Annotated in this window: 106 protein-coding genes, 2 tRNA genes, 3 rRNA genes and 2 riboswitches (2 of these 113 running past the window's edge); of the genes, 31 read left to right on the top strand and 80 right to left on the bottom strand. The window is 38.6% G+C overall.

The genetic code is table 11. The features are described from left to right. A protein-coding gene (locus CSE16_RS01085; RefSeq protein ID WP_099425716.1) for an arsenic transporter crosses the window boundary here: on the top strand, positions 1-736 show its 3' portion. The gene continues 596 nt to the left of window position 1, outside the view; only the last 736 of its 1,332 coding nucleotides appear in the window; its start codon lies off the left edge, out of view; the stop codon is at positions 734-736. A 929-nt stretch (positions 737-1,665) separates the two neighbouring features. Here CSE16_RS01085 and CSE16_RS21620 read toward each other — a convergent pair. Continuing rightward, positions 1,666-2,382 carry a hypothetical protein gene (locus CSE16_RS21620; protein ID WP_216641127.1) on the bottom strand — a complete coding sequence of 239 codons (717 nt, stop codon included), beginning with the start codon at positions 2,380-2,382 and terminating at the stop codon, positions 1,666-1,668. A gap of 925 nt (positions 2,383-3,307) precedes the next feature. Between CSE16_RS21620 and CSE16_RS01070 the strand changes: the two genes are divergently transcribed. The 3 genes from CSE16_RS01070 to CSE16_RS01060 are packed head-to-tail and all read left to right on the top strand — an operon-like array spanning position 3,308 to position 5,822. Continuing rightward, a complete protein-coding gene (locus CSE16_RS01070; protein WP_099422168.1) occupies positions 3,308-4,288 on the top strand; it encodes an ABC transporter substrate-binding protein in 981 nt (326 codons plus the stop codon). Then, positions 4,289-5,044: an ABC transporter ATP-binding protein gene (locus CSE16_RS01065; RefSeq protein ID WP_099422167.1), complete on the top strand. Its 756-nt coding sequence runs from the start codon at positions 4,289-4,291 to the stop codon at positions 5,042-5,044. It begins immediately after the preceding gene. Beyond that, positions 5,022-5,822, top strand: coding sequence for an ABC transporter permease (locus CSE16_RS01060; RefSeq protein ID WP_099422166.1), 801 nt, complete (start codon positions 5,022-5,024; stop codon positions 5,820-5,822). The genes CSE16_RS01065 and CSE16_RS01060 overlap by 23 nt, the downstream gene beginning before the upstream one ends. Before the next feature lie 60 nt (positions 5,823-5,882). On the opposite strand, the gene nadA is transcribed toward CSE16_RS01060, so the two are convergent. From nadA to nadB, 3 genes are read right to left on the bottom strand one after another with little or no spacing between them, the layout of a single operon-like run. Next, positions 5,883-6,971: a quinolinate synthase NadA gene (nadA, locus tag CSE16_RS01055; protein ID WP_099425714.1), complete on the bottom strand. Its 1,089-nt coding sequence runs from the start codon at positions 6,969-6,971 to the stop codon at positions 5,883-5,885. Positions 6,972-6,975: 4 nt separating this feature from the next. Beyond that, the gene (gene nadC, locus CSE16_RS01050; RefSeq protein ID WP_099422165.1) at positions 6,976-7,836 is read right to left on the bottom strand and encodes a carboxylating nicotinate-nucleotide diphosphorylase; all 861 of its coding nucleotides are present in this window, start codon (positions 7,834-7,836) and stop codon (positions 6,976-6,978) included. After that, positions 7,748-9,376, bottom strand: a complete 1,629-nt coding sequence (gene nadB, locus CSE16_RS01045) for an L-aspartate oxidase (protein WP_099422164.1) — start codon at positions 9,374-9,376, stop codon at positions 7,748-7,750. The genes nadC and nadB overlap by 89 nt, the downstream gene beginning before the upstream one ends. Positions 9,377-9,473: 97 nt before the next feature. Between nadB and CSE16_RS01040 the strand changes: the two genes are divergently transcribed. The 3 genes from CSE16_RS01040 (at position 9,474) to CSE16_RS01030 (ending at position 12,513) form a co-directional block, all read left to right on the top strand. Continuing rightward, positions 9,474-10,580, top strand: a complete 1,107-nt coding sequence (locus CSE16_RS01040; RefSeq protein ID WP_099422163.1) for a cysteine desulfurase family protein — start codon at positions 9,474-9,476, stop codon at positions 10,578-10,580. 481 nt (positions 10,581-11,061) lie between these two features. Continuing rightward, a complete protein-coding gene (locus CSE16_RS01035) occupies positions 11,062-11,523 on the top strand; it encodes a RidA family protein (RefSeq protein WP_099422162.1) in 462 nt (153 codons plus the stop codon). Positions 11,524-11,535: 12 nt separating this feature from the next. After that, complete coding sequence (locus CSE16_RS01030) at positions 11,536-12,513, top strand: threonine ammonia-lyase (protein WP_099422161.1); 978 nt, start codon at positions 11,536-11,538, stop codon at positions 12,511-12,513. A 241-nt stretch (positions 12,514-12,754) separates the two neighbouring features. Here CSE16_RS01030 and CSE16_RS01025 read toward each other — a convergent pair whose 3' ends face one another. Both CSE16_RS01025 and CSE16_RS21225 read right to left on the bottom strand, forming a co-directional pair. After that, positions 12,755-13,816, bottom strand: a complete 1,062-nt coding sequence (locus CSE16_RS01025; protein ID WP_099422160.1) for a PQQ-dependent sugar dehydrogenase — start codon at positions 13,814-13,816, stop codon at positions 12,755-12,757. A 744-nt stretch (positions 13,817-14,560) separates the two neighbouring features. Then, a complete protein-coding gene (locus tag CSE16_RS21225; protein ID WP_157764738.1) occupies positions 14,561-14,737 on the bottom strand; it encodes a hypothetical protein in 177 nt (58 codons plus the stop codon). Positions 14,738-14,901: 164 nt separating this feature from the next. Here CSE16_RS21225 and CSE16_RS01020 point away from each other — a divergent pair, with 164 nt between their 5' ends. Further along, positions 14,902-15,168 carry a phospholipase A2 family protein gene (locus CSE16_RS01020; RefSeq protein ID WP_099422159.1) on the top strand — a complete coding sequence of 89 codons (267 nt, stop codon included), beginning with the start codon at positions 14,902-14,904 and terminating at the stop codon, positions 15,166-15,168. A 152-nt stretch (positions 15,169-15,320) separates the two neighbouring features. Here CSE16_RS01020 and CSE16_RS01015 read toward each other — a convergent pair whose 3' ends face one another. Both CSE16_RS01015 and CSE16_RS01010 read right to left on the bottom strand, forming a co-directional pair. Continuing rightward, on the bottom strand, positions 15,321-16,013 hold the full coding sequence (locus CSE16_RS01015; protein ID WP_099422158.1) for an FIVAR domain-containing protein: 693 nt from the start codon (positions 16,011-16,013) through the stop codon (positions 15,321-15,323). A gap of 624 nt (positions 16,014-16,637) precedes the next feature. Beyond that, positions 16,638-17,354, bottom strand: a complete 717-nt coding sequence (locus tag CSE16_RS01010; RefSeq protein ID WP_099422157.1) for a LuxR C-terminal-related transcriptional regulator — start codon at positions 17,352-17,354, stop codon at positions 16,638-16,640. Between the two features lie 165 nt (positions 17,355-17,519). On the opposite strand from CSE16_RS01010, the gene CSE16_RS01005 reads away from it, so the two are divergent. Both CSE16_RS01005 and CSE16_RS21220 read left to right on the top strand, forming a co-directional pair. Next, positions 17,520-18,641, top strand: coding sequence for a class II histone deacetylase (locus CSE16_RS01005; protein ID WP_099422156.1), 1,122 nt, complete (start codon positions 17,520-17,522; stop codon positions 18,639-18,641). 42 nt (positions 18,642-18,683) lie between these two features. Next, positions 18,684-18,842 (top strand): hypothetical protein, encoded by a 159-nt coding sequence (locus CSE16_RS21220; RefSeq protein ID WP_157764737.1) that lies wholly within the window; start codon positions 18,684-18,686, stop codon positions 18,840-18,842. Between the two features lie 73 nt (positions 18,843-18,915). On the opposite strand, the gene CSE16_RS01000 is transcribed toward CSE16_RS21220, so the two are convergent. After that, entirely contained in the window at positions 18,916-23,268 is a 4,353-nt protein-coding gene (locus CSE16_RS01000; protein WP_099422155.1) for an S-layer homology domain-containing protein, read from the bottom strand. A gap of 512 nt (positions 23,269-23,780) precedes the next feature. Between CSE16_RS01000 and CSE16_RS00995 the strand changes: the two genes are divergently transcribed. Further along, on the top strand, positions 23,781-24,968 hold the full coding sequence (locus CSE16_RS00995; RefSeq protein WP_099422154.1) for a CAP-associated domain-containing protein: 1,188 nt from the start codon (positions 23,781-23,783) through the stop codon (positions 24,966-24,968). A gap of 57 nt (positions 24,969-25,025) precedes the next feature. Here CSE16_RS00995 and CSE16_RS00990 read toward each other — a convergent pair whose 3' ends face one another. Further along, positions 25,026-25,715: a hypothetical protein gene (locus CSE16_RS00990; protein WP_099422153.1), complete on the bottom strand. Its 690-nt coding sequence runs from the start codon at positions 25,713-25,715 to the stop codon at positions 25,026-25,028. Positions 25,716-25,924: 209 nt separating this feature from the next. Here CSE16_RS00990 and CSE16_RS00985 point away from each other — a divergent pair, with 209 nt between their 5' ends. Continuing rightward, positions 25,925-27,109 carry a CaiB/BaiF CoA transferase family protein gene (locus CSE16_RS00985; RefSeq protein ID WP_099422152.1) on the top strand — a complete coding sequence of 395 codons (1,185 nt, stop codon included), beginning with the start codon at positions 25,925-25,927 and terminating at the stop codon, positions 27,107-27,109. Between the two features lie 458 nt (positions 27,110-27,567). Here CSE16_RS00985 and CSE16_RS00980 read toward each other — a convergent pair whose 3' ends face one another. From CSE16_RS00980 to CSE16_RS00970, 3 genes are all read right to left on the bottom strand, one after another. Then, positions 27,568-29,028, bottom strand: coding sequence for a Fe-S-cluster redox enzyme (locus tag CSE16_RS00980; RefSeq protein ID WP_099422151.1), 1,461 nt, complete (start codon positions 29,026-29,028; stop codon positions 27,568-27,570). 182 nt (positions 29,029-29,210) lie between these two features. Continuing rightward, a complete protein-coding gene (locus tag CSE16_RS00975) occupies positions 29,211-29,726 on the bottom strand; it encodes a hypothetical protein (RefSeq protein ID WP_099422150.1) in 516 nt (171 codons plus the stop codon). Between the two features lie 61 nt (positions 29,727-29,787). After that, positions 29,788-31,167 carry an acetamidase/formamidase family protein gene (locus CSE16_RS00970; protein WP_099422149.1) on the bottom strand — a complete coding sequence of 460 codons (1,380 nt, stop codon included), beginning with the start codon at positions 31,165-31,167 and terminating at the stop codon, positions 29,788-29,790. A 915-nt stretch (positions 31,168-32,082) separates the two neighbouring features. Between CSE16_RS00970 and CSE16_RS00965 the strand changes: the two genes are divergently transcribed. Further along, positions 32,083-32,547, top strand: a complete 465-nt coding sequence (locus tag CSE16_RS00965) for a YusW family protein (protein WP_099422148.1) — start codon at positions 32,083-32,085, stop codon at positions 32,545-32,547. Positions 32,548-32,621: 74 nt separating this feature from the next. Here CSE16_RS00965 and CSE16_RS00960 read toward each other — a convergent pair whose 3' ends face one another. After that, positions 32,622-33,950, bottom strand: a complete 1,329-nt coding sequence (locus CSE16_RS00960) for an FAD-dependent oxidoreductase (protein ID WP_099422147.1) — start codon at positions 33,948-33,950, stop codon at positions 32,622-32,624. A gap of 544 nt (positions 33,951-34,494) precedes the next feature. Between CSE16_RS00960 and CSE16_RS00955 the strand changes: the two genes are divergently transcribed. From CSE16_RS00955 to CSE16_RS00945, 3 genes are all read left to right on the top strand, one after another. Continuing rightward, positions 34,495-35,439 (top strand): Gfo/Idh/MocA family protein, encoded by a 945-nt coding sequence (locus CSE16_RS00955; protein ID WP_099422146.1) that lies wholly within the window; start codon positions 34,495-34,497, stop codon positions 35,437-35,439. Between the two features lie 67 nt (positions 35,440-35,506). Then, a complete protein-coding gene (locus CSE16_RS00950; protein WP_099422145.1) occupies positions 35,507-37,108 on the top strand; it encodes a gamma-glutamyltransferase family protein in 1,602 nt (533 codons plus the stop codon). Between the two features lie 344 nt (positions 37,109-37,452). Then, a complete protein-coding gene (locus tag CSE16_RS00945) occupies positions 37,453-38,787 on the top strand; it encodes a CAP and S-layer homology domain-containing protein (RefSeq protein WP_099422144.1) in 1,335 nt (444 codons plus the stop codon). Positions 38,788-38,837: 50 nt separating this feature from the next. Here CSE16_RS00945 and CSE16_RS00940 read toward each other — a convergent pair whose 3' ends face one another. Then, a complete protein-coding gene (locus tag CSE16_RS00940; protein WP_099422143.1) occupies positions 38,838-39,137 on the bottom strand; it encodes a DUF6509 family protein in 300 nt (99 codons plus the stop codon). 66 nt (positions 39,138-39,203) lie between these two features. Between CSE16_RS00940 and CSE16_RS00935 the strand changes: the two genes are divergently transcribed. Beyond that, a complete protein-coding gene (locus CSE16_RS00935; protein ID WP_371514625.1) occupies positions 39,204-40,442 on the top strand; it encodes an alanyl-tRNA editing protein in 1,239 nt (412 codons plus the stop codon). Between the two features lie 273 nt (positions 40,443-40,715). Here the strand turns inward: CSE16_RS00935 and CSE16_RS00930 are convergent, their stop codons facing one another. The 10 genes from CSE16_RS00930 to CSE16_RS00885 all read right to left on the bottom strand — a co-directional run bounded on the left by CSE16_RS00930 (position 40,716) and on the right by CSE16_RS00885 (position 48,497). Continuing rightward, positions 40,716-41,531 carry a metallophosphoesterase gene (locus tag CSE16_RS00930; protein WP_099422141.1) on the bottom strand — a complete coding sequence of 272 codons (816 nt, stop codon included), beginning with the start codon at positions 41,529-41,531 and terminating at the stop codon, positions 40,716-40,718. A 34-nt stretch (positions 41,532-41,565) separates the two neighbouring features. Beyond that, positions 41,566-41,910 (bottom strand): hypothetical protein, encoded by a 345-nt coding sequence (locus CSE16_RS00925; RefSeq protein ID WP_099422140.1) that lies wholly within the window; start codon positions 41,908-41,910, stop codon positions 41,566-41,568. 13 nt (positions 41,911-41,923) lie between these two features. Then, entirely contained in the window at positions 41,924-42,295 is a 372-nt protein-coding gene (locus tag CSE16_RS00920) for a GntR family transcriptional regulator (RefSeq protein WP_099422139.1), read from the bottom strand. Between the two features lie 401 nt (positions 42,296-42,696). Continuing rightward, positions 42,697-43,074, bottom strand: a complete 378-nt coding sequence (locus CSE16_RS00915) for a Na+/H+ antiporter subunit G (protein ID WP_099422138.1) — start codon at positions 43,072-43,074, stop codon at positions 42,697-42,699. Next, positions 43,052-43,336 carry a Na(+)/H(+) antiporter subunit F1 gene (locus CSE16_RS00910; protein ID WP_099422137.1) on the bottom strand — a complete coding sequence of 95 codons (285 nt, stop codon included), beginning with the start codon at positions 43,334-43,336 and terminating at the stop codon, positions 43,052-43,054. Before CSE16_RS00910 ends, CSE16_RS00915 begins: the two co-directional genes overlap by 23 nt. Beyond that, positions 43,333-43,815, bottom strand: coding sequence for a Na+/H+ antiporter subunit E (locus CSE16_RS00905; RefSeq protein WP_099422136.1), 483 nt, complete (start codon positions 43,813-43,815; stop codon positions 43,333-43,335). Before CSE16_RS00905 ends, CSE16_RS00910 begins: the two co-directional genes overlap by 4 nt. Before the next feature lie 14 nt (positions 43,816-43,829). Further along, positions 43,830-45,314 carry a Na+/H+ antiporter subunit D gene (locus tag CSE16_RS00900; protein ID WP_099422135.1) on the bottom strand — a complete coding sequence of 495 codons (1,485 nt, stop codon included), beginning with the start codon at positions 45,312-45,314 and terminating at the stop codon, positions 43,830-43,832. Beyond that, a complete protein-coding gene (locus CSE16_RS00895) occupies positions 45,307-45,645 on the bottom strand; it encodes a Na(+)/H(+) antiporter subunit C (protein WP_099422134.1) in 339 nt (112 codons plus the stop codon). Before CSE16_RS00895 ends, CSE16_RS00900 begins: the two co-directional genes overlap by 8 nt. Position 45,646: 1 nt before the next feature. Beyond that, entirely contained in the window at positions 45,647-46,069 is a 423-nt protein-coding gene (locus CSE16_RS00890; protein WP_099422133.1) for a Na(+)/H(+) antiporter subunit B, read from the bottom strand. After that, on the bottom strand, positions 46,056-48,497 hold the full coding sequence (locus CSE16_RS00885) for a Na+/H+ antiporter subunit A (protein ID WP_172954415.1): 2,442 nt from the start codon (positions 48,495-48,497) through the stop codon (positions 46,056-46,058). The genes CSE16_RS00890 and CSE16_RS00885 overlap by 14 nt, the downstream gene beginning before the upstream one ends. A gap of 305 nt (positions 48,498-48,802) precedes the next feature. Here CSE16_RS00885 and CSE16_RS00880 point away from each other — a divergent pair, with 305 nt between their 5' ends. After that, positions 48,803-49,486, top strand: a complete 684-nt coding sequence (locus CSE16_RS00880) for a universal stress protein (protein ID WP_099422131.1) — start codon at positions 48,803-48,805, stop codon at positions 49,484-49,486. A 77-nt stretch (positions 49,487-49,563) separates the two neighbouring features. On the opposite strand, the gene CSE16_RS00875 is transcribed toward CSE16_RS00880, so the two are convergent. Further along, positions 49,564-50,766 carry an MFS transporter gene (locus CSE16_RS00875; protein ID WP_099422130.1) on the bottom strand — a complete coding sequence of 401 codons (1,203 nt, stop codon included), beginning with the start codon at positions 50,764-50,766 and terminating at the stop codon, positions 49,564-49,566. A gap of 82 nt (positions 50,767-50,848) precedes the next feature. Between CSE16_RS00875 and CSE16_RS00870 the strand changes: the two genes are divergently transcribed. Further along, positions 50,849-51,550 carry a YetF domain-containing protein gene (locus tag CSE16_RS00870; protein WP_253896141.1) on the top strand — a complete coding sequence of 234 codons (702 nt, stop codon included), beginning with the start codon at positions 50,849-50,851 and terminating at the stop codon, positions 51,548-51,550. Positions 51,551-51,593: 43 nt separating this feature from the next. On the opposite strand, the gene CSE16_RS00865 is transcribed toward CSE16_RS00870, so the two are convergent. The 29 genes from CSE16_RS00865 to CSE16_RS00720 form a co-directional block, all read right to left on the bottom strand. Continuing rightward, a complete protein-coding gene (locus tag CSE16_RS00865; protein WP_157764736.1) occupies positions 51,594-51,800 on the bottom strand; it encodes a hypothetical protein in 207 nt (68 codons plus the stop codon). 227 nt (positions 51,801-52,027) lie between these two features. Beyond that, on the bottom strand, positions 52,028-52,555 hold the full coding sequence (locus CSE16_RS00860; RefSeq protein ID WP_099422128.1) for a histidine phosphatase family protein: 528 nt from the start codon (positions 52,553-52,555) through the stop codon (positions 52,028-52,030). After that, complete coding sequence (gene cbiB / locus CSE16_RS21500; RefSeq protein ID WP_253896140.1) at positions 52,539-54,491, bottom strand: adenosylcobinamide-phosphate synthase CbiB; 1,953 nt, start codon at positions 54,489-54,491, stop codon at positions 52,539-52,541. Before cbiB ends, CSE16_RS00860 begins: the two co-directional genes overlap by 17 nt. A gap of 125 nt (positions 54,492-54,616) precedes the next feature. Beyond that, positions 54,617-55,807 carry a CbiX/SirB N-terminal domain-containing protein gene (locus tag CSE16_RS00845; RefSeq protein ID WP_099422126.1) on the bottom strand — a complete coding sequence of 397 codons (1,191 nt, stop codon included), beginning with the start codon at positions 55,805-55,807 and terminating at the stop codon, positions 54,617-54,619. 2 nt (positions 55,808-55,809) lie between these two features. Then, complete coding sequence (locus tag CSE16_RS00840; protein ID WP_253896139.1) at positions 55,810-56,496, bottom strand: sulfite reductase; 687 nt, start codon at positions 56,494-56,496, stop codon at positions 55,810-55,812. Between the two features lie 273 nt (positions 56,497-56,769). After that, complete coding sequence (locus CSE16_RS00835) at positions 56,770-57,753, bottom strand: ABC transporter substrate-binding protein (protein WP_099422125.1); 984 nt, start codon at positions 57,751-57,753, stop codon at positions 56,770-56,772. A 23-nt stretch (positions 57,754-57,776) separates the two neighbouring features. Then, the gene (locus CSE16_RS00830) at positions 57,777-58,541 is read right to left on the bottom strand and encodes an ABC transporter ATP-binding protein (protein ID WP_099422124.1); all 765 of its coding nucleotides are present in this window, start codon (positions 58,539-58,541) and stop codon (positions 57,777-57,779) included. A 1-nt stretch (position 58,542) separates the two neighbouring features. Next, positions 58,543-59,583 (bottom strand): FecCD family ABC transporter permease, encoded by a 1,041-nt coding sequence (locus CSE16_RS00825; protein ID WP_099422123.1) that lies wholly within the window; start codon positions 59,581-59,583, stop codon positions 58,543-58,545. Next, a complete protein-coding gene (locus CSE16_RS00820) occupies positions 59,580-60,410 on the bottom strand; it encodes a class I SAM-dependent methyltransferase (RefSeq protein WP_099422122.1) in 831 nt (276 codons plus the stop codon). The genes CSE16_RS00825 and CSE16_RS00820 overlap by 4 nt, the downstream gene beginning before the upstream one ends. Before the next feature lie 601 nt (positions 60,411-61,011). Beyond that, positions 61,012-61,189: riboswitch (cobalamin riboswitch) on the bottom strand. After that, positions 61,165-62,646: a cobyric acid synthase gene (locus CSE16_RS00815; RefSeq protein WP_157764735.1), complete on the bottom strand. Its 1,482-nt coding sequence runs from the start codon at positions 62,644-62,646 to the stop codon at positions 61,165-61,167. It overlaps the preceding riboswitch by 25 nt. Beyond that, complete coding sequence (locus CSE16_RS00810; protein WP_099422121.1) at positions 62,646-63,185, bottom strand: cob(I)yrinic acid a,c-diamide adenosyltransferase; 540 nt, start codon at positions 63,183-63,185, stop codon at positions 62,646-62,648. The genes CSE16_RS00815 and CSE16_RS00810 overlap by 1 nt, the downstream gene beginning before the upstream one ends. A gap of 21 nt (positions 63,186-63,206) precedes the next feature. After that, on the bottom strand, positions 63,207-63,761 hold the full coding sequence (locus CSE16_RS00805; protein ID WP_099422120.1) for a nitroreductase family protein: 555 nt from the start codon (positions 63,759-63,761) through the stop codon (positions 63,207-63,209). Then, positions 63,755-64,516 (bottom strand): uroporphyrinogen-III C-methyltransferase, encoded by a 762-nt coding sequence (cobA, locus tag CSE16_RS00800; RefSeq protein ID WP_099422119.1) that lies wholly within the window; start codon positions 64,514-64,516, stop codon positions 63,755-63,757. Before cobA ends, CSE16_RS00805 begins: the two co-directional genes overlap by 7 nt. Beyond that, complete coding sequence (locus CSE16_RS00795; RefSeq protein WP_099422118.1) at positions 64,513-65,142, bottom strand: precorrin-2 dehydrogenase/sirohydrochlorin ferrochelatase family protein; 630 nt, start codon at positions 65,140-65,142, stop codon at positions 64,513-64,515. The genes cobA and CSE16_RS00795 overlap by 4 nt, the downstream gene beginning before the upstream one ends. Further along, complete coding sequence (locus CSE16_RS00790) at positions 65,139-66,497, bottom strand: cobyrinic acid a,c-diamide synthase CobB (RefSeq protein WP_099422117.1); 1,359 nt, start codon at positions 66,495-66,497, stop codon at positions 65,139-65,141. Before CSE16_RS00790 ends, CSE16_RS00795 begins: the two co-directional genes overlap by 4 nt. Continuing rightward, entirely contained in the window at positions 66,494-67,633 is a 1,140-nt protein-coding gene (locus CSE16_RS00785) for a cobalt-precorrin 5A hydrolase (protein WP_099422116.1), read from the bottom strand. Before CSE16_RS00785 ends, CSE16_RS00790 begins: the two co-directional genes overlap by 4 nt. Then, positions 67,626-68,408, bottom strand: a complete 783-nt coding sequence (gene cobM, locus CSE16_RS00780) for a precorrin-4 C(11)-methyltransferase (RefSeq protein ID WP_099422115.1) — start codon at positions 68,406-68,408, stop codon at positions 67,626-67,628. Before cobM ends, CSE16_RS00785 begins: the two co-directional genes overlap by 8 nt. Next, positions 68,408-69,112: a precorrin-2 C(20)-methyltransferase gene (cobI, locus tag CSE16_RS00775; RefSeq protein ID WP_099422114.1), complete on the bottom strand. Its 705-nt coding sequence runs from the start codon at positions 69,110-69,112 to the stop codon at positions 68,408-68,410. Before cobI ends, cobM begins: the two co-directional genes overlap by 1 nt. Continuing rightward, positions 69,109-70,305 (bottom strand): precorrin-6y C5,15-methyltransferase (decarboxylating) subunit CbiE, encoded by a 1,197-nt coding sequence (cbiE, locus tag CSE16_RS00770; RefSeq protein WP_099425711.1) that lies wholly within the window; start codon positions 70,303-70,305, stop codon positions 69,109-69,111. Before cbiE ends, cobI begins: the two co-directional genes overlap by 4 nt. After that, positions 70,280-71,416, bottom strand: a complete 1,137-nt coding sequence (locus CSE16_RS00765) for a cobalt-precorrin-5B (C(1))-methyltransferase (RefSeq protein WP_099422113.1) — start codon at positions 71,414-71,416, stop codon at positions 70,280-70,282. The genes cbiE and CSE16_RS00765 overlap by 26 nt, the downstream gene beginning before the upstream one ends. Beyond that, on the bottom strand, positions 71,391-72,065 hold the full coding sequence (locus tag CSE16_RS00760; protein ID WP_099422112.1) for a precorrin-8X methylmutase: 675 nt from the start codon (positions 72,063-72,065) through the stop codon (positions 71,391-71,393). The genes CSE16_RS00765 and CSE16_RS00760 overlap by 26 nt, the downstream gene beginning before the upstream one ends. Position 72,066: 1 nt before the next feature. Beyond that, the gene (cobK, locus tag CSE16_RS00755; RefSeq protein ID WP_099422111.1) at positions 72,067-72,822 is read right to left on the bottom strand and encodes a precorrin-6A reductase; all 756 of its coding nucleotides are present in this window, start codon (positions 72,820-72,822) and stop codon (positions 72,067-72,069) included. 10 nt (positions 72,823-72,832) lie between these two features. Then, the gene (gene cobJ, locus CSE16_RS00750) at positions 72,833-74,542 is read right to left on the bottom strand and encodes a precorrin-3B C(17)-methyltransferase (protein ID WP_099422110.1); all 1,710 of its coding nucleotides are present in this window, start codon (positions 74,540-74,542) and stop codon (positions 72,833-72,835) included. A gap of 153 nt (positions 74,543-74,695) precedes the next feature. After that, a riboswitch (cobalamin riboswitch) is annotated at positions 74,696-74,877 on the bottom strand. Between the two features lie 81 nt (positions 74,878-74,958). Beyond that, complete coding sequence (locus tag CSE16_RS00745) at positions 74,959-75,741, bottom strand: ABC transporter permease (protein WP_099422109.1); 783 nt, start codon at positions 75,739-75,741, stop codon at positions 74,959-74,961. After that, on the bottom strand, positions 75,728-76,630 hold the full coding sequence (locus tag CSE16_RS00740; RefSeq protein WP_099422108.1) for an ABC transporter ATP-binding protein: 903 nt from the start codon (positions 76,628-76,630) through the stop codon (positions 75,728-75,730). Before CSE16_RS00740 ends, CSE16_RS00745 begins: the two co-directional genes overlap by 14 nt. Next, positions 76,627-76,827 carry a PLD nuclease N-terminal domain-containing protein gene (locus CSE16_RS00735; RefSeq protein WP_099422107.1) on the bottom strand — a complete coding sequence of 67 codons (201 nt, stop codon included), beginning with the start codon at positions 76,825-76,827 and terminating at the stop codon, positions 76,627-76,629. The genes CSE16_RS00740 and CSE16_RS00735 overlap by 4 nt, the downstream gene beginning before the upstream one ends. Beyond that, positions 76,827-77,945: a helix-turn-helix domain-containing protein gene (locus tag CSE16_RS00730; protein ID WP_099422106.1), complete on the bottom strand. Its 1,119-nt coding sequence runs from the start codon at positions 77,943-77,945 to the stop codon at positions 76,827-76,829. Before CSE16_RS00730 ends, CSE16_RS00735 begins: the two co-directional genes overlap by 1 nt. A 166-nt stretch (positions 77,946-78,111) precedes the next feature. Beyond that, on the bottom strand, positions 78,112-78,525 hold the full coding sequence (locus CSE16_RS00725) for a protein-tyrosine phosphatase family protein (protein ID WP_099422105.1): 414 nt from the start codon (positions 78,523-78,525) through the stop codon (positions 78,112-78,114). Between the two features lie 13 nt (positions 78,526-78,538). After that, entirely contained in the window at positions 78,539-79,489 is a 951-nt protein-coding gene (locus CSE16_RS00720; RefSeq protein ID WP_099425710.1) for a carbohydrate kinase family protein, read from the bottom strand. A gap of 146 nt (positions 79,490-79,635) precedes the next feature. On the opposite strand from CSE16_RS00720, the gene CSE16_RS00715 reads away from it, so the two are divergent. The 3 genes from CSE16_RS00715 (at position 79,636) to CSE16_RS21215 (ending at position 81,476) form a co-directional block, all read left to right on the top strand. Then, the gene (locus CSE16_RS00715) at positions 79,636-80,199 is read left to right on the top strand and encodes a GNAT family N-acetyltransferase (RefSeq protein ID WP_099422104.1); all 564 of its coding nucleotides are present in this window, start codon (positions 79,636-79,638) and stop codon (positions 80,197-80,199) included. Positions 80,200-80,215: 16 nt separating this feature from the next. Beyond that, complete coding sequence (locus CSE16_RS00710) at positions 80,216-81,124, top strand: EamA family transporter (RefSeq protein ID WP_099422103.1); 909 nt, start codon at positions 80,216-80,218, stop codon at positions 81,122-81,124. Positions 81,125-81,299: 175 nt separating this feature from the next. Next, positions 81,300-81,476: a YfhD family protein gene (locus CSE16_RS21215; RefSeq protein ID WP_371514515.1), complete on the top strand. Its 177-nt coding sequence runs from the start codon at positions 81,300-81,302 to the stop codon at positions 81,474-81,476. 345 nt (positions 81,477-81,821) lie between these two features. Here the strand turns inward: CSE16_RS21215 and phnX are convergent, their stop codons facing one another. Next, positions 81,822-82,445, bottom strand: coding sequence for a phosphonoacetaldehyde hydrolase (gene phnX, locus CSE16_RS00705; protein WP_099422102.1), 624 nt, complete (start codon positions 82,443-82,445; stop codon positions 81,822-81,824). A gap of 38 nt (positions 82,446-82,483) precedes the next feature. On the opposite strand from phnX, the gene CSE16_RS00700 reads away from it, so the two are divergent. Further along, positions 82,484-82,633 (top strand): hypothetical protein, encoded by a 150-nt coding sequence (locus tag CSE16_RS00700; protein WP_253896137.1) that lies wholly within the window; start codon positions 82,484-82,486, stop codon positions 82,631-82,633. A gap of 212 nt (positions 82,634-82,845) precedes the next feature. On the opposite strand, the gene CSE16_RS00695 is transcribed toward CSE16_RS00700, so the two are convergent. The 7 genes from CSE16_RS00695 to CSE16_RS00665 form a co-directional block, all read right to left on the bottom strand. Further along, the gene (locus tag CSE16_RS00695) at positions 82,846-84,057 is read right to left on the bottom strand and encodes a NupC/NupG family nucleoside CNT transporter (RefSeq protein ID WP_099422101.1); all 1,212 of its coding nucleotides are present in this window, start codon (positions 84,055-84,057) and stop codon (positions 82,846-82,848) included. 611 nt (positions 84,058-84,668) lie between these two features. Then, on the bottom strand, positions 84,669-85,802 hold the full coding sequence (locus CSE16_RS00690; protein WP_099422100.1) for a DUF4179 domain-containing protein: 1,134 nt from the start codon (positions 85,800-85,802) through the stop codon (positions 84,669-84,671). Next, complete coding sequence (locus CSE16_RS00685) at positions 85,774-86,367, bottom strand: RNA polymerase sigma factor (protein WP_099422099.1); 594 nt, start codon at positions 86,365-86,367, stop codon at positions 85,774-85,776. Before CSE16_RS00685 ends, CSE16_RS00690 begins: the two co-directional genes overlap by 29 nt. Positions 86,368-86,490: 123 nt before the next feature. Next, positions 86,491-86,724, bottom strand: coding sequence for a hypothetical protein (locus tag CSE16_RS00680; RefSeq protein WP_099422098.1), 234 nt, complete (start codon positions 86,722-86,724; stop codon positions 86,491-86,493). A gap of 3 nt (positions 86,725-86,727) precedes the next feature. Further along, a complete protein-coding gene (locus CSE16_RS00675) occupies positions 86,728-87,048 on the bottom strand; it encodes a YbjQ family protein (RefSeq protein ID WP_099422097.1) in 321 nt (106 codons plus the stop codon). Positions 87,049-87,532: 484 nt separating this feature from the next. Then, positions 87,533-88,129, bottom strand: coding sequence for a TetR-like C-terminal domain-containing protein (locus tag CSE16_RS00670; protein ID WP_157764733.1), 597 nt, complete (start codon positions 88,127-88,129; stop codon positions 87,533-87,535). A 174-nt stretch (positions 88,130-88,303) separates the two neighbouring features. Beyond that, positions 88,304-89,047: an SDR family NAD(P)-dependent oxidoreductase gene (locus CSE16_RS00665; RefSeq protein WP_099422095.1), complete on the bottom strand. Its 744-nt coding sequence runs from the start codon at positions 89,045-89,047 to the stop codon at positions 88,304-88,306. Between the two features lie 332 nt (positions 89,048-89,379). Here CSE16_RS00665 and argH point away from each other — a divergent pair, with 332 nt between their 5' ends. Continuing rightward, complete coding sequence (argH, locus tag CSE16_RS00660) at positions 89,380-90,903, top strand: argininosuccinate lyase (protein WP_099422094.1); 1,524 nt, start codon at positions 89,380-89,382, stop codon at positions 90,901-90,903. After that, positions 90,896-91,840 (top strand): N-acetylglucosamine kinase, encoded by a 945-nt coding sequence (locus tag CSE16_RS00655; protein WP_099422093.1) that lies wholly within the window; start codon positions 90,896-90,898, stop codon positions 91,838-91,840. Before argH ends, CSE16_RS00655 begins: the two co-directional genes overlap by 8 nt. Before the next feature lie 36 nt (positions 91,841-91,876). Here the strand turns inward: CSE16_RS00655 and CSE16_RS00650 are convergent, their stop codons facing one another. The 6 genes from CSE16_RS00650 to CSE16_RS00625 form a co-directional block, all read right to left on the bottom strand. Further along, the gene (locus tag CSE16_RS00650) at positions 91,877-92,878 is read right to left on the bottom strand and encodes a histidinol phosphate phosphatase domain-containing protein (protein WP_099425708.1); all 1,002 of its coding nucleotides are present in this window, start codon (positions 92,876-92,878) and stop codon (positions 91,877-91,879) included. Between the two features lie 113 nt (positions 92,879-92,991). Next, entirely contained in the window at positions 92,992-93,996 is a 1,005-nt protein-coding gene (locus CSE16_RS00645; protein ID WP_099422092.1) for an ABC transporter ATP-binding protein, read from the bottom strand. After that, on the bottom strand, positions 93,993-94,772 hold the full coding sequence (locus tag CSE16_RS00640) for an ABC transporter permease (RefSeq protein WP_099422091.1): 780 nt from the start codon (positions 94,770-94,772) through the stop codon (positions 93,993-93,995). Before CSE16_RS00640 ends, CSE16_RS00645 begins: the two co-directional genes overlap by 4 nt. Positions 94,773-94,775: 3 nt before the next feature. Next, entirely contained in the window at positions 94,776-95,558 is a 783-nt protein-coding gene (locus tag CSE16_RS00635) for an ABC transporter permease (protein WP_099425707.1), read from the bottom strand. Between the two features lie 48 nt (positions 95,559-95,606). After that, complete coding sequence (locus tag CSE16_RS00630) at positions 95,607-96,434, bottom strand: alkaline phosphatase family protein (protein WP_099422090.1); 828 nt, start codon at positions 96,432-96,434, stop codon at positions 95,607-95,609. Beyond that, on the bottom strand, positions 96,424-97,512 hold the full coding sequence (locus tag CSE16_RS00625; RefSeq protein WP_099422089.1) for an ABC transporter substrate-binding protein: 1,089 nt from the start codon (positions 97,510-97,512) through the stop codon (positions 96,424-96,426). Before CSE16_RS00625 ends, CSE16_RS00630 begins: the two co-directional genes overlap by 11 nt. Positions 97,513-97,919: 407 nt before the next feature. On the opposite strand from CSE16_RS00625, the gene CSE16_RS00620 reads away from it, so the two are divergent. The 4 genes from CSE16_RS00620 to CSE16_RS00605 all read left to right on the top strand — a co-directional run bounded on the left by CSE16_RS00620 (position 97,920) and on the right by CSE16_RS00605 (position 102,205). Next, positions 97,920-98,423, top strand: a complete 504-nt coding sequence (locus CSE16_RS00620) for a DUF4358 domain-containing protein (protein WP_253896136.1) — start codon at positions 97,920-97,922, stop codon at positions 98,421-98,423. Positions 98,424-98,429: 6 nt separating this feature from the next. Beyond that, positions 98,430-99,806, top strand: coding sequence for an MBOAT family O-acyltransferase (locus CSE16_RS00615; protein WP_099422087.1), 1,377 nt, complete (start codon positions 98,430-98,432; stop codon positions 99,804-99,806). 13 nt (positions 99,807-99,819) lie between these two features. Further along, a complete protein-coding gene (locus tag CSE16_RS00610) occupies positions 99,820-100,962 on the top strand; it encodes a DHHW family protein (RefSeq protein ID WP_099422086.1) in 1,143 nt (380 codons plus the stop codon). A 610-nt stretch (positions 100,963-101,572) separates the two neighbouring features. After that, complete coding sequence (locus CSE16_RS00605) at positions 101,573-102,205, top strand: transmembrane-type terpene cyclase (protein ID WP_099422085.1); 633 nt, start codon at positions 101,573-101,575, stop codon at positions 102,203-102,205. Between the two features lie 186 nt (positions 102,206-102,391). On the opposite strand, the gene CSE16_RS00600 is transcribed toward CSE16_RS00605, so the two are convergent. The 3 genes from CSE16_RS00600 to CSE16_RS00590 form a co-directional block, all read right to left on the bottom strand. Continuing rightward, the gene (locus CSE16_RS00600) at positions 102,392-102,775 is read right to left on the bottom strand and encodes a YkvA family protein (protein ID WP_099422084.1); all 384 of its coding nucleotides are present in this window, start codon (positions 102,773-102,775) and stop codon (positions 102,392-102,394) included. A 109-nt stretch (positions 102,776-102,884) separates the two neighbouring features. Continuing rightward, positions 102,885-103,592 carry a glycosyltransferase family 2 protein gene (locus tag CSE16_RS00595; protein ID WP_099422083.1) on the bottom strand — a complete coding sequence of 236 codons (708 nt, stop codon included), beginning with the start codon at positions 103,590-103,592 and terminating at the stop codon, positions 102,885-102,887. Between the two features lie 151 nt (positions 103,593-103,743). Next, positions 103,744-104,202 carry a hypothetical protein gene (locus tag CSE16_RS00590; RefSeq protein ID WP_099422082.1) on the bottom strand — a complete coding sequence of 153 codons (459 nt, stop codon included), beginning with the start codon at positions 104,200-104,202 and terminating at the stop codon, positions 103,744-103,746. Between the two features lie 248 nt (positions 104,203-104,450). Here CSE16_RS00590 and CSE16_RS00585 point away from each other — a divergent pair, with 248 nt between their 5' ends. Further along, positions 104,451-106,370, top strand: a complete 1,920-nt coding sequence (locus tag CSE16_RS00585; RefSeq protein WP_099422081.1) for a tetratricopeptide repeat protein — start codon at positions 104,451-104,453, stop codon at positions 106,368-106,370. A 40-nt stretch (positions 106,371-106,410) separates the two neighbouring features. Here CSE16_RS00585 and CSE16_RS22130 read toward each other — a convergent pair whose 3' ends face one another. The 3 genes from CSE16_RS22130 to aceA form a co-directional block, all read right to left on the bottom strand. Then, the gene (locus CSE16_RS22130; protein WP_371514514.1) at positions 106,411-106,533 is read right to left on the bottom strand and encodes a hypothetical protein; all 123 of its coding nucleotides are present in this window, start codon (positions 106,531-106,533) and stop codon (positions 106,411-106,413) included. Further along, positions 106,494-107,594, bottom strand: coding sequence for a pyridoxal-phosphate-dependent aminotransferase family protein (locus tag CSE16_RS00580; protein WP_371514513.1), 1,101 nt, complete (start codon positions 107,592-107,594; stop codon positions 106,494-106,496). The genes CSE16_RS22130 and CSE16_RS00580 overlap by 40 nt, the downstream gene beginning before the upstream one ends. A 473-nt stretch (positions 107,595-108,067) precedes the next feature. Further along, the gene (aceA, locus tag CSE16_RS00575; RefSeq protein ID WP_099422080.1) at positions 108,068-109,351 is read right to left on the bottom strand and encodes an isocitrate lyase; all 1,284 of its coding nucleotides are present in this window, start codon (positions 109,349-109,351) and stop codon (positions 108,068-108,070) included. A 222-nt stretch (positions 109,352-109,573) separates the two neighbouring features. Between aceA and CSE16_RS00570 the strand changes: the two genes are divergently transcribed. Next, positions 109,574-110,245 (top strand): LytTR family DNA-binding domain-containing protein, encoded by a 672-nt coding sequence (locus CSE16_RS00570; RefSeq protein WP_099422079.1) that lies wholly within the window; start codon positions 109,574-109,576, stop codon positions 110,243-110,245. Between the two features lie 417 nt (positions 110,246-110,662). Here the strand turns inward: CSE16_RS00570 and rrf are convergent. The 5 genes from rrf to CSE16_RS00545 form a co-directional block, all read right to left on the bottom strand. After that, positions 110,663-110,778, bottom strand: a 5S ribosomal RNA gene (gene rrf, locus CSE16_RS00565). A 60-nt stretch (positions 110,779-110,838) separates the two neighbouring features. After that, positions 110,839-113,765 (bottom strand): 23S ribosomal RNA (locus tag CSE16_RS00560). Positions 113,766-113,921: 156 nt separating this feature from the next. Beyond that, positions 113,922-113,997, bottom strand: a tRNA-Ala gene (locus CSE16_RS00555). Positions 113,998-114,031: 34 nt separating this feature from the next. Further along, a tRNA-Ile gene (locus CSE16_RS00550) sits at positions 114,032-114,108 on the bottom strand. A 96-nt stretch (positions 114,109-114,204) separates the two neighbouring features. After that, a 16S ribosomal RNA gene (locus CSE16_RS00545) occupies positions 114,205-115,343 on the bottom strand (it continues 418 nt past the right edge of the window). Together the 16S, 23S and 5S rRNA genes with 2 tRNA genes alongside form the textbook arrangement of a ribosomal RNA operon.

Below are 115,343 nucleotides of genomic sequence, written 5' to 3'. Positions count from 1 at the left end.
TAGGAAGGATTTACCGAAAGTCATCCCTACAAACGTAAAAGGCATATCTCTCCCGTCTTATCATCCACTCATGCAAAACTCCATTTATAACTCTGGAGCAGATCGTTCAAAGTTTATGCGCAACATCCTATTTTTCGTCTTTGCTGTACGTATTAGCCTCTTTTTCGCTTCATATGTCAACATTCCAGTCTCACTAATGGCCGTTTTAGGCTCCCTAATACTTTTAGGATGGAGATGGGCATATTTAAAGGTAGCACCAGGAGATATGTTGAAAAAAACGCCATGGTACATTATCATCTTTGCGTTTAGTATGTACGTTATTATATATGGATTGAACAATATCGGTTTAACAGACTGGCTGATTGGATTTATGCGTCCTTTAGTTTCAGGGAACTTACTTCATACAAGTGTGATGATGGGAATACTTCTATCAGTACTCTCCAATATATTTAATAATCACCCAGCTCTAATGGTTGGGACAATTACGCTCATGAACATGGATTTAGATCCACTTTCTTTAAAGGTTGCTTATCTGGCAAATGTAGTTGGAAGTGATATGGGTGCATTACTTATTCCAATGGGAACGCTAGCTACTCTCATGTGGATGCATATTGTCAGAAAAGGTAATGTAAAAATTACTTGGTGGCAATATATAAAAGTTACGATTATCGTTATACCGCCGACAGTATTGTTTACATTAGTACTGTTATATTACTGGGTTACTTGGCTATTTTAATGTATATGTAAGTAAGTGCTTTTCTTATACTAATTACCAATTAATTAACAATTACGCATTAAGCCTAAAATACAATAAAAAATCGAACCTTTTCAGAACACACGATGAATAGCCATCTATCCTGAATTTTTTCGGATAGATGGCTATTTTGCGCAAATCACTTGAATATTTTTCGACCAAGACATGTAGTTATGTAAAGTTTCTGGTTGCTGATAAAAGTTGATACCTTTTTCTTTAGCTGTTTCCGACAAGCTCAAGTAGAAGGCATCGCTATATAGCTCCAGTTCAAAAGAACCTTAATGAGCGTAGCGAGACCACCAATACCTTTTCGTATTCTAGTAAATCCATAATTTTACACACTCGTAAAATTATATCTCACCGACTGTTCAATTCCTTCATAATGATTTGAATAATGCGCTCATCTACAGCATTAAAGAGGAAAATTTCTACGTTATTGGTTTTAATCACGTAGCAAGGGCTAGTGGAAATCTTTGGGGAATTGTTATTAAAGATTCATCTGTACTCGGATCAAGTTTTACGGAGACAAATGTTACTTTGCTCGTTAGCATAAGAAAAGCACTTCCTTCATTTGATACTTCTATCGTACCGGAAGTGCCAGGTGGATTTTATGCGTTATTTAATTTCGGTCTTACAGTGAAATAGTTAATATAAATACAACCAATATGATTGTATTTGAACTATCCAATATTCATATCAGCCACCTCATGTTTGATAATCGTTGATTGAGTAGACTTGATTGTTATGTCTTTGCTCCGTTCGTTAGGTGTAGCAACAAATATTTTATAAATTAATCCCCCAACGATAGAGAAGTAAAGGAGCATAATCACATTGCTTCCTCCTTCCTTTAGTTAGGATTTGTACAATGATAAAAATTTTTTCTAATCACTTGACCGTATATTATAAAAAAATCAGAACTTTCTGCGAGGTCTTAGATTTTCCCCCTTATCATTTTTTGCTTTATCATTTTTTGCTTTATCATTTTTTGCTTTATCATTGTCTGCTGTATCATCGTTTGCTGTATCATTGTTTGCTGTATCACTGTTTGCTGTATCATTGTTTGCTGCGTTATCATTTGCTACATTATTGCTTGCTGCGTTATTGTTTTGATTGTCGTCATTTCCTTCACTAGCTTTTTCTTTTCCATCTTTACCTTTATCTTTACCTTTATCTTTACCTTTATCTTTACCTTCACCTTCTTTTTTACTAGTCGTTCCAAAACTAATATTGCGTACGTGATACATGGCTAGGCGAATAATTTCGTCCTTGGAAAAAATGGTAATATAATCGTCTGTAACCTCATTCATAATTCCTTCTAACATTTCAGGTCCACCACGATTCACTTTAACCCAACTGTAATGTAGGTTACTTACAATCGTTTTAAAGTCCGGTGCAAGTAAATACGAATCCGCCGCTGGAACTTCGACGTTAAATTCCATCCCATCTCTTGAATTGACAGTAATACTTTTAATATGTTGCGTTCTATAATAAACAATGCCATCACTTTCTGTAAGTAATACGAAATGATCGTCTTCAGCAGCCATTAACTTTCCAATCCGTGATTCTGGTCCTCCCCGATCTATCCTTACAACTTTATTCATTAATGAAAGAAGAAGTTTTTTATTCATTCTTTTAACCTCCAATTTATATTGTCTTGCTTGCTATCTATATGTGTATTTGAATAATTAACCTATGGGAAATGCCTATTTAGGCAAAAATTCACCGTTTTTCTTCTAGCATTTTTCACAAAAAAAAGCACACCCAGTTTTTTATTAAATGGAGCCATAACAACAGAGAAAAATAAGAAGAACTACAAGCTAATAATTATGTAACACATGCGTGGTTTGATATGGATGATTAATTATATGCGGCAACGGAAAAAGAATTATGGGCATGTATAACATCAAAAAGTAAAGGAGTGAAAATGCTTTCATTAGACCACATGATTGAGAACATCGATTATTCAATTACCAACAATATAGCTGTGATATAAAATAGGAAAATTTACTATACAACCAATCAAGGAGAGAGTTAGGACCAAGCTATTATACATATACCATTTTATGTGGTTCATATGTCGGTTATGGTGAATTGTTAGGATTCTCAGAAGAAAGGGAGATTTTGCAAAAGACAAATGATAGATGGAACGAGATAACCATGCCGAATAGTAATGATGTACCTGAGGATATGAAAGTGGTTAACAATAGGATATTCATTACCAAACTAAGTGGAATTTAAATCTGAAATCTTCACGAGGGAAATTAGAGTAAAATTCAAGATAGCTGTTCTTTTATATGACTGTCAGCTATTTCCGAACGATACGTCCATATTTTTGGATACATATGCTCCCCTCTTTCTACTAAATAGGACAATTAATGCGCACTTTTTTTACATTTTTTTCTAACTCATTTTATTGTAATGGAAATATCGTTAGTTCGGCTCTACTAAATTCTCTACTCATCGGATCAACCTTCTCACCAACCCACATAGGCACGTATCATTTCTATACCGCATATGATAGGTCATATTACGAAGAGAGAGAAGGATGGTTGAATGAAATGGATTCGTTACGTCTGCCTATTTGGTGTCATAATGTTACTCGTTGGCTGTGGCGATAAAGAAATGCAGGATGTGAAGATTGGTGAAGTGACAAGATCCATTTTCTACGCACCACTCTATGCTGCGATTGAAGAAGGCTTTTTTGAAGAGGAAGGCTTAAACATCGAATTATCAACGATTCCTGGTGGCGATAAAACGATGACTGCACTTCTTTCTGATGGTATTGATATTGGATTAATTGGTGCCGAAACATCCATTTATGTAGCAGGCCAAAATCCAAACGATGCCGTTGTTAACTTTGCACAACTAACACAAACAGACGGTACATTTTTAGTTGCACGTGAAGATATTGAAAACTTTGATTGGACGATGTTAAAAGGTAGTACGTTTTTAGGGCAACGTGTTGGTGGAATGCCACAAATGGCTGGTGAATTTGTGTTGAAAGGTCATGATATTGATCCACATAAGGATTTAACCCTTATTCAAAATATCGATTTCGCAAATATTGCAAATGCCTTTGCATCAGGTACAGGGGATTTTGTGCAACTATTCGAACCGACTGCGAGTATTTTTGAACAACAGGGCAATGGGAAAATTGTTGCTTCATTCGGTGAAGAACTTGGTCATATTCCGTATACAGTGTTTATGACGAAAGAAAGTAAGTTTAAAAATGATAAAGAAATGATTGAAAGCTTTACAAAGGCATTATACAAGGCGCAAAACTGGGTGTATGAGCAATCCGCTGCTGATGTTGCTAAATCAATCGCGCCTTACTTTGAAGATACTGACCTAGCACTTATTGAAAAAGTCGTAACACGATATCGCGACCAACAGTCTTATGCAACAGATCCGATTATTGATGCAGAAGAATTCCAAAACCTTTTAAATGTCATGACGGAGGCTGGCGTGCTAGATTATGATGCAAAATACGAAGAGCTTGTGAATCGATCATTTGCTGATGAGGTTGTGAAGTAGATGGCTTTCATCGAAGTATGTAATATTCAGCACCATTTTTTCTCTGATCATTCCCATACAACTGCACTAAAAGACATTTCATTTTCAATCAATGAAGGCGAATTTATATCATTTATTGGACCAAGTGGCTGCGGGAAATCGACCCTTCTATCCATCATCGCAGGATTAATTGAACCTACTTCTGGCATTATTACTCATGAATCCCCTTCGATTGAAATCGGCTATATGCTCCAGCAGGACTATTTATTTCCTTGGAAAACAATCGAAGAAAATATTTCGCTCGGTTTGACGATTTTAAATAAAGAAGAGGGGCAAATTGTTGAGGAATTATTAAAGCAATTCCACCTAGCCCATACAGCAAATCTCTACCCCCAGCAACTATCTGGGGGAATGCGTCAACGAATTGCTCTTGCAAGGACACTCGCTGTGGACCCAACATTGCTTCTTCTAGATGAACCCTTTTCCGCGCTTGATTTTCACTCGAAGCTCGACCTTGAAAATTTTGTTTCGGAAACGCTAAAGCAGTTTTCAAAAACCGCCATTTTGGTCACACATGATATTGGTGAAGCCATCGCGATGAGCGATAAAGTTTATTTATTTAGCAATCGACCTGGTACCATCCTCAAATCCTTTACAATTCCAGACGAAATACGAAATTTAGTGCCATTTGATGCACGAAACGCCCCTGAATTCCAGCCATTATTCCAAACCATTTGGAAGGAGCTCGAAGCAAATGGATACGGAAACGTTACATGAGCAATATAAACGAAAACGGCAACTCGAAAAACGTAAAATTCGACTGTATCAATTACTTTTACTCGTCCTCCTCTTTCTATTTTGGCAAATCACTACCCATTTTCGAATTCTTGATCCACTAATTTTCAGCAGCCCTCTTGCCGTAGCAAAATTATTTATTATAAAAGTGATGGATGCTACGCTCTTTCCTCACGTATTGTTTACGTTAATGGAAGTAATTGTCGGCTTTCTGTTAGGTACGCTTTTAGGAACATTGCTCGCCATTTTCCTATGGTCCTCCACGACTGTCGCAAAGGTGATGGACCCGTACCTCGTTGTTTTAAATGCAATGCCGAAAGTCGCGATTGGCCCAATGATTCTCGTTATTTTTGGTCCGAACGTTTTAGCGGTCATTGTGATGGGGATTTTAATTTCTGTCGTTATTTCAACGCTCGTTATTTTTTCAGCATTCCAGCAAGTGAATGAAAATTATTTAAAAGTCATGCAACTATTTAGTGCGAGTAAGATGCAAACATTTAAGCATGTCACGCTTCCCGCCTCGATTCCAACAATTATTTCTACGCTAAAGGTGAATGTTGGGTTGAGTTGGGTTGGGGTCATTGTCGGCGAGTTTTTAGTTTCATCGCAGGGGCTTGGCTATTTAATCATTTCAGGGTTCCAAATTTTCAACTTCAATCTCGTGTTTTTATCGCTCATAATGATTGTGATTTTGGCAACATTTATGTATAAGTGCGTGGAAATGATTGAACGTTTTTTGTTGAAAAAATTTAATTTTTAACGAAAGAAAGCTTAGAGGCGACAGTATTTCCACTAAGCTTTTTTTTGAATGAAATCCATATCAAGAACTATGCTGTAACATTCGATTTAAGGATAAAATGGCTTCTTTCGTTGTTAGCTCATCTATTTGAATGACGTTTCCTTTGTCTCCATGTTCAATTGTTTCAAGTGCCCATAGTAAATGAGGTAAATCGATTCGATTCATCGTTAAACATGGGCACATATTTTCATTTAATGAAATAATATGCTTGTCTGGATTAGTGGCAATTAAACGCTTCACAAGATTCATTTCCGTACCGATTGCCCAGCTTGATCCAGCAGGTGCCTTTTCAATAACATCACAAATGTATTTAGTAGAACCAAAGTCATCTGATAGTGCAACGACCTCGCGTGAACATTCAGGGTGCACAATAATATTCATGTCTGGATACTTTTTTCGCACTTCACGGATATTGTAAATTGTAAAACCTTCGTGGACAGAGCAGTGACCTTTCCATAAAATCACTTTAATTTGTTCCTTGTTTTCCCCTTCAAATTCCAGTTCACCTTTTATTGGATTCCAAATAGCCATTCGATCGAGTGGTATCCCTAAATCAAAAGCCGTATTGCGCCCTAAATGTTGATCTGGTAAGAAGAAGAGGCGTTCTTTTTGAGTGAATGCCCATTGTACAAGTGTTTTGGCATTGGAACTTGTGACACATGCACCACCATTTCTCCCTGTAAATGCTTTAATCGCAGCAGTTGAATTGACATAAGTTAATGGAATGATTGTATCACCGAATAATTTTTGTAGTTCCACCCACGCCTCTTCCGTTTGATAAATATTAGCCATGTCTGCCATTGAACAACCCGCGCGCATATCTGGTAAATAAACGATTTGCCCATCTTCCGTTAGCATATCGGCGGTTTCAGCCATAAAATGAACACCGCAAAAGACGATATGTTTTGCCTTTTTATTAGCCGCCGCCACTTGCGCAAGCTGTAAAGAGTCCCCTACCGTATCTGCAAATTGAATGACTTCATCACGTTGATAATGATGGCCTGGAATAAACAAATTCTCACCTAATTTTTCTTTAATCGCATGTATACGCATTTCCATTTCTGAAATCGTTAATGTTTTATATTGTTCAGGTAGCATGGAACTATCCATAAATTTAGTAAGTACCAACTGATACCGCTCCTTTCTGTTCCACCAATGCACTAATATCTAACGCAGTGACTGAGTGTGTTAATGCACCTAATGAGATCCATTGCACACCGGATTGTGCGTAACTTCGTAAATTGTCGAGTGTAATGCCCCCACTCGCTTCTGTTGCGATATGCGCTGGTACAAGTGGTAACCAACTTTTAATTTCCTTGGGTGTACGATTATCAAACATAATAATATCCACACCTGCTGTAATGGCCTCAATTAGTTGTTCTTTCGTTTCAATTTCCACTTCAATTTTCACGGTATGTCCAATTTTCCCTCGTGCCGTTTGCACAGCCTCGGTAATCCCACCAGCAAAGGAAATATGATTATCCTTTAACATGATCGCATCGTATAAACCACTGCGATGATTGTATGCACCACCTGCACGTACAGCGTATTTATCCAGCATTCGTAGACCTGGGATCGTTTTACGCGTATCACAAATATGTGCGTGCGTGCCTTGTGTTAGTTGCACAGCTGCATGCGCTTGTGTCGCAATTCCACTCATACGTTGAATACAATTTAAAATGACACGCTCACCTGTTAGAAGGCTTCGTAAAGCACCTTCAATGCGTGCAATTTGCTCCCCATTTTGAACCTTTTCACCATCTTGTTTGAAAACCGTTACGTGCAAATTCGAATCCAGTAAAGGAAAACCAATCTCAATAATTTGCTTACCGCAAAAAATACCATCTTGTTTGGCATAAAACGTAAAAACACCTTGCTCTGTCGTACTAAAAATGGACTCGCTTGAAAGGTCGCCATCCCCTATATCCTCGTTGAAAAACTGCTTTAACATCGCTTTTAATTTGATTGTATTCATATAAAGTATCCCTCACATTCACATTGCCTTGTTGAAAGACAATCCATTTTTTTGTCCACTCTGAATGTTGTTGCTTATATTCCCGGCGGATATGTGCTCCGCGTGATTCTGTTCGTAGGAGGGCAGCTTGTACAATTAAAGAGGCGGTCACATGCATAAAATACAGTTCAATCTGTTCTTGACTAGCATTGGAGAGGTCCATCTGATGCCAAGCTGTCGGTAATTGTGCCAATAAAGCTTCTAATGCTTCGGTAGAACGTACAATTCCTGCTGCCTCTAACATCGCATCTTGCAATATTTCCTTTTGTAAAAGTGGTGGGAAGTTCATCGCTACCGGTCGAGCTACTAACATGAAATTATGCTGTTTTGTCGCGGTTTGTACTATATACTCCGCCATTAAATGCCCAAATGTAATCCCTTCTAATAAGGAATTACTTGCTAAGCGATTCGCACCATGTACACCAGTACACGCAACTTCACCGATCGCTAATAAGCGCGGAATGGATGTTTCACCTTTTACAGTTGCTACAATGCCCCCCATTAAAAAGTGACTTCCCGGTGCCACTGGGATTTTACCCGTTGTTAAATCAATTTGCTCCTTTTGGCAAAGCTTTGTAATCGTCGGAAATTTTTTGTCAAAGGACTCAATCATTGAAATATCGATGAATACCTCTTCACCCGCTGCACGCATTTTATACATTTCATACGCGGTAATATGGCGCGGAGCTAAATCACCTAATAGATGTTTGCCTGCCATTATCGGTGTGTTATGACGATCAACAAATCGTGCACCGGCCCCTCGAACGGCTTCTGAAACAAGACCACATGCCCCATTTACATACAGTAGACTTGGATGAAATTGGACAAACTCCATATCCGTCACTTCTGCACCCGCTAAGTAAGCTAAAGCAATACCATCTCCGTAGCTATTTGGTTGATTGGATGTACAGCTATATAAAGCACCTGCACCACCTGTTGCCAAAATAATATAAGAGGCATAATACGTTTTGTCACCCTCTGCTGTTTTGACACGTACCCCGCAGCATTCTCCATCACAATTCAATAACAGTTCATATGCAAATTCATAAGTATTCATGAAAAGCTGAGGTATTTCACGGGATTCTTCCATATAATAGTCGATTATTTTCTCCCCAGTTGCATCGCCACCAGCATGCACAATTCGATGCCTACTATGTGCCCCTTCCAAACCGAGCGATAAATTCCCTTCTTCTGTATAGTCAGCAGGAAATCCATTGTTCAATAATTGCTTTACATAATTTGCACCGCGTTCAACTAATGTTTTTACATTTTCTTCATGATGGTGGAATTCACCTGCCACTAGCGTATCTTCTATGTGTAATGTAGGGTGATCATTGGCCGTAACAACTGCAGCAACCCCGCCCTGTGCTTTAAAAGAACTACTCATTGTAAAATCTGCTTTCGTTAATAGATGAACCTTAAAATGATTCCCAAGTTTTCGTGCGGCTTGCAATGCAGCAATGCCACCTCCAAGTATGACGATGTCTGTTTGAACGTTCACACAACTCACCTTCTTTACAGTTGTCTTGTCACATATCTTTGCATAAAATAGTTAAATAGACAAGTGTTTCTTATTTTTTTAGAAATGAGGGAAATAAATGACATATTTAGATTTTGCAGCATCAACACCGATGACAAGGCAAGCAATAGATACTTATGCAGAAGTAGCAACAAAAATATATGGGAATCCTTCTAGCTTGCATGATGCAGGCGGCCAAGCTGCAAGTGCGGTAGCCTGGGCAAGAGGTGTAATTGCACGTAAGCTTGCCGTGCATCCGGATGGGGTAATCTTTACTGGAAGCGGTACGGAAGCCAATATTGTAGCGATTTTATCTTTAGCTCGGCGTGAAAAAAGAGGGCGTCATATTATTACGTCCATGGCGGAGCATACTTCTGTCCACGCGGCGATGAATACGTTAGAAAGAGAAGGTTTTGAGGTAACACGTCTGCCTTTAACAACAGGTGGTGTTATAGATGTGGATACTTTAAAGCAAGCCATTCGTCCTGACACAACATTAATTTCAATTCAGCATGTCAACTCAGAAATCGGAACAATCCAACCGATTTCGAAAATCGCACAACTCGCAAAAGATTATGGCATTTTATATCATGTCGATTGCGTTCAATCATTTTGTAAGCTAGATGTCGCTAATTTTGTGCAGTTTGCAGATGCGATTTCCATTTCCGCGCATAAAGTAGGGGGGCCTAAAGGTTGCGGTGCGGTTTATTTAAATCCTTTCGTGCGCGTGATGCCGATTTTCCCAGGGGTGACACATGAACGTGGTCTGCGCGGTGGGACATTAGATACACCAGCGTTAGTAGCATTTGGTGTCGCAGTTGAACAGCATACATATGATGCGGACAAGCAATGGCAATTACGAGAAAAACTTCTCCATATGCTACCGGGGAAAGCGTTTCAAGTGATTGAAGGACAAGCGGTAGATCAGTTACCGAATATTGTCGGCATTTGTAAAACGGGTATGGAAGGGCAATTGGTTATGCTCAAGCTTAATGAACAAAATTTCCATATTTCAACTGGCAGTGCCTGCGATATAAATAGCGCTTCAGGAACAAAAGCCATTTTAGCAATGGGCAAAACGATAACAGAAGCCCGCCAATTTTTTAGGATATCCTTTGGAGGTGATACAGTAATGGATGAAGTAGTGTTGTGCGGGGAGGTGTTGCGGAATTTATATACTGATTAAATATGCTACAAGTAAATTCCCATTAAGAAGATTATGAGGATTTTTAAGGGTTGGGAAAAGCGCGTATTCGCAAAGTGCACTACGATGGGGCAATTTCCAAAGAAGAGCAATGGCTGCGGCAGACTTTTTTGATCTAACGATTCAAGGTAAAGGCGGTCACGGTGCCTCTCCGCATGATAGGGGTTACGCATATTGTGAATCGTGATTGAATGAAACAATACATGAGTTAATACATTATATAAAATTCAGCTAATGTGGCGCCAACACACTAGCTGGATTTATTTTATTTTCGTATGTTCAAGTCAAAGTCAAAACCACTTTCACTAAAAAATAATGAGAATAAATGATGATTCAATTCGTTGTATTTTATGAAAAAGCTTTTTTACTAAATTAAGGAGCCTTGCATATGAAAAGAAGGATTTTCCCCATACTTTCTTGAAATGGTAAAAGGCAATACGATTTTGAGAGGAGTTTTTTTTACTTGAGTATCATTGAACAGCGCCTACATCAATTAGGCTTACAACTACCTGAAGCAACACACCCACTTTACCATTATGTACCGATAACAATTCATCAAAATGTTACGTATATTAGCGGACAAGTACCACGTATCAACGGACAGATTCCGTTTCCCGGTAAAGTTGGACAAGATGTCACAATCGAGCAGGCAAGTGAGCTCGCTGAATACTGTGTATTAAAAGGTCTTAGCTGTTTGAAGGAACAGATTGGTTCACTCGATCAGGTCGAACAAATCCTTAAAATAACAGGCTACGTTCAAGCAGCACCTGACTTTTATGAACCATCAAAGGTGCTTGATGCAGCTTCTGCACTACTCGAAAAAATCTTTGGTGAAAAAGGGCGCCATGCACGCACTGCTGTTGGGGTCGCAACACTGCCTAGCAACACACCCGTTGAAATTGATTTTATCATCGCCATTAAATAAGGAGGAGAAACGATGATTACATTAAAAGATATTCAAGATGCAAAACAGCGTATACAAAGCGTTGTCTATGAAACGCCAATTTTTCAATCGGAGCAACTTTCGAATTTATGTGGAAATCAGTTATTTTTTAAGGCGGAGCACCTACAAAAGACTGGCTCATTTAAAATACGAGGGGCAAGTAATATGGTCATCCATGCAGTGGAAAACGGCGCACAGCACGTTACAACGGCATCATCTGGCAATCACGGGCAAGCGGTTAGCTACGTTGCTAATAAATACGGCGTTCCTTCAACCATTGTTGTGCCTGAAAACGCGAGCCAGTGTAAAATTAACGCCATCCTCGGTTACAATGGGCAGGTTGAAAAGTGTGGAACTACATCTGGTGAACGTCTACCAAGGGCACAGCAAATTGCCGATGAACAAAACGGCATCTATATTCCCCCTTATGACGATCCACTTATTATGGCTGGACAAGGAACGGTAGGACTTGAAATTTTACAGCAGCTTCATGACATTGATGCCATTGTTGTACCAATTGGAGGTGGCGGCTTAATTTCAGGTATTTTAACCGCTGTAAAAGAAACAAATCCCGCCATTCAAATAATTGGGGTCGAGCCTGAGCTTGCGAATGATACATATTTATCATTACAAAACAAAAAAATTACTGCAATTCCTGCAACATATACGATTGCAGATGGCTTACGAACAAACCAGCCCGGTGATTTAACATTTCCTGTGTTAACAAAATATTTAGATGATTTAGTGCTCGTAAGTGAGGACGAAATTCGCATGGCCTTTAGTCTTGTGCTCGAACGTACAAAGCAACTAATCGAGCCTTCAAGTGCTACAACTGTCGCAGCCGCGCTTTTTAATAAGCTCAATATGCAAGGGAAAAACATCGTTACACTTATTTCTGGGGGCAATGTAGATATCGAACATGTGCAACAATTGATTGTGGATACAGCAAAAGCAAACACCGTGAACATGTAGGAACTCATTCCAACCTGAAAAGCCGCTAACATATAAATTAGCGGCTACTTTTACGCGCGTGGTTTTTGCGCCCATCTGTACAAACAGTATTCAATAAAATTACGGGCATTGTGTTAATTTCATTGGGGGTTAAGCTTGCCTTTGAACGCCAAGTATAGTGCGATTTATGTAAATTTTGAATGTGAATGCCGTACTGGATTTTCATTTTAGTACGGCTTAGTTTATTAATTGCTTATACTTTTTATAGCTCTAATTTGAATAGACGGTCATCCGCCTTACTTGCTTGACCTCTGCCATCTGTATTATTAGTTATCCAATACAACGTGTCTCCCTCTATCCAAACATCGCGAATCCGCCCAACATTATTGATGATTTCGCGCACTTCATTTGTTTGTAAATGAAATGCTAAAATGGCCGTCCCTCTTAGTGCCGCTACATACAATTCCCCATTGTCACTTGCCATGCCAGACGGAGCCCAAGTCGTGCTTGCACCGGACGTGAAGAGAGGTGTAACAAGCCCTTGTTGCTGTTCGCTTCCTTCGATAATTGGCCAGCCATAGTTTTTACCCGCTTGGATTTCATTTACTTCATCATTCGCACTTTGCCCATGCTCCGTTGCATACATTTTCCCATCTGCCTTCCATGTGAGCCCTTGAGGATTGCGGTGTCCATAGCTAAACACATAGGAATGATTGAATGGATTATCGTCAGGAATTGAGCCATCTAAATTTAGACGTAATATTTTTCCAGCAAGTGAGGCTTTATCTTGTGCATGTTTTGGGTTTGATGCATCACCTGCTGTTGCATAGAGCTTGCTATCTGGTCCAATTTTCAAACGCCCTCCATGATGATACGTTCCACTTGGAATTTCATCTACAAGCACTTTTTCCTCATACCACACATCATTTTCAAGCTGTAGCAAAACAATACGGTTAAATTGTTTGCTCCCTTTTTCATACGTATAATAGGCGAATGCTTGATTTGAATTTGCAAAATCCGGTGCTAAGACAAAGCCAAGTAGCCCTGCCTCTGGTGCTGTTGATAAGTGCTGTTTAAGTTGCACTTTTTGGCGCGCCATTTTATCATCTTGAATTTTTACAATTGCCCCGGTACGTTCCGTTATGAAAAAAGTATTTTCTATTTTTTCAATAGCCCATGGTGCATTTAAATTTTGTGCGATTACTTCCGCTTCATTAACTACCTTTGCTTGCCCCACTTCTTCCATCACATTTTGTTGTTCTTTTTCTGAGCAGCCAGCTAGCAATAACAACGTCACGCCAAAGCTTGCCATCAATTTTAGCATTTAGAATCCCCTTTCCCAGTAACGTTTCTCCTTTTCATTTTCTCCAAAACTGTTATTATAACCTTATTTATGGACTTGATTTTCCTGTCAAAAAACCTAACTACTCCCTTAATAGTAAATTAGGTCAACACTGAAATCTGTTCTTGTAATAATTTCGCGCAGTATTGCAGCATGTTTCGATTCAGTGTATGAAAACTTAATAAAAATGAAAGTGTTTCTTTAGTTTGGATTGAAAAACATCGGGAAATTTTGAGTGGCGGCGAAAATGTCCATTAATGATGTGAAATTGTCTATTAAAACGTGGATTGTCTATTAACGGCTTCAATTTGTCTAATAACCGATGTATTTTGTCCATTAACGCTAGGAAAAAGTCCATTATCGAAGGGAGATTGTCTATTAAAGCGAATCAATTGTCTATTAACGAAATTTCAAATGAAAAAACGGATTATGGTCAACCGAATTGTCTAATAACGGAGGGCAAATGTCTATTAAACGATGCAATTTGTCTATAATTATTAACTACAATTGGATTGCTAAAAATAGAAGTGGAAATGTATTTAAAAATTTACCGTCTCCCACAACGCAAAAAGCTTTAATAAGGAAATCGTACAAATAAGCTAGCTAAGTATGCTCTTTTTTAGAATTTATAGTAGAAATCTTACTTCTGTAAAAGATTATTTTATATAGTTAAGCGCATATTTTGACCAAGACTCATAAAGCATATAGCTATAAATATCGGAATTTTCATAGTAAGACATAATTTCTTACTGGATAATAGCATGTGTATTCGATCACATCGAGCACCTTTAAATCCAACTTGCTAACAATAGCCGTGATTAGCGTTTTTAATGGATTTAGTATCTCCACGCTTACTTTTTTCGAAGCATCTACCATCAATAATTTAGCAACTAAAATCGTCATTTCACCTTTATTTAAAATCAATGTTCCAAGCTAGAACAAGAATCAAACAAATTATTAAGATAAATTTGCTTTTCCCTTTCACACTTTTTCTAGTTTTTAACCCCTTTCCCCAAATAAAAAGTTACATATTTTAGAGTATAAATACAATTTAGAAAGGGTGGAAAATGGTGAGTAAAAGTAAAAAAGCGGGTTTTTGTTATCCTGGGTATAGATACTGTGGGCCGGGCTGTTCAGGTCCTGGAAAACCAACGAATGCAGTCGATGCATGTTGTAAGTTACATGACGAATGTTATTCAAGATATGGGAGAACAAAGCATTGTGATGAATTGTTTCAAAAGTGTTTGTTACCAAAAATGAACTCTCACAGTAGAATGGGAAGGAACGCCAAATTGTTCTATAATGTCTTCAAAATACGGAATACTTTTTTGTAATTGTTTGTGCACCCGGTGCATGTCACTTCTCCCCTACCTCAAAAGAAAAACTCTTCATAGCCTTAGCCATGAAGAGCTCTTCCTCTTTTTTAAATTGCATAAAATTATCAGAATCATTTGAGCAACCTGTACGTGTTACCGCTACTTTTAAATTAATATGATCGAGAGCCATAGCTTTGAGAGTAACTATAAATGTTAATGGCATTTTGTAGATCACTTACAGCCGCATTAATTTGATCCTGTGAAGCGTATGAAGAATTCGAAACACTTCGAGCCGAATCTACGACTAACATGAAGTTATTATATGCATCTAGTGTAGTCCACTTTTCGTTATAATAAACGTCCTGACCATTTCCAGTATAAGAAATATTAACAGTATTTACAGAACCTAATAATGATGATAACCACGATTTATCCCCATAATATCCATTCCCATAAGGACCATATTTCTGAGCATTTTTATACGTCGAAATCGCATTGTTTAAATTGTTAATAGCATTTGTTACATCATATTGTGATGCAGAGTAATTATTCAAGACAGTTTGAGCAGATGAAACCGCAGAAATTAACGCATCTTGATCAGCTTGAGTTGTCCAAGCCGTGTTTGATGACAAGTCACTACCATTATTCCAAGAAACTGTTACATATTGAACAGAATTGATGAGATTCGTTAGTGTAGATTTATCACCAGTATATCCAGACAAACCATATTTTTGCGCGTTCTTATAAGTTGAAATAGCAATTTCTAAATTATTGAGTGCAGAAACGATCTGTTCCTGTGTACCATAGTAATTATTCACGACAGCTTGAGCAGATGAAACCGCAGAAACTAAGAAGCCCTTCAACTTTTTTAAATTGTAGAGAATTGTCTGGATTTTTTGTGTACCCGGTGCAGGTTATTCATATTCTTAAATTAATTCACCAGATTAGACCACTCTATTTGAGTATCATTTATCGACCCATTAATTATCATATTTTCATTTGGACTAGTAAAAAAATGTTTAAACATATGCTTTACCGTAAGAGGTACTTCTAAATTTTCAAATTCACAAAACCTAATCCAATGTAATTCTCCTTCCCTAGTGTTACTGACACAAACCTTTGACGTTTCTCCAAAATAAATATAGTGTTGGTGAATTTGTTTTTCGTCTCTATGAAATAAAATATACCGTAGTTCTAGATTACTAATTTCATGCTCGATTATTTCTGTTTCTTCAAATATATCTTTTAAACATGCTGTTCAGCGAGCTAAGCAGCGTGCAGTTGCCCTTTTTTATTGTTTGAGAGCTCTTGATACCAAAGAGATTGGAATTATGAAATTAACTCAATTGTAAAAATTGTTTGCGCAATCGGTTCAGGTAGTTCTCAATACTAATTTTATCTAATAATTAATAAATTCATTTCATAATCCAATTGCTACTGTATATTCTTTTACAATACGTACATAAGAGTGTCTGATAAACATAAATTTATAATTTCTGAACCAATTGCGTTCGATTTTGCACGCTGTATTTTTCATAAATATTTTGTAAATGTTTTTTTACAGTGTTAACTGAAATATGCAGTTTCGCTGCGATGACTTGATTGGTTAACCCTTTTTTAACAAGGTTCACAACATCTATTTCTCTATTTGATAATAAGTTGTATTCGCTATTATTTTTTAATTGATGTGAAAATACAGATGCTATTACATCTGATACTAGTTTTAGTATGTTACAATCTTTTGCTGTAAATTTATATAATTCTTTTTTTTGAGCCATTCCTATTGCTCCAATAAATGCATCTTGATGAATAAGTGCTACAACCATTTCGTCATGGTAACCATACCCTTTTAAAAACGATTGATAAAAAGGTGAATTTTTATATTGATTAGGCGTTACAAGGTCAACTAATCGAATAGCTTTTTCCTCACGAAACAAATTAACATTTTTTGTAGGGTGTAATAAATCGTAATCATGATAGTCAGTAAGATACTCTGAGAGTGCTCGATCGCTTAAATTATAATTAATTGGATCATTCAAATTTCCACTATTATCTGCATACCAAAATACTGTTTGATCATAACCAAAAATATCCGCTAATTTATGTTGAATGTGTAAACGAGTATCTTCTACTGGATAAGCAATTTGAGATGAAAAGTGTATAATTTTCTCGTAATCTTTAGAAGTCAAAACTTGACTATTCATACATTACCCCCTCTTAATCACATTATAAAATATTATACTCGAAGTAGCGAATTATTGTTTAAATTAAGAAAAATAACCCGAATGGGTAATGGTAAGTTTCTAAGAAATATATTTTAATGAGATTAGCAGTAAAGAAAATTTTCATTTAAAGATGGAGGGAATTGTATGAAGAAAACAGGATTTATTTGTGATGAGAGTTATTTCTGGCATGATACAGGAAATGGTGCGTTATTTATGCAACCTGGAGGATATATCGAAAGCGATGTTCACTCAGAAAATCCTGCTACAAAACGACGCTTTAAAAATCTACTTGAAGTTAGTGGATTAATGGAAAAGTTAGAACAAGTAAAGCCTCGCCCTGCATCTGTTGAAGAGATTAAATTCTTCCATGGTGAATCGTATATAAATAAAGTAAAAGAATTAAGTGCGATTGGATTTGGAGATGCAGGTGATTTAGCGCTTGTAGGTAAAGGATCTTATGAAATCGCATTGTTATCTGCTGGTGGAGCAATTACAGCAGTTGAAGCAGTTGTTAGCGGTCAAGTTGATAACGCTTATGCTTTAACGCGTCCTCCAGGTCACCACGCAGAAGCCGATTTAGGTATGGGATTCTGCTTATTCAATAATGTTGCTATTGCAGCAAAATATGCTCGTAATGTACTTGGTCTTGAAAGAGTAATGGTTCTCGATTGGGATGTGCATCACGGTAATGGTACAGAATCAGCTTTCTATGATGATCCAAATGTATTGTTTGTTTCCCTACATCAAGAGCGATTGTTCCCACCAGGACGTGGAAACGCAGAAGATATCGGTACAGGTGAAGCTCTTGGTCGCACTGTAAACATTCCACTCCCTGCTGGAACAGGTAATGCTGGATACTTACATGCATTACAAGAAGTGGTAGGACCTATCGCTGATCAATTTAAACCAGAGTTAATTATTATTTCAGCAGGTCAAGATGCTGGCATGTTCGACCCTCTTGCACGAATGATGGTGAATGCAGAAGGTTTCCGCCAAATGACACGCTTTATGCTTGATTTAGCTAATAAACATTGCGAAGGTAAACTCGTTGCTTGTCACGAAGGTGGATACAGTGCAGCATACGTACCATTCTGTTCTTTAGCGATTGTTGAAGAAATGAGTGGTCAACGAACAGATGTTAATGATCCATTTGCTGAAGCATTTAGTGGCCTTCCAATCGAAGAATTATTTGATATTCAAAAAGATTATGTAGCCAAAGTAAAAGAAGTACAATCAGCACATTGGAACCTTGCTGTTAAGGCTTAACATCTGTAGAGAAGTAACCATGATTTTGGAGCTGCGCCTAATATGCAAGCTGGATATATCAATTTTGGAACATATGTCATTCCAGGTGTACCGTCAACATTTAAAAATGTGCAGGTTATTATTGAATCAGCCATATTAAAAGTTGGAATTTTGGATTTAGATATTGTTTTATATGAGATTGGAAAAGGACCCTGCATGTGAGGGTCCTTTTATTTAATGTTAGATTTTTTGTACACCTGGTCCATGTTATTTACAACGCCCGGTGCAGGTTGTTTTAAAACGGTATATTAAAGTCGTTACTAATCTGACGGTATTTAAGTCCGCTACTGTCTTCTTTCGCCCAAACAATGTTACCGTATTTATCAATAGTAAAGATAAAGAAGTTATTTCCTTTTGTGAATACTGGTGTAAAGGGTCCAACTGCAGGTGGTGCGGTTAAATCAAGTGTAGCTTGTTTATCTGCTACACTATTTGCTGAAAGTTTTCCTGAACCATATGCAAAAATATCATTATTTGATGTATTTGGATCTTTTACTAAATTCATCACAAGTTGTGGGTCAACTGATGTTTTTGTATTATTTGTAACCGCATAGTAATACGTTTGATTTAATGATAAATCGATATCAAAATACATCATAGCACGCATCGTTTTCGAAGCAGGTATTGCAGGAGTCCCTGCATTTTTTCCTGTAAGAACGGCATCTTTAATCTTACTCTCCACATTGCCTGGCCACTCATACTTCCCTATCTTCGATAAATCAAATCCGTTTTGATCTTTATAGTCATATGCACCAGGCTGATCTTTCATCGTCACTGTGAATGTTTGGTTCGCATTAGATGTATTGATTGGCTTAATGACTAAATTTGAGGCTTTCGCTGTATCTGCTCCAATTGTATATCCGACAAATTGGAATTGGTTTGTAATATTACTGCCTGCTGAATCTTTAATTTCCAAGATTGAAGTAAGATCAAATGCACCTGATTTTGGTATTAATGACACATTCGTATCCTTTTGACGCATAATCGCTTCATTAAATGTAATTGTAAACGTCGGACTTGCTGCATCTGGACTTCTATAAACAATTTGATTATTCGTAATAAACGGCTTCGTGCCATCCGTATAGAATGTTTGTTTCATCATATCGCCTTTTGGTTCATCAATTGCAGTAGATGAAGAACTGCTACGCTGTTTGACAGTGAAGTTACCATATGTGTCCTCTGCCCCAATATAAATACCGTACTCTTCATGTGCATCTAGTCCAGATACGTCGAAATCAATATTTCCAGCCTTATCTGAACTTGCCTCTTTTGCTGTACCAATACTCATAAAGTTTGCTTTACGCTCTGCATCTGATAAGCTTGTATCCATCGCATTATTAATATCCTTCAGCGTGCCATCTGTATTAAAGTAATTCGTGTTAAGCACTCGATTACCCATTGCATCTAAAATATATTTTTTCACGGGAATAACATGGAACTTTGCTTTCTCATCCACATTCAATTTTACTTTTACCGCTTTATCATTGTCTTTAATCGATTCCACTGAAATATCCGAAACTAAAGGTGGCTTCGAGTCACTAATTAATGACTTGCTCGTAATGTCAGACAATTGGCCTGAACGGTCTTTTAATACCATATAAATCGAATAGCTTGTAAATGGATCTAAGTTTTTGGGCTTAAGTACATCGAACTTAAACTTGCCCAGTTCAGCGGGTTTATTACCTTCTTTATATAAATAATCATCTTTACCCGATGTTTGGAACTTACCCGTCACGACGGATGAATCCAATGAGAATTCATCTACGAAATCACGGCTTTTAATATCTTTTCCCGTGAAATAGTTATCTGGCAAAATCATGTAATAGTACGTACCAGCTTTTTTCGTCGTTACTTCTACTTCATATTTTGTTGGTCCAGCAATTACATTATCAATTATAATTTCCGGCTTCAACGAATCATTATGGCGGTATTCCGCGTAGTTACGTGGCACTTGACCTGTTGGCACCGTATCAATATTTTCAAATGGATTTTCCGCTAAATCCGTAACACCAGGTAAAACAGTTGCGCGCAATGTATCACCATTTACGAAACCGGTAATCGAAGGAATCGTCAGGCGAACTCGATTGCCTTTCTCTTCATACACGACTTCAGAAGGCTTGATTTCCTTTTGTCCCGTTACGTTGACAATACCCGTACCCGATAAAATATAGTTATTCACATTTTCAGCGGATTCCTTATTTAATTTTTCACTTACCGTTAAATAGAAGTAGCTCTTTTCTTTATTGTTTGATGATGTGTCCTGCTCTAAATTCGTATTCGAAACATAAGGATTTACTAAATCTGGCCCTTCAGTTTTAATTGTGATACTCGATACAGTACGCATTTTATTGCCCGACGAATCGACCATGACTGCGAAAATTTCGTATTCTTTATTCGGCTGAATCGCCTCTAGATTTGGCTTTGCTCCGTAGTTATACTCGGTCACAATAATTTCGCCAGGATCCGTCGCTTTGCCAGTACCTGTATGCGTTTTAATAATATCATCTACCGTTGGACCAGCAGCTGATGTTTTTGGGCGAACGTAGTAATAGTAACTTCCCGCTTCAGTTGGCTTGATTTTAAACTGAACACGTTTTCCGCCATACATTGGATCGCCTTTTGTTAAAGTTAAATTTGGTGGCTGTCCGTCAATTGTTTTAAAGTCTTTCGATTCTTTATTTGAAACGTTTTCTGCACCATCAATGACGATGACATAAATCGTATATTCCGTTAGTGTTTCTAAATCATTGACCGCAAAATTAACGGGTACGTCTTTTTTAATCGAACCTTTACCGCTATATTTTCCATCGCCCTTTTTGATTTCATTAATAGAAGGCGGCTTTTCATCGGTTTTCTTCACCATATAATAGTACGTACCATCTTCATCTACTTTTAATGAAACGTTTGCAATCGTACCACCTGCTGTTACCGCTAAATCCAAAATTTTTGGTGATGTCACATCCGGAATAACCGTATCTTCTACTGGGTCGCGGTCTACTGGGTTACCATTTTCATCTTCAATCCAGCCAATATTGCCATCATCATTTTCGTAGTCATCAAAAATATCGTTTGGCGTTTTATTAGGCGGTATAATGGCTTTGTCAATGTAAACATGGTCGCCAATATCAATAAAACCGCTTCCTGTCGTGACATATAAATAGTCATAATAGCTGTCTGTATGGAAGAATACATTTTTCATCGTATTTTTATATACATACTTAATGTCATTCACACCGAATACCGTTACGTTGACATCTGTATCGATGTACATTGCATTAGCATCTGCATACAGTTCATATTGCGCGACATCTTGCTGCACAGTAATTCGGTCAATCGTTTCCTCTGCCGATACAAACGAACGGTTTTGCGTAATAAATAAATTGCGCACCGTTGAATTGGAGAAATCTACGTATTTTTCAATTTTAGGCATACGCGTATTATACGGCTGCTTATGCGGTGGCTTTGATGGATCTGGCTTGTCCGTTAAGTTTTCATTATCGTCCGGATTTAAGAAGCCTTCCTCGTCTGAATCTGTCGGCTTGTCCCAATCAATAAAACCAAAGCTATTAATTCCTGCGATTCGTACATTTTGCAATGGATTCGTCAGATATTTTGCTAATGATTTACGCGGTGTTTCTGCCACTTCTACCCGCCCTGTAAGATTAATATTTTTTAAGCGCAAGTAGCTCCCATTAATAATCAATTCGCCGCTGAAAGTTGTATCATCTCCATCTAATGCAAGTAAAGATGTTGACGTACCACTTGCATTGAGTGTGAGCTTCGAAACGGCAGTAAGTGTTGTGCTCGTAAATGAACCTTCGATATGTGCACCACTTAAAATACGCTTGTTAGAAGCATTAAAAATCGAGCGTAAAGACGGAGCAATCGTATAAGCCACGCCGTTTATATACACTTTATCTCCTGTAATATCACCCACCGTGTAAACAGGCTTTCCTTTATCGGCCTTTTCTGCGCGCCAAATAAACGTTGCCATTTGACCACGTGTCACAGTACTAGACGGCTCAAATGATATTGGCGTTATCCCTTTTGTTATATTTAAATCTACTAGTGTTTGAATATAATATGCATTGGCATTTGTTGTAGGTACATCTTTAAAGGTATTTGTTAGCTTAGTGGACACACCAAATTTAAAGCCAAGCGTCAAAATTTTTGCCATTTGACTACGCGTAATATACTCATTCGGCTTATACGAATTGTCTGGGAAACCATTAATGATACCCGCTTCGGCTAAAGCGGCGATGTATTTATAGTCTGGATGTGAAACCTGTACATCCTTGAATTTTGGGTTTTTAGGATTGGTTGTCTTCACATTAATCGATAGTGCGAGCATTCTTGCTGCATCTGCACGTGTAATCGCTGTATTCGGGCGGTAAGTTCCATCTGAATAGCCTTTCGCGATATTTCGTTTATATAAATCCATGACTGGCTGGTAATAATCTGCATTTGGATTTAAATCATTAAATGCGTAAGCATGTGTTGGTTGAGGCATTGCTACAATAACACCGCTTGCTGCAAGTACAGCTGCAACCGATGCTTTTGATAGCTTCTGCGTTTTTTTCGAATCCATTTAGAGAGTACCTCCCCTTTTTTAGAGTGTGAAATCAAAATTATGTAATTCTACCCTTTTTATATCGGCCGAATTCCCCGTATCCTTTATATAGATATTGAATTGTTTAATTTTAGGTTCAATACCTTTTTTACCCTATCATTTCAGATCCCCCCTGTCCATTTGTGACTTTTAACAAAAACTTTATTTTCTAAATCTAAAAATCAAAACTAATCATCTAATTTAAGTTGTCGAAATTATAAAGGAACTTTTACCAATGAGACCCTCAGTGGCACTCCATACAAAACTTTCTATTTTAATTCACATTGTTGTTTTAAGATAATTTGAACCTAGATCCCACCAAAGAAATTCTTCATTTAATTGGATAATCCAAAGAACAAAGCTTATATAACCATTGTTTCTGAGACGTAATGCAAGCAATATGCTCAAGCAACATCCGTGAAATCCACTATGAAAATAGTATAAAATACTCGTTGTTCATATAATAAATTATTGAAAGGAAATGTTTTAGATTGAATAAATCTAGTTCTATGATGGGTATTATCATTCCAATATTATTTAGTGCAACATTAATGATCACGGGTACAACCGAATCAAAGGAGTGGGATTCTTTCTCAGATGTTCCCGTAAATAAACAATGGACGATCACATTTAATAAACCGATTGCAGCTGACTCTGTAAATCAAAATGTTTATATACAAGACCACTTTGCAAATAAAATTACCATTCAAACTACCGTTTCAGAAAATAAAATAACGATTACACCTACCTCAAACTTACAATACGATACAAACTATAAAGTGGTTGTCACAAATAATTTAAAAACAACGTCTGGGAAAGCGATGAACCAAGGGATTATTATTCCATTTAAAACGATTGCGAAAAGTGACGCAATATCTGCTCATACAGCGGTCAAATCGTTCCCTACTGAATATGACTTCACTTGGGAAATGCCCTCTTCAAACTATAATCAATTCAACTTAGTCGGTATTAAAAACGGAAAAGCTGTCGCTGGCTATGAAACAACTGTTGGGAAGTTTGCATTTGGTGTTCAAGTAGGAAGCTCACGTAATGCCGTGAAGGCGAAATACGGCGAACCATTGAAACATATTAAAAAAAATCAAAGAAATTACACGCAAACCTATATTGATAAATACAACAATGAAACAAGTGGTACGTATTTAATAGACGGCCAATATGTAACATTTTTCTATGATGCGCATGAACAAAATATCGTTCGTTCCATCACATGGGTCAATGCCCATACGGAAATGTCGAAACCTGGATTTTTTGCGACACCTTCAGATGAATTACGTGAAGGCTTTGAAGAATTAATGGTGGAACTGATCAATCAAGCCCGTGTGGCAGAGGGGTTAAAGCCACTTACGTATACACCTGGATTCAATGGCGTAGCTCGAAAGCATAGTGAGAGCATGGCCAATAATAATTATTTCGGTCACGTGAACTTAGTTGGTCAGCGTGGCGGTGCTCGCATGAAAAATGGCGGTGTCTCTTTTTCTTGGTGGGGCGAAAATTTAGCATATGGTCAATATAGTTCCATTTACGCACATGAAGCATTAATGAATTCCCTTGGTCATCGTGAAAATATTTTACGCAAAGAATTTACACATATTTTCGTTGGCGTTGAATTTAATAGTAAAAATCAACCTTACTTTACTATGAATTTTTATTCTATTTAAAACGTTTGCCTACAAAATTGATTGAACTCAAGTTTGTAGGCTTTTTTAATTCATCTGCTATTCCTTGAAGTATTCACCTATCTTTTCATCCAGAATTGCTGTTTCCCATGGATGCCAGTAATAGGTTTCTCCATCATATTGCAGCCCATAACGATGTGCGATTGGTGCATTACTGTAAAATACCATTTCAAAGTAAGTTGGATCTTTATCAATCATTTTCGGCTTAAAGTTGGATTTTTCTTCACTCGCATTTAAGACAGCGAGAAACGACTGAATTTCAGTTTGTTCATTCAACATGGATAAAAGCTTATAACCACCTTGTTCATTCAATTTATACAGCTCGACTTTTTTGATTTCATCTTGGGACATTGTATCAAAACGGTAGTTGCTCATATTTCCATCTTCAAAATAAATTTGGTAGCCATTTATTTTATAATTCGATTGAACTGCGTACACATCCTCTAGCCCTTTCACCGCATAGATTTTCGTGCCCTTTTCATGGAAAGCTGCATCCCCATTTTTCGATTTATACGATGTAGTTGTGACATTTTCATCAAGTTTAAATTTTACAACGGATGCGACCTCTCCTAAAAAATCGGGCGAGGCCAGCTCTGTTTCATAAATTCCATAGTAGGAGCTATCATTCAATTTAACAAAATCTACCCAATCAATAATTGTTTGTGTGTTTGTAATTGCACAGCCAGCAAACACGAAAGGAATACATAGCATAAGCAGTCGCCTTTTCAATCAAAATGCCCCCTTTTTTAGATTGGTCGTCTGTCCGTATCTAAAAGTTACAAAATTAAAACAAGGGGATATTAATTTTCAGATTATTTTAATAATATCATTACATAGATATATAATTTTACAAATACAACTGTTATACTACTGATTAACATGATATTTTCTGTATTATTACAATTTTCTGTTTTTAGCTACTAAAAGGGGATGGGAAAATGACAATCTTAAACGGATTAAAGGTTCTTGATTTTTGCTCGCTTTTTTCGGGACCATTTGCGACGATGATGTTTGCTGACTTAGGGGCAGATATCATCCATATCGAATCTGAACGTCGTGTTGATTTAATGCGGATTATGCCACCATATGATGAGGAGCAGGAATCTTTTATTCATCAGCATTTAAATCGTTCGAAGCGTTCTCTCAAACTCAATTTAAAAACACCTGAGGCAATTGTTATTGTAAAAAAGTTAATTAGCGATTATGACATTGTCATTGAAGGATTCCGTCCGGGTGTGATGAAGCGACTCGGCATTGATTACGAAACGCTGCGGGCCATTAATCCGCGCATTATTTACTGTTCAATTACCGGTTATGGGCAAACAGGACCGTTCGCCAAACGTCCAGGTCATGACAATAACTATTTATCGGTTGCGGGAGTGCTCGATCATTCACGCTTAAAGGATAAAAAACCAATTGCTATGGGCATTCAAATTGCCGATATGGCCGGCGGGGCTATGCATGCAGCAGTAGGGGTGCTCGCTGCCGCATTACACCGAGAGAAAACAGGAGAAGGAAAATTTATTGATGTTTCGATGACCGATGCGATGTTTGCGATGAATGCCATCTACGGGGCTCAATATTTTGGTAGTGGACGCCTACCGCAGCCAGAGGAAGAAATTTTAAATGGCGGAACGTTTTATGATTATTATCGTACAAAAGACGGGCGCTATTTTTCTGTCGGAAGCTTAGAGCCACAATTCCGCAAGCTACTTTGTGAAGCACTCGGAATTCCTGAGCTGATTGACAGCAAATTTAAAGATTCAGCCTATACGCAACGACGTTTTAAAGAAGCAGTAACGGATGCTTTTAGTACAAAAACATTCGAACAGTGGCTTGATATTTTCAATGATGATTTTCATGGGTGTGTGGAACCGGTATTAGCATTTGATGAAGCTTGTGAGCATCCACAAATTAACGTACGCAATATGCTCGTAGATGTACCGAAATCAGACGGAACAGCGCAACGCCAAATTGGAACGGCATTAAAATTTGATGGAATTGAACCCACTTATCAGTTTGTCGGGGCAAAAATAGGGGCACATACAGAGGAAATTTTAGAGCAGTATGGTTACTCTGCACAACAAATTGAGCAACTTGAGAATGACGGCGTGCTGAAATAGAAAAAAGGTGTGTCCATTTTATTTTTGGCACACCTTTTTTATTCGTACTGTTGTCTCCCAAAGTCTCCAGTGAATGTCACCCAACTGAAACGAGGCTTGAATAAACGCCTATCCCTACTACGATTGATAAAACAACACCTGCACAGCTTAATAAAACGTTTTTCAACATTTTAATCACCCCTTCTACTTAGAAGTTTAACTTGCTTCAGCAGAAGTCCTCCACTTCTATAAGTGGGGGATGAATGTCAAGTATGTCCTTACTTCAGTGGGGATTCAAACCCCGGCTGAATCAGGTTAAAGCCCCCGGCGGATGTCACAGATTTTTAGATGAGTTTTTCGAGCAAGCTCGAAAAAAATCTGGACGCAATTACGCCGAGGCGTAATTGATTAGAAGGGCATTTGGATTTGCTGTTAGAAATATCACACGCAAGCTCATATTTTCCAATAAATTCCTTACATTACATTTTCACTGCAACCCGCTGTTCAATAAACTGACGCAATTTGTTTAAATGCTGAGGAATGACTAAATATTTTTTATAAATGCTTAATAACTTTTCTAGTAAAATATCTTGTTCTTCATGAAATAATATTTTGAGTATATTACATACGTGAATAGAAGTCATTTCTGCAATTTGTATGTATGATCCATCTCGTTCTAAATAATGCTCTTGCCACGTTTTTAACGATTCCCGAATGAGCTGCGTTGATCCATCTACTAGCATCGCAATATCTTGCTGTACACTGGCTTCGATTTTATGTAGTTCCTGCTCTGCATTTGGTGATTGCAATAGATCAAACAGCACCTTACATGTTGCTAATTCGTGATTTCTAAGTAGCTCAATCGCAAAGTGAAACTGATTTTCCTTTACCAACGTATCAATGAGTACAAAAAATACATGCTCTAAATAGTTAGCTTTATAATTTTTAACAAGCGCATGAGGCTGCGGATTCATACTACTCAGTACATCCTGATATTCCACGACCAGTTCAATCGCATGATTATTTAACCGTTCCCCTTCAATTAAATAGAGCCCATATGCAATAATCGCGTCATGCTCTTTTTTAAAGGTCGCCTCTTGAAAAAGCATATAAGAAAGAAGCGTCTTTTCCTTTTCATTCAGCGCCAAACTGCCCCTTGACCAATTCGCTTGCACAGTATCAATACATTTCCTCAACTTTAAAAAATGGCGTCTTCCACTTGTAAAGTGGGTCCGCACATTTAACAAATGAAGCTGTTTTAACGCAAGTGATCGGGAATTTGCATCATCAACTTGCTGAATTAATTTATGAATAATTGACGCCATACGATTCACGGTAACATGTTGCATGAGCTGATGTTTCAAATTTCCCATCAATTCAAGTGGACGCTCCATTTTTTCTAAGGGTACTTGCAAAAATAGAGAATGGATTTTTTTCGCCAATACGTAACGCCAAAATGGAGCGTGTTGCGAATAAATAGGTTGCACAAGAAATTGTTCATTCACTTTGTATACATAAATTTTTTCGAGCCCGCTTTTTAACTTAGATGTATCTATTGGTTTTGAAAAGAGTTGTTCAAGAAATTGATCAAAACGGATTTCTCCATGAATATGTAAAAAATTAAATAATTGTAGCTCGTTCTTTGGGTTATCGAAAAATTGTTGCACCCTTTCATTTGCCACCTCAACATTTAAATTGGCCTCTTGAAAGGTATCATCAAAAAACAATTTTGCTTTTCCCCAATAGCTTTTAACAAGTTGAAAGCAAAAATGCTCAGCTCGGTCTTGATCAATCAAAAATTGTACACTAGGTAATGTGATGCCCCAACTGCTTTGATGTATTTGGTCGGCTAGGAATTGCTCTAGGCATATTCGTTCGAAGCTTTCCCCTGTTCGTCCGTTGGTTACTTGAAGTAGCTGCTCATCAAATGATAGCAACAAACAGATCCCTCCCCTTTACTTTTTCCGAATACTACATTATCAATTACGCTACTAAACTCGTTACTTTCCATGCTGAAAAAAGCATATCTTCCTTCTATTGGCGTTGTAAATCTTGCCTGCTGCTTGCAACAGTACCTTTCATACATAAGCCATTTTAGAATTTGATATGCTTTTGCGCATATTTAATTTTCCTTTAAGTTAGTAACGATGATTTTCATTGGATTTGCTTGGACTGGTTTACTGCGTGTTGCCTTGTCGTAAAATACGAAAAGTAACCTTCCTACTAACATGTCCGAATTGACGCGTTTCCCCGTTAAATCCACGATTTCCGTCTTGCTCCCTACATGTAGCTTTAACTTAAGCTGATCACTGAATAATCGGTCATCAAATACGCCAACAGAAACCTCTCCCTTTTTGCCATACTGCTCAAAAATGACTAATAGCGGGACGACATGTGGTGGCTGAATCATCGTCAATGGGGTGAGTGAATCCACATAAACAGTAATTTTGCCTTTGACTGGAATGGCTGACACACCTAAACGTTGCCCATCCTTTGTCATGAGTGGTGTTTCTGCTGTTACTTGAAAAACAATCGTTTTACTGTCATCTCGTTCACTCGTAGTTTCAATAATCCCAAGCCCTGATTGCACACTGATTGAAATGACCGACGCCTCAATTTTTTTTACTAGTGGTTGCATAGCTTCATCTCCCTACATTTCTTTATTTCTTTATTCCCGAAAAGTAGGCTAGAAAAACATTCTAGCAATCATATTGACGTTTCACTGGCTTGAATATTCGGGCCTTTTTAAGTTGCAGTTTTGGTACTTGCATCGTCACTGTTACAACACCGGGATGGCGACCAATTTCAATGGAGCCTGTAATTGTCGCACGGTTTTTCACTTCTTCTACGGATGTTTCAAATAGCTTTGCCGCGCGCTCCAATGCATTATTTGTTGCGCTATTTAAATCCACACCACTACCAACGATTGATAATGGGAAGCAATCTTCTATTTGCTTCACACCATATTCTTCCGCTAAATCGCGTGCGATACGTTTTTCTTCCTTCGTAAACGGTTTTGCTGTATATGGTAGATCTTCTTCATTTGGCAATAGGATCGGTCCTTCTAACGCCACTTTTTTTAGCACATTCACTTGTAGCTGCACGATGCCGGAAACATCTGTTGTGTGCCCTGCGATTTCTCCATCGCCCTGCATCGCATGCATGTCTCCAACATACACACCACCACCCTCAACCTTTACAGGACAAATCAGTACTGCGCCTTCACGTACCCGGCTAATGTCCAAATGTCCGTCTGTACGGTGGATGTTTAGCTCTTCCTCTGTCATCGTAAACTCATGTGGGGCACCGATTAAAAACGTACCAAAATCGCCTGCATTATGAGAATCTGGCATAGCCTTTGATGGTGTCGTACCTAACTGACCAACGAACGGACGCATTCTCGCCATCATCCCAATTAAATCACTCGGTCCAAATGCTGTAATTGGATTTTGAATTGAATTTTCTGGCGTACGCATAAAGTTTTTGGCATTTAACGCGATGCGGCGAGCGCCCTCTTTACCTACTGTTAAACCAATCTCACCGCCTGGATTGAATGCCATTGTGTAGCCATTCGTTAGTTTAAAAGGTGCTGTGTCCGTATTGCATGTGACGCAACGAACGGACTCTTGCCCAATTCCTTGCATAATTGTTTTCGGGTGCAATTTACCGCAGCCTGGGCACTTCACTTTCACAAATGGATCGCCAATAAAACGATCTTCCTGCGCTTCATCCGTACCCGACGACGTAGCAAGTGACGTCACTTGAATCGATTTAATTTGAATAATTAGCGCATCCCCAACTTCAGCACCTTCAACATAAACAGGCTTTGTCACTTCATGCCCACCACGAATAGCTGGTGTAATCATCGGTCCCCAGCATCCTGGCGCTGTGTTGGCAATAATCGTACCACCATCCTTTAATGGGCCCAGCATCGCTGCATATGGATTTAAAACACCATCTGTAAATTCATTAACAAATAACGTTTCTACTGCTTGTACAGTTGGCTCCTGCACGATTTCCAGCTCATTTGTAGACAAATCTGATTGTTGCTCGATTGTTGAAAACTTCCCATTTAACATATGAAAACCTCTTTTCTGAATCAAGTATGATGAAATGAAGCAATAGAAAATTGAAAAAATTCAAATAAAAAGGACATTATTCGCTAAAGATAGACATTACGTATAAAATTTTTACATGGATTACCTTAAATCTCTGTACTATTCACTATGTCAGAAAGACATTCCTATACCTATTATACATTTTTTAACTTCAGATTATTAGATAGTTTTATGACAAATGGAGATTATTTCTGCTACTTATTGTAAGAATCTCTATAATAGAGTCACTTTTTGGGGGTAACTACGGATTTATGGAGTAAAAATGAAAAGAGGGAAACAGAAATAACCTTCCCCCTACCAAGCACGGTACTATTGTATGCGGCACTATTAAAATGAATACCGATGAACAAAAAATTTGCATTAAGGTCTAATCATTTGCTATTTGGTTAAAACAAGCTATTAATATGGGAGTCTTCTGCTGAATGAAGTTAAAATAACTTTACAACAAAATTCATTTCATACAAGTTTTGTTGTTACAGATGTCATCTATTTGTTATTATTTTTTCATATGATGACAGACGAAAAAGCCCCATTTTACACGTAAACCCTTTCGTATCAAGCATTTACAGGACATCCTGTATATTACAAGTAATTTACATTTTCATTAAAATGGATACTTTTCTATTATTTTGCGTTATATTAATAACAAGTTCAAATAAGTATTTTTGTTTTACCTTTCGATTCCATCTAGTAAACTTTTCCGATTTACTAGTAAGCGTAAATCGAAAATACTTACTCTTTATTTGAACCATTTGACTAACGCCTTTTTCATATATCTAACAAAGCCCCGAGCATTTTATGCATCGGGGTTTTTGTATTAAATTATATAATTTGGGTATAAATATTATATATCGAAAAAAGGAGTAGGATGAACAATTGAAAAGAAATATACTATTCGCCCTTCCATTAAGCCTTTTATTACTTGTGGCATGTAATGATGACAAAGTAACAAAAGTAACAACTACGGAGCAAGAAAATACTAATACTCAAAATAAAGCGAACACTAATAATACTGCTAATGTGGGCGCATTTAATTTTAGCAATTTTTCATTAGATGTTGATTATGGTATCGATGATAGCTACGAGGTAGATTATGAGCAGAAAGAAAACGGGGTAGAAGCTTCGATTGAGGACCGCAATAATAAAGTAATAAGGGGAAATGACGCTTATTCAAAGCTAGAACCTATTTTCAAATCCTTTACGTTCACATCCGCCTCTACGGATCAAGATATCATCTCTGAAGTATTAAAAGCCTTTGATTTAGATGAAAACTACCAAGAATTCGAAGTCGAAATTCATTTTTCTGATGGCTCAATAAAAGAGTTTAAAAATAAAAAGTGATTTTGTATAAAATAGCAGTTGGAAATGAGGCATCTCACCCTTTCCCAACTGCTTTTTCATCATTTCAAAAAGATCTACATCTTCCCGTATCGCTTTGGTGCTTGCTGGATCGCGTCCCATACCCCATTAAATGGAGGCGCATACGCTAAATCTAAATCCAATAATCGCTCAAATGTCATGCCATTATACAACGCAGTGGCAAACACATCGATTCGCTTATCTACTCCACTGCCACCAACAGCCTGCATACCAAGCAATTGACGACTTTGCTGCTCTACTAACATGCGGATTTTCATTGGTCGTACTGGTTGATAATAGCTCGCCACATCATTTGCCTCATAACGATAAACTTCTACCACATGATTGAGATCATCAGCCGCTTCATTCGTTAAGCCTGTCATCCCGATTTGTAAATTAAAAAACTTTAGTATTGACGTGCCTACAATGCCTTGAAATGAGTGCTCAAGCCCTGCAATATTCAGACCCGCTATACGCCCTTGCTTATTGGCTGTCGTACCAAGTGGTGAATAATCATCCTTTTGTTTAACCCGGTGATAATGAGACGCACAATCTCCTGCTGCATAAACATTTGGAATGGACGTTTCCATCTTTTCATTAACAATCAACGCACCATTTGGCAGCTTTGCGAAACCATTGGCAAATTGCGTATTCGGCTTAACACCTGTTGCCACAATGACTAAATCCGTGGCATAGCTCCCCTTTTCCGTACGAACACCTTGTATATTTTGCTGTCCTTCAAATCCTATAATTTCCTCTTCCAACAACACTTCAATCCCGTTTTTAATGGCTTCCTCCAACACAAGCTTTGCTAGCTCTGGATCAAGTGTCGACATGAGCTGGGAGCCACGATGAATGATACGCACATTTATACCTCGTTCGCGAACAGTTTCTGCAATTTCAAGCCCGATATACCCTGCCCCAATCACTGTGACATGTTTAGTACCGGCTAAATCTTGCATCAGCGCGGCCATTTCTGGAATTGTTTTCACTTGATGAATCCCTTGTAACTCTTGATTTTCCCACGTTGGCATCGTTGGTGTAGCACCGGTCGCGATTAACAGCTGGTCATAAGAAAATTCAAATGCTTCTCCACTATTTACATCCGTAGCGTACACAATTTGAGTCTGCGTATCTATCGCTGTGACCTCATGGAAAATGCGTGCATCCATGCCATACTTTCCGCGATACACCTCCACATCTCGGGCGATTAATTCATCTGTATGAGTTACTTTTCCATTAATAACATACGGCAACCCACATTGACCATACGAATAAATATCGCTACGCTCTAGAACGAGAATTTCAGCTGCCTTATGATTTCTATAAATTTCCATTGCCGCGCTCATACCGGCCGCATCTCCACCAATAATAACTACCTTCATCTTCCCCAACTCCTTATACGTAAGTTCAATTTAGAAAAACTCTACATAATTAAAATAAAACCTGAGGATTTCCTTTCATATATGGTATTTATCCCTCACTTTTAGAAGCGGAGAAATTCTGCTTAAACAAGTTAAACTTAGACTTCCCTTTTCTTTAAAAAGTATTTTTCATTTTCTTGTATAATTTTTTCTTATTCGTTTGTTATATACATAGGTCGACTTACAATTAAGTAAAACATATATCATTTTGCATTCAAAGTACTGCGAGAAATATTAAGGTTGGTGAACTATGAATAGGCAAGGCAAAGCGCCGTAGCTTGTGGAAAATGATCGCTATTTCATCAGGTGTCATTGTATTTCTTAGTACGGGGAGTATTTTAGCTAATCGTGTCATCACTCCGAAACTTGAATCTCCAATCAATGCCTATATTCTATATAACCGCACCGCAATTTCAAATATTATTTTTTTATTACATTACTCTTATCCAAAATATGCTAAAATAAATATCAGAAAAATCCAACTTTTAAAGGAGCCTATGTAAATATGACAAAAACTTCAATAGCGATCATTGGGACAGGTATTGTCGGTGAGCGTATCATTAATCAAGCCATCGATAACCCAAACATAGAAATCGCAGCCATTTACGATGAAAATAAAGAGCGCCTCGAAGAACTTGCAGCAAAATACCATGTTTCGACCGTAGCTAGTTTACAAGAGCTACTTCAGCTCAAATCTGACTGGGTATATATCGGTACCCCCCCTGTGAGTCATGCACCACTTGCACAGGAAATCGCGAAACATGGCTTACATATTTTATCGGAAAAACCGTTAGCACACGATGCAACGGACGGTGAGCTGATGGTCCAAACAGCACAACAGGCAAATGTGAACACGGCGATGCATTTCCCACTCATGTACAGTCCAGCCGTTCATCAGTTAAAGCAAGAGTTAAATGAAGAAGAAATGGGCGCTATTACACGGATAGAACTGCATACATATTTTCCAGAGTGGCCTCGTAAATGGCAACAAAATCCGTGGATTGCTTCACGTGAGCAAGGAGGCTTTATTCGCGAGATTTTCCCGCATTATTTCCAGCTAACACATCATTTATTTGGTGATTTAGCGATTATTGCACACGAAACAACGTACCCTGATGATGTTACTTTATGCGAAACAGGTGTTACGGCTCTTGCGAAAACAACAAGCGGGATCCCAGTAGTCATCAATGGTTTATCAACAATTGGCCAAGAGGAACGCATTGATTTCAAAATTTTTGGTACAAAAAAAGTCGTAACACTTCGCAACTGGTCACAAGTTTGGACAAGTACGCCATATGAGGCAGAGCAAGAAGTCATCTCGGCGGTTGTGCCGCATACATTACTTCAAGCATGTCATGAAGCCCTTCATAATGAAGATGCCTTCCTTGTCACGTTTGAAGAAGGACTTAAAGTACAACGCTGGATTGACGAATTACTTTCAAAGGAATAATTATTTGATTTAAAGCTTCCAGGTTAAAATACGACAATTATACAGATAACAAAGGGGGCAATTGGAAATGAATTTATCACATTATCCTTTTCCGAGTAAACGTAACACTGTAATTGCCAATCGTGGAATGGTTGCAACGTCTCAGCCACTTGCAGCACAGGCTGGTTTAGACATTTTGAAAAAAGGAGGAAATGCGGTTGATGCAGCCATTGCTACTGCTGCAACATTAACGGTTGTTGAACCGACATCTAATGGAATTGGTGGCGATGCATTTGCGCTTATTTGGATGAAAGACGAGCTATTCGGCTTAAACGCATCAGGCCCTTCTCCAAAGTCAATTTCTAAAGAAGCATTGAACAAAAGAGGATTGGACAAAATTCCAATGCATGGTGTCATTCCTATAACAGTTCCAGGTGCCCCTTCTGCTTGGGTAGCCCTTTCGGAACGTTTTGGAAATTTGCCTTTAACAGAGGTACTTGCCCCTGCTATTTCTTATGCAGAGGAAGGCTATCCTATTTCGGTTACGCTTGGTCAAAATTGGCAAAATGCGTATAAAAAATACAAGGAAATACTGACAACTGAAGAATTTACGAACTGGTTTGAGACATTTTCGATTGAAGGGCGTCTACCTGAAATCGGTGAAATTTGGAAGTCACCTGCACATGCGCAAACATTAAGATTAATTGCAGAAACAAAAGGGGATGCGTTTTATAAAGGCGAGTTAGCGGACAAAATTGATGCCTTCTTGAAGGAGCACAATGGCTTCCTTTCCAAAGAGGACTTAATGAGCTTCCAACCAGAGTGGGTTGATCCTATTTCGGTTCATTACAAAGGCTATGATGTATGGGAAATCCCACCAAACGGACAAGGTATTGTGGCGCAAATGGCACTCAATATTTACCAGCATGCAGAAATAAGATGGCAAGATGCAGACAATATTCACCAACAAATCGAGGCGATGAAGCTTGCCTATACGGATGGTAAAGCATTCGTTACAGAACGTGCCCAAATGTCTGTTGATACAAATACGCTTTTATCGAAAGAATATGGCGAAAAACGCTTTGCTGAAATTACAGATACAGCACTAGATCCAAAGCCATTTGATATTCCAAAGGGCGGAACTGTTTATTTAGCCACAGCAGATGCAGAAGGTAATATGGTTTCCTTTATACAAAGTAACTATATGGGCTTTGGCTCAGGGATTGTTATTCCGAATACAGGAATTGCCCTACAAAACCGTGGCTATGATTTTTCTCTTGATGAAGATCACCCGAACTTCTTGCAACCTGAGAAGCGTACATATCATACGATTATTCCAGGTTTCTTAACAAAAGACAATAAAGCAGTTGGACCGTTCGGGGTAATGGGCGGTTATATGCAGCCACAAGGACACTTCCAAGTGGTAACACATACTATTGATGCACACTTAAATCCGCAAGCCGCACTGGATATGCCTCGTTGGCAATGGATGGGCGAAAAACGCATTGAAGTGGAGTCTCATTTCCCAGACTATTTAGTTCGTGCACTCGCGAGAAAAGGACATGATATCCACCTTACACATGACAGCGGTCTGTTTGGACGCGGGCAAATTATTTGGCGTGATCAAAAAACAGGCGTGCTCTACGGCGGGACAGAATCACGCACAGATGGAAAAATTGCCGTATGGTAAAAAACGGTGGGCTAATTTTTGATGAAAAGCATCACTGAAATGGGAGTTTATATATTTTTTGATGTAGCTTCCTCTACTAAAAACCATCATGATTAGCAAATCATGATGGTTTTATTGATTTATTGGGCCATACTTTTTATTTTCCCTTTTCACAATTAACTATACAGTAACTTTGAACTATATTTCGAATCTATTATTTCGTTTCTCCCCATTTCACTATCCAACATTTCTATTACTATCCAATATTTTTTTGAACATTATGTATCATTTATCAAAAAAGTAAAAAAATCCTCAAAAACCACTCGATCAAATGGTATGATTATGGAAAAAAGGAGTGACTTTCATTGAAAAAAATTATATTAACAATAATGGTTCTATTTTCCTATAATGGTTTCACACTGCTAACTGAAGCGGCAAGTTACTCTGATGTAAGCACTAATCACCCTTCATATGATGCAATCCAGTGGGCAGCAAAAAATGGCGTTGCTTCTGGAAGTAATGGTCAATTCAATCCTACAAGCTTTGTCACTGAGGCACAATTTGCAAAAATGTACACTGAATTTTTCCAGTTCCCTTCAGTGCAAAATGAACGTACGGACAGTCAAGTTTGGTCGGATCTTTATTATGATCGCTTAAGCTATTACAACGCGCCTGTAAAAGGTACAAATAATTCTTCTGTTCGAGGAAAATCAATTAATCGTGGTACACTTGCGCAACTAATTGCATTTGCACATGGGAAACCATCTGATTTGAATAGTGCTGTTACATATTTAATGGCTGAAGGCATTTCATCAGGACAAAATATGAATGAATTGGATCCTGCGAAGAAATTCGGTGCTTCTAACTCACTAACGCGTGCTCAAGCCGTAACATTTTTATACCGTATGTCTCAAAACAATCAAGACACACTCGCAACAAGCGTTTTATCAGGTGCAGGAAATATACCTCCAACAAAGCCAATGCCACCGTCAGAAACTTTAGACGCATCAAAGCTTTACGATGTTGGCGGGAATTTAAGCTATTATATTAAAAACTCGAACTACAAAACATTTGAGCTTTCTATCTTATCTGGAAAGGACATAATTGGTGGTTATATTACGAAAAAAGGTACTTCATTTGAAGGTTTTGAAATTGGGGAAGTTTATAATGGCGCATCAAAAGTAACAAAAAATGGGAAAGCTATTTATATTTTAGTAGACAAGCTAAGTGGCAATAATATTGATGCAATTTACTGGGAAAATGCTGATGAGGCATCTGCTAAAAAATTTGAAATGATGAAAAATGATACGTCTGCAAGTAAATATTCAAGCTTGGAATTCTTATTTATCGAGATAACAAATGCAACGCGTGCGAATAATGGACTTAACGCGTTAAAATACGATCAGAAAATTGCGAAATTGGCGAAAAACCACAGTACAGATATGAATAAAAACAATTATTTCGATCACTACAGCCCAAGTGGTGTATCTCCGTTCGATCGTATTAAAAATGCAGGTTTAAAATTCACTGCAGCTGGTGAAAATTTAAGCTACAATTACCCAACAATTTTTGAAGCACATAATGGATTACTAAATTCACAAGGTCACCGCGATAATATTAACAATAAGGATTTCGCAAATGCAGGTGTCGGAATTACCGGTAACTACTACACAATTAAATTTATTACATATCCAGAATAAGCATTATAAAAATTGAAAAGGACCGAGCTGAAACTGCCTCGGTCCATTTTTTATATTAATCCTAATTCTGATTTTAATTCTTCATTACAAAAGGCTAAAATCATTTGTTGTTCTTCCTCTTCTAACTCAAACTCTAAGTAAGCATTATCTTTTTTATCGATAATGAAATAGTTAATAACTCGAGCATTTCCATCCAAAACGCCGACAATGGCACGTATTTCAATACCTGCTTCTGAATAAAGCTCATCCTCTTCATCAACTTCTACATCTAATAAAAGCTCATAACGCTTACCTTCTATAATATTCGTTGGATCTAAAATCGTTTCAATCGAAAATTGTGTAATATTCATGTTCGTGCTCCCTTCAAAAAGCCTATCTATTTAATCATAAACAAAAAATCGCATGCGTCAAATGAAATCAAAGTGACAGCTCTCGCTTCATATGCCAAACTAGAACATAAGGAGCTGATACATTTGAAAAATCTATTCTATTATCAAGATTCAATGCTCTCTGAATTTAGAGCAAATGTTATGCGAACAGGGACAGAGGAAAACCGACATTACGTAGTACTCGATAATACAGCCTTCTATCCAACGGGTGGCGGACAGCCGCACGATACGGGTTGGATAAATGATATTGAAATAATTGATGTCGAAAAAGTAGACGAGGAAATTCGCCATTATACACAAGCAGATGTTGCCTCATTAAATGGAGAAATTCACGGAAAGCTCAATTGGACGCGTCGCTTTGACCATATGCAGCAGCATACTGGGCAACATATTTTGACAGCTGCTTTCGTAGAGCTTTTTGATTTTGCGACCGTGAGCTTCCATTTAGGGACAGAGCTTGCCACAATTGATTTAAATACAGGCGAGGTCACTGCCGAGCAATTAGAAGCTGTAGAAAACCATGCGAATGACATTATTTTTGAAAATCGTCCAATCGAAACAAAGTGGGTAGATAAAGAAAGTTTAGCTGAATATAACTTGCGAAAAGAAGTAAATGTTGATGAAGATATTCGCTTAGTCATTATTCCAGAATATGATTACAATGGTTGTGGCGGCACACACCCAACTTCAACCGGACAAGTTGGATTACTCAAAATAATCGCTACTGAAAAAATGAAACAACACATTCGCATTCACTTTGTATGTGGGCAACGTGTGCGACAGCAATTAGCGATGCGAAAACAAGTATTAAGCGATGTTGCTCGACAATTAAGTGTGCCCGAGGAAAATGCAGCCGATACTTTGCGTAAATTTGTGCAAACAGCTAAAACAACTGAGAAGGCTCTTGCGGAAGCACAAGATGCTTTACTAACATTCGAAGCAAGTGAGCTGGCAAAAGATGTGCTGGCTGCAAAAGTATTTTCAAATCGCTCTATTCAACAGTTGCAAAAACTCGCACGCTTCATCACGCAGGAAAATCCAAATTCAATTGCACTTTTAGTAGCTGACAATGAAGAAAAACTGCAATTTGTCGCTTCTCGTGGGGCGAATATTACACACTCTATGAAAGACATTTCTTCAGCTATTCTACCTTCCATTAAAGGGAAAGGTGGCGGCAATGATGCGCTTGTACAGGGTGGTGGTGAAAAACTCCTGACAGCCGAGCAGCTACTAGATAGCATGAAAAAAATGTATACGCCTAATTAATCGTTTCTCCCTCTTCTATTTACACATAATTAAGGGGCAGTGGTAATTACGCCACTGCCCCAAACACCTTATTCGTTGCCCCCTATTACATTCCCCACCGTTTACTATTCCTTTGTGATTATTTGGGTGGACATTATAAAGCCACCCTTATATTTCCATTATATAGAAATTTATAAATTGAGTAAATACGACCTAAAATATAGTACACTCGCATAAATAGAAATCTATTATCCACTAAAAATAAAAAACGCCACAGCTGTGGCGTTTTTCGTATTATTTCTTCTGTAATTCTACTGTTATAATTTGCGGGAGGTTAAAAATCCGATAGGGAAAAATACTATTTCCTAATCCTCGACTAATGACCATTGTTGTATTTTTCTCTTCAAAAATACCGGCTGTGTATTTTGGGAGTAAGCCTTGCGACGGTGCAACTAACCCACCTATAAATGGCACTCTTATTTGGCCGCCATGTGCATGACCCGTAAATACGTAATCCATTTCCTTTTCAACATACGTTTCAAATTGTTCTGGCCGATGTGATAACAGCATCGTGAAAAGCTCGTCATCTACATTTTCCATCGCTTGGTCAATCATCGACCCAACAGAACGTCCCATTAACGGATCTTCTATACCGGCAATGGCTATGCGTTCCCCGTCACGCTCTATAACCACTGCATCATTCGGTAAAACGTGCACCCCTAAATCCGTCAGCGCCAAATAAATTTCATCCGTTAAATTTAGCGCCACCTCATGATTTCCGAGCACGTAATAAACATCCGCAATTTCAACAAACTGCTCTACTGCTAGCAAACTATTTTGCAAATTATAGCGTCGACTATCCACTAAATCACCTGTAATAAAAATCGCATCTGGCTTTGTAGCCCGTACTTTTTCCACTAAGCGTGATTGATTTTTACCGAATGTCGCATCATGTAAATCCGTAATTTGTGTCACTCGGTATCCATGAAAGTTTTCTGGGATTTTGTCTGATTCATGGAATAGCTTCGTCGTCGTAATCCAATTGTTATTCACATATAAAAACACACAAACTGCTGCTGCAAAAAGAACTAATTTTAATAACTTTTTCACTTTCCGTCGCTCAATTCATTATGGATTGGGTGAGCTAATCAACCCGCCCACTGTTATCAATGATATTGAAGTGCTTCGGAACATTCAAGTGTAAAATCCGATTTCCAATAAAACCGTTCAAACTATCAGACACTTGACCATAGTATTTAGGATTCAGCATATCTAAATTTGCTCGAATCGAGATGAAATCTAATATCATCTCCTCTTCCGAAATAAAGAAATGATTATTTTTAAATTCGATAATAGGTGGCTGTACATCCTTTGAAATATCCATGCAATTAAAAATAATTGGAGTTTCATAAGACGTTGCAACAATATCATTGGACTTTGAATCATTCCACGTCACCGAAACACGTGTTATATATACGTTATCAGCCAATGTTAATCACGGCTCATCCCTCCTTTTGAATTTGCTTAATTAAAGTAATCAACTCTTCATCCGGTACGGCTAATCTTTTGGCTTCTTGCACAATGACCTGTGCCATCTTCGTTAAATTATGATTTCGACGTGTTACTAAAATACGCTCTTTCGCATCTGCTACAACGAACATGCCAAGCCCCCTCTTTTTAAATAAAATTTTATTTTCGACTAAAATTGTTAGCCCTTTTCCTGCTGTTGCGGGATTAATATTAAAAATTTCAGCAAGCTGATACTGCGAATATACTTTGCCTTCAGGTAATAAGCGCTCAGCTAATATTTCATTTTCAAGCCATTCTGCTATTTGAATATAAATCGGCGTTGTGCTTTGTGCGTTGAAATCCAATAAAAAGTCTCCTTCCACGTACACTATTAGGTACATTAGTGTTGTAATGCACTACACTTAAAGTTAGTCTTTCTGTAAATATTTACAGAAAAACTATCCACAATCGCTACTTATCCACAAAGTTATCCACTTTTCTCTCGGTTGTACACATTTTTATCTGAAATTTTCAACAATTGACAAAAAAGTTATCCACAATTCCTCATTTCCTTGTAAAAAACCGTTTTGTATTGTGGATTAAATTTTTGAAGAAGGTTTTCGTATGAGCTATATAAGCTAATTTCAGTTCATAGATTCGTAGAGGACTTTAAAAAAAATCGCACTAATTCAAAAAGGCAGAAACGCTGAATGAACAACATTTCTGCCTTTTGAAAAAATACATAGGATGGACTGCATAACACTACTTATTTCATTTCATTTTCTGATTCATCATTTCCAAATAACACGGGTTTTAGCGCATCTTCACCTGAGCCTTTTGCTAATGGAACACGTGAACGATACGCAGCTCTGCAAATTAAATGTCCCGATATAGGGGCTGTTATAAATACGAAAACAATCCCTAAAATTAAACGAATACTTACATAGCCATCATGTATCCAAAAATAAATAAACGCGCCAACTAAGCAACTCAAAACAGACAATGTCGCACTTTTTGTTGCTGCATGAGAACGTGTGTAAACATCCGGGAGGCGAATCATGCCAAATGCACTAATGACACTGACAACCGCGCCAAACAAAATAAGTAAAGCCGCCATTAACTCAATCAGTTGATTTACGCTCAACGATTACACCTCTTTCAATGTATTTTGAAAACGCAATCGTCCCGATAAATGCTAAAATCCCCAAAATTAAAATCGCTTCTAAAAAAGCTTTCGTTTTCAAAACAATGGAGATAATCGCAATCGCAGAAATCAAATTGACACCAATTGTATCAAGGGCTATCGCACGATCTGGAAGCGATGGTCCTTTAATCACACGGAATAAAGAAATTGCAATTGCTATCATAAATAAGAGCAGTGACATGTTCAAAATCGTATTTATCATTGTGTCACCTCCAAAATAGCTTGCTCAAATTTACCGATTGACCTGAGTACCGTTTCCTTCGATTCTTCAATATCCATCGCATGAATATAGAAAACATTACCGTCCTCAGATACTTCCATTACTACCGAACCTGGCGTCAATGTTAGCAACAACGCTAACACGGTAATTTCCCAGTCACCACGTAGCCGTGTTTCATACGTGAAAATCCCTGGTGTAATATTAAGCTGCGGTTGTAATACTTGCTTTAAAACAGATACGCTCGAAAGAATCAGCTCTTGAATAAGTAACAGGATGAGCTTGATCACTTTTAACACACGACGTAAGTAAAATTGAATACCGAAAAATCGGTGCATTGCATATAAAATGAAGATACCGATAAAGAAGCCTGACACGAATGTCGAAAAACTTCCAGTTGGGTCGTCTTTAAGTAAAAACCATAATGCTGCAATAAATAAATTTAAAATAAATTGTCCGAACATATACTCACCCTCCTCTATTCATTGGCATTTAAAATAGCATCCACATAAACAGAAGGATTCACTAATGTATATGCTGCGTCGTTCACGTAAACGGCAATTCCTTCTGCGCCAACACCTAAGCCTATAATGCACAGTGCAAATAGAATAAATGAAGCCATCGCACCTCGAGGAATTGGTTTTTTCTCGTCTTCACTAATCGAAGTTTCTCCAAAAAATGAAGCAAGGAAAATGCGAAGAAGCGAATATAAAACGATGACACTCGAACCAAAGCCCAATGCAAGCAATACAAATGAGCCAGTTTCAACAGCACCTTGTCCAATCAATACTTTCCCGATAAAGCCACTCAATGGCGGAATCCCGACAAGTGCACACATGACGATAAAATATATCCAGCCAAATAGCGGATAATTCCGAATCAACCCATTCATATTTTTCACAACAATTTCACCCGTTAAAAACACCATCGTTCCAATGATTAAAAAGAGTAACGCTTTGGCAACCATATCGTGAATCAAATAATAAACAGCCCCTGCCATCGCTTGCTCCGTTCCAATTGCGAGCGCTAATAAAATAAATCCGACACCAATGACAACATTATATGTAGCAATTGTTCGTACATCATGACCGGAGAGGGCTCCCATACAGCCCGCAATAATCGTTAAGCCAGCCATCACACCAATTATCGTATGTGTCACCTCTGAATTGAATGGGAACATTAATGTAAACGTGCGGAATAACGCATAAATCCCTACCTTCGTTAATAACGCAGCAAACAATGCTTGCACAGCAGTAGGTGGCACACTATAAGACCCAGGCAGCCAGAAGAACAGGAGTAGCCCTGCTTTTAAAGCAAACACAATGAGGAAAACAAGCGAGACTAGTGTCAGTATTGGCTCTTGTCCAACTTCCGCTACACGCTGTGAAATATGTGCCATATTCAATGTTTTTAATGTGCCGTACAAATACGCAAGCGCGAGTAAAAACATCCATGAAGCAACGACGTTAATGAGAACATATTTGAGTGCTTCTCGTAGTTGGAATTTCTCACCGCCAAGCGCTATTAATGCAAAGGAAGCAAGCAGCATCACTTCAAAACAAACGAATAAGTTAAAAATATCACCTGTCAAAAATGAGCCATTTACTCCTGCGATTAAAAACATAACTAAAGGATAAAAATACATCCGTTCATGGCGAGGCCCGATCGTTGAAAATGCGTAAATTAAACAAATGGCTGTCACAATGCTTGCCGTTAGTACTAACAAAATGGCAAATGAATCTGCTACAAATAAAATGCCAAATGGTGGTGCCCAACCACTAAAATCAAGTCGTAAAATGCCTTCTGTTTGGATTAATTGCAGCAAGGCTACTGATACACCCGCAACAAATAGCATTGTTACGAGACTGACGATGCGTTGTAACTTAATCGAATCACGTAAAAAGACTAAAAATATAGCCGTAATAATCGGCACAATCATTGGTAAAACAATGATATTATTCATCTGACTTACCTCCTAGCTCCGAGAAATCATCAGTGCCGTTTGTTAAATACATTCGGTAAGCGAGGACAAGTAAAAACGCTGTTACAGCAAAGCTAATAACAATCGCCGTTAAAATGAGCGCCTGTGGCAACGCATCTGTAAAAGGATCGTCAGCTTGCCCAATAATCGGCACGTCCCCCTTTTTCAAGCCGCCAACTGTTAAGAGTAATAAATGGACGGCATGCGACAAAATCGCTGTGCCCACAATGACACGAAAAACACTTCGAGAGAGGATTAAATAAGTAGCAATCGCTACAAGTATGCCTACGAGTATTATCATTAAAGATTCCATACTATTCATCCTCACTTATACTTAAAATAATCGTTACAAGTGTACCAACTACCGTTAGTGCGACACCTGCCTCAAACAATGTCACTGTAGACAAATGCTTTTCTCCCAAAATCGGAATATTAAAGTAGCCGTCTGTTTGTGTTAAAAATGGCGCATCAAAAAATAACGAGCCAATAGCCGTACCTGTTGCTAGTAAAACGCCAAGTGCAGCGACCTTCTTAAAATCAAATGGCATGCCTTTGTGTACCGTTTCAATGTCATACGTTAAATACAGTAAAACAATTCCTGAACCAAGTACGAGCCCACCAATGAATCCACCACCTGGCGCATTATGTCCTGCGAAAAATAAGTACATACCAACCGTAAAAACAATAAAGACAACCATTCGAACAACGGTTTTTAAAATGACATCATTTACTTTCAACGTCTGCATCCCCCTTTTTCGCCTTGAGCTTAATGAGTGTGTAGACGCCAAGCCCTGCAATAAATAATACGACCACTTCCAGCATCGTATCGAACGCACGAAAATCACCTAAAATCGTATTAACGATATTTTTCCCGCCCGCTAAATTATAGGCATCCTCAAAATACGCTGAAATCGGTTCGAATTTATCATAATTCATTACCGCTAGACCAATGAGAGTAACCGTTGCACCAACTGCAATCGAGATCATCGCTTTTGTTATTTTAACTGTATTTGATACCTTTTCAGGTTGAATTTTCGGTAAAAATTTAAACGCCAATAAAAATAGTGCGGTTGTAACAGACTCTACAACAAGCTGCGTCAATGCCAAATCAGGTGCCCTGAACACAACAAAGAAAAACGCAACTGAGTAGCCAAGTACACCGTTTAGTAAAACAACTGTAATTCGTTGCTTAGCAACTAAAATAGCGCCCGCTGCAAATACCATAACAAATGCTAAAACGAGCTCGTACGACTCAATAGCTGAATCCTTTGACGGATCCCAACTTAGCACATCTGCATACACAGCATACCCTGCTAAAACAACGATAAAAAACACATAAATATAGATGAAATAATACGATACATTGCCGTTCATATAACGATTTGTTACGCGACCCGAATAACCTTCACCGAAACCAATGATGCGTTCATACATAGCATTGAATGTATATTTTTGCGGGAAAAGTTGATACATCGGGCGCCATTTTTTAAGCGAAAGATAGAGTAAAGTCCCGAACACAATGACACCAAATGTCATCCATAATTCTGTATTAATATAACCATGCCAAGCTGCAATATGTGGTGTTAGCTCTTCACTTGAAGGAAACATTGGATAAATACTGGCCATCGCTGGCTGTAAAATATAATGCCCTAATACGTTCGGGAAAATAAAAATACCGACAACAAGTGAAATTAAAATGTAAGGAGAAATTAACATCCCAATCGGTGCTTCATGTGGCGGTTTTTCCAAACGGTCGGGCTGGAGTTTACCGAAAAATGTTCGCATTACAATAATTGCGCAATAAATAAATGTAAAGACACTTGCAATCCATGCGACAATTGGGAAAATGATGCCGAAACTATCTAGTGAGAAAATATTTAATTGCATAATATTCACAGTCGCTGCAAAAAACATTTCTTTACTTAAAAAGCCATTAAACGGTGGTAAGCCTGCCATTGAAAAACTACCAATAACGGCAATTGTAAACGTAAACGGCATGAGTGCCATTAACCCACCTAATCGACGAATATCTCGCGTCCCTACCTCATGATCGACAATTCCGACCATCATAAATAAGGCGCCTTTAAATGTGGAGTGATTAATTAGATGAAATAGCGCAGCAAAGGTTGCCTGAGTGTAAATGACGGAATCCGTAGAATAACCAAGGTGCAATGCAATTGAACCAAGCCCAAATAGACTCATAATTAAACCGAGTTGACTGATTGTTGAATAAGCAAGCAAAGCCTTTAAGTCATATTGTCGAACTGCATTGAATGAACCCCAGAACAACGTCAAAATACCGACGCCACTCACTGTCCAGAACCACACTTCATGCGCACCAAAAATCGGGGTTGTTCGAGCCACTAAATAAATTCCGGCCTTTACCATCGTAGCGGAATGTAAATAGGCTGAAACTGGCGTTGGTGCTTCCATCGCGTCCGGTAACCAAATATGAAACGGGAATTGCGCAGATTTTGTAAATGCACCAAGCAACACAAGAAGCATTGCAGGGACAAACAGTGTACTTGCTTGTACAACCTCTAAATTGGCAATAATTTCACGAATGCTAAAGGTACCCGAAGCAACATATAACATTAAAAAACCTGCAAGCATTGCGACCCCACCACTTACTGTAATGATCATCGCTTTACGCGCACCTGCCCGTGAAGCTTTTCGATGATGCCAAAATGCAATGAGTAAAAACGAAGAGACACTTGTTAATTCCCAAAAAACATAAAGTACCATTAAGTTATCTGAAAGGACGACGCCAAGCATAGCGCCCATGAAAAGCAATAGATAGCAATAGAAATGATGTAGTGATTCTTTTGTCGATAAATAAAAAATAGAATATAATATAACCAAACTACCTACACCAGTAATGAGTAAACTGAATATCATACTCAGACCGTCTAAGTAAGTCGTTATATTGATACCAAATGTGGGGATCCACTCGTATGTTTTCACAAACGTTTTACCATCTGCAATTCGAGGGATATATGAAGCTAAAAACGAAAATAAAACAGTAGGTACTACTAAAACAAACCATCCGAGATGAATGTTCTTGAATCGCCTATAAATAAGTGGAATTAGTGCTGCAGCGATAAATGGGAGCATAATTGAAAACGCAACAATCAAAAGCAAAAACCTCCTAGCTATTAATATCATTGTATAAGATGTATAGTAAGCGTGAAAAGATGGTAACATACTTGACTATCCATATAACTCACTTCATAATAATGTGTCATATAGAGAATATATCTTTCAAACATCAAAATGTATTAATTAAGAAATATACCCTAAAGATAACTTATTACAGACAATTTACTAAACAAAAAATCAACATTCTATTTTTAAGTATACAATAATAATGTGCTCCTTGCACTGTAATAGCATTAGTTTTATCTCATTTATACTTAATTTCTCCATTTTGAATTATTATTATAGGATAAGAAAAAGAGGTGCGGGCTAAAATGAAACATGTTAGAGGTCGGATGGACGAAAGTATTTTAGTTTGTGTATATTATGGACAAAATGGAGAACGTTTAATACGCAGAGGACATAAACTAGCTACTTTACTAGATTGTCCACTTTATGTTTTAACGGTTGATCCAGAACGACTTGATGCTTTCGACGCAGAAAAGTCAAGCTACATCGAACAGTGGGGGCAATTGGCGGAAGAATTAGAAATAGAAGAATTCATCATTAAGGACAACGAGCGTCGACCAATTCAAAAGGTGATTTCTGAAGTGGCGCGAAACTGCAACATTTCACAAATTATCGTTGGACAAAGCGCACAAAGCCGCTGGGAGGAAATCACAAAAGGTTCCTTCTTAAACGTCTTATTAAAAGAAGTGCCATTTGTTGATTTTCATATCGTTTCGGTAAAGCGCCCTTCTGAGGATGAATTAATTGATATTTACGAAAAAGGTGTCCGTACTTACTTAGTAGAGGATTCAGAAGAGTTTAAAGTAGCCTTCACTTGCCCAAAAATTATCTCCATTGAAGGAATTTTCTTCAAAGAGATTGGCACTGACTTCGACAATGGAATTTTTAAATTTGCGTATGATCAAAAAATGCATGAAGTCCACATTACAGAAGGAATCGTCACAGATCCTGAACGTATACCACTTGCCTGCCGACCGGTAAATGGTTGATTCGACTAAAATTAAAAATGCCGTTCAATTGTCACTTTTTCTGACAGTTGGACGGCATTTTTTAAAATTTCTTTACATTACGCATTTGCTACGTGGTCTCTTGGCAATAAAAACGCAACTAGTAAAAGCAGCGACAGCATTGAAATGGCAATCATCGTAGGGCGTATACCGAACTGGTCCATAAAACTCCCAATCACGACCGAGCCAATTGCGCCCATACCAAAAGCAACGCCAACTGTCAGTCCCGCCATTGTCCCAATTTTGGATGGAACAAGCTCCTGTGCATATACAACCGTCACCGTGAAGCTAATCATAATGAGTGCCCCAATCGCGATTAGAAACACCACGACAAGTGAAATCGGTAAAAATGGTAGCGCTATACAGAGTGGAATGGGTCCTACAACCGAAATTAAGATCGCATTTTTCCGACCGATACGATCTGATAATGGCCCACCAAAAAATGTACCTACCACACCAAACGCCATAAATAGGAAAATTAGTAATTGGCCAAATTCAACTTTAATCCCATATTGTTCAATTAAGTAAAACACATAGAAACTTGTCATATTCGTTACATAGAATGAACGCGCAAATATAATAACGAGCAATAAGCTAAGTGCTATACCGACCTGCTTTTTCGTTAATCTTGGCAATGAAGACACAAGTACCTTCTTCACTTTCGATAGCTTCTCCTCTTCAAGCTGGCGTTTATACCATGTAGCAATTTTTGTTAACATAAATATTCCAATAGAAGTAAATACTAACACGATTGATACGCCATTCATTCCAAACGGCAAAATTATAAAGGCGCTTAATAATGGCGACAATGCTTGCCCTGTATTGCCCCCTACTTGATAAATCGACTGTGCAAGTCCGCGTCTATTACCCGCCGCCATGAATGACACACGCGAACCTTCTGGATGAAAAATCGCTGAACCAATCCCTAAAAAAATAACCGACATTAATATCATCCAATATTCATTGACGACAATAAGGAGCGACACCCCGATAAATGAGCTGACCATCCCTAGTGGCAACGCATAAGGAAAAGGCTTTTTGTCGGTCATAAAGCCGACTGCTGGTTGTAAAAGACTCGCAAATATATTTAACACAAAGGTAATCATCCCCAACTGTGTAAACGTTAGCCCTAAATCCCTTTCTAGTAGCGGAAACATCGCTGGAATAACTGACTGCATTGTATCGTTAATTAAATGACAAACACCCATTGCTACCATGACCGGATAAACGGGATCGGACTGCTTTGCCATTGTAGTAGACATTTCTTTCACATCCTTTATTCATGTTAATTTTCGTATAGTTTTACATCGTTCAGACCATCCTTACGTTTAAAGGAGTGATGAAATGGAGCTTAATTTATTGGAGATGCTCATACGTACAACTTTTGCTTTTTTTGCTATTTTACTGCTTGCGCGTATTATTGGCAAAAAACAAATAAGTCAGCTGACCTTTTTCCACTATGTAACAGGGATTACTTTTGGCTCAATTGCAGCTAATATTTCTTCCGAAGCTGAAACACCTTTTTTTGATGGACTGATTTCCTTAGTATGGTGGGCTGTGCTAACCCTCTTTGTCACTTTTGTAACATTTAAATCAAAAAAAGCACGTGTTTTATTTGATGATCGGCCAATGATTGTTATACAAAGTGGCGTTATTTTAAATGACAACTTAGAAAAGGCACGTTTGCATATGGATGAATTAACAATGCTTTTACGGGAACAAAGTATTTTTTCACTTGATGAGGTTCTCCATGCCATTTTTGAAACAAACGGGGAATTAACCGTGTTAAAAAAAGCTCCAATGCGTTCGGCAACAAAAGAAGATGTGAAAATAGCCTCACCCGCACCTCAATTTATGCCGACCGAACTCATTTCCGATGGTAAAATTATTGTAAAAAACTTAAACGAGCTAAATTTAACAGAAGAATGGTTGCTAAAAAAATTATCGAAGAAAAATATCCATTCAGTTAAAGATGTTTACTATGCACAAGTTTTAGAAAACGGATCCCTGTACATTAGTATTAAAAATGCTAGTCCACCTTCATAATATCGATGGGCGTCATAATTCCTAACAATTTTTGATGAGGTTTTCATTGTTCCGTAATAAGTAATGCTTCAAAACATATGCCTCGCTCAACCCCTTGTTTAAAAATTTCCTCAGCCTCATAAATGGTCATAAAACGACTACTAAATTTATAATTCCGGTCATTATTTTCATGATGTAAAATATCCTCTAGCGTCGGCGTGTGCTGTGGTAAACGTGCCCCAGCCATCGACGTTGCTAACCAATTGGTCACTCCGACTGTCGTAACCAACTCTTTAAAGAATTGCTTTTCATAAACAGGGAATTGCGTATATTTTTGCTTACGAATCGCCTACTGTTTTGAACAAGCTGTTTCTTATTCTTTACTTGCTTTAGCAGAAGTCCCCATTTCTATAAGTGGAGGATGAATGCCCAATAGGCACTTAATTTAGTGGGGGTTCAAACCCAGGCTGAATAATGATTAAAATGTTTTTCTATCTTTTATAACGTAACCGTCTCACATGCCGTACCAGTCAATAAATATTCCCATAAATTTTCGTAACTTTGATTTTTAATTGCAGTAAAGAAACATGCAAGCGCAACTCCATGCGAAACGACGGCAATTTTGTTATATGATAAATGATCTAAACTTTCGTGAAATGCAAGCATTCGCAGCGTCACTTGTTGAAACGATTCTTGTGTAGTATGTTGAAACAAATGTGGCGAATTCGTATAACAATTATATTGCCCATCTTTTTGCAGACCGCTTATTAGACAACCTTGCCAATGTCCGAGACGAATTTCACGTAAATTTTCACTTTTATGAATGACACTGTTCGGAAACATATGCATAGCCGTTTGATATGCTCGATTTAAATCACTACAAAAAACAATTTCCGGTTCCCATTGAACTTGTTTTGCCTCTTGAATACCTCGTTCCGTTAGTTCCGAATCAAGCCATCCTTGCAATCGTCCCTCTTTATTCCATTTTGTTTCTGCATGACGGTAATACTTAATGATTTTCGACATAAATTATTATCTCTTCCTTACACTTCGCCCATATTTCTTCGTTTTTGACGGCAATTCGGAACCACTTTCCATCTAACCCAACATAATTTTTTGTATGACGTAATACAATGCCACGATGCAATAAATGTGAAAAAAACGACTCCGAATTTAGTCTATTCGGTAATTTAAATAGTAAAAAGTTTGCAGCGCTATTTGTAATTGTACACCCTAATCCTTTCAGTACTACGACCATTTCCGCTCTTAATATCTCACTTTTCTCCCTAGATACCTTTACAAATTGCTGCTCTTTTAAACAAATGGAGCCTAGTTCAATTGCAATATTACTAACATTCCAATGTGGTAGGAAACATCGCAACTTTTCAACTTGCTTCCCAATCACATAACCTAGTCGAACTCCCGCAAGTCCAAACATCTTCGTCATAGATCGCAAGACAAATAAATTCGTATATGTTTTCGTTAACGCAACAACACTTTCTGCTTCGTCTGTCCAATCGATAAAAGCTTCATCTATTACAAAGTCACAATGTGGATACTTTTGTATTAACCCCTCAATCCATTCTTTTTTTAATAAAACACCAGTTGGATTATTTGGATTGCATATGTAAATAGCTGATACACGTAATAATAATTCATTTAGTGCCTGCTTATTAAAACGATAGTGAATAATATCCTCTGTAACGACCGAATGAATCGTACAACTTTGTTGCTGCAATGTCCTTTTATACTCTGAAAAAGATGGTTCTAATAATCCAACATCTTTTCCTCTAAAAAATTGCGCTAACGCCATTAACCCTTCTGCTGCACCATTCGTAACAACAATTTGCGATTTATGAACTTTGTGAAAATCCGCTATATCCGTATAAAATGGCTCTGCTTGTTCATCTGGATAGGATGCTAGTTTTTTCAGTAAATTGGGCCAATACTCTTTAATTTTCTCAGGAAACCCTTCAACATTAACGTTTTCACTTAAATCAATTACTTCTTGCGGCATTGTAATACCCATTGCCTTATACAATGCCGATGCATTAGCCCCATGTGAAGGCAATAACATATAGCATCCCCCTATTAGTAAAAGCCACCATGTACAAACATACATTTGTTTAATTGCTAGTTTAATATGCTTTTTTTGCGTCGTAAAATATGGTTCTCCCATATACGCTCGAAATGATTCTATTCCACCATATTGATTGTAACCACCTAAGCGAATACCTAATTGCCAGGCAGTTGCTGCTTCTAGATAGCCACTGTTCGGACTTGGATGTTTCTTTGCATCTTTCAGCCAATTTTTCATCCGAAATATTAATGATTTATTAATATACTTTTTCGTACTTATAAGTAAAATAAACCCCGTAATACGACTTGGAATAAGATTTGCGAGATCATCTAACTTTGCCGCAGTATATCCAAACTGTCCATATCGTTCATTTTTATAGCCTATCATTGAATCTAAAGTATTGATTGCTTTGTAACACCATGCACCTGTAGCTCCAAAACATAGCGCATATAATAGTGGTGCGGTAACACCATCACTCGTATTTTCTGATACAGTTTCAACAACTCCCCGTACAATTTCCGGTTCGTCTAAATGTGCAGTATCTCGTCCCACAATCCACCCTAGTTTTTCACGGGCTTGAGCCATATCGTTATTGTTCAGTGCATCGTATACAATCATTGCCGCTTCCTTTAATGATTTTTGAGCGAGCGCTAGGCTAATTAACGATACTTCCATAACTACCCATATAAGAAAGTGAATTTTAAAAGATATAAAAACGATTATAAAAGTTATAAAAGTTGTAGCACCTACTGTTAATAGGACTGTAATAAAACCTTTGAAGCGTAAATATCTCCCTTTGTTCAATGCCTTCTCTAAAAAGGAAATGAAGCGTCCTATATAAATTACGGGATGTGTAATTTTCTTTGGTTCTCCTAAAATCAAATCCGTTAGTACAGCTATTATACAAATAAAATATAAAATAATGGTTATACCCCCTTACTTAATCTTTTTATTCGTAAATTATAAATACCGAAGCAACTTTGAAAGGTGGCTTCGGTACCTATTTATTAGTGATGGTGTTCATAACCATTCTCTTCAACATATTTCCGGAAGTTTTCTAAGTCTTGCATACCTGTGGATGTTCCATCGATTGTTTGTTGTAATCGTTCTAATAGGACATTTTGCAATTTTGGATGATAACCAAAATAATTCGCAATTGTAATTTCAATGTTAGGGTATTCTCTAGAAAATTCCGTTGCCATATGTGCCATGCGCTTCATTAGAATTCCTGTGAATAAAAAGTAAGGTAACATGATTATCTTTTTTGCGCCGCGCTCAATACACGTCTCTACACCTTGTTCAACAGTTGGTGTTGTTACGCCCATAAATGCCGTTTCGAAAATAGGTACGTCAATTTGTTCAGCTAACCTATGTGAAATTTTATAAAAGTCCTCTTTCGCCTCAAGGTCGCTACTACCACGAGCAATTAATAAAATAGCTGTATTTTCATGTTTAGCAGATGTGTCGAACCCAACTTCTTGTAGGCGAGATTTTAAAATCTCAAAAATTTCATCATGAATACCAATTGTTTGTCCATATGTAAAACGAATGTCTGGGAATTGTACTCTTGCTTCCTCAATTTCGGCTGGAATATGAAGCTTTGAATGTCCAGCATGTAATAAAATGATTGGGATTACATGAATTTCATCTGCACCAGCTTCAATACACGCTTGAATACCATCATCAATGTTTGGAGATGCAAATTCTAAAAAGCATGTTTGCACGATATATTGTGGGTCAATTTTCGGTTCCATTCGGCTAACAAATTGACGCACTTCTTCATTTCCTGCTTCTAAGCGACTACCATGTCCTACGAATAATACGGCCTTATGTTTCTTCCCTTTACGCTTTCGGTACTTATCAATCCCTTTAATACGAGATTCACCACGAAGACGCTCTCCTTCATGCAACGAATAAATAATATTCTCCTCTGATACATTTTCATGGACGATTGCACGAGAGGTTTTCTCCTCTTGAACGGAATACCATGTACCTTTCGGATAATCAATAACTACACATTTATCCTTACAACGCCCGTTACAGCGTGTGCGGGAAGTATGGATAACGTCATCAAGCTTACTCTCCTTAATTTCATTGCGTATTTGCTGGGTAACTTCTTCTGCACCAGCGCCCATACAAGTTGCCCCATTACAAATTAAAATGTGTCGTTGCATCGGTGTTAAATTCCAAGTTGTCATGGTTAATCCCCCTTTAAATATTGTTGAATACTTTCCTTTTCTTTCTTAATGAAACGGAAAAACTTCTCCACATTTGATGTATTGTAATGAACTAATAACTTTTTCACACATTCAATAATGTATTGTTCTGGAATATTTTTAGCTAATAATTCTCCAGAACTTGCACGTCTCCCCATTGGAACCGCACCGCCGTAAATATCAAATCCCCCATTATGGTAAATTAATGCCAAATCATCCTGGACGGCATTATAACAGGCGAGCGTGCATGCATTAAAACCAATCCTTACTCTCTTTTTTAATGGCATTTGTTCAATTTCTCGTAATAGCTCTTTTGCAATTGGCAAAGCTGCTAATTCGTCTCCATCACAAAAGTCACAACATTTCATGATGGCACTAGGAGTAGGTGGCACTACATAGAGCTCTACATCGGTTAATATTTGCATCACTTCATCAAGCATTTCGTCATGTACAGATACGATAAAGCTGTGGCCAGCTGAATATTTAACAGCACCCTCATCTGCTAACCTTGCTAATACATTCAGTTGAGCACTTGTTAAATGTTTATTAATGATACCGGGTCTAACCGTTAATGCGATAAAGCGACCTGATGCCTTCAGCTTTGCAAATGTTTTAGTAGGCATCGGTAGTTGCATTGCTCGCTCAAAATTTTGACGTACGTATTGCTCCATGTTTGTACCACCTTCACTATTACTAATTTTTATATTTTTTAAATTTCACTCCAGTAAATCAATTTCGCCTCGGCGTAATTGCGTCCAGATTTTTTTGAGCTCGCTCGAAAAGTCCCCCTTAAAATTTTGTGACATCCGCCGGGGTATTAGGCCAACACGATGTTGGTCACTATAGGCGTTACCGCACGACGCAGCTTTCTTATCCTGAGTTCCTCTATTCAGCCGGGGTTTGAACCCCCACTTATAGAAGTAGGGAACTTCTGCTGAAACAAGTTAAAATGAATCTGGATATAAACCTTCCACCAAAATCGCTAACGCTTCTGCTACACGTACACCTTCAGAAGCTGCTGATAATGGTAAAACAACAAAATGCTCATTTTGTACAGCTGGTGTTTGGCTTAGTGCAGGGTCTGCTTTTAAGAAGGCAATTTTTTCTTCAGCAGTCGTTGAACCGTAGTCAATTACTACAATTGCTTCTGGTGCGCGCTCAACAGCGTCCTCTTTTGAAACAGTTGCCCAGTTTTTCTCGATATCACCAAATACATTTTTCCCACCAGCCATTGTAACTAATGTATTCATAAAGTTTTGTGTTGCCGTGAAGACTTCTGTATCCCCACTATCGAAAACAAGCACATCAATCGGCTTTTCATTTGCTGGTAGTTTTTCAGTAATTGCTTTAATTTCATTATTCATTTCTTCAATTAAAGCTTCACCACGTTCCTCCACTCTGAAAATAGCAGAAATATTACGAATGTCGATATAAATATCCTCTACTGTTGTGCCCACTTTGATCGATGATGATTGTAAATAACTATTAATGCCAAGTTCCTTTAATTCTTCACGAGACATAACATTTTTTGGATTAAAGGCACCTGCCCATCCTCCATAAATAAAATCAGCTTCATTTGCAATAATTTGTTCCTTTGATGGATAGTGCTCAGCAAGTACAGGTATTTCTGCATATGCCTCCTGTAACGGTTCATAAATTTCATCATCTAAATAAGATGTACCAACCATTGAATCTTCTAAGCCTAACGCAAGCATAATTTCCGTTACGTGCTGATTAATTGTAATGGCGCGTTTTGGCACTTCTGTATATTCCAATGTTACACCTTCATTTTCAATTGTAAGTGCCTCAGCTGTTGCTCCGGCACTAGCGGGTTCATTTTTAGTTTCAGGCTCTGTATCGTTACATGCAGTTAAGATAAGTGCGGCGGTTAAGGCAAAAGATGCCCACCAAAATTTTCGTTTTTTCATGAAATTCCCTCCGACTAGCTGTTTTATTGTTTTGTATAAAAAAATAAGTGGAGCTTGTCTGTAAATGGATTCGTTGAAACACCAACATGGACACGGAAAACTTCCAACATTGTTTGTTCTGTGAATACCTGCTTAGGTGTGCCTTGCCCATATAAAGTCCCATCTTTCATCACAATCACCTCATCACAATAAGCTGCAGCTAAATTCAAATCATGCAAAGCTGTAATAATCGTGATGGGTAGATCCTTCACTAAATCCATTAAATGTAGTTGATGCTCAATATCTAAATGATTTGTTGGTTCATCTAATACTAAAATTTTTGCCTTTTGCGCTAATGCACGAGCTAGCATGACACGCTTCTTTTCACCACCAGATAAATGAACGAATGTTCGATCAGCTAAATGGGTAACATTGGAAAGTGCCATACACTCCTCGACAATCTTAAAGTCTTCAACATTATCTGAGCTTAACCATTTTTTATATGGTGTACGTCCCATCATCACTAAATCCTTCACCGTAAAATCAAACAACACGGGGGATTCTTGACTTACTACAGCCATTTGCTGCGCTAACTTTTTAGGCGAGATGTCCCAAATTTCCTTTTCATGCAGTGTCACACTACCCGATGTTTGCTTTAAATGACGATAAAGCATTTTTAACATGGTCGTCTTCCCACTACCATTTGGTCCAATGATGCCAATAAATTTCCCTTCCTCAATTGTGAGGGACAAATTACGCAAGATTGCCTTTTCTGCTATAGAAAATTCTAGGTCCTGAAGCTGTATCATTTTATTCCCCTTCTCCAAATGCATATCGCTGACGACGTAGCATCCAAATAAAGAATGGACTACCACATAGCGCTGTAATAATTCCAATTGGCATTTCTTCTGGTGCAATCGCAATGCGTGCGCCCATATCCGCCCAAACGATAAAAATTGCACCAAGTAATGCACTTAAAGGTAGGACAACTTTGTAATTTGAGCCAACTAGCATTCTTACGATATGAGGTACGATTAATCCGACAAAACCGATACTTCCACTAACCGCTACAACAACACCCGTTAATAGCGAAACAATAATAATGATAAAAATTCGAAAACGTTCAATATTAATCCCTAGTGTTGCAGCTGTTTCAGTACCGAGCAATAATGCATTCAATTGGCGATAACTTAATGTAAGTAATGTAAATACGATTACGAATACAACCGCTGGAATCCCGATATTATTCCATTTCGCTCCGCCCAAACTGCCTAACATCCAATGCATGACGGCTTGAATGCCCCCTTGCTCCTTTGACATCATCAACATAAAGTTCGTTAGCGCACTTAGCACCATTGAAATAGCGACCCCTGAAAGAAGTAAGCGAATCATCGAGGTTCGTCCACCAATACGGGCAAGTAAAAAAACAATACTAACTGCAACGATGGCTCCTAAAAAGGCTGCAAATGAAAGTGCATAAACACCAAGAAAGCTAAATGCACCAAGTAAAATAACCGATGTGGCACCAACAGAAGCACCAGATGAAACACCTAAAATATACGGGTCTGCAATGGAGTTTTTCACTAATGCTTGAATGGCTGCACCACAAATTGCAAGTGACGCCCCTACAATCATCGCTAGTAGGACACGAGGTACACGTAGCTCCATAATGATTATTTGCTGTGCATTTGATGCGTTGGTGAATGATATAATCCCAAGCTTATACATGAGCACTTCTATAATAAGTGCTGGTGTAATACCTACAGACCCTACCATAATCGCGCCGATTCCAGAGCAAAGTAAAACAATCGACAACATAACTAACCAAACGTAAAATTTACTGTTGTTCATCGATCCACAGGCTCCCAACTAATAATCGCCGCATAAAATTTATGGTGATAGACAATTTCTCCGTTTTCTTCCGTTATAAAATCTGCAAGTGCTGCTTTTACATCCTCTAACTGGAACGTTTCATTTAATATCTTCTTACTTTGCGCGGTATATAATGCTTCATATGTGTCATAGCGATATGTACGTTCTAGTGGGAGCATTTCACAGTCTGCATAAATCCCAAGCTGATAGAGCATATTGACGATTCCAATATAGTCACGACGAGGATATTTAATTTGATAACCATATTGTTGATCGAGTACAACATAATGAGGCTGAATGGGACCGGTTGTTAAGCCTATAATGACACGCTTTTTCGCCAAGCTATTCATCTTCAACAAGGCCGTATTCATTTCATAGATTCTGTAATAACAATTGACGCCAATAACAACATCATGCTTTTCTACTTCAGCATCTTCCCATTTTGCATATACGTACTGTACCCCTTCATCACCTATAAAATATTGTTGTAAATATTGAAGAACACTTTCTGAACCGTCTACCAATGTTAGCTTTTCAACATCTTCTCGTAGTGGAAATGTGTAATTCCCCCATCCAGGACCAATTTCTAAACACGTCGCATTTTCTGGTATATGTTTCCGCATTTTTTCATAAATCGGCTTCGTATGGGCATCCGTTTGGCGATAGGATTTTTTTTGTATAGATTGAGACCAAAATGCTTCTTCTAATGCATCATTAACCATTCGTTCAGGCATCTCACCATGCCAGTTATGCATGCCTTCTTTCCATAGCTTCTCAAAATCGATTTGTAAAGGTGACCCTTTCATTTCACGAATCTCCTTTCCTAAATAAATTGAACTAAAGAATTCATCTTATAAAAGTTAGTTTTAAATATTCAATCAATATTTTGAAATAATAGTTCAATACTAAAATCTGTTCCTATAATATAGCCGAGCTTGCAACATAAGTTGTCTGATCCCAATCTTTGCAGCATATTTTTATCACTTAAAAGGATAGGTCATTCGTAAATGTTGCATTATTCCTTCCCTTCTCTTCTATAGCTCCAAAAATAGGATGGATTTTTCCAATTGGGGTAAAAATCCAATAAGGATAACGCCGCCTCCCACGGTAGCGGCGCAATAAATACAGAAAACTCCAGTAGGCCAAACTTTATAAAGGCTAGCCTTGCACAAAGCAAAAAGATGAGTCGTACAGATTTATGCAACAAAGCTGTGTGACTCATGTGCTTAGCCAGCCAAAAAAGCAGGCTCTTTATTAGAATCCAGAATAGAAAACTTACATCCAAGGGATAGAATCTTTTGTTTAACTTATATATAAGCTTCTAAAAAGCAAAAAACGTATAAATCGAATTGTTTATACGTCAAAAAGCCATTATGTATTGCATAGTGGCTCTTATACTCCCGTAAGAACGATATTCCTTTTATCAGCAGGTATCCTGACTTCGCATCATAAAGTTCATAGCCCTTCCCGCAAACATTTTGCAGTGGTATCGCTATAACTCTCCGCTTCACAGTGGCGGGTACCGTGGTGACTTTTCATCACTCTTCCCTTTACGTATTTCTACACTGATAAATGTATTAAATTGTATATTTTCTCCATATCTAAATGCTGACGCACATGCTCATCTAACAGCTCATACGCTTGCTCACGACGGTCATCATCTGATAAAACATCCTCAGCAACTAATTCCAGATTTTTTTCATTGCGTATTCGATTGAAATAATCGCGTGTAAAATGACGATTTTGGAAAATACCATGTACATATGTACCGATTATTTGTTCCGTATAAACACCATCTTGGCGACCATCATCAAAAGCAATAAATGGCGTAATTTCTTTCGTTGCTACACTGCGACCTAAATGAATTTCATAACCCTTCACATCATGACCTGTAACGGTTTTACCATGTACTTGAACGGTTTGCTTTTCTGTAACAAAATGCGTCTCAATTGGCAATAGCCCGAGTGATAAGTATGTGCCACCGCTACCTTCAATCGCGGACTCATCACGAATGATTTCTCCAAGCATTTGATAGCCACCACAAATGCCTACAACTTTTCCACCTTTTTGCGCATGCTGTAAAATGCCTTGTGCTAAACCATTCTCTTGTAGCCATAAAAAGTCTTCCACCGTATTTTTAGTACCTGGCAAAATAATAACATCTGGCTGCTTTAAATCTTTTAGAGAAGACACAAAGCGTGGCCCAACCCCTGGTTCCTCGAATAATGGGTCAACATCTGTAAAATTTGAAATACATGGTAAGCGAATAATCACAACGTCAATTGCAAATTCTTGTTGCTGTGGTTTTTTTAATCGTAAACTCGACAGCGCCATTGAATCCTCCGCCTCAATTTGTACATCCATATATGGAATAACACCTAAAACGGGAATTCCTGTATAGTTTTCAAGCCATTCCACACCACTATCTAATAATTGCTTCATCCCTCGAAATTTATTAATAATCACACCTTTAACTCGAGCGCGTTCCTCATCATCTAAAAGCGCTAGCGTGCCAACTATTGAGGCAAACACACCGCCACGTTCGATATCCGCAACTAATATTACGCTTGCATCGGTTTCATGTGCCATACGCATATTGGCAATATCACGTGCTTTCAAATTAATCTCAGCTGGACTACCTGCACCTTCTAGTACTAAAATTTCATACTGTTCACTTAGACGCCCAAGTGATTTACGTATTTCGGGCATAACATCCTCTACAAATGTTTCTCGGTATGAAATAGCATCCATATTCGCTAAATGCTTGCCATGCAAAATTACTTCCGATACCATATCTCCTTTTGGTTTTAGAAGGATCGGATTCATATCTGTTGTAGCATCAATTTTAGCTGCTTCTGCTTGTACACCTTGAGCACGCCCAATTTCACCGCCGCTTTTCGTAATGTATGAATTTAATGCCATATTTTGTGACTTAAACGGCGCTACGCGAAATCCATCATTCGCAAAAATACGGCAAAGTGCTGTACAAATTACACTTTTCCCAACATCTGAGGACGTCCCTTGAATCATAATTGCTTCCATTAAAATTCAAGACCCTTCATTGCTTTGACGTCTTGCTCCTCGTAATAATGTTTTGTAGCATCAATTGTCGAAACTAAATCCGCCATTGCAATAAGCGATGGATGAGCCGAACGTCCTGTCACAACTAAATGCATTGTTTTCGGACGGTTTTGAATCGCTTCCATTACCTCTTCAAGTGGTAACACGTCCTCAACTGGAAAGCGTGTAATAGCCAATGCATTATTTAGTTCATCAAGTACTAATAAATCAATCGAATCATCTTTTAAGACTTCTTTTACTTGTGCCCATGCTAATTTTAAAGCCTCTCGGTGCTCCTCAGGTGTTTTTGTCCATGTAAAACCAATCCCAAGTTGAACCGTTTCTACGCCTAATTTACGTAAAGCTATTTGTTCACCGTATGTGCGTTCAGGAGATTTAATAAATTGGAAATACTTCACCTTCATGCCACGTCCAATTGCACGTAACGTTACACCAAGTGAGGCTGTTGTTTTTCCTTTGCCATCCCCTGTATAAACAAGTAGCATCCCTTGTCTTGCCATCGTCAGTCCCCCTTTGTCCCCTTATAACCAAGTTGTTTTTTCAGCAAATGGTGTACGCTTTTTCTCTGTCGATATAGATTCTGCTGGATAACCAATGCATAAAGTACCTACTAGCTGTTCTTGCTCATTCGCACCGATATAAGTATGAAGTGCTATATCATGCACTAAGCCAACACCTCGTGTACGCCAAACCATACCTAGCCCTAATTCTTCTGCCATTAGCCACATCGACATTATTGCACTACTTACCGCAAATACATTATCTTTCGTTGCCCCTTCATCACCTTCTACAATGGCTGAAGTGACAGCTATAATTAATGGTGTTTTTGTAATAGCCTCCATCGAACTTTCAACTAAATGAGGCTTTGTTGGAAAGCGTTTTTCTAGAAAATCCTGTGCGACTTGTCCATAGCCCTTTAAACTAGCGCCTTGCATCACATAAAAATGCCACGGCTCACGCATGCGGTCGTTCGGTGCATATGTAGCGGCCTCTAATAATTGTTCAATTTTTTCTCTTTCTACTTCGCGTGCTTCAAATTGACGAATTGCTCGACGTTTTTTTAGTGAATTTAACATGTTTCGTACTCCTTTTCATTGAACCAAGCGATATCCTTACGCACGTTTACAACATCCCCAACTAAAATCATCGATGGATTTTGAATCACTTCCTGCTCAATTTGTTTGGAAATGGTTTCTAAAGTGCCAATAATTGTTCGCTGTTTGTCCGTTGTTCCCCATTCAATTACCGCTACTGGTGTTTCACTTCGTTTCCCATGCTCGATTAAACGGGCCGTAATGTGCTCAATGTTACCAACACTCATATAGAAAGCGACTGTATCAATATGGCTAAGTGCGCCCCAATTTAAAAAGTCTTTTCCTTTTTCTGCACGTCCGTGGCCGGTCACAATAGCAAAACTTGTCGCATAGTCGCGGTGCGTTACAGGGATTCCTGCATAGGCCGGTGCTGCTATACCTGCTGTAATACCTGGGACAATTTCATAGTCAATATTTTCCTCGCGTAATACAGCTGCTTCTTCTGCACCACGTCCAAACACAAATGGATCTCCACCTTTTAGACGTAAAACTGTATGCCCTGCTAATGCTTTTTCAACTAATACACGATGAATTTCATCTTGGATTAAGCCGTGCTTTCCAGGTTCTTTACCGCAATAAATCAATTCTACGGTTTCTTTTGCATGTTCAAGTAATACAGGATTTACTAAACGGTCATATAAAATGACATCGGCTTGCTGTATACATTCAAGACCTCGTATCGTTAAAAGTTTTGGGTCTCCTGGTCCAGCTCCAACAATAAATACTTTTGCGCTCATTGTGAATCTCCTAATCGTTGTTGTAGCCACTCCTCACACTCATCTAGGCGCCCTTCCTTTACCCATTCTAATAACTGTGGCTCTAATAATTGTGTTAATAATTGTGCTTTTTCATCGCCATCAAAAGTTGCTAAAATACGTTGACGAGCTTGTCCTAAAAATGCGACGTACTGTTCGTAAAAATGACCATACTGTTCCGCTAATTGCACTTTAACTTGGCGAGTTAAACTTGGACTTGCACCTGAAGTCGAGACAGTTACTATAAAATCACCACGTCGTACTACAGCTGGATTAATAAAATCGACACGTCCTTTTGCATCTGCACGGCTAAGTAATTGCCAATGTTGCGTCGCTTCTTCAACTGCATCATTAACTTCTTGATTATTTGTCACCGCAAAAACTAATGCCGCATCATCCAAGTCTGCTGGTTCAAACTTTTTTTGCTTCCACGTAATCTCTTTGCATTCGACATAAGCTAAAAGTTCTGCCGTAATCGTAGGACTAACTACAATGACGTTCGCTTTTGCAGGAAGTAATGCTTCAACCTTTTGACGAGCAACATGTCCACCACCAACTACGACAACCGTTTTATATTCAATATTTAATAACATGGGAAAATAGCTCATCGCTTTACCTCCAAACATTTATCTAACCAATTTTGTACAAGCTTTGGATTGGAAGCAAAATGGAAATGTGTATAACCTGCTACTAAATTACCGCTTAAATAGCCTTCTTGCTGCGCTCTAAAACGCCCTTTACTAAAATATGCAGGTGTAGCATGCTCACCTTCATACGTTGAATAATGGAACTCATGTCCTTTCGCTTGCTCATCCTCATGAATTAAAAAATTGCCTTGAACACCCGTAATTTCACGGTAACCTAGTGCAGCTAACTTCTCTTGCATTTTAACGTGTCCTTCAATAATACCGAGCATTTCATACGTTTCACCTGCACGATTTGTAATGCTTTCCGTTAAATACATGTAACCGCCACATTCCGCTAAAGTCGGCAACCCTCGCTCAATCGCAGCACGGATCGATTCTTTCGAAGCTGTGTTTTTACTTAGCTTTTCCGCAAACTCCTCCGGGAAACCACCACCAATATACACACCTTGTACTTGCGATGGAACTTGCTCATTATTTAATGGTGAAAAGAAGTGTAACTCTGCCCCATACGCTCGTAAAAGTACTAAATTTTCCTCGTAATAAAAGTTAAAGGCCGCATCTTTTGCTACGGCAATATGTACAAGTTGTCGATTCGGTTGCTGTTCAAAAATAGTTGCTTCGACCGTAATAGCTGGAGCTTTCGTTATATCCAGCAATAAATCGAGATCCACTGTAGCTTCTATTGCATTTGCTAACTCATCGAAATAATCATCTAAATCACCACGTTCAATGGCGGGTACAAGCCCTAAATGACGACTTGGCATCGTTGGAACTGCCCCTTTTAGTAAATAGCCAATTACTGGTATATGACATTCCGCTTCAATCGCTGTTTTGACGATATCGTAATGATTTTTGCTGCCTAGTTGATTGACGATAACTCCGACAATATCGGCATTGTCATCAAGCATTTGAAATCCTTTTACAATGGCAGCCACACTACGTGCCATACTTGCTGCGTTTACAATTAAAATAACCGGGCTGTTTGTTAGCTCGCTAATATGCGCAGCTGAACCTTCATTAGATAATGGCGATTTTCCGTCATAAAATCCCATAACCCCTTCAATAATACTGACATCCGTATCACGGCTAGCGCGTGCAACAATATCACGAACAACATCATGTGCCATCATAAAGCTATCAATATTTCGAGAAGGTCTTTTCGTTACGGCTGTATGATACGTCGGGTCGATATAATCTGGTCCGCATTTAAACCCTTGCACGGATAGTCCTCTTTTCATAAGCGCACGCATAATACCGATTGTGAACGTTGTTTTACCAACGCCACTCCCCGTACCTGCTAAAACAAATCGATTCATTGCGTACCCTCCTCATCAAAAGAAATCCGTGCAACCGAAATTGTTGCATTACTACCTTTCTTTTTCTCTAGCAACCAATCGTTCGTCTTCGCATACCTCAGTGCGGCTGGTTCACATACACCGTAAGCACCTGTATAATTAAATACTTTTTCAGAAGGATTTTTTAATGGCATTTCATTTAACTGTGCCGGCGTATACGTAATAAACGCCCAATTATTTTTAGCCGCCACTTGTAAAAAGCCTTCTTCATCCTTTTTAAGGTCGATTGTCGCAATAGCTTTCACGCTTTTTTTACTCAGCTTTAGCTCGACTAACGTTTCGTCAATGAGCTCCTCAATTTCCTCTGCTGATGTACCTCTATTACATCCCATTCCTAATACAAGTGACTTAGGTCGGTAAATGACACCATTTTGTAGAAGTGCTTCTTCATGCGGTTCAATAAGGCGATCAGTAATGAGTAATGTCGCATGTGGTTTTACTGCAAGCACTTCTTCCGTTGTAGGATATAGCTTTAACGTTTCAGGCATCGGTGTGTCGTGCATCCACCAGTTTTTTTCTCCTGTTTCCTGCACGATGGCCACATGCTCTTCATTGACAACGGAGGCACTTACTGGAGTAAGCTTATCTTCTGAATCCCAAATCCAACCAAATTTTGCACCAAATAAATCAACAGGAATCGTTTTTTGAACGTCTGAAGCAGTTGTAATAACAGGTTGTGCACCAATTGCCTTAGCAAACTCATGTGTTAATGCATTTGCACCGCCAATATGTCCAGAAAGTACGCTTACGACATACTCCCCTTTATCATCAACCGTTAACACAGCTGGATCTTGCTTTTTGTCTACTAGAAGCGGTGCAATCATTCGTACGACCGCACCGAGTGAAATAATACAAATAACCGCTTTATACTGTTGGAAAAGTGCCGGTAATAATAAACGAACCGTCCCATCAAACAATTGAATATGACGCGTTGATTCGTCTCCACGCTCAAATTTCTTCATGTAATAAAGGTCTACATATGGGAATTTTTCAGCATAGTTACGAGCATTTTCCACGCCATGTTTTGTAATAGACACAAGGGCATATGGCTTACGTTTATCCACTTTTGGAATGACACCTTCTTGTAAGCTAATCATCTTCCTTCACACCTTTACGGAAACCATGTGTAAATGTTTTATCATATAATTTCGAACGATAATCTTTTTCGTGAATGTTAGGATCAAGCGCCCAACCAGCTAAAATCATTGCATGTTTGCGAATGCCGTTTGTACGCATCGCTTCATCCAGTTGTGACAATGTTGTACGAACAATTTTTTGGTCTGGCCAAGAAGCACGTTGTACAACCGCAATTGGTGTATCATCTGCCCAACCAGCAGCTTGTAATTCCTTCATAATCTTTTTCGTTAACGTTGCACTTAAAAACATTGCAATTGTACAGTGATGACTTGCAAGTGCTTGTAGTTTTTCACGGTCAGGTACAGGCGTTCTTCCTTCTGCTCGTGTTAAAATTAATGTTTGTGTTAAGTCTGGTATTGTTAGCTCCGCGCCAACTGCTGCTGCTGCTGCAAATACTGAACTGACACCTGGCACAACTTCATAGCCAATATCATGTTGCTTTAAAAGTGCCACTTGTTCCATCGTTGCACCGTACATTGCTGGGTCTCCCGTATGTAAACGAACTACTTCTTTTCCGGCATTTACACGTTCAACAATGCAATTCACCATTTCTTCTAAATGCATGCCCGCTGTACGAATAATCTCTGCATCCGGATGCGCTTCAGCTACTAACTTTTCACTTACTAATGAATCTGTATACATGACGACATCAGCTGTTTGTAACAATTTTAATCCTTTTACCGTGATCAAATCTGGGTCACCAGGACCTGCACCAATAATCCATATTTTTTTCATTATTTACGCACCACCATACAAGATAAATAATTTAGTTCTGTACCACGTAACTCTTCAACATCCCAAATAATTTCTTCATCGGATGTTACTTTTGTCACGACGTGTGTGCCATAAAGTAAATTCATATCCTCTAATAAATCGAGCATGTCTTCTAAAACTTTCGCTACTTTAATAAACACGACAGCATCATGCGTTTCTAGTACGCGACGCATTTCACCCATGTCCTCCGTTGCTGGAATCATTGCTACACGGTCGTTACCATCTGCAAGTGGAATACCTAGACGATTCGCTGAGCCGTTAAATGATGAAATACCTGCTACTGTTTCCATTTGAACATTAGGGTGCGTTTCCTTCATCAGCTTCATTAAGTGAATAAATGTACTGAACAACATTGGGTCACCTTCTGTAACGAATGCAACATCTTGCCCCTGTTCTAAATATGTATAGATCGCCTCTACCGACTTTGCCCACTCAATATTTAATGTTTCTTCATCTTTTGTCATTGGAAATACAAGGCCAAGCATATTTTTTTCTGCTGGGTTAATGTATTCTTCAACAATACGATGTGCATATGATTTGCTACCCTTTAATTTCTTCGGGTAGGCAATAACAGGGCACTCCTGTAATTTTCGGAAAGCTTTTACTGTAATTAATTCTGGATCTCCAGGGCCAACGCCTAATCCATATAAAATACCTAATGTCATTTGTCTGTTCCTTTCTGTGCAGTCACAATAAAAATTGGGTTTAATGGTTCAAAACGTGTTAAATTCAAAATCGGTTTACTCCTTGAAATTTGAGCTTGTAAAACCGTTACGTTGCAGCCTAAATTTTTCAGATACTTCATCGCATCAGCTAAATTTTCAATCGTGGCGATATTCATTACTAATCGACCACCTGGTAATAAGCGTGTAATACAAATTTCTAATAAATTTTCCATATTACCGCCATTACCACCGATAAAAATAGCATTAGGGTTTGGAAATTCATCTAAACGCTCGGGTGCTTTACCAAGAATCGCGGTTAAATCTGTTCGATGCTTCGCTTGATTGAGTAAACAGTTTTCTAAGTCGCCCTCATTTTTTTCAATGGCAAATACTGCGCCTTCACGGGCAATTTTAGCGGCTTCTATCGCAACTGAACCTGTACATGTACCGATATCCCACATAATGCTATCTTCTTGAAGCTGTAGCTCTTGCAAACAAAGTACTCGAATTTCTTTTTTCGTAATTAAGCCTTTTTCTGGCTTTCGTTGATGGAATGCTTCATCTGCAATACCAATTGCACTACGCTTAACTGGTTGACATTGTTTTAATATCACAACATTTAAAGGAGAAAAACTAGCCTGTTCCATTTCATCTAATGTCATAAAACGACAGCACTCATTTTCCCCTTCTAAATTTTCAGCGACAAATGATTCGTATTCCGTCATACCGTATTGTTTCAAATACGTAGCAATCGCTTGTGGCGTATTGTTGTCATCCGTCAAAATCACAACCTTTTTTCGGCCATCGATTTTTTGAGCAAAGCCTTTTATCGAACGTCCATGTAAACTAACGATGTAAGCATCCTGCCAGCTTTCCTGCATTTTTGAAAAGGCTAGCTGTACAGAGCTTGTATGCGGGTAAATTTCTAATGGTAGTTTTTTCGCTAACACACCACCTAGTCCAAAAAATAACGGGTCACCCGACACTAAAATTACAACATTGCGTGTTTCCTGTTGTAATTCATCAACAAGCTTTGACAAACCGCCTTTAATAATTTTCTTATCTTTATTGAAGTTTGGGAAGAATGATAAATGGCGTTCTCCTCCAACTAAAACATCACAGTTATTAATCCAGGCAATATATTGTGGCAATAAACCATTTACGCCGTTATCCCCTATACCAATCATCTTCATGCAATTTTTCAATATTCTCAGCCTTTCCTAAACAATCTCCGTTCATGGCATACAGACTTGTTGACACACTAATTTGTGTATTCATATGTGCTAATGCATAGTAGCAACAGTTTTTACAGAGGGCTTCAAAAAACGCTTCATTCCCTTGTAGAATCTCACCTACTTGAGAAGCTGTATTTGCTGTCAAAATCTCACTTAATAATGGTTCTTCAACACCTTGTCTTTGTGCAATACTTGCTAGAAACTCGAAGCTAATAGGTGCACTTTTCGAATGGACCATCATAACGCCTTGCGCAACTTTCGAAAATTTACCCATCATACCAACGAGCGATACTTTTGCGAATTTCTTACGTGAAATATGCTTCAATGTGAACCCAACGAAATCCCCCATCTCAATGAAGGATTCCTCCGGTAAATCTGGATATTGTTTCATGGCATATTTTTCACTACGTCCGCCAGTCGTTATCACAACATGGTCGCACCCTGCTTCCTTCGCAACATTCAGCGCCTGAACAATACTCGCCATATAGGCTGAGCTTGAAAATGGAACGACCGTACCACGTGTACCTAATATTGAAATGCCACCAAGAATACCTAAACGTCCATTCAATGTTTTTTTGGCGATTTCTTCGCCATCTGGTACTGAAATAATTACTTCAACGCCTTGTTCTAGCGCGTATGCATCCATGGCTTCTTGAACGACACCTGCAATCATCTTACGTGGTACGGGATTGATCGCTGCCTGTCCGACCGGTACTGGCAAACCAGCCTTTGTTACACGCCCTACACCTAAACCTCCGTCTAAATGTATTCCCGGAACGTCCGTTAACCGTACCGTACTTTGTATGCGTGCTTTATGTGTTGCATCTGGGTCGTCCCCAGCATCTTTAATCGTTTCACACATGATGGCATCGCCTTGGATTTCACTCGTTTCCACCTTAAATGTCGCAAATTGCCCCACTGGTAAATAAATCGTGACCTCATCAGGAACTTGACCAGTCACAACAGCTTGTAAGGCTGCCTTGGTCATTGCTGTAGCACACGCACCTGTTGTGTAACCATGACGCATTTGTGACGGGTCTTTTTTATTTCGTTTGCTTTGCTCGTTCATCAGCCATAATCGAGATAGCGTTTAATGCTGCTACAGTCACCGTACTGCCACCTTTACGTCCTACATTTGTAATGAATGGAATGCCTTCTAATATCGCTAACTCCGCTTTCGATTCCGCTGCCGATACAAAACCTACTGGCATACCGATAATTAAATCTGGCTTTGCTAACCCTTCTTTAATTAAACGAATTAACTCTAGAAGTGCAGTCGGCGCGTTACCAATGGCATAAATACCGCCTTCTTGTAATTTCGTTGCTTTTTGCATGGATATAATTGCGCGCGTCGTGCCAATTGATTTCGCTTCTTTTGAAACATCCTCATCCGCGATGTAACAATGTAAATCTCCACCATGTTTTTGGAATCGTTTACGCCCAGAGCCACTTTCAATCATTTGTACATCTGCAACAACATGACGACCTGCTAAAATGGATTGAATCCCTGCCTCTATTGCACCGTCTGTAAAAATCATGCTGCGCCCTAATTCAAAGTCTGCTGATGCATGAATTACACGTCTTACAACTAACCATTGCTCGTCTGTAAAGTTGTGCTCGCCCATCTCTTCTTTAATAATTGCAAAGCTGTAATCGTAAATTTTATCTGGGTCTACCGTTAAAGGTACGAAATCCATATTAAAGTTCATATTTGCCATTTTAAATTCCTCCAAGTGTTTGAAATACTTCTTCAAATGTAGAACATTGATTTATATAAGTGATTTTTGGTCGTTTAATTAAAATTACCGGAATATTTAATTCCAATGCAGCATCCATCTTTTCATCAACAGAACCGACTTTTCCACTTTCTTTTGTAATAACAAGTGTTGTCTCATATTGAAGGTACAACGCTGTATTTAACTCTTTTGAAAATGGGCCTTGAATAGCTATAATGTCACGTTGCTTAACGCCTAATAAATCGCACTTCTCCATATTTTCTTTGTTTGGTAGCATGCGACAAACTAAACGGATGGAGTCAATTAACAAGTGCTTCGTGAATGTGGCAAGTGTTTTACTACCTGTCGTCAACATCACGGTTCCTTTATGCTCACGCGCAATAAGTGCCGCCTCTTCATATGTTTCCACTTCAGCTATTAGCGGATGAACATATTGTTGTTGTGGGCGTTCGTAACGAATATAAGTTAACTTACATTGCTCTGCTGCGGCCATTGCTGTTTTTGACGCTTCCTCCGCATAAGGATGACTCGCATCAATAATCGTTGTGACACCCTTTTCATGAACGATCGCCGCCATCTCTTCGATTGAAAGACGCCCTACATGATAGGCAATACCAGATTCTTTCAAGCTATTTGCTGCTGAATCTGTCACGACTGTTGCTAATAATGAATGCCCCTTTTTTTGTAGCTCAATGGCAAGCTCACGTGCATCGCTCGTCCCTGCTAAAAATAAAATCATGCCACTCCTCCTAATCTCCACATGGTGCTTCTTCTACTTTAATTTTGCAGCTCATATCTTGGTATGTGAAATGGGCAATTTTCTTCACGCGTTTAAAGTATTTAAAGAAGCGCTCGTTTGGATGTGCATGCTCTTTATATTCCTCAACAATTTTCGTTAATAACGGTATTAGTTCATCTGGCTCTAATCCCTCTGCTACTGGCTGTGCTGCATGTGCCGTTCGACCGACTGGCTTGGCACCAATAAATAAATCAAATTTCTTTTTACGATACACAATTCCAATATCATCAAAAACTGCGCGATAACAAGCCATTCCACAGCCATTAAAACCAACATGAAGTTCCTTTGGTAGCTTCAAACCGGCAAGCGTATCCATAATTTCCTCAGCATATGGAATAGATTCTGCTTTCTCTCCATAACAAAAATCACATGCTTTTATGTTTAATACATCCCCCATAGGTAGCACGTACAATCCAGTTTCACGTAATATTCCAACAATTTTTTCTGGTGCTTCAGTAGGGATTTTTACATGAAAGCGATGATCTGGTGTATATTCTAGCGTTCCATTTTCCCCAACCACTTCAGCAAGTACCTTCATTTGCTTTGGTGTAATCATTTTATTCGCTACCCCTGGTGAAACGGCAAATTCAAAAATCGATTCGATTGCTTGCTGTACTAAAAAATCCGTTTTCTCAGGTTCGTTTGATATACAAGCTAATGCCATTCTTGCCATCTCAAGCGCTGACTTTTCCGCTGTAGGTTGTTGGAGTTTTGTTGGCACTGGTTCTACAGTAGTTACACTTACTTCTTTCAAAGACACTATTTTGGGGCTTTGTCCTGCTTTAATTGCCTCTATTTTTTCATAGCCGGATTGCGCTTCTCCTGTTTCTTGATCAAGCGCCCATGGTTCTGCTTCTTTTTTCAAACGTTGATGCGGTTTCCAAACTTGTTTTTCATCACCAAGCGTATATTTTCTTTGATATCCACGTGGTGTAATAATTTTATTATCGTAAAAGAACGTGGATGAGTTCCCAATTACAACTGTCGTTAACATACCAATGTCATGATCTAACATTTCCGCTAAATTCGTTAACACGATATTTTGACTTTCTCGATAAGCACTTTTCACCAGCCCTACCGGTGTATCAGGAGAGCGATATTTCAGCAAAATTCGCTGTGCTTCTGCAATTTGACGTGTTCTCCGCCCTGATTTTGGATTATAGAACGCTATTACAAAATCCGCCATCGCCGCCGCTTCAATACGCTTTTCAATGACTGTCCATGGTGTTAAGTGGTCACTTAAACTAATCGTACAAGAGTCATGCATAACTGGTGCACCTAGTAAGCTCGCACAGGAGTTAATCGCTGAAATTCCCGGTACAACCTCTACCTCAATACCTGTTGCTTCGGTCCAACCCTTTTCAATTAAAACTTCATACACTAAACCAGCCATTCCATATACGCCCGCATCACCACTCGAAATTACCGCAACGATATTTCCTGCCTCTGCCTGTTTAACAGCATCTTGCGCTCGCGACACCTCTTCGGTCATACCCGTACTGACAATTGTTTGTGCTGTTACTAAATGGCGAATTAAATCTACATAAGTTTTATAACCCATAATATGATTACTTTGCTGTAATGCATCGACGGCTCTTTTTGTAATATGTTCTCGGTCTCCAGGACCAAACCCCACTACAAAAATCTTTCCTTTACTCAAAACATTCCCCTCCAATAAAAAAAACCCAAACTTCTTTTATAAAAGAAGTTTGGGTATCTGAAAATTTATACAAAAAACCGTATTTTCGAAAAATAGAATCTACTACGATCTGCCATATTTGAGTTCTCATCTACACTTCTCCCACCGAAAAGTAAGTAATCGAATTAAATAAGCAGGTTTCCTGGCTTAAACTTCACTTTACTCTCACATCTTCCCATCCTTAGACAGTGATATTTGTGATTTCATCAGTTATTACAGTAGCGGGGGCTGCATTAGATTTTCACTAATTTCCCTATTAATCTCAAAATATAAGCACTCATTTAATAGTTTATTAAATTATGACTTTACAATACCATATAAATGAAATATTACAACTATTTTATAATTGATTTGGCAGCTCCTGCTTCATATAAATACTAGACCTTTACCGTACTCGCTCGCTTTTTACTAAAGTAAATTCCTATAATATTAAAGGCAAGCATTAATAAAACGGTTATTGTTAATGTCCACCAAAACGTTGGCATCGTTACCGATTCATCAATAAAACGCATGCCGTATGTTGACAATTTATATGGGGTAACCGTCCAAAAACCGCCAATTATTGCATCAATAAACAAACCAATGGGAATCAAAATAATCGTTATCGCCGTAGCAATCGGTGTTTTGAATGCCGCACTCATTGCCACAGTAATGGCCATTACTAAAAGAAGCCATGTGTAATACGTACCAAGCATCGCCAAGAAGCGAGCAGGGTCTACCTTGCCATACAAAAGTACCGTATAATAAACACTTCCTGCATAGCCAGCTGTTGCACTAATGATTGCCACACTACTTGCTACAATCCATTTGCTTAAAAACATGGCTGTAAAAGAAATTGGACGTACATATAACAGTGTCGCGGTGCCATTTTGACGTTCCTTACTAAATGTACCGATATATGCTGCGATTAATACAACTAATCCGATTGTTTGAAACTGACCCATAGAAGCAGCAAGTAAGTCCACCGCTTGAAGTTCGGGCATCATCATCGCAAATCCATCTGGCATATTACCGACTGCATTCAAAATGTCCTCCAAAAAATAATTGAGGAGCGGATCGCTCACACCAAGTAAAACAAAGACAATCGGAATCCAAATAAATTTAAAACTACGCAAGCTTTCACGCCATTCTTTTAATAACAATGTATTAAATTGTTTCATTTGTTCCCGCCACCTTCATAAATATCTCTTCTAAACTCGCTGTCTCTCGCTCCACTTTTACAACTCGATAAGGCGCGCTCGCTAAACGCTGAAGCAGCTGATGCATCGACGGTATTTCGTTCCTTATATCCACATAAACAATATTTTGTTCAGCCTTTGCTACAAGCTCTGATTGACTAGTAAACTGCCTTGCTTCTTCACTTGATGCAAACTGAATTTTATAACGTGGCTCATCAAATTTTGAACGCACTTGCTGAAGAGACCCTTGCTCTACAAGCTGTCCGTTCCGTAAAAAGAGCACTTGATCAGTCATTTCCTCCGCATCATTTAAAATATGAGTCGAATACAAAATCGTCGTTTGCTGTTGAAGCTCTTTTAGCAAGTTCATAATCTCTCTACGTCCAACAGGATCAAGCGCTGAAACCGGTTCATCTAGCAGCAATAATTTAGGTTGATGGATAATAGCTTGCGCGATGCCTAAACGCTGCTTCATACCACCTGAAAAGTTTGCTACTTTTTTATTCATCGACGCACCAAGACCGACGAATTCTAATATTTTTTGTGCTTCTTTTTTGACCTTTCGTTTTTCCATACCACTTAAACACGCCGTCATTTCCAAATATTCAAATGCTGTTAGCCATGAAAAATATTGTGGATACTGTGGTAAAAAGCCAATTGCACTTCGAATATCGGTAATGCCTGGCATAATAATTTGACCTTTTGTTGGTTGCAATAATCCTGCTAGCATCGATAGTGTTGTCGTTTTACCCGCGCCATTCGGACCAATGAGGGCGGTAGCTGTATGTTCCTCCAGTGTAAACGACACGTGATCGACAACTTCTTGCTCACCGAATTGTTTTGATAATTGCTCTACTTGAATACACATCATTGGCTTTTACGTCCAAAAATAAAATATAAAATCGGTCCAATTGTTGTAACAAATAATGAAACAATCACCCATAACCATTTCGGTCCATTCGTTGCGCCGTTACGCACTATATCAACGATAACAACAAGGGCCAATATAAATTGTAAAATGAGTAGCGGTGCAATTAGTGCCCAGTTCAAACTCGCTAGTTCTTCCACTATAATTCCTCCTCTAGTTGTAAATGATTTTGTAAATTCGTCATGATGATTTTAAATTGTGCATTATCTTGTAATGCGCTAAACAATGGATAATTTGTAACGCTTGCGACAAGATCCTTTTTAATCGACAAATTATCTCGTGGTGCTTGTTTATCAATTCGCTCCTGCTGATCAATCCATTGACCGAGCTTATAAAAATAACTATCTCCCGTTAGCTCCAGTGGGAATTTTAATGTGCTGCAAACTTTTGTGTAGCGCTCAATCATTTGAAGCGCCTGCTCTGTTTGATCTTTCATCATATAACCACCGGCTGCTTTAATATAAAAAACGAGCGCTATGTTAGGATTTAAATTCGCAATTTGAAAAGTATCAAGCAACTGCTGCGTACGTTTTATTGTTTCTTCAAAATAAGCGGAATGATCAATTTCAAGCAATAGTGTTTCCGTTGCATTTGAGATTAACCCAACTGTTTGTTGATACATACTTACTTGTAAAACTTCCTTCGCCTTATGTTGAGCACCAAGCATTGTATGCGCCGTTGCAATAAGTTGCTCCGAGCCGTATTGCACGACCGCTTCTTCTCCTAATAATTCAAGCACTTGCTCTGGTTTTCCTTGCATTATATAAATATAGGCCTCTAAAATCTTCGCTTCATTAGATAGCTGATAATGGTGACTTTGCGTTTTTATGCGCTCACATAGTGTAAGACATTTTTCTAATATTTGATCAGGATTAGTAGATTTCGGATAATAATTCATATAGAGTTGCGCTATTTTTAACAAAAATGGAAAGCATGAGTAATATTCTGCTAACATTTCGTCGATTTGTTGATCTACTTGTTCGAACGGCTCATTCCCAAGCCTTATGGCAAACGTTGCATAAGTAGACATAATCCGCTCCTTCGTCATTTGCGGTTCATAACCCAGAAGAAGATCAATCGACACATTGAAATAAGTCGCGAGCTTCGGCAAAAGTGTGATATCGGGATAACTGAGCCCCTTCTCCCACTTCGAAACTGCCGCGCGTGATACACCGACATAGTGCGCAATTTGTTCTTGCGTAACCTGTAGTTCTTTTCGGCGCTCCGTAAATATTTGGGCAAATTGAAAGTTTTGCATGTGGTGCATGCCTCCTCTTACTACTCACTATAATGAAATTAAATGGAAAAAAATAGCGAATGTACGTTAATTTTTTATGCATTTGTCAACCAATAGTTGCAAAACAAAATTTAAATACAACAAAAAAAACGAAATCACTTAATTAAGAGCGATTTCGTTTTTAAAATTATTTATAAAGTGTTTCAAGAGCAGCCTGCATGTTTTCACGTACTTTGACTGCTGGACGTGCGTTTTTCACCTGTGAGATTGCCTCATCCAAATTCGATGTGACCCCAATTTCTAATAATGTCGCCACAGCCATTACACCCGCACGGCCTGTGCCACTACCGCAATGAATATAAATTTTTTCACCCGCTTGATAAGCTTCTGCTAATTTTACCGCGCCTACTTTAATTGTTTCAGCTGTTGCCTCTTCGGTAATCGGTGCGTGAATATAGTTGTATGCTTGCTCACCTTCACGTCCATTGACACGTACATCAAATACCGTATCAATTTGCTCGGATAGGACAGCTTGTTCGGTATCCTCAGCACTGCCAATAAAAATTCGACCTACTACTAACTCATTATAATGACGATTCATTGCGATCCCTCCATTATTCTTCAATTAGATGCTTAATATCTTCAAAACTTGGTAGTGCCGTTAAAGCTCCTGGTTTAGTTGCTGCCATTGCACCTAATTTATTGCCAAATGACACACACTTAATTAATTCTTCTACGACAGTTGGAAGACCATTAAAATGAACATAACGCAAAACGCCTGCCATAAAGGCATCTCCAGCACCTGTTGTATCTACTGGAACGATAGGGTCTACCGTTACATGGATAATCTCACCATTCAATACCGCATAAGCACCGTCAGCCCCAACTGTAATAAGTACAATCGGCACTAATAGTTCGTCTAATTTTGCTAAGCCATCCTCGATTGTATCCGTTTCTGTTAAGAAAAATAGTTCCTCATCCGTAAGTTTTAAAATATCCGCATCTTCAAAAAATGAAGCAATCGTTTCTCGGCATTGCTGCTCTGAGTTCCAACGCAATGGACGGATATTCGCATCAATCGCTAAAATAGCACCCTTGTCCTTCGCCATGTCAACCGCAGCACGTGTCGTTGCAAGTGCTGTCGGTTCAAACATTGTCCCTGAGCACACATTAAAAATAGAAGCGCGTTTAAATGCTGCCTCTTGTAATTGCACCGGTGACACTTGCAGCGCTGGAGTCTCGTCTATATAATCTTTGAATTCACGCTCACAATTTTCGTTTAAATGTACATAAACGCCACTTACACGTTTACTTGGGTCGTAAATTGCATAATCTAAATTTACGCCTTCATTTAATATTTCCTCGCGACAAAATTGAGATGTTTCATCATCCCCTGTAATGGTAATAAGCGCAGATGGAGCACCAATTCGGCTAATGCCTGCCGCAACATTAATCGTTGCACCACCTAGATATTTTGTAAATGACGTATTCGTTTGGTCATTTGCGATATAATCAACAAAAGCATCTCCATATACTAAAATGAAATCCTTGTCTGACTGACTCATGAGTTGTCTAACCTCCGACATTTTATTCCTCTTAATTTACCATAGAACTATGATTTCGATAAAGCTTTAAACTATTCTGAACTATTCCATTTCAGCTTACTGTTCAGATTTCTGTTATAATTTGTTGGATAAGGAGAGGATTTAATATGAACATTTTTATTAGACAAGCTGAAATTGCCGATGCAAAAGCAATTGCTCCTTTAATTTCTGATGCGATTGGAGATATAGCCAATAATTTGACGGGCGAGCAAGAATTACCAAAAATAATTGCTACCTTAGAACAGCTTGTAAAAGAAACGTCAAACAGACATTCCTATTTGAATACATTTGTTGCTGTAGCAAATGATACAGTGCAAGGGATTGTTGTTTTATATGATGGAATAAAAGGGGCAATACTTGATAGCCAGCTCGAAGCACAGCTTGCGCAAAAAGGAATTCGCCTAACGATTGATGTGGAAGCTCATGAGGACGAATATTATATTGATACCATTTGTGTGTCAAAAGAGGCTCGCGGTCTCGGTATTGGGACAAAGCTTCTTCAATTCGCTGAAGAACATGGGCGAAAACTAGGATACCAAAAATTATCATTAAATGTAGAACTCGAAAAACTTGATGCACGTCGTTTATATGAACGTATGGGCTTTGATGTCACAGAGCCTTGGACAATTATAGACGAACCGTTTCATCATATGGTGAAATCGCTTCATTAGAATAGGACGGAACAACATGAAAGCAAATTGGATTTACCCCCTAATGATTGTCATTGCCTCTAGTAGTTACGGTATTTTATCGACAATCGTAAAAGTAGCAATGCAACATGGATACACTTCTTCCGAGGCCGTTACTAGCCAATATGTTTTTGGTTTTTTACTTGCCCTCGTGTTATTTATCGCGACACAGCGAACATTACCAAAGCTCACGAAATCCGACGTATTTTTCCTTATATGTGCAGGTGTGTTAACTGCCTTTACCGGAATTGTTTACGGAGAATCTTTAAATTATTTACCAGCTTCACTCGCAGTTGTTATGCTCTTCCAATTTACTTGGATTGGTCTATTTATGGACTGCATTATTAAAAAGCGTCCCCCAAGCCGCATAGAACTCATTTCATTAGCGTTTTTATTGGCCGGGACGATTCTTGCAGCAGGCATTATTGATGTCGATTTATCACAAATTGCTTGGCAAGGTTGGGTACTTGGTTTTGCAGCTGCCTTTAGCTTCGCAGGTTTTTTACAAATTAATGCGCGTCCAGTAGCAGGGGTGACAATGATTGGACGAACATTTATTTTATCCATCGTTTCACTTATCGTCGTTTCAATCTTCCTATCACCTGAAATCATTTGGAATGGACAACTTACAGCAGGCTTATGGAAATTCGGTTTAGTGCTCGGACTTTTCGGCATTATTTTACCAATTTTATTATTCTCAGTCGCTGCACCGAAAGTTGGAGGAGGACTTGTTCCGATACTTAGCGCGGTAGAATTACCCGTTGCGATTATCGTATCTGTCATCGTGTTAAAAGAAACGTTAACAGCAATACAAGTAGGAGGAATTATTCTCGTGTTAATCGGTATGGTTTTACCTTCTTATTTCGCCGCGAGAAAACGGCACAAAGTCTCTGCTCCAGCTGAATAAAGTTTTATTATTATTAAATTTTAGATATTAACCAGTATATTTCGATATGCTGGTTTTTTTATCGTTCATATAAATTGTTGAAAAAGATGTGGTTCGTTAATTACTTTTCTGGTCAATTTAATTTATTTTTTGTGATTAAAAAACGGTTTCCATGCCATATTAAGAAGGATTCAAAATGAAAGGAGAGATAATCATGGGAAGAGATAATAAACAAGGTAAAAGCAGTAACAAAGGTTCCTTACCCCAAACACCGAAAAACCAAAAGATTGCCCCCAACAAAGTGAGAGAGGAATTTTCTAAAGAATTTACAGATCTTATGAAATCAGTCTCAGAAACGAAAACTAAAAAATAGAAATTTTTCATTTAGACTATTAACATGCGCAACAAAAGCTCCTTCATACCATTTAACTTGCTTCAGTAGACGTCCTCCACTTCTATAAGTGTGAGATGAATCAAGTTAAACCCCCGGCGGATGTCACAGATTTTTTTCGAGCAAGCTCGAAAAAAATCTGGACACAATTATGCCAAGGCGTAATTAATTAAGGCACTTCCTGTTCAAAACTGAACAAGAAGTGCCTTATTTTGATATGAAAAGGGGTGGTGATTCTAATAAATTTGGGCTACTTCACCCCCATTTGACATGTAAATCAAGCAGCCTAAAGAGATTTTAAATTCTTTTGATGCTATAAAAAATTGTTTATTCCAAGTTTGCTTCAATTTCCCCTACAATTTGTGGTAACTGTTGCATTGTTTCAATTGTAAAATGTGCACCGTATGATTCAAACTTCACACGTGTTTTTTCAATAAGCTGTTGTTGCTGCTCTGTTGTTAGCTGTTGAAATTCTTCCTCACTAACACCCATTTCTGAGCTCCCAACAATAACCCCTACTGCCCAAACACCAGCATGTAGCGCCTCTTTAATGTCTGAAGATGTATCTCCTACTTTGACAACATGTTGCACATTGCTTAATTGTAGTTGACGCATATTTTCAAAAACCATATATGGATATGGACGTCCCACGTTTGCTAAATCGGTCGGTGTGACAATATGATCTGGTGAATACCCCTTTTTCTTCGCTTCCGGTACTACAACCATCATCATTTCTTTTGTATATCCTGTAGTTGAACCAATTTTAATATTGTTAGCACGCAACCATTCTACTGTTTCAATGACACCCGGGATTGGTGTTGTATATTCAGCAAGAGAAACCATTAATTGTTTCTCAAACTGCTCATACAATCGATTCACATCTTCTTCGTTGAATGGATTTCCATGTACTTCTTGCCATTTCACATGAATACGAGGCAAGCGGTATTTCATTAAAAAATGGTTTGTCTGATTTTAGCTTTGAGGAAGTTTTGACAAGACGAAATATCGTTCGCGCAGCACAAACCATATACGTTGTAGCGGACCATACAAAATTCGAACGGGATTTTGCGATAAAAATTTGCTCACTAGATTACTTTATTACAGATGCCCATTTAAATGATAATATCTATAAACAATAAAAGTGCAGGTATTAACGTTCAGCGTGTTCCTTTAGTTTAAGTGTAATTGAAAATATAAGATTTAACGACCATACTTATGTAACCCTTTTTTATTCCGATATGGGTATTCAGTTGATTTTAATTGAATAGGATAAAAATCTTATTTTTCAAGACTAAAAAAGCACCTATTGTACATGTACAGTAGGTGCCAAAACTAAATTATTTTTTCTGGTTTAAATAAACATCCCTGCTATTGCCGCGCTTAATAAGGATGCTAACATCCCCGCAGTAACAGCTCTAATTCCTAAACGCGCAATATCTGTACGGCGATTTGGTGCTAATGATCCTAAGCCACCTAGCAAAATTGCCATTGAGCTTAAGTTTGCGAACCCACATAAAGCGAAACTTACTACAATAACTGTTTTATCAGAAAGCTCTGCAATATCTGGCGCAAATGATGAATAAGCAACAAACTCATTCAACACAAGTTTTTGCCCAATGTACGAACCAGCTTGTACAGCTTCTTCCCACGGAACACCAATTGCAAAAGCTAATGGTGAAAACAGGATACCTAAAATCCCTTGAAGTGTTAAGCCTTCAAAACCAAAGAAACTTCCTAAACCACCAAGTATACCATTAAGCAGCGCGATAATACCTATAAAAGCTAGTAGCATCGCTCCAACATTCACTGCAAGCTTCATCCCATCACTTGCTCCACGTGCAGCTGCATCAATTACATTAGCAGAAGAATCATCTTTTTCTAACTTAAAGTTTCCTTCATCGATAACTTCCGTTTCTGGAATCATAATTTTAGCTAAAACTAATCCAGCAGGAGCGGCCATAAAGCTCGCTGCAAGTAAGTATTCTAGAGGCACACCTAACAATGCATACCCAACTAAAACGGAACCAGAGACTGATGCTAACCCACCTGTCATAACGGCAAATAGCTCAGATTTCGTCATTTTACTGATAAACGGTCGAATGACAAGTGGTGCTTCTGTCTGACCGACAAAAATATTCGCAGCTGCTGAAATCGACTCGGCCTTGCTTGTCCCAAGGATTTTTGAAAGTCCTCCACCAATAATGCGAATAAAAAATTGCATTATGCCTAAATAATATAAAACTGAGATTAAAGCAGAGAAGAAAATGATAACGGTTAATACTTGAAACGCAAAAACAAACCCAAAATTTTCTGTATCTGCTGCAGGTCCAAATACGAAAGAAATTCCTTCATTCGCATAAGATATTAAATGTTGTACTCCGTTGGAGAAACCTACAAGTACCTCACGACCAGCTTCCCATTTCAAAACAATAAAACCAAATAAAAGTTGAATCGCTAATCCTGCTAAAATTGTTCGCCACTTAATTGACTTTTTAGCACTAGATAAAAGAAAAGCAATTAATAAGACGGTAAACATACCGCCAATTCCCCATAGCACGTTCATAATAGACACCTTCTTAATATTTTTGGGAAGAGAACTCTCGTTTTTTGAAAATTCATTTTTCGACAATTTTCGACAGTCTTTGAAACGCAATTTTAACAAAAAGTTAGTAAGTTGTAAAATGACGAATGATTCCGATTTATCAAGATAAATCCAAAATGAGTTCATCATGATTTTCGCCAACACAATATCCTGTATTGAAGTTCTCTATAGATTGAACTAAAGATTCCTTTTTCATTCAAACAAGTATCGAAGAAAACACTTTTCGAAATAAATGAATTTTTGATAAACATCCTCCAATCCATTGGAAAAATTTAAGCGGTAACTATTAAGAGTGCTAGTATTAATATCAATGCTCTTTCTTCTAAACTAGATATAATTAATACAACTAATGTCTTTACAACTACATTTTTTTAAATTACTTTAATTAAAAAATGCCGAAACGATGTTAAATTAACGTTTCGGCACTTCATATTTTGCACATTTTAAGTTCAAAAAACTTTTTTGGGACAGCCCCTGGTTCATATTGTATGAAAGTAATATTTGTAAAAACGCTATAAAAGTGAATGCTGGATAATAAAAAAAGTACGGACTGTCTCACTTACTCTACTATCTTATTGTTGTGAGTTAATCGGTATTGTCACCTCTAGTTCTGGAATGTATTGAATGATGGGTTCGCCATTTTCATCCATTTTAAATGATCCTTTTGGGTATTCATTATAAAGATAGATATACGGTTTGATTGTAAGAGCTTTTGGTAAGGTTTCAAATGGTTCAGAGCGTAAACCACTAATAAAATCGCTACTGCCATCATTTGTTTCACGCCCCCCAATCCCGCTAGACCATTGTAATACATGTCCTTGCTCATCAAATACCTTTATATGAATCCTTTCCTGAGAACCTATCATTATGGATTTATCCAGTAAAGCAGTTCTTGTCGTGATTAACGTTGTAATCGGCGTGAGCTCAATTTGGTCAATAGAAAACTGAATATTATTGTGTTGGCGGCTTAGCTTCGGTTGTAAAATTACATTATTATCACCTATGCTTTTCATGGGAATATCAAATGTAAAAGGTTCAGAAATACCCTTAATTGTAGTAGAAAGCGTTAAATTAAACTGTTTAGGAAAAGGTTCCCCTCCTTGATTTTTCATATCTGCAAATTCAAAAATTGCGGAATTATTATCCTTAGTTGGATGCATAAGAGTACCACTAAAAATAGTGGGATCCATTACTTTTCCATTTAGTAAAAAGTCAATATCACTAATTCGATCTAATAAAGTTTCGTTTGAAGATTCACCTTCTTTATGAGGGCGCTCAATCCCAATAACAACACGTGTACCGTCATACACTACTTCTGTTACATTTAATGTAAAGCCTTCATGCGTAACACTTGTATTCAATTTTGTTGAGAGCCCCTTTTCATCCGCGGCTTGTAGACCAAGATCCCTTGCAAATTTAAAAATAGAGGAGAATAAGGGCACTTCTTTCATCGTCGCAGCCATCGTTGGTGAAATTAAACCCGTAACAATGATCAAACTAAAAATCATTGCTGCGGAGGCAGTGATCATTATGACTCTTTGACGCAATTTCTTACGGGTTCTAATTTTTTCAGACGGCTTTGTATCACGACTACTTTCATATTTGCTCATTGTCCGATTTACTAAATCCACTTCCACAGGTGTTTCTCGAATGATTTTTTCTAATTGATCTACCTCTTTATCCTCCTGTTTTGAGCGAGTGTTCATAAATTTCCCCTCCTAACTTTTTTTCTTTCAGCAATTTTTTACGTAATCGCTCATATTTTTTTCGAACCGTCGTTGATTTCAATTCCATAATCGAAGCAATTTCATCAAAGCTATATTCCTCGATCGACCTGAGCAGCAGAATCCTTCTTTCGTCCACATTTAACTTTTCTAATAATTCATGAATGAAATCGTCATATTCGTACGCTTGTCTATGACTCTGGTCGTATGCTTGTTCCTTTTTAAAGCTTGTCCAAAATTTATAACCTTTGTTTTTCATTTTAAGTAAATCAATACAATGATGATGCGCAATTTTATAAAGCCATGCTGAGAATGAGACCGTATAAGAAAAATTACGAATGTTTTCTAAACCTTTTATAAAAATATCTTGTGCAGCATCTTCCGCTTCTTCCTTGTTTCCTAATAAATAATAGCAGTAAATATATATTTGTTTTTGAAAGCTACGAATGATTTCGGTATAGGCATGGACATCACCTGATTGAACTTGTTCTACGATCGTTTTTATAGCTAAATCAACCTTTTCCTTGGATGTATTTGATGCAGTCAAAACGTTCCCCTCCTCTCTTACATATATAACTGAAATTGGTAGCCATTTGTGACAGCTATGGCAAAATATTTTTGTAAAATAAAAAATGAAAAGGTACCTGTTTGAAGCAGGCGCCTTTTCATTTTATTTGCTATTTTCTTCTTTATAGAACCGTTCGCCAGTTTCTCGATTGAAGTAAACGATTAATCGCTTATTTGTACTCGGATCAATTGATATCTCATTTGTACGTTCGAAACCTTTTGGAACTTGCTTGCCGTGTTTTGTTTTGAAGCGGCGATCCCAAAAGAACCATGATCCGATTATCAAAACAATAAGAATTAACAATTGGATACCATAAAACCCTAAAATCCATACCATTGGCTATCTCTTTTCCACAATAACAGCTGTTCCGTATGCTACAATTTCACTCATATTTTGACCGATTTCACCTGAGTCGAAACGCATCATAATAATCGCATTTGCACCCATTGCCGAAGCATTTTGCACCATTCGATCCATTGCTTGCTTTCTAGCATCTTCAAGCATTTCTGTATACTGGCTGATTTCTCCACCTACAAGCCCCTTTAGTGAAGCAACGATATCTTTTCCAATCCCTCTAGCTCTTACAGTTAAACCAAATACCGGACCTATTACTTCTGTAATTTGATGATTCGCAATGTTTTCAGTTGTTACGATAATCATATGAATCCGCCCCTTATAAAAAAAGATACTTACTTATTTATTATACAATAAAACGTTGAAAATTATGGATTTTAACCAATTATATGACAATGAATCAGTTGGATATATCCTGAAGAAAACAAAATTATGGCACTTAGCACTTATTTGGGGCTTTATTTCTTTAATAACATACATTTATCCAATATGAGAGTTTACTTCTAAAGTAATAAACCTGCCTTTATTCAGCAGCAAAGTATTGAAAGTAAATAGCTGTCACTAAGAAACCATTTTCTGTAAAGAGGAACGGATGAATAACTTAAATAATATTGCCAATCAAATAAGTCTATTTACACTAATTGAATATAACGATAAAACATATGCGCTTATGACTACTCCCGGGAAAGAAAGATTCAAAGTGCTGAACGTTGAATAGACTTCCCTGTTCAGAGGGCGCTCATTATTACAAAGCTCCAAGTGCATGAACATCCATGTACCTGGAACTAATTTACTTTTTCCATTCAATTTCTATTTTATAGGGACCGTGCAAGGAAAGCTCGAGTAATTTCAACGCCATATAAGAAGTATCTTGCTTACAGTTATTCTGTAGCCACCAAGTAATGCTCTCAATATAAGCACCTACCACATAATGAAAAATAAACATCTTTTCCGCTCGTATATCTTTTGGCAGAAATTTTGTCGTGGCAATTCCATCTTCAATATACTGCAGCAAAATTTCCTTAAATGCTTTAATAAAAAATCCATCTGGTTTATTAACTAATAAAACCTCATAGGCTAATTGATTTTCTAAAATATGTTCAAAGAGCCCCAACATATTTTCTGGCAATTCTTCTGGACCAAAATCCGCCATTTCTTTTGGATGGCTAATTTTCAAACATGCCTTTAAATCTTGCAACAAAGTTTCATGCAAATGTAGGCGAAGTTCCATTGGATCCTTGTAAAATTTATAAAAAGTTGGCCTCGTTACATCCGCTTCTAAACAAATATTGTGAATTGACATATTTTCATGCGATTTTATGAGTAATGAAAGATATGCTTTATGCATTTTTTTTATGGATTTAACTTGTCTTGCATCCAGTTTCAAGTACATCACACCTATCTGTATAAATTCCTTTAATCTTGTTTGAAGATCTATTAGTCAATTTCACCTTGGCTTAATTGCGTCCAGATTTTGAATTAGTGGGAGTTTAGACTCCCACTAAATGAAAATAAAAAGAATCATCGAACAAGATTGCTCTCATTCCATGATTCCATAATTTTATAGTGCTGTCCATCCACCGTCAATGACAAGCTCTGCACCCGTCATAAATTTAGATTCATCACTTGCTAAAAATACTACGCCATACGCTACATCTTCTGGTTTACCAAAGTAAGGTAATTGCGTATGTAGTTCATAATAAGGCATTGCCAGTTCCATTGAAGGAGCTGTCATAGGTGTTACGATAATACCCGGGTGTACAGAGTTCACACGGATTTTATCTTTTCCATATTCAACTGCAGCTGATTTTGATAAGGCACGTAACGCACCTTTTGCAGCTGTATAAGGGCTTGATCCCGCCATCCCTACAATACCACCAATAGAAGAAATATTAACGACAGAACCGCCGCCTGCTTTTTTCATTTCTGGAATACAGTATTTCATTCCTAGAACACAACCATTTAAGTTGATATCCATAACGGAGTTCCATTCGTCCATTTCCATATTAGCGAAACTATTTGGACTCGCAACGCCCGCATTATTTACAAGAATATCGACTTTACCATATAACTCAACTGTTTTTGCCACGACCACTTTCCATTCGTCCTCAGAAGTAACATTTTGCTTAATAGTTGTTATTTCACCTCCGGCAGCTTTAATTTCCGCTTCCACTTCAAGTAATCTTGCTTCATTAAAATCCGTTGCAACAACTTTCGCGCCTTCTTTTGCAAATAGTTTTGCTTCTTCAGCACCCATACCGTTTGCTGCACCTGTAATAATCGCTACTTTACCTTGTAATCTCATTTTGAAGACCTCCAAGTAATTATTTAATTTACAAAATATAAATTATCTAACAATTAAATTTTTATCATATAATATCTAATTTTGCAATAATTAAATATGAAATTTCATACTTTTTAAAGTAAAACAAGTAATTAAGTACGAAAATTAATAAACTGCATAATTTATAGATTTACAAATAACCCCATTCGAATTGTCTTTAAAAAAGATAGCAACAGCACAATCAATTTGATAAACTGTAAGAATATTCAGAAAAACATTTCCGTAGATTGTTTAAATAACAATTACGATGGTAAGCAGCTCGTTTCATCCGAATGATTGGAGGCGAATAATTGATGTTCTTTCAAGATTTTCGAAATCGTATTAACGAGGAAGAGGGGGTTCAATTCCCGTCGAACAGCTATCGCCAAATGGTATTACAGCCAGCTTATAATGAAGCTCGCCAGCATTTTTTAGAGGCGATGGTTCAAATTCATATCGCCCATTTAAAAATGTTAGAAGAGCAAAAATTAGTCACTTCTGAGGAAGCACGGATAATTGGGCAGGCACTTAAAAAACTAGACTTAGAATATTACAAAACACGTGATTACAGCCCTCAGTTTGAAGATTTATTTTTCCGTATTGAAAATAAATTAATTGAGCTTGGTGGTGATATTTCAGGTAATTTGCATATTGGGCGTAGTCGAAATGACATGGGGATCGCCATTTATCGGATGACGCTCCGAAAAAAAATACTCACGCTCATGCAGGAATTACTTAGTTTGCGCAGCACATTAATTGCCTTTGCTGAGGAACATGTGGAAACGATTATGATTGGCTACACACATACACAGCAAGCACAGCCTACAACCTTTGCCCATTATTTAAAGGCGGTAATCGATCAGCTAACACGCGATTATAAACGGATGCAAGCCGCCTATACAACTATTAATCGAAGTAGTATGGGGGCAGCAGCATTGACAACGACAGGGTTTCCAATTAATCGCGAGCGAATGCAGGAACTACTTGCCTTTGATGAACTGATTGAAAACGCTTGGGACGCGGTTGCCGGAGCAGATTATATTGCAGAAGCCGCAAGTGTTGTTCAACTTGCTGCCCTTAACCTGGGGCGTACCTCACAGGATTTCCTACTGTGGGCAACCCAAGAATTCAATGCCTTCCAACTCGCCATTCCATATGTTCAAGTGAGCTCCATCATGCCACAAAAGCGTAATCCCGTTTCGATAGAACATACCCGTTCCCTACTTTCCTCTGTTGTTGGTGATACAGGCACCGTACTGCAAATGATTCACAATACACCGTTTGGAGATATTGTCGATACGGAAGATGATATGCAGCCTTATTTATGGCGCGCGATTGACCGTTTAGTTGGGATTTATAAACTTTTTGGTAGTCTCATTGTTACTATGGATGTGAATAAAGAAAGCTTATTAAAACGAGCACAAAATAGCTTTGCCAACGTAACTGAACTGGCAGACACACTTGTTCGTTCAGAAAATATCTCCTTCCGTCAGGCACATAAAGTTGTCAGTCTTTGTGTTAATGAGCTTGTGTCGAATAAGGAAGAATCACTGGCAAGTCTCACATGGGAATTAGCTAACGAAAAAGCGTTACATGTTACAGGTTCGTCGTTAAAGATCACAGAGATGTCCTTTTACCAAGCAATTCAGCCTGAGTTTTTCGTAAAAATTCGTACATTAAAGGGCGGGCCCGCACCACAAACGATGCGTACTTCATTATTAGAGGCAGGAAATTTATCGGCACAGCTCGAACAATGGTTAAAACAAAAATCACATGCGATATTACATGCAGAAGAGCAGCTTGAAAAAATTTTACAAGGGTGGGATGAACATGAGTAATCAATATATTCTTGCGGTCGATGGTGGCGCCACAAAAACTACGATGTCTATTCGTACAGCAGACGGTCGTGAACTTTTTAGCGCTACTTCAACAGGCTCTAACTATCAAGCAGTTGGAGTAGAAAGCGTCCAGCATGTATTAATTGGGTTGATGCGAAGTGCAGCGGCACATCTTCCAGCAATCCATCTAGATGTTGCAGTTTTTGCGATGGCTGGAATAGATACGAACCGTGACAAAATCATTCTTGAAGAAATTATTGAACAAAGCATTACCCGTTCTTCGTTTACATGTGGCACAATTATAATCGAAAATGATGTAGAAGCTACGCTAAAGGGGCTATGTGAAGAAAATGCAACATTGTTAATTTCAGGTACAGGTGCGATTTGTTATAGTGTCGTAGGTCAAGCAACTTTCCGCGCTGGTGGCTGGGGACATCGTGTTGGTGATGAAGGCAGTGGCTACTGGATTGGAAAGCATATCGCCAAGGCGATTTTCCGTACTGTCGATGGTCGTAATGAACCAACCGCGCTGACAAAGCTCATTTTAGAGGCTTATAAGCTAGAGGATAGTGACGCGTTATTAAACTGGATTTATAGTGAAGAATATACAAATACGCAATTAGCGAACTTAGCTTCGTTTTTACAACAGGCGGTCGATCAACACGATAACATCGCTAAAAAAATCGCAGAACAAGCGGTACTTGAGCTATTCCTTTTAAGCACGACCGTATTAAAAAAGGCTAACTATACACATGGCTATCACTTATTCTTTTTAAATGGTGGTGTCTTAAAAAACAATAAATTCATTTTAAATTTATTAAAAGAAAAACTAACAACCGAGTATCCTCAGCTTATGATTCAAATGTGCGAGGAAAAACCGATTGAAGCCATTGTGAAGAGGGCATTAAGCGCATTAAAGGCTCCAAAAAATCCATAATAGGAAACAAAAAACGCTATTTCAAAATAGCGTTTTTTACAATACTTTCATCTCGCGAATACGCTTTGAAAATGTGGCAATTTCCGTCACGCCTAATTGTTTTAGTTGATTTGCATTGTCCGCGACAAAGCTGCCTAAATCATCGGGATAATGGGCATCCGAGCTTAATGTAATAGGAATTTGATGCGCTGCTAACACACGTAAAAAAGATGGAGACGGACAACTTTCCTGCACAGGATAACGATAATATAAACCGGAATTAATTTCTGTCGCAACATCCGATTCCTTTAATGCCTTTGCAATACGCTCATACCATGCATGCATAAATGCTTCATTTTGTACGCGATAATTGAACACCTTCAAATTATCTAAATGGGCAATAAAGTCAAATTGCTTACTTAAAATCATTTGCTCTACTGTTTCAAAAAAGTGATTGTAAAGCGTTTCTTGCTCAAAACTTTGGAAACGATGTTGTAATTCCGGATTATCAAACCCCCAACCATCGATAAAATGGACAGATCCAATCAAAAAATCCCAATCATAACCTTCAACTAAGCTTCTTAATTCCTTTTCTCCATCAACAAAGTAATCACACTCCAACCCTAGCTTTAACGCAATCCCATGCTGCGCCCATTTATCCTTTGCCCGCTCAATACACGAAACAAATTGCTCCATATTTTGCGTCATGACTTGATCCAGCCATTGCCGCTGTAATTTCCCCACTTCTTCCCGCTCATCCAGCAACATATATTTTTCAAAATATGCCCTCGTTTCTTCAAAGCGATATAAATGATCGACAATGCCTATCTCTTGAATACCTAGTTGCAAGGCACGCTTTAAATAAAGATCCAGCCACTGCTCACTATAACAACCATGCGTCATTCGACTATGTAACTGCTGAATTGCCTTTTCCATTTGTAGCTTTTGGCTATCGAGCTGAAATTCATCCGTCATTGTCGCAAGTGCCTGAATCGTACGGTTTAGCCATTTAGCATTGTATGGCCCTTCCTCCAAATGTAAGTGATAATCGATTAACATTTCATGACCTACTTTCGTCAAAATTGATTGCCTCGCCACTATACGCACAGATACCTTCATTACCAGATGGACCATTTGCTAATGTAGCTCAAAGTGTTTTTCTTTTGCTGTTTTCATATGAGCGAAATCACATCATCTTCAGCAATCGTTAAAATATAGTCACGATTAATATCAATTTGATTGCCTTGCTGATGCAGTTGCTCAACTTGAAATACTTGTCCGTTCGCTTCAAAATCAATTTTTAGTACATTGCCCTTCATCAGTATATTTTTAGCGATTGCTCTTGTCTTAATGCCCGGTTGCTCGGAATTGATTACTATCACTTCTGGGCGAATGGCGAAACGTTCCCCTTGTGCTGTAAGTTTCTGTCCAATTATTGCTTCTAGCTCGCGTCTTGAAAATACATTGTAGTTCCCGATAAATTTCGCAATGAATTCTGTTTTCGGATGCGTATAAATTTCTGTCGGTGTACCGAGCTGTTCGATTTTTCCGTTATTCATCACGACAATGCGGTCTGATACATTCATCGCTTCATCTTGATCATGCGTCACGAGCACCATCGTCATCTTAAGCTCCTGTTGAATTTGGCGTAGCTGCACTTGTAGTTTTTTTCGGATTTGAGCATCTAGCGCACTTAATGGCTCATCTAATAAAAGCACTTTCGGTTTGACTGCTAATGCTCTTGCTAATGCAACTCGCTGCTGCTGTCCACCTGATAATTGCTGTGGATACGACCCACTTTTTTCTTCTAGTCCTACTAGCTGTAATAAATAATCAACTTCTTGTTGAATATTTGCTTCTGTCTCTTTTTTTACTCGTAAACCGAATGCGATATTTTCATATACCGTTAAATTAGGGAAAAGCGCATATTGCTGAAAAACCATTCCGACATTGCGTTCCTTCACTGGTACGTTGTTTACTCGCTGTTCATCGATTGTCACATCCCCGAATTCCGGCTCCACTAAGCCTGTAATAATCCGTAAGATCGTACTTTTCCCACAGCCACTCGGTCCTAAAATCGTTAAAAATTCACCATCTTCAATATGTAGCTTAATATCATCCAGCACCGGTTTATTTTGATACACTTTTTGAATTTTATTTAAGACGACCTGACTCATTTCGCATTTGCTCCTTTCATTCGTGTCGATAATTTCATCACACTAAATGTGAGTATTGCCATTAAAAGCACGTAAATGAATACAACGGCACTCGCCAAATGACCACTTGTATTTAATTGCTCGACCAAGAATACTTGGAGCGTTTTAAACTTCGATCCAACAATTAAATTTATTAATACAAACTCCCCAAATAAAATGGAGAACGATAAGAGTGTTGCAACAAACAGACCCGGATAAATAGACGGCATTATTATTTTACGAAATGAATACCACTTATTAGCCCCTAATAATTCCGCTGCATCCATTAGTTGTCGACCGTTAATCGTCATTAAGCTATTTTTTGTGCCTTGATACAAATACGGCAAAATAATGACACAGTACACACCTACAACGACCGCAATGAGCGGGATGACTGTCGCAGAATAAAACTTCAATAATCCAACCGACAATATGATACCAGGGAAGGAGTAAATCATGACAATGATGACCTTAATCCATTTTTCATATTGAGGAAAATATAAAACAATCATACAAATCGCAGGCACAACTAGTACAACGGATAAAAGCACCGCTCCAGCACTTAATAAAACTGAGCGACCAAATGCGAGTAGAAATTCTTTTTCCTGAAATAATGCGAGTATCCATTTTAATGTAAGTCCTTCAGGAAATACTGAATGATTCCAACTCGTAGAAAATGCATAAACAACCGTTGCTAAAAGTGGAATCGCTAAATAAAGACCAACAAATGTTAAAGAAATCCATCGAATAAACTTCATTTATCAATTCGCATCCTTTCGCATTTTTTTCGTCATCCATTCACTAATCAGCATGCCTACAATCATCACAGCTCCAAGGAGGACTGCAATCGCACTCGCCAACTCTGGCTGCGCAAAAATATCGCCCGACAATAAGGCACCAATACGTATCGCTGTTAAATTATAACCGCTCCCTGTAAGTGCATAGGCGGACGCATACGCACCCATTGCATTCGCAAATAAAATTGTCAACGTCCCAGCAAGTGCAGGCCAAATTATTGGAAGACCAATTTTCCGCCAAAAATAAGCGCTCGAAGCTCCTAGCATCATTGCGGCTTCTTTCATTTCCTTTTGAACGCCATAAAAAACAGGATAAATTAACATAATTGCTAGTGGTAGCTGAAAATAAATATATATTAATAGCAGCCCTGACCAGCTATATAAATTAAAGTTCCAATCCCAGCCCATCAATTGAACGAATAATGTGATCAATCCACTATTCCCCAGTAAAATAATGAACGCAAAGGCAAGTGGAACTCCGGAAAAATTGGATGTTAAATTAATAATAATTAATATTCGTTCCCGCACCTTTTCTGAGTAAGTATAAATTGTGTAGGAAGCGAAAATCGCAATAATAAGCGCCAAACAAGCCGAAACAAGAGATAGCCAAATACTATTCGCGAAGCTTTGCAAAATGTAATCACTTAAAAAAATTGTTTTGTATTGATTTAAACTAAAGCCATTGTTGAAGCGAAAACTGCTATATATCATGTAAATAAGTGGAATGAAGAAAAAAAATACGAGCATTACTACGAACGGGATAAGGAATAAAGTGGTCCATTTATTGGTACGCAATTATTCCACCTCCCGTACTCCCTTTAAATGCAAAGTCTGCATTTTCGGTGACTTGTCCATTTCTAATAACGCACAAATTAATGGAGCTATTTGTAATTGAGAAACCGCTTCTTCATAAATACCAGGTTGTACCTTTGACGAAATAATAAATAACGGCACTTCCCGATCATCCGCTGTATTCCCACCGTGATTGCCATCAGCTGTCATTCCGTGATCGGCCGTTACGATGATTTGATAGTCTTTTTCTAGCCATGACGGAATTGAAAGTGCTAATAAGCCATCCGAAGCTAACACACGATTGCGATATTGTGGTGAATCTGCCGTAAATTTATGCCCATCATCGTCAATATTCATCGGATGAATATACAATAAATCTGGTGCGAATTGCTGGGTTAAATAATGTGCATCCGCAAACACATGCGAGTCTGGATAATGATCTTCAAAATAGTAAACACCGTTTTGAATGGGCCCATCTGAATGAAGCTGAATACGATCAGAAAAGTGCTGAAATGGCGCTTTTTGATAAAGCTCGCTCACCCAATAATACGCTGCTGCTGCCGTCTTTTTTTGTGCGGCTTTTGCTAAATGGAAGATACTTTCTTCTTTTGATGTTCGTGCTATATAATTATGTACAACGCCATGCTCGATTGCTGGTGTTCCTGTACAAATTGTTTCATACATCGGACGTGATAGTGCTGGGAGCTCTCCCTTGACTTTGTAACGTGCAGCTTTCCCTTGCTCTACTAAATGTTGCATGAACCCTAAATGGGTACATGCAACATCAAAACGTAGTGCATCCAGTACAATGACGACAACTTTATTTGACATGGATTAACACCTTCTCTTGCCATAATGTTGGTATTTGAGCAGTCGTTTCCTTCCAAGCATCGAAGTCTTCTACTGGTTGTGCATTTTCATATAAATCCGCATCTAATAATAATGATTTTGCTTCATCCGATAATTTCGCATTTTCACGAATTGGACGCGCATATCCTTTTGCTAAGTTGTCTTGTCCTTCATCCGACAAAATATATTCACGTGCTAACATGGCCGCGTGCGGGTTTTTTGCATATTTATTTATAATTGTTGCATAGCCTGACACAACTGATGCATCAGATGGAATCGTTACATCAAAACGGTCTTTGTCAATTTGCTCACGGTAGCCAAGTGCGTTGAAGTCCCATAATAACGCAATTTCAACTTCCCCTTTTTCTAAATTTGCAATTGATGGATCTGTTGTTAAAAGACGACCTTGTTCAGCTAGCTTCGCGAAATATTCGATTCCTGGCTCGATATTCTTTTCATCGCCACCGTTTGCAAAAGCCGCTGATAAAATCGCAAATTGGGCTTGGTTTGCTGTCAAAGCATCCCCTACTGCCACTTTATAATTTGAATTTAAAAGCTCTTCCCATGAAGTTGGAATTTTAGCTACTTTATTTTTATCTGCTAAAAAAGAAATCGTTCCTGTATAGCCAACAACCCAGTCGCCATCATCATCCTTTGCCCACTCTGGAATGTCATCCCAATAGGATGTTTTATACGCAAGTGTTAAATCCTTTTGTTCTGCAATGGGTCCATACGCAATCCCGACGTCGCCAATATCTGCTGAAGCATTTTCTTTTTCTGCCTCGAATTTAGCGATTTCTTCCGCGCTCGACATATCTGTATCTACATGCTTCAAGCTATAATTTGCCGCTAGCTCTTCCCATGTTTCCTTCCAGTTTGCCCAAGTGTCTGGCATCCCAACTGAATTGACTTTACCTTCTTCTTTTGCCTTCTCTTCAATTTCTTCTAACTTTAAATTTCCAAAGTCTTGTGCACTACCTGAATCTACATCATTACTACATGCCGCTAAAGTACCCACCGATAAAACTATTGCCGCTAATAAATGATTTCTCCACTTCATGAAAAGACCCCACTTTTGTTTTATTTTGAATCTTTCCAAACTATACAATTCAAAAGTTAAGCAACAATTAAACAAAGATTAAGTATCTATTAATATTTGTAAATAATTGTTATATCCACAAAACTACCCAGAGATTAAAAGGTCAAAAGTAAATTAGGTTTACTAGGTCATGGGGGTTTTGTGGCTAAATTTTAAAATATCTATTCTACCTATCTTCCACATAAATATCGCAAATCTTTAGAAATTTAAAATAAACAAATCAAGTATGCGAAATCACAAATGAAATATACTATCTCCACATGCGTGAAGATTATTTATTAAAAATATTTAATTTTACGTAACGTTAATAGACTATGTACGTCTAATCCCTTTGTAGTCAAACAACTAGAAAAAGAGGAGTGTATATGATGAAAAAAATGATAGTTATTATGCTAACGATGGTGATAGCACTGGTCATTTCAGCATGTTCTGGAGACAAATCTTCTACAACCGAGGATAAAACTACGACAATTGAAACAAGTCATTCTGCAAAGGAAATGACTGAGCAAATGGTGACAGAAGTTGAGCAACCTGCACTAATGGAATTAACGGCAGAAGAATTAACAAATTTATATAATTTAGATGCTACAAAGCTTGAGGATTTCTCCGTTCGGGTTCCAATGATGAGCGTAAAAACAAATGAAATTGCCATTTTTAAAGTGAAAGACGTAAATGATGTCGCGGAAGTATTAGCCGCAGTAAAACAAAGAGCGGAAAATGTAATGAAGCAATTCGAACAATACCTTCCGGATCAATACGAAAATGCAAAAAATCACAAAATAGTAACAAAAGGTAATTATGTATTATTTGTAATTTCTGAACAAGCAGATAAACTAATTACAGTTTACGATCGCTTCTTCGAAGAAAAATAAACGGCTATGGTATTTAGTAGTCTTCTTTTCCTATTCTTGTTCTTGCCGGCAATGTTAACGCTTTATTATTGTTCTCCAAGAAAGTTTAAAAATCTCATTTTATTTATTATGAGTCTTATCTTTTATGCGTGGGGCGAGCCCGTATACATCGTCATCATGTTAGTGTCTACGCTGACAGATTATTGTTTCGGTCTGCTCCTTGATAAACCGAATGCGACCCCGTTAAAACGCAAGGGCATTGTTGCCTGTTCCATTATTGTGAACCTCTTGCTATTATCCTATTTTAAATATGCTGATTTTCTCATTCAGAATGTCAATACGTTACTGGAAACGAATATCCCGTTAACCGAACTTCCTTTGCCTATCGGAATCTCCTTTTATACGTTCCAATCGATGTCTTATATCATCGATGTTTATAGAGGAAGCGCTAAAGCACAGCGAAACTGGATAGACTTCGGCACATATGTCGCTCTGTTCCCACAATTAGTGGCAGGGCCGATTGTGAAATATAGTACGATTGCAGAACAGCTAAAACAGCGTACTGAAAATATGCAGATGTTCGCAGAGGGTGTTCGTAGGTTTACCATTGGACTAGCGAAGAAGGTGCTACTTGCCAACAACATCGGCTTGCTGTGGGATACCATTTCGAGCTCTAATTCAGCATCGATGCCTGTGTTAACAGCCTGGTTAGGTATTATCGCATTTGCTTTTCAAATTTACTTTGATTTTAGTGGTTATTCAGATATGGCTATTGGTCTCGGTCTAATGTTTGGTTTCCGATTTAACGAAAATTTCAATAAACCATATATTGCGCAGAGCATTACAGACTTTTGGCGAAGATGGCATATATCGCTTAGCAGTTGGTTTCGCGAATATGTCTACATTCCGCTTGGTGGCAATCGACGAGGGTTAGCCATTCAAACCCGTAATATTTTAATTGTTTGGATGCTGACAGGCTTTTGGCATGGCGCAAGCTGGAACTTTATACTATGGGGATTGTATTTTGGTGTCATTCTTATATTTGAAAAATGGTGGGGATTAGCATTACTTCAACGTGCACCGCGTTGGATTAGACATTTTTATGCTATTATTCTCATTCTTATTGGGTGGGTGCTATTTGCCTTTGACGAGCCTTCTCTGATTATTGGCTATTTGGCTGCCATGTGGGGGTTCAATGGTCAAGCACTGTGGGACAACGAAACAATATACTTCTTTTATACAAATGCCGCGCTGCTTATCGGATTAGTCATCGCTTCTTTACCGTTGAAGCCATGGACAAGATTATCGATTACTCATTTAGCTTGGTATGGAGTTCTCTATTTACTTTCCGTTGCCTATTTAGTAGATGCTACGTTTAACCCATTTTTATATTTCCGTTTTTAGGGAGGCAAACTTTATGAAGCATCTATCAGAGCGATTATTAGTCGTCGGATTTGTTAGTTCTACGTTTTTAATCACAGTACTTTTTTTCATTTTGCCTCATCAACGCTTTTCCGAGCTAGAAAATAGGTATTTACAGGCAGCGCCACAACTAACTTGGGATAACTTGATGTCCAAGAAATTTGCCGAAGAGGCGGAGAGTTTCATTACAGATCACTTTCCGTTTCGAGACAAATGGTTATGGGTTAAATCAACGTCAGAACAAGCCCGTTTGCAACAAGAAAATAACGGAATCTACCAAGGTAAAGACGGCTATTTATTTGAAAGATTTTCCGAGCCTGACTATACAAAGGTTCAGCGATATACAGATTCGGTAAATAGATTTGCAAGCAATCATCCGACAGTGAAAATGACATTCATGCTTGCCCCCACATCGATTGGCATCTATCCGGAACGATTACCTTGGTTGGCACCGTCATATCCTCAAAGAGACGTTAATCGTTTTATCGGTCATCAAATAGATGATGAGGTAACCTTCATAGACGGCTTAGATGTGCTCTCACCACATGCATCAGAAGTGATTTATTATCGAACTGATCATCATTGGACAACATACGGAGCCTATTTGGCTTACGTTGCCTATGCAGAGCAACAAGGGTGGAATTCACTCTCACAAAAAGATTTTTCGATTAAAACTGTGAGTAATACATTTCTAGGGAGCTATCATACAAGGAGTCAGTTTACGGGTTTAACGCCGGATGTAATTCAAACCTATATACCTCGTAATCCCGTTCCTACAGAAATGTATATCGCCGATGAAGATAAAACTGTGACAAGTATGTATGATGGAAGTTTTTTAACGAAGAAGGATCAATATTCATATTTCCTAGGTGGGGTTCATGCACTTTTGAAACTAACAACTGCGCTTGACCCAGATCAAATTGAACAAGATAAGCTTCTAGTGATGAAAGACTCTTATGCACACAATCTACTCCCATTCCTCACAAATCATGTATCAGAAATTCATGTGATTGACCTACGTTATTTTAATGGTAATATAGGAGATTATTTGTCCGAGAATGGCATTAAGGATGTGCTATTTTTATTTAACACAGCTACCTTAGTGGAAGATGCAGCGCTTTTGAAACTAAATATGTAAAGCGATCTCTGTATTCTTCGCTCCAATCCAAAAGTACATCAACTGTAGGCATTGATGTGCTTTTGAATAAAATTTTGCTTATAAAATCGGATTGGTCTAGCTTCCTTCCTCATAATAAAATTCATATGCCAACTACTTTTTTATGTTTACGATAAGAGAAAACACTTGTGTTCAAATACTTACATGTCGGTTCAATTATGATTGAATTAGATGGAATACCCGCTTTTTTTTTACAGTAAGTCGATTGTCAATGCGGTACTTTTAAGTCTGCTCATGGATATACATAAAATCATACTCGTAGCCAAGATTTTTGAATTTTAAATACACATCTGCATTGAATTCTAATTTCTCCTGTATTAAAGCTGTACCAACTTATCCTTAGAAATAATTAGGATTACATTGTTCCACTCCTATTTTGTGAATAGTCCCTGAGGTAAATTTCCCGTTATATACGTTTTTATCTCATCAACTTCCTTAAAAATAAAGTAATTAATTTCGCATGTTTAGGCTGACATGAGAGCAACTAGTGATATTTGAATAAGGGACACCTACCTACTCATATAGTAGCAGAGGTGAGAGGCAGTTTTTATTAATAAAGAGGATGGTGTAGTTGACGAATCAAATAAATTGGTTTTTAGTGTTGCAATTAGGGATGGCTCTGTTTTGGATTGTGACTTACATACTAATTATAAGGCGTGCATTTCGAGATAAGGCATATGGCATGCCGATGGTCGCGATTTGTGCAAATATTTCATGGGAATTCATTTTTGCATTCATATACCCCCTAAATGATTTACAACAGAAAATCACGATTATTTGGTTTGCTTTGGATATTGTCATATTGATGCAGTATTTAATGTATGGTCGAAAGGAATTTAAAAAGTACCTTTCCAAAAAGCTTTTTTATGCAAGTTTTTTCATAACATTAGGTCTTAGCTTTCTCATCATACTGGCGATTACACAGGAGTTTAATGATTTCGAAGGCAAATATACAGCTTTTTCACAAAATCTAATGATGTCGGGCTTGTTTATTTCTTTATTGTTTTGGCGAGGGAATTTAAAAGGTCAATCTTTAGCTATTGCATTCTTTAAAATGCTAGGGACTTTATGTGCTTCCATAGCTTTCTTTCTCTATTTCAAAACAAGCATGATCACGATAATTAGTGTTGCTATTTTTATTTATGATTGGATTTACATTGTATTAGTTTACAAGTATAGAAAAAAAAATAATGTACAAAGATAAAAATTGTTTGAATGTATATAGGGGTGTACATAAAGAACACTACTCTGTTAGTTAACATGGACACCCTTACTTGCGACTAGTAGTTCGCATATCTCAACGCCCATAGTGAACTTTCATCACCTAGTTGACGCTCATACCCCACACAACAAAAAAGCCGAAATGTTTTTTCCATCTCGACTCATCCATTTATTCTTTTGAGGTAGGCCTACTACCTAATCTGTTCTCAATCAATTCATCTGCTTCAATTTTCATCTCATCTGTAATAGATGTATACACCTTTGCAAGCGCTGCTAAAATAACAAACGTATCATCCGTTAATCCCGCAAGAGGTAAAAAATCAGCCACTAAATCTAATGGGAAAATGAAATAACCGAGTGCACCCAGCATAATTAATTTATTCGCTTTTGGCATGTCCGGACTTTTTAATGCCACATATAATGTTGTAGCGGCATGCAATGCTTTATAGCCAAGTCCCCCACCAAAGCCTTTCATTTTACCTAGAAACTTTTTATCTGAGTAATGCTTATCTTGTCCTTCAATCATTTTATCCAATTTGAAATTTCCACTCATGATGATTCCCCCTCTTTAGAAATACCTGCTTTATGGTATTGTACCCATTCAATCCAATAGTAAGACAACTTCTTTTCATTTGTATTTACGATTGCTTCAATGAATAGTTTCATGAGCGTCCGTTATTTTTTCTAAAATTCACCCATAACTGCTGTGAAATTTTTGCAGGGTGCATCACTTCATCATAATAAATAACCGAATTTTTTCTTAATTTTGCATGTCCAATCGGCACTTCATACAGCTGTACTTTACGCCGGATGGCTTCAACGAGCATATTCGTATCAAAGCTAAAAGATTCTCCCTTGACCTGGTGAAGCCATGCTAAATGTTGCCTTGGAACATAGCGTAAGCCTGTTTGTATATCTAGCAAACGCTTATGAAAGAACAGTTCAAATAACATCGAGTTGGCGCGGTTATGGAGATGATGAAGCACCGAGTAATCCGAGTTTTTAAACTCTCTTACGCCTAAAATAATGCCATCTGAAAAAATTTTTGTACTCGAAATCATTTGCTCAACATCCAGAACGGAATGCTGCCCATGTGCCCCAACCGTAATGATTCCCTTACCATGGAATGGGGAATTCAACAAATAACGAAGCCCCGTTTTAATTGAGTGCCCTTTCCCATAATTTTGTTCGTGCGTTAAAACGACATGGCCATTATTATGTAAAGTTTTAAACGTTTTTTTATATTTTTCATCGCTACCATCATTAATAATTATAATTTTTTCAACAGCTAATTTTTCAAGCTTTTCAACAAACTCAATAATCGTTGGCAAAGGATTTAATGCCGGGATCAGTACAACGACTGGCTCCATTTTCACACGCCCCCATTTACTAGTCCAATTGACTAAAGTTTAACGAGAAATGACATTAAATACAATGGCGTGAAAAAATACATTTTGTAGCTTAGGCAATAAATAAAAGGTAAGCTCGAATAAAATATTTCTTTTCGGACTTACCTTCTAGTTATCTTGAATTCATTTTTTTTGATTTGGTTGGATGTGTGCTGAAAAAACTTAAAATAAGCGTCAAACCTGCGATAATACCAAATACATAAGAATACGACATAAACGCTTTGAATGCCCAAGTAGAAATAGGGAGGCTATGCATTTTATCTGGAATAAAATCCAAGTTCGAAAGTGTTGCTAACAAAGGATAACCACACAAAAGGACTAGACAAGGAATCGCCACACACCAGAATAAAGATGCATTCATTTTTACTGACCATTTTTTCACAAAAATAAACGAAAGATAAAATCCAAATAAAATTGGGTGAATTACATCGAACCACAAAACAGGGATTACATTAAATTCCGTACTCGCAGTTTGTTTCATTTGATTTTCAAAATCTAAACTGAAATTGACGAATATAATTAATCCGATAACCCAAATGATTTTCCAAAAATAAGGAACAAATTTCTCCATTTAAACTCCTCCAATCAATAATGATAATTCATCATTCTTTGTATTACATCGATTCGTCTTTACATCGTTACACCTACTAATTTTTATTTTCATAATATCATACATCATTTTACATTTATTCCTCCACTCGGATAGATATTTCACTTTACTCATATTCTTCCGATAAAAAGTATAATAAAAAAGATATAGTTTAACAAAATCATACACAAAAAGTAGACAACGAATGTATGAAAGGAGTGCGTACTTTAATGGTAAATCGCGACTTACTTACAAATATTTGTAACACCATTCCCAAAACTCATCGTCCATTAGCTGAAGCATTGCAAGGTGCGGCACGCTATACGATTTCAAAACCTACTCTTTCCTTAAAAAAATCGAATATCGCACTCAGTATTATTGTTCGCGATTTATATGAAAAAGACATGATCCAATCAGGAGAGAGTTTCGAGCTTCGTACCCTCCTCCTTAACAAAAAATTTGCCGAGAACATTCATCCTCGACGTATATATTTATTGATGAATTTAATACAAAAAATGACGACGATTTCCTCTAACGCTATTGTCGATACAAAGGCGGCGAAAATCGCACTTGATTATTTAATCGATTTAACAGATTGGTACTTACAGCGCTTAACACCAGGAGAGAAACTTGCACAAGCTGCTTTTTTTGATTTAAATGAAATGTATATACCGCTTCAACTACCAAATCTTGATTTTCCAGAGCATGATTATGAGGATGCCGCACATTGTTTTTTAGTAGCGGCCAATGAAGGAAGTAGTAGCGCACAGTACAATCTCGGCTTTTTATATAATCATGGCAATGGCGTGAAGAAAAATTATCTAATAGCAGCCAAATGGTATACACTAGCGGCTGAACAAAATGATTCGAATGCACAATATGCACTAGGTGTGTTATATCAGCTTGGACAAGGGGTTGACCAGAATGTGCAAAAAGCGGCTCAGCTCTATGAGTTAGCAGCTCATGCTGGCAATGCAGATGCACAGTACAATCTCGGCTCCCTTTACAATCAAGGCCTAGGGGTCGAACAAAATTTCCAAAAAGCCGCTCACTGGTATGAAAAAGCGGCTCAGCAAAACTATACAAGTGCATTAAATAACCTAGGTTTTTTATATCATGATGGCAAAGGAGTCGAACAAAGCTATGTACAAGCTGCTGCACTCTTTACCAAAGCGGCCGGTGCGGGGGATGCAAGTGCCCAGTACAATCTAGGCTATTTATTTAATAATGGACGAGGGGTCGAACAATCTTATAAACAAGCGGCGCAGTGGTTTTTAACGGCGGCAATGCAGGGACATACAAACGCTCAATTTCAATTAGCCCTACTTTATAAAACTGGGAAAGGCATACAAAAAAATGAAGAAGAATCGGTAAAATGGCTCACCCTTGCAGCGAATAGCGGTCATACAAATGCTCAATATTCACTTGGACTTATCTATAAACAACAACATTCAAAGCAATCCATTTTTTTAGCAATCGAGTGGCTTTCAAAAGCGGCAGCTAATGAACATATTAGCGCAAACTACGATCTTGGCATCATTTATTTATCGCTTGAACAATTTGACAGTGCAGTCAAATGGTTAAAACGCGCAGCCATTCAAAACCATGCACAGGCACAATTCCAATTAGCAATGCTTGCTTTAGACAAGGGAAATAATTTCCCAAATTATAACGAGGCATTTAAATGGTTGCAGGCAGCATCAAGTCAAAATGATACAAATGCAGAATTTCAGCTTGGTCTACTTTATGAGCAAGGTCTAGGTACCGCAATCAACTTTGATGAAGCGCGACGTAGCTATCGTCTTGCGGCTGACCAAGGACATATCGAGGCTCAGTACAAGCTAGGTAATATTTTTGATAAAGGGCTCGGAGTTAAACGGGATTATCAGGAAGCAGCGAAATGGATTATGCCTGCAGCTACTAAGGGCTTTGCAAAAGCGCAATTTCAGCTAGCTCAAATGTATGCAAATGGTGAAGGGGTTATACATGACTATAAAGAGGCGGCCAAATGGTATCGCTTAGCCGCACAACAAGGGCATATCAAGGCCCAATTCCAACTAGGGATGCTTTATAAAAAAGGACACGGTGTCGCCCAAGACTATGCTGAAGCTACACGCTGGCTGAAACAATCCATCGAACAGGAACTTTAAAAAATATGGCTGCCCTACTTATTGGACAGCCCTACCTTTTTTAATATGCCTTCACGACTTGTGCAATTTGCTCATGAAAAGCTTGTCGTGCTTGTTCTATATTAACCGTATGATTTTGCTCCTCTAATGCCTCTCCAATCGCGACAATTGCTTGTTCAAGCATCGAAGCTGTTGTATTCCCCATATGTTATGTCCGATACGGAATGCCTTACCCGTAAGATGCGCTAGTGAACCCGCTACAATAATCCCTCTTTTGGCTAAACTTGTACGAAATGCGCCATCCTCAATTCCTTCTGGATATAAAATACAGCTTAATGTTGGAGCGGCAACGTACTCATTTGCTAAAGGCGTCATACCATATGAACGAAGCGCTGCACGAACAGCTTTACCAAATGCAATATGGCGTGTCTCGCGTGTTTCCATTCCTTCCGTTAAAACAATTTTCAAGGCTGCATCATAAGCGTAAATTAAATTCACAGGTGGCGTAGCAAAATAGGTTGCTGGATTGTCCATTACCCCTCTCCAACAATTAATATCCGCATAATAAGCTGGAATCGATCCTAATGCTTCACGTGCCGCTAATGCTTGCTCACTAACTGCAATAATAGCAAGGCCTGGTGGGATACCAATCGCTTTTTGTGAACCTGTTAACACAACATCGATTTTATAAGCTTCATTTCCCCCATACGCTTTACTCATATCTTCTTTGAGCGCAGCCGTTGCAACAACGCCATCAACAATTACGAGTGCACCCGCTTCTTTAATAATCGGCACTAATGCTTCTAAATCTGACATTACCCCCGTTGAAGTATCTGCATGTGTAATTGTCACGGCTTTAAATGTTTTCATTTTTAATGTTTCTGCAACAAGCTGTGGATCTACTCGTTCTCCCCAAGCTGACTGTAAAACTTCCACTTCAATATCAAACGCATTGGCAAGTGGTGTAAAGCGATCTCCAAAGTATCCATGACTAATGACAAGAAGGCGTTCTCCTTTTCCGACTGTGTTAACAATCGCCATCTCCATTGCCAATGTACCTGAACCCGCTACTACATAAACTTCACTATTTGTATTGAATAACTTTTTCGTTTGCTCAATGGCATTTTTAAAAATCGCTACAAAGCGTGGATCAGTGTGACCATGTGTTTCACTCGCAAGTGCCTCATAAATTTCATCAACGACAGGTGTCGGTCCTGGTACAAGCAATAATTCTTGATTCTTCATTTTTTTATCCCCTTTTGAATGTTGTTCTGTCTCATAGGTCCCAAAATAGAAAATGTCCTTCTAGCCCCATCCCGACTAAAAAGACATTTTCCATTCAATAATTCTTACAAAATTTTAAAATAACCCCTAAGTTTTAAGTGTCTATTAATTGGGAGGCAACCCAACTATATTCGCTCTAAATCGCGTTCCAATTCGATTTAACTGCGTAGTAGAGAAATGTTGAAATATATTCAAATCTTCCTTTTACCATATAAAATAAAGCTAGTCTTTCGTTTCGGCATATCGACTTTCCCGCTTGTTCCCCAACAGCGGTCTCGTATTTTAAAAGGTTTCTAGGATGTTTTGTATAAACAATTTATTCATAGTGATTCCCCCTGATAAGTAAATGATAACAATTTGACATCACCCATCTTAATCAATCACTACTTTTATAATACTTCCCACTCAGTACTGAGTGGGAAGTAATGAATTAATTAAACAAATTGCTCAGTTTCTGTAGAACCGGCCATTGCTGTTGTTGATGATGTACCACCAGAGATAACTTGTGATACGTCGTCAAAGTAACCAGTACCAACTTCACGTTGGTGACGAGTAGCTGTATAGCCTTTTGATTCTGACGCAAATTCAGCTTGTTGTAATTTAGAGTATGCTGCCATACCGTTGTCTTTGTAGTCATGCGCAAGTTCAAACATAGAGTGATTTAATGAGTGGAAACCCGCTAATGTTACGAACTGGAACTTGTAACCCATTTTACCAAGCTCACGTTGGTACTCAGCAATCACATCCTCAGAAAGGTTTGCTTTCCAGTTGAATGATGGTGAACAGTTGTACGCAAGCATTTTTCCTGGGAACTGTGCATGGATTGCATCAGCAAATTCACGAGCTTCCTCAAGAGAAGGCTTAGATGTCTCACACCAGATTAAATCTGCATATGGCGCGTAAGCTAAACCACGAGCGATTGCTTGTTTGATACCTGGCTTTGTACGGAAGAAGCCTTCTGGTGTACGTTCGCCAGTGATGAACTCTGCATCACGTGGATCGATATCAGATGTTACCATATCAGCTGCATCAGCATCTGTACGAGCGATTAAAACTGTATTCACACCAATTGTATCAGCAGCTAGACGAGCAGCAATTAAGTTACGTACTGCATTTTGAGTTGGTAATAAAACTTTACCACCTAAGTGACCGCATTTTTTCTCAGAAGCTAATTGATCTTCTAAGTGTACGCCCGATGCACCCGCTTCGATCATACCTTTTACAAGCTCGAATACGTTTAGTGGACCACCGAAACCAGCCTCAGCATCTGCTACGATTGGTGCGAACCAGTCGAACTCATCTTCGCGTCCTTCAGCATGATCAATTTGGTCAGCACGTTGTAGTGCTTGGTTAATACGTTTAACCACTTGCGGTACAGAGTTTGCTGGATATAAAGATTGGTCAGGATACATTTGACCTGCGATGTTAGCATCAGCTGCTACTTGCCACCCCGATAAGTAGATTGCTTTTAATCCTGCTTTTACTTGTTGAATTGCTTGGTTTCCCGTAAGTGCACCAAGTGCATTGATGAATGGCTCTTCATGTAAAGAGTTCCATAAACGTTTAGCTCCACGTGTTGCTAAAGTTTGCTCAAGTACTACTGACCCCTGTAATTTCACAACTTCTTCAGCTGAATACGCACGTTCAATACCATTCCAACGTGGGTTTTCTGCCCAATCCTTTTGTAAAGCCTCAATTTTCTGTTGACGAGTTGACATGTTAAATTTCCACCTTCCCATTTGTATTTAAAGAAATATATTCTGCTATGAAAATTGTTACCCCATCTGTTCCATAACAGTTATCTTTGATGTAATATACTATATAACAGGAGGTTTTAATTTTCATTATTTTCTGACAAAACAGTTTATTATTGTGATAGAATATACTTTTTATGGGATGAATTACTAAAACATGGATAATACAGAGGGGGATACTTCACGATGATTTTTGAAGATTTAAAAATCAGCACAGAGGAAATTGCGCAATTTAATACTATTTTAGAAGAGTGGATTCCAAATGATGCATCCATCGCCATTGCATTCGAGGATATGTTTGTTTACTTTCGTTCAGGGCATCAAAAAATTTCTTTAGCACTCGGCTCCAAAGTTCCAACAAATAGTATTGCGTATAAAGTATTAAAAACAAGAAAGAAAACGGAGGCTATCATGGAGAACTTGATGTTTGAAACACCGTATTATGCAATTGGTTATCCAATAATAATTAATGAAAAATTCGGTGCGCTCGTTGTCGTTCTCCCGCCATTATTTAATATAAAAAACGCTGAAACATATCGTTTTATTACAGGGAAACAGGCAGAAGATTGGAGTCCGATTCCAATAGATCAAATATCTCATTTTGAAAGTTTACAAAAAAGAACTTGGTTTTATAAAAATGGCGAACAATATAAAACAACAGTCACATTAAAAGAATTACAAATACGTTTGCCTGATACATTCATTCGTATCCATCGTTCTTACATCGTCAATGTTTACTCTATTAACAAAATATCGCGTGACCTTACATCAAATTTTATTGTGTTCTTAAAAGATGGAACAGAACTTCCAATAAGCCAATCTTATATTAATAATTTACGCGCACAATTGGAATTTTAACTTTTATAACTTTACTGAATGATTTATTAATAGCGGAAGAAAAAAATGTACACTAGAAATTCAATTATAGTAGTGTACATTTTTTGTACTCATTATTAAAATCTATTCTTGCAATACATTCTGCATAAAATTTTGTGGCATTTCCCTGTTACTATACTTTCATTACAGGATTTATATATTAATTAGCAAATGTTGTATTATTCCTTCTGCCCTGTAACTAAAAAAATTGGAAAGCTATTTTCTATTAGAATGAAAATTATCGGCAAGTTTCATGCCAATAGAAGTAATTGTCTATTTCACTTTATACAGTCAAACTCCCTTTGCAGAAAAATTTTAGCAGTCGTCAATCGACATTTCATGGGAGGATTCTGTCGAAAAAAACAAAAAACCCACTGATTTCTCAGTGGGTTTTAATTTGCGAAGCGATGTCCTACTCTCACAGGGGGAAGCCCCCAACTACCATCGGCGCTAAAGAGCTTAACTTCCGTGTTCGGTATGGGAACGGGTGTGACCTCTTTGCCATCATCACTTCACTATGAAAGATTGTTCTTTCAAAACTGGATAAACGTTTCATTGAAATTGTGCAATAAATTGTGGTTAAGTCCTCGACCGATTAGTATTCGTCAGCTCCATATGTCGCCACACTTCCACCTCGAACCTATCTACCTGATCGTCTTTCAGGGGTCTTACTTACTTGCGTAATGGGAAATCTCATCTTGAGGGGGGCTTCATGCTTAGATGCTTTCAGCACTTATCCCGTCCACACATAGCTACCCAGCGATGCCTTTGGCAAGACAACTGGTACACCAGCGGTGTGTCCATCCCGGTCCTCTCGTACTAAGGACAGCTCCTCTCAAATTTCCTACGCCCACGACGGATAGGGACCGAACTGTCTCACGACGTTCTGAACCCAGCTCGCGTACCGCTTTAATGGGCGAACAGCCCAACCCTTGGGACCGACTACAGCCCCAGGATGCGATGAGCCGACATCGAGGTGCCAAACCTCCCCGTCGATGTGGACTCTTGGGGGAGATAAGCCTGTTATCCCCGGGGTAGCTTTTATCCGTTGAGCGATGGCCCTTCCATGCGGAACCACCGGATCACTAAGCCCGTCTTTCGACCCTGCTCGACTTGTAGGTCTCGCAGTCAAGCTCCCTTATGCCTTTACACTCTACGAATGATTTCCAACCATTCTGAGGGAACCTTTGGGCGCCTCCGTTACTCTTTAGGAGGCGACCGCCCCAGTCAAACTGTCCGCCTGACACTGTCTCCTACCCCGTTAAGGGGCATGGGTTAGAAGTTCAATACAACCAGGGTAGTATCCCACTGACGCCTCCTTCGAAGCTGGCGCTCCGAGATCTCTGGCTCCTACCTATCCTGTACAAGTTGTACCAAAATTCAATATCAGGCTACAGTAAAGCTCCACGGGGTCTTTCCGTCCTGTCGCGGGTAACCTGCATCTTCACAGGTACTATAATTTCACCGAGTCTCTCGTTGAGACAGTGCCCAGATCGTTACGCCTTTCGTGCGGGTCGGAACTTACCCGACAAGGAATTTCGCTACCTTAGGACCGTTATAGTTACGGCCGCCGTTTACTGGGGCTTCAATTCGTAGCTTCGCTTGCGCTAACCACTCCTCTTAACCTTCCAGCACCGGGCAGGCGTCAGCCCCTATACTTCACCTTACGGTTTTGCAGAGACCTGTGTTTTTGCTAAACAGTCGCCTGGGCCTATTCACTGCGGCTCTCGTGCGCTTGCACGCTCAAGAGCACCCCTTCTCCCGAAGTTACGGGGTCATTTTGCCGAGTTCCTTAACGAGAGTTCTCTCGCACACCTTAGGATTCTCTCCTCGACTACCTGTGTCGGTTTGCGGTACGGGCACCTCTCACCTCGATAGAGGCTTTTCTTGGCAGTGTGAAATCAGGAACTTCGTCCATACGGACTCGTCATCACAGCTCAACGTATCAGTGTGCGGATTTGCCTACACACACGCCTTACTGCTTGAACAGAGACAACCAACGCTCTGCTTACCCTATCCTACTGCGTCCCCCCATTTCTCAAACGGTGAGGAGGTGGTACAGGAATATCAACCTGTTGTCCATCGCCTACGCCTATCGGCCTCGGCTTAGGTCCCGACTAACCCTGAGCGGACGAGCCTTCCTCAGGAAACCTTAGTCATACGGTGGACGGGATTCTCACCCGTCTTTCGCTACTCATACCGGCATTCTCACTTCTAAGCGCTCCACCAGTCCTTCCGGTCTGACTTCAACGCCCTTAGAACGCTCTCCTACCACGCATCCATACGGATGCATCCACAGCTTCGGTGAATCGTTTAGCCCCGATAAATTTTCGGCGCAGCGTCACTCGACCAGTGAGCTATTACGCACTCTTTAAATGGTGGCTGCTTCTAAGCCAACATCCTGGTTGTCTAAGCAACGCCACATCCTTTTCCACTTAACGATTACTTTGGGACCTTAGCTGGTGGTCTGGGCTGTTTCCCTCTTGACTACGGATCTTATCACTCGCAGTCTGACTCCCGTGTATAAATATCTGGCATTCGGAGTTTGTCTGAATTCGGTAAAGCGAGATGCCCCCCTAGTCCAAACAGTGCTCTACCTCCAGTATTCTCAATCACGAGGCTAGCCCTAAAGCTATTTCGGAGAGAACCAGCTATCTCCAGGTTCGATTGGAATTTCTCCGCTACCCACACCTCATCCCCGCACTTTTCAACGTGCGTGGGTTCGGGCCTCCAGTAAGTGTTACCTCACCTTCACCCTGGACATGGGTAGATCACCTGGTTTCGGGTCTACGACCACGTACTAATTCGCCCTATTCAGACTCGCTTTCGCTGCGGCTCCGTCTCATCAACTTAACCTCGCACGTAATCGTAACTCGCCGGTTCATTCTACAAAAGGCACGCTATCACCCATTAACGGGCTCTAACTACTTGTAGGCACACGGTTTCAGGATCTATTTCACTCCCCTTCCGGGGTGCTTTTCACCTTTCCCTCACGGTACTGGTTCACTATCGGTCACTAGGTAGTATTTAGCCTTGGGAGATGGTCCTCCCAGATTCCGACGGAATTTCACGTGTTCCGCCGTACTCAGGATACATTCAAGAGGGAATGAGGTTTCACTTACAGGGCTTTTACCTTCTATGGCGGGCCTTTCCAAGCCGCTTCAACTATCTCATTCTTTTGTAACTCCGTATAGAATGTCCTACAACCCCAAAGAGCAAGCTCTTTGGTTTGGGCTCTTCCCGTTTCGCTCGCCGCTACTCAGGGAATCGAATTTTCTTTCTGTTCCTGCAGGTACTTAGATGTTTCAGTTCCCTGCGTCTGTCCTCAACACGCTATGTATTCACGTGAAGATACTATGTGATTAAACATAGTGGGTTCCCCCATTCGGAAATCTCTGGATCAAAGCTTACTTACAGCTCCCCAAAGCATATCGGTGTTAGTGCCGTCCTTCTTCGACTCCTAGTGCCAAGGCATCCACCGTGCGCCCTTATTAACTTAACCAATAAGTTACACTTACTCAAATGAGTAAGATTTTAAAAGATTGCACGATCAATTTCTTGATCATTTGTTTGTTTATTGCTTTCAATGTCGTTTTATCCAGTTTTCAAAGAACAAGTTGGTTTTGCTTTGCAATGAATTTATCACAAAGTCAAATTTTGGTGGAGCCTAGCGGGATCGAACCGCTGACCTCCTGCGTGCAAGGCAGGCGCTCTCCCAGCTGAGCTAAGGCCCCATTTAAATTAAGAGGTATATAAAGTAAATTTATATGGTGGGCCTAAATGGACTCGAACCATCGACCTCACGCTTATCAGGCGTGCGCTCTAACCAGCTGAGCTATAGGCCCTCTTAGAAGTTATAAAATTTATTCATAAACCTTCAAAACTGAACAGCAAACGTTAATGTTTCATTCCATAAGGAATGATTCCGAATATATCCTTAGAAAGGAGGTGATCCAGCCGCACCTTCCGATACGGCTACCTTGTTACGACTTCACCCCAATCATCTATCCCACCTTCGGCGGCTGGCTCCATAAAGGTTACCCCACCGACTTCGGGTGTTACAAACTCTCGTGGTGTGACGGGCGGTGTGTACAAGGCCCGGGAACGTATTCACCGCGGCATGCTGATCCGCGATTACTAGCGATTCCGGCTTCATGTAGGCGAGTTGCAGCCTACAATCCGAACTGAGAACGGTTTTATCGGATTAGCTCCCCCTCGCGGGTTGGCAACCGTTTGTACCGTCCATTGTAGCACGTGTGTAGCCCAGGTCATAAGGGGCATGATGATTTGACGTCATCCCCACCTTCCTCCGGTTTGTCACCGGCAGTCTCCTTAGAGTGCCCAACTAAATGATGGCAACTAAGAATAAGGGTTGCGCTCGTTGCGGGACTTAACCCAACATCTCACGACACGAGCTGACGACAACCATGCACCACCTGTCACCGTTGTCCCCGAAGGGAAAACTGTATCTCTACAGTGGTCAATGGGATGTCAAGACCTGGTAAGGTTCTTCGCGTTGCTTCGAATTAAACCACATGCTCCACCGCTTGTGCGGGCCCCCGTCAATTCCTTTGAGTTTCAGTCTTGCGACCGTACTCCCCAGGCGGAGTGCTTAATGCGTTAGCTGCAGCACTGAGGGGCGGAAACCCCCCAACACTTAGCACTCATCGTTTACGGCGTGGACTACCAGGGTATCTAATCCTGTTTGCTCCCCACGCTTTCGCGCCTCAGTGTCAGTTACAGACCAGATAGTCGCCTTCGCCACTGGTGTTCCTCCAAATCTCTACGCATTTCACCGCTACACTTGGAATTCCACTATCCTCTTCTGCACTCAAGTTTCCCAGTTTCCAATGACCCTCCACGGTTGAGCCGTGGGCTTTCACATCAGACTTAAGAAACCACCTGCGCGCGCTTTACGCCCAATAATTCCGGACAACGCTTGCCACCTACGTATTACCGCGGCTGCTGGCACGTAGTTAGCCGTGGCTTTCTAACAAGGTACCGTCAAGGTAGCGCCAGTTACTACGCTACTTGTTCTTCCCTTGCAACAGAGTTTTACGAACCGAAATCCTTCTTCACT

The sequence above is a fragment of the Solibacillus sp. R5-41 genome (genome assembly GCF_002736105.1).
GTDB lineage: Bacteria > Bacillota > Bacilli > Bacillales_A > Planococcaceae > Solibacillus.
The sequence above is the reverse complement of the archived record's forward strand: the minus strand, read 5'-3'. Positions and strand labels throughout refer to the sequence as shown.

Excerpts from the sequence above, each read along its gene's own strand:
- CSE16_RS21620 (WP_216641127.1), bottom strand. The coding sequence starts at position 2,382 with ATGAATAAAAAACTTCTTCTTTCATTAATGAATAAAGTTGTAAGGATA.
- CSE16_RS01070 (WP_099422168.1), top strand. The coding sequence starts at position 3,308 with ATGAAATGGATTCGTTACGTCTGCCTATTTGGTGTCATAATGTTACTC.
- CSE16_RS01065 (WP_099422167.1), top strand. The coding sequence starts at position 4,289 with ATGGCTTTCATCGAAGTATGTAATATTCAGCACCATTTTTTCTCTGAT.
- CSE16_RS01060 (WP_099422166.1), top strand. The coding sequence starts at position 5,022 with ATGGATACGGAAACGTTACATGAGCAATATAAACGAAAACGGCAACTC.
- nadA (WP_099425714.1), bottom strand. The coding sequence starts at position 6,971 with ATGGATAGTTCCATGCTACCTGAACAATATAAAACATTAACGATTTCA.
- nadC (WP_099422165.1), bottom strand. The coding sequence starts at position 7,836 with ATGAATACAATCAAATTAAAAGCGATGTTAAAGCAGTTTTTCAACGAG.
- CSE16_RS01040 (WP_099422163.1), top strand. The coding sequence starts at position 9,474 with ATGACATATTTAGATTTTGCAGCATCAACACCGATGACAAGGCAAGCA.
- CSE16_RS01030 (WP_099422161.1), top strand. The coding sequence starts at position 11,536 with ATGATTACATTAAAAGATATTCAAGATGCAAAACAGCGTATACAAAGC.
- CSE16_RS01025 (WP_099422160.1), bottom strand. The coding sequence starts at position 13,816 with ATGCTAAAATTGATGGCAAGCTTTGGCGTGACGTTGTTATTGCTAGCT.
- CSE16_RS21225 (WP_157764738.1), bottom strand. The coding sequence starts at position 14,737 with ATGACGATTTTAGTTGCTAAATTATTGATGGTAGATGCTTCGAAAAAA.
- CSE16_RS01020 (WP_099422159.1), top strand. The coding sequence starts at position 14,902 with ATGGTGAGTAAAAGTAAAAAAGCGGGTTTTTGTTATCCTGGGTATAGA.
- CSE16_RS01010 (WP_099422157.1), bottom strand. The coding sequence starts at position 17,354 with ATGAATAGTCAAGTTTTGACTTCTAAAGATTACGAGAAAATTATACAC.
- CSE16_RS01005 (WP_099422156.1), top strand. The coding sequence starts at position 17,520 with ATGAAGAAAACAGGATTTATTTGTGATGAGAGTTATTTCTGGCATGAT.
- CSE16_RS21220 (WP_157764737.1), top strand. The coding sequence starts at position 18,684 with ATGCAAGCTGGATATATCAATTTTGGAACATATGTCATTCCAGGTGTA.
- CSE16_RS01000 (WP_099422155.1), bottom strand. The coding sequence starts at position 23,268 with ATGGATTCGAAAAAAACGCAGAAGCTATCAAAAGCATCGGTTGCAGCT.
- CSE16_RS00985 (WP_099422152.1), top strand. The coding sequence starts at position 25,925 with ATGACAATCTTAAACGGATTAAAGGTTCTTGATTTTTGCTCGCTTTTT.
- CSE16_RS00975 (WP_099422150.1), bottom strand. The coding sequence starts at position 29,726 with ATGCAACCACTAGTAAAAAAAATTGAGGCGTCGGTCATTTCAATCAGT.
- CSE16_RS00970 (WP_099422149.1), bottom strand. The coding sequence starts at position 31,167 with ATGTTAAATGGGAAGTTTTCAACAATCGAGCAACAATCAGATTTGTCT.
- CSE16_RS00960 (WP_099422147.1), bottom strand. The coding sequence starts at position 33,950 with ATGAAGGTAGTTATTATTGGTGGAGATGCGGCCGGTATGAGCGCGGCA.
- CSE16_RS00955 (WP_099422146.1), top strand. The coding sequence starts at position 34,495 with ATGACAAAAACTTCAATAGCGATCATTGGGACAGGTATTGTCGGTGAG.
- CSE16_RS00950 (WP_099422145.1), top strand. The coding sequence starts at position 35,507 with ATGAATTTATCACATTATCCTTTTCCGAGTAAACGTAACACTGTAATT.
- CSE16_RS00940 (WP_099422143.1), bottom strand. The coding sequence starts at position 39,137 with ATGAATATTACACAATTTTCGATTGAAACGATTTTAGATCCAACGAAT.
- CSE16_RS00910 (WP_099422137.1), bottom strand. The coding sequence starts at position 43,336 with ATGATAAATACGATTTTGAACATGTCACTGCTCTTATTTATGATAGCA.
- CSE16_RS00905 (WP_099422136.1), bottom strand. The coding sequence starts at position 43,815 with ATGTTCGGACAATTTATTTTAAATTTATTTATTGCAGCATTATGGTTT.
- CSE16_RS00900 (WP_099422135.1), bottom strand. The coding sequence starts at position 45,314 with ATGAATAATATCATTGTTTTACCAATGATTGTGCCGATTATTACGGCT.
- CSE16_RS00895 (WP_099422134.1), bottom strand. The coding sequence starts at position 45,645 with ATGGAATCTTTAATGATAATACTCGTAGGCATACTTGTAGCGATTGCT.
- CSE16_RS00885 (WP_172954415.1), bottom strand. The coding sequence starts at position 48,497 with ATGATATTAATAGCTAGGAGGTTTTTGCTTTTGATTGTTGCGTTTTCA.
- CSE16_RS00880 (WP_099422131.1), top strand. The coding sequence starts at position 48,803 with ATGAAACATGTTAGAGGTCGGATGGACGAAAGTATTTTAGTTTGTGTA.
- CSE16_RS00875 (WP_099422130.1), bottom strand. The coding sequence starts at position 50,766 with ATGTCTACTACAATGGCAAAGCAGTCCGATCCCGTTTATCCGGTCATG.
- CSE16_RS00870 (WP_253896141.1), top strand. The coding sequence starts at position 50,849 with ATGGAGCTTAATTTATTGGAGATGCTCATACGTACAACTTTTGCTTTT.
- CSE16_RS00860 (WP_099422128.1), bottom strand. The coding sequence starts at position 52,555 with ATGTCGAAAATCATTAAGTATTACCGTCATGCAGAAACAAAATGGAAT.
- CSE16_RS00845 (WP_099422126.1), bottom strand. The coding sequence starts at position 55,807 with ATGACAACTTGGAATTTAACACCGATGCAACGACACATTTTAATTTGT.
- CSE16_RS00840 (WP_253896139.1), bottom strand. The coding sequence starts at position 56,496 with ATGGAGCAATACGTACGTCAAAATTTTGAGCGAGCAATGCAACTACCG.
- CSE16_RS00835 (WP_099422125.1), bottom strand. The coding sequence starts at position 57,753 with ATGAAAAAACGAAAATTTTGGTGGGCATCTTTTGCCTTAACCGCCGCA.
- CSE16_RS00830 (WP_099422124.1), bottom strand. The coding sequence starts at position 58,541 with ATGATACAGCTTCAGGACCTAGAATTTTCTATAGCAGAAAAGGCAATC.
- CSE16_RS00825 (WP_099422123.1), bottom strand. The coding sequence starts at position 59,583 with ATGAACAACAGTAAATTTTACGTTTGGTTAGTTATGTTGTCGATTGTT.
- CSE16_RS00820 (WP_099422122.1), bottom strand. The coding sequence starts at position 60,410 with ATGAAAGGGTCACCTTTACAAATCGATTTTGAGAAGCTATGGAAAGAA.
- CSE16_RS00815 (WP_157764735.1), bottom strand. The coding sequence starts at position 62,646 with ATGGAAGCAATTATGATTCAAGGGACGTCCTCAGATGTTGGGAAAAGT.
- CSE16_RS00810 (WP_099422121.1), bottom strand. The coding sequence starts at position 63,185 with ATGGCAAGACAAGGGATGCTACTTGTTTATACAGGGGATGGCAAAGGA.
- CSE16_RS00805 (WP_099422120.1), bottom strand. The coding sequence starts at position 63,761 with ATGTTAAATTCACTAAAAAAACGTCGAGCAATTCGTCAATTTGAAGCA.
- cobA (WP_099422119.1), bottom strand. The coding sequence starts at position 64,516 with ATGAGCGCAAAAGTATTTATTGTTGGAGCTGGACCAGGAGACCCAAAA.
- CSE16_RS00795 (WP_099422118.1), bottom strand. The coding sequence starts at position 65,142 with ATGAGCTATTTTCCCATGTTATTAAATATTGAATATAAAACGGTTGTC.
- CSE16_RS00790 (WP_099422117.1), bottom strand. The coding sequence starts at position 66,497 with ATGAATCGATTTGTTTTAGCAGGTACGGGGAGTGGCGTTGGTAAAACA.
- CSE16_RS00785 (WP_099422116.1), bottom strand. The coding sequence starts at position 67,633 with ATGATTAGCTTACAAGAAGGTGTCATTCCAAAAGTGGATAAACGTAAG.
- cobM (WP_099422115.1), bottom strand. The coding sequence starts at position 68,408 with ATGAAAAAAATATGGATTATTGGTGCAGGTCCTGGTGACCCAGATTTG.
- cobI (WP_099422114.1), bottom strand. The coding sequence starts at position 69,112 with ATGACATTAGGTATTTTATATGGATTAGGCGTTGGCCCTGGAGATCCA.
- cbiE (WP_099425711.1), bottom strand. The coding sequence starts at position 70,305 with ATGAAGATGATTGGTATAGGGGATAACGGCGTAAATGGTTTATTGCCA.
- CSE16_RS00765 (WP_099422113.1), bottom strand. The coding sequence starts at position 71,416 with ATGAACGAGCAAAGCAAACGAAATAAAAAAGACCCGTCACAAATGCGT.
- CSE16_RS00760 (WP_099422112.1), bottom strand. The coding sequence starts at position 72,065 with ATGGCAAATATGAACTTTAATATGGATTTCGTACCTTTAACGGTAGAC.
- cobK (WP_099422111.1), bottom strand. The coding sequence starts at position 72,822 with ATGATTTTATTTTTAGCAGGGACGAGCGATGCACGTGAGCTTGCCATT.
- CSE16_RS00745 (WP_099422109.1), bottom strand. The coding sequence starts at position 75,741 with ATGAAACAATTTAATACATTGTTATTAAAAGAATGGCGTGAAAGCTTG.
- CSE16_RS00740 (WP_099422108.1), bottom strand. The coding sequence starts at position 76,630 with ATGATGTGTATTCAAGTAGAGCAATTATCAAAACAATTCGGTGAGCAA.
- CSE16_RS00730 (WP_099422106.1), bottom strand. The coding sequence starts at position 77,945 with ATGCAAAACTTTCAATTTGCCCAAATATTTACGGAGCGCCGAAAAGAA.
- CSE16_RS00725 (WP_099422105.1), bottom strand. The coding sequence starts at position 78,525 with ATGAATCGTCATTATAATGAGTTAGTAGTAGGTCGAATTTTTATTGGC.
- CSE16_RS00720 (WP_099425710.1), bottom strand. The coding sequence starts at position 79,489 with ATGAGTCAGTCAGACAAGGATTTCATTTTAGTATATGGAGATGCTTTT.
- CSE16_RS00715 (WP_099422104.1), top strand. The coding sequence starts at position 79,636 with ATGAACATTTTTATTAGACAAGCTGAAATTGCCGATGCAAAAGCAATT.
- CSE16_RS00710 (WP_099422103.1), top strand. The coding sequence starts at position 80,216 with ATGAAAGCAAATTGGATTTACCCCCTAATGATTGTCATTGCCTCTAGT.
- CSE16_RS21215 (WP_371514515.1), top strand. The coding sequence starts at position 81,300 with ATGAAAGGAGAGATAATCATGGGAAGAGATAATAAACAAGGTAAAAGC.
- phnX (WP_099422102.1), bottom strand. The coding sequence starts at position 82,445 with ATGAAATACCGCTTGCCTCGTATTCATGTGAAATGGCAAGAAGTACAT.
- CSE16_RS00695 (WP_099422101.1), bottom strand. The coding sequence starts at position 84,057 with ATGAACGTGCTATGGGGAATTGGCGGTATGTTTACCGTCTTATTAATT.
- CSE16_RS00690 (WP_099422100.1), bottom strand. The coding sequence starts at position 85,802 with ATGAACACTCGCTCAAAACAGGAGGATAAAGAGGTAGATCAATTAGAA.
- CSE16_RS00680 (WP_099422098.1), bottom strand. The coding sequence starts at position 86,724 with ATGGTATGGATTTTAGGGTTTTATGGTATCCAATTGTTAATTCTTATT.
- CSE16_RS00675 (WP_099422097.1), bottom strand. The coding sequence starts at position 87,048 with ATGATTATCGTAACAACTGAAAACATTGCGAATCATCAAATTACAGAA.
- CSE16_RS00665 (WP_099422095.1), bottom strand. The coding sequence starts at position 89,047 with ATGAGATTACAAGGTAAAGTAGCGATTATTACAGGTGCAGCAAACGGT.
- argH (WP_099422094.1), top strand. The coding sequence starts at position 89,380 with ATGTTCTTTCAAGATTTTCGAAATCGTATTAACGAGGAAGAGGGGGTT.
- CSE16_RS00655 (WP_099422093.1), top strand. The coding sequence starts at position 90,896 with ATGAGTAATCAATATATTCTTGCGGTCGATGGTGGCGCCACAAAAACT.
- CSE16_RS00650 (WP_099425708.1), bottom strand. The coding sequence starts at position 92,878 with ATGTTAATCGATTATCACTTACATTTGGAGGAAGGGCCATACAATGCT.
- CSE16_RS00645 (WP_099422092.1), bottom strand. The coding sequence starts at position 93,996 with ATGAGTCAGGTCGTCTTAAATAAAATTCAAAAAGTGTATCAAAATAAA.
- CSE16_RS00640 (WP_099422091.1), bottom strand. The coding sequence starts at position 94,772 with ATGAAGTTTATTCGATGGATTTCTTTAACATTTGTTGGTCTTTATTTA.
- CSE16_RS00635 (WP_099425707.1), bottom strand. The coding sequence starts at position 95,558 with ATGCTCGTATTTTTTTTCTTCATTCCACTTATTTACATGATATATAGC.
- CSE16_RS00630 (WP_099422090.1), bottom strand. The coding sequence starts at position 96,434 with ATGTCAAATAAAGTTGTCGTCATTGTACTGGATGCACTACGTTTTGAT.
- CSE16_RS00625 (WP_099422089.1), bottom strand. The coding sequence starts at position 97,512 with ATGAAGTGGAGAAATCATTTATTAGCGGCAATAGTTTTATCGGTGGGT.
- CSE16_RS00620 (WP_253896136.1), top strand. The coding sequence starts at position 97,920 with ATGAAAAAAATGATAGTTATTATGCTAACGATGGTGATAGCACTGGTC.
- CSE16_RS00615 (WP_099422087.1), top strand. The coding sequence starts at position 98,430 with ATGGTATTTAGTAGTCTTCTTTTCCTATTCTTGTTCTTGCCGGCAATG.
- CSE16_RS00610 (WP_099422086.1), top strand. The coding sequence starts at position 99,820 with ATGAAGCATCTATCAGAGCGATTATTAGTCGTCGGATTTGTTAGTTCT.
- CSE16_RS00600 (WP_099422084.1), bottom strand. The coding sequence starts at position 102,775 with ATGAGTGGAAATTTCAAATTGGATAAAATGATTGAAGGACAAGATAAG.
- CSE16_RS00595 (WP_099422083.1), bottom strand. The coding sequence starts at position 103,592 with ATGGAGCCAGTCGTTGTACTGATCCCGGCATTAAATCCTTTGCCAACG.
- CSE16_RS00590 (WP_099422082.1), bottom strand. The coding sequence starts at position 104,202 with ATGGAGAAATTTGTTCCTTATTTTTGGAAAATCATTTGGGTTATCGGA.
- CSE16_RS00585 (WP_099422081.1), top strand. The coding sequence starts at position 104,451 with ATGGTAAATCGCGACTTACTTACAAATATTTGTAACACCATTCCCAAA.
- CSE16_RS22130 (WP_371514514.1), bottom strand. The coding sequence starts at position 106,533 with ATGCTTGAACAAGCAATTGTCGCGATTGGAGAGGCATTAGAGGAGCAA.
- CSE16_RS00580 (WP_371514513.1), bottom strand. The coding sequence starts at position 107,594 with ATGAAGAATCAAGAATTATTGCTTGTACCAGGACCGACACCTGTCGTT.
- aceA (WP_099422080.1), bottom strand. The coding sequence starts at position 109,351 with ATGTCAACTCGTCAACAGAAAATTGAGGCTTTACAAAAGGATTGGGCA.
- CSE16_RS00570 (WP_099422079.1), top strand. The coding sequence starts at position 109,574 with ATGATTTTTGAAGATTTAAAAATCAGCACAGAGGAAATTGCGCAATTT.